Source organism: Kribbella sp. VKM Ac-2566 (genome assembly GCF_004366005.1).
Classification (GTDB): Bacteria; Actinomycetota; Actinomycetes; order Propionibacteriales; family Kribbellaceae; genus Kribbella; species Kribbella pratensis.
Map to the genome: position 1 here is coordinate 178,816 of NZ_SODT01000014.1, position 105,774 is coordinate 284,589.

Genomic DNA, 105,774 nt, shown 5'->3' on the forward strand with positions numbered 1-105,774 from the left:
CACGCGCGCGCTCCACGCGCGCCACTCCACGCGCGCCACTCCACGCGCGCGCTCCACGCGCGCGCTCCACGCGCGCCACTCCACGCGCGCGCTCCACGGGCGCACTCCTCGGGCGCCACTCCTCGCGCGTAGCTCCTTGTGCCCAACTCCTCTGTGCGATTCTCCCGTGTGCAAACGATTGCACGAGTCGCGTGGTGTCAGTTAGCGTTGGCGCATGCTGCCGCCACATGTCGTGCTGGGGACGGCCTACTACCCGGAGTACCTGCCGCGCTCACTCGGTGATCGGGTCCCGACCGACCTGGACCTGATGGTTGCGGCCGGCATCACCGCCATCCGTGTCGGTGAGTCGGTCTGGTCGACCTGGGAACCACGGGACGGCGTCTTCGACCTCGAATGGATCCGCCCGGTACTCGACGGTGCCCGTGACCGCGAGATCGGCGTGATCCTCGGGACGCCGACGTACGCCGTGCCGCCGTGGCTGCAACGCGCGCACCCGGAGATCGCTGCCGAGCGGCAGACCGGCGTACCAGTGCCGTGGGGGATCCGGCAGGAGATCGACTACGGGCAGCCCGCGTTCCTGTTCCACGCGGAGCGGGTCGTACGGCGGATCGTGGAGCGCCATCGCGATCATCCGGCGGTCATCGGGTACCAGGTCGACAACGAGCCCGGTGTGCTGCTGGCTCACAACTCGTCCGCGTTCGAGGACTTCGTGGCTCGACTGCGTCGGAAGTACGGCGATGTCGAGGCGCTGAACGAAGCGTGGGGATTGACGTACTGGTCGCATCGGTTGAGCGACTGGTCCGAGCTGTGGCGGCCGGACGGGAACAGCACGCCGTCGTACGACCTGGCCTGGCGGCGGTTCCAGGCGGCGCGGACTTCTGAGTTCATCGGGTGGCAGGCCTCGTTGCTGCGGGGGTTGCGGCGGCCCGGGCAGTTCGTGACGACATGCCTCGCGTACGACCGGCCGGCGGTCGCCGACGTACCGCTGACGTCACAGCTGGACGTTGCGGCAGGCAACATTTATGTCGACGTCCAGGGCGGGCTGACTCGGCCGGCGGATCCATCGCGGCTGGAGCCGGGGTGGATCGGGCGGAGTGTCGCCGAGTTGTTCCTGGCCGCGGATCGGGTCTACGGGTCGCGCGGTGAGCCGTTCCTGGTGACCGAGACGAACGCGACGTCGATCGGCGGCGCGCACCAGAACCGGCCGCCGTACGACGGGCAACTCCGGCAGCTCGCGTGGGCGATGGTGTCGCGTGGTGCGCGGATGGTCGAGTACTGGCACTGGCACTCGATCCATCACGGGGCAGAAACGTTCTGGGGCGGGATTCTCGGGCACGATTTGGAGCCGGGACGGGTATACCGCGAGATCGCTGCGATCGGGGCCGAGTTGGCGGCGGCCGGGTCGTCGGTGGTGGATCTGACGCCTGATGTGGACGTCGCGGTGCTGTGGTCGAACGAGAGCGACTGGGCGATGCAGTGCCAGCCGCCGTTGGCGACGCACGGTGGTATACCGGACCAGGCGTCGTACCGGACGATCGTAGAGGCCTTCTACTCGGGGACTCTGGACGCCGGGTTGCGGCCCGGTGTGGTACCGGTCGAGCGGCTCGAGGTTGCGTTGTCGGCTCCGGTGGTCGTCGCGGCCGGGCTTTACGTCGCGTCGGACGCGGTGCTGGATCGGTTGGTCTCCTATGCGCGGGACGGCGGGCATCTGATCGTCGGACCGCGGACCGGGTATGCGGATCTGGAGGCCTGGCCGCGTCCTGAGACCGCGCCGCCGCGGTTGCGGGAGGCGGCCGGAATGGCATACCAGGAGTTCGAGAACCTGGAGTCGGCGATGCCGGTGAGCGGGTTGGACGGGCATGTCACGCGGTGGGCGGAGACGTTGCTCGTGGACGATGCCGACGTACTGGCGACGTACGAGCATCCGACTGGACGCCGACCGATCGTCACCAGCAAGCAGTTCGGTGCGGGCCGGGTGACGTACGTCGGGACAGTGCCGGATCGTGCTCTGGCTGCGGCGCTGTATGGGGAGTCGCGGCTGTGGGCGCCGTCGGTGACCGCCCTGTCGGCGGTCAACGCGGCGGGGGAGCGCCTGTGGTTCGTCCACAACTGGTCGGGAACGGCAGTGGTCGTCGAGCCGCCGATGGCTGTCGTGCCGCTGGTGCCGGTGGAGTCGGGGCAGGGTGCGTTGGCGCGGGTTGAGTTGGGGCCGTGGGATGTTCGGGTGCTCAAGGAGGCGCAGTGAGGTACTTCGAGGATCTGACGCCGAGCACCGGGGCGCGGGAACCGCGGGCGTGGCTGCGCTCGTCCCGGCCGCGGATCAGCCTGAACGGGCGGTGGAACTTCAAGCTCTGGGACAGCGCGCCGGATGGTATGCCAAAGGTCGAGCCGGACTGGGGCGAGTTGACCGTTCCCGGGCACTGGGTACTCCAGGGACACGACCGACCGCGGTATACCAACACCGCGTTTCCCTTCCCGATCGATCCGCCGTACGCGCCGGACGCGAACCCGACGGGCGACCACGTCCGGACGTTCGAGCTGCCGGACGACTGGCCGATCGACGGTGCGGTACTGCGGTTCGAGGGCGTCGACTCGTGCTTCAAGGTGTGGGTGAACGGCGTCGAGGCCGGGACCGCGAAGGGGAGCCGGCTGCCGAGCGAGTTCACGGTCGGGCAGCTGCTGCGGCCGGGGCGGAACACGCTGGCTGTGCGGGTCCACCAGTGGTCGTCAGGTTCGTACCTCGAGGACCAGGACATGTGGTGGTTGCCGGGCATCTTCCGGGACGTGACCCTGCTCGCACGCCCGTTGATCGACGACGTCTTCGTGCACGCGTCGTACGACCACCTGACCGGCGCCGGGACACTCCGAGTCGACGTGGTGTCGTTGGGCTCATCCTCGGTGTCGGACTCGGTGCCGGGTGCGGTTGTGCGGGTGCCCGAGCTCGGGGTGGTCGTCGAGCCTGGTGTGCCGGTGACGATCAGTGGGGTCGAGCCGTGGTCGGCTGAGCTGCCGCGGCTGTACGACGCGACGGTCGAGGTGCCGGGGGAGACGGTCGAGCTGCGGATCGGGTTCCGGACCGTGGCGATGGTCGACGGGCTGTTCACCGCGAACGGGAAGCCGTTGTTCTTCCGCGGCGTGAACCGGCACGAACACGACGAGCGGCGCGGCCGGGCGATGACGGTCGAGGCGATGCGGCAGGACCTGGTGCTGATGAAGCAGCACAACATCAACGCCGTACGGACCGCGCACTATCCACCACATCCCGCGTTCCTCGACCTGTGCGACGAACTCGGCCTCTGGGTCATCGACGAGTGCGACATCGAGACGCACGGCTTCATCTACACCGACTGGCGCGGCAACCCGGCCGACGACCCGGACTGGGCGCCGATGATGCTCGACAGGATGCGCCGGATGGTCGAGCGCGACAAGAACCATCCGAGCGTGGTGATCTGGTCGCTGGCCAACGAGAGCCACCGCGGCCGGAACTTCGGCGAGCTCGCCGCGTGGACGCGGCAGCGGGATCCGGAGCGCGCGGTGTTCTACGAGCGGGACAGGACGTACGAGTTCTCGGACTTCTACAGCCTGATGTACCCGCCGCTGGAGGACCTCGAGGCGATCGGGACGCGAACGGAGGACGTGCCGGAGGAGACCGCGGAACATCCTTCGCTGGAGGCCAGGCGGCGTGCGCTGCCGTTCATCCTCGCCGAGTACGCCCATGCGATGGGTAACGGTCCTGGCGGGTTGGCCGACTACCAGCGGATCCTGGAGCACTACCCGCGCCTGCAGGGCGGCTTCGTCTGGGAGTGGATCGACCACGGCTTGTTGTTGCCCGGCGCAACAGACCACGTGTACGGCGGCGACTTCGGCGAGCGCCTCCACGGCGCCAACTTCTGCATCGACGGTCTGCTGTTTCCTGACCGAACCCCGTCTCCGGGCCTCATCGAATACAAGAAGGTCCTGGAACCAGTACGCATCACCGGCCCCGACCCTCTAACCATCCACAACCACCGAACCTACACAGACACCACCGACCTCCAATTCCACTGGACCCTCACCCAAGACGGCCAACAACTAGCCACCGGCCACCTGCCCCTCCCACCCATCCCCCCAGGCCAATCCACCACCATCCCCCTCCCGCCCGCGGCCGCCACCCCCGCGGCCGCCACCTCCGCGGCCGCCACCCCCAGCGCCACCAGCGCCATCGCCACCAGCGCCACCCGCGCCACCAGCGCCACCAGCGCCACCGCCACCAGCGCCACCGCCACCAGCGCCACCACTCCCGCCCGCCCCGCCGCGCCCGCGTCGACCGTCCCAGCCTGCGCTCTACCTGAGGCTGGTCTCGCCTCTTCATCTTCTGATGGAGAGCGGGTGCTGACCGTGTATGCGGTGCTGGCGAAGGACGAAGCGTGGGCTACTGCCGGGCACGAGGTCGCCTGGGCGCAGTTCGTGCTGGATCAACCCACCGAGACACCTGCCACCGCGGCAGCTCCCGTGGCGGACAACGGAGAAGCGCTAACACTCGGTGGAGGAGAGTTCGACCGTCGTACCGGCAAGCTGACCCGCCTGTTCGGACAGGTGGTCGACGGCCCGGAGCTGGACCTCTGGCGTGCCCCCACAGACAACGACAACGGCCAAGGCGGCCGGAACGGCGTCACCCAGGAATGGCGAGCCGCCGGCCTCGACCGACTGCTACACCGAGTCGACGCCGTAGAAGTGCAGGCCAACGAGCTAATCGTGCGCACGAGAGTAGCCCCCGAAGGCCTCGGCGTCAGCGCGCGTACGACGTACCGCTGGACCGCCAACGAGCACGGCCTCCAACTGACCGTCGACGTACAGCCGGAGGGCGAGTGGGCCGGCACAGCAGTCACACCACGCTGCGGCAGTTGGCCGCGCGTCGGCGTACGGCTGACGCTCCCCAAGGAGCTGGAGAATGTGCAGTGGTACGGCGGTGGCCTGGGTGAGGCGTACGCCGACAGCCGCGAGGCAGCCCGAGTGGGACGGTACGCATGCACCGTAGACGAGCTGCAGACGCCGTACGTCGTACCGCAGGAGAACGGCTCCCGCATCGACGTACGCTGGGCTTCGCTGACCGATGCCAACAGCAACGGTTTTCGAGTCGCCGGTACGCCGCACTTCCAGCTCACCGCCCGCCGCTGGACCACCGAAGACCTGGAACGCGCCCGTCACCGCTCGGACCTCACGCCCCACGACCACATCTACTTGAACCTCGACCTGGCCCAAAACGGCCTAGGCTCAGCATCCTGTGGCCCACCCGCCACCCAGCAGCACACCCTCGAAGTAGCGCCCTACACCTTTACTCTCAGATTCCACCCATACAGTTGAGAGCTGCACCGAATCTCCTTGAAAATAAGGGGATCTGGCTTTGGAAACTGTCGGTGGCGGTGTCTAGGCTCTGCTACATGGACAAGCCGGCCGAGTTGATGAGCGACGCCGAACTGGCGCGCGCTCTCGATATGGACAAGCCGGTTGAGTTGATGAGCGACGCGGAGCTGGCTCGCGCTCTCGACCAGGCCGATGCCGAGCTGGCGCGGCTTGAGACGCGCCGGTTGCGGCTGGTCGCGGCGATGGACTCCTCCGGGTATGCCGAACGGGTCGGTGCCCGTGACATGGTGCAGTACCTGGAGTTCCGCTACCGCCTCGACCACTCCCGCGCCTACCGCGACGTCCGCCTGGCCCGCGCGCTCCCCAAGTACCCAGCCGTCACCGCCGCCCTCCCCGACGTGGCGCAGGACCGGGACGAACCGCCCGAGGTGCTGTTATGGCCGGCGCAAGCCGAAGCAATCGTCACCGCCCTGGAGAAGGTGCCGACGACGGTGCCGGTGGCCGATCTGGAGTTCGCCGAACAGGAACTGGTCCGTCTCGCCCGGCACCTGTGTCCGACCGACCTGCGCAAGGCCGCCGAACAATCCCGCGACATCCTCGACACCGACGGCCCCGAACCCGAAGAACACAAGGCGGCCGCCCGCGAAACCCTCACCCTGACCACCGCCGACCGCGGCGTGAAGTTCAAGGGCTATCTTGCCAACGAGAACGCCGAACTGTTCCGCACCCTGATCGTCACCGGCGCCCGCCCCCACAAAACCCTCGACGGCCAGCCCGACCCCCGCTCCCGCGAAAAACGCCAAGCCGACGCCCTCACCACCACCCTCACCCTCGCCGCCGGCACCCTCGACGCCGGCACCCCCTCACCCACCATGCCCCGCCCCACCGACAAACCAGCCAGCTCCCCGCAGGCTGACTCCCCGACGGCTGACTCCCCGGACGCTGATGCCGCCGAGGCAGGTTCTGCGGGGGCGGGTTCCACGGGGGCCGCCGGTTCTCCGCGGACTGGTTCTCCGCAAGCTGGTTCCACCGAGACTGAGTCCGCGGCGGCTGGTTCTCCGGAGGGTGGTCCCACGAACGCCGGTTCTACTCGTTCAGCGGGCACCGATTCCACGGCGGAGACGACAGCCGACGCGGCGAGCGGCTTAGCTGTTGGCTCGGCTGTTGGCTCGGCTGTTGGGGCGGCAACCGACCAGGGCTGTGGTGCGGACGGTTCCGCGATAGCCGACGAACGTGCTGGTGTGATGGCTGGTCGGGGCGGTGGTGCGAGTAGTGATGTGGTGCCTGGGTTCGGGGCGAAGGCGAACCTGACCGTCACAATCGACCTGGAAGACCTGAAGGCAGCGACCGCTGATGCGATCGGGCACACCGTCTACAGCAACGGCCTGTCCGCCGCCACCATCCGACGCCTCGCCTGCGACGCCAACGTCATCCCGATCGTGCTCGGCTCCAACTCCGAACCCCTCGACGTCGGCCGCCGAGAACGCCTCGTCACCAAAGCCCTCCGCCGCGCCCTCAACACCCGCGACCGGGGCTGCGTCATCTGCAATGCGCCACCGGTCATGTGCGACGCACATCATCTGATCTCCTGGATCGACGGCGGCCACACCAAGCTCGACAACCTCGCCCTGGTCTGCCGCCGCCACCACACCGACCTCCACCACGGCCACTGGACCATCACCATCACCAACGGCCAAGTCCACGTCACCCGACCCACCTGGGCCGACCCACCCCGCCACCCACACCAACCACCGGCCGACACACCCCAAGCACCCAAGCCACCCGGCGACCACCCCACGCCCTCGCGCCCACCGGACGACCCATCCCGCGCACACGAGCCGCCGGGTGATCACCCCACGCCCTCGCGCCCACCCGATGACCCATCCCGGGCGTCCGAACCACCGGGCGAACACCCCACGCCGTCGGGCCCATCGGACGACATCTCTCGGGCACACGAACCACCGGATGACGCACCCCGGTTACCCGGGCCGCGGCGCGAGCACCGCACGCCCTCGGGCCCATCGGAGGCCGCCTTCCGAGCGCACGAGCCGCCGGGTGATCGCCCCACGCCCGCGGGCCCACTCGATGACCCATCCCGGGCGCACAAACCAACGGGTGACGCACCCCGGCCACCCCAGCCACCGCGCGAGCACCCCACGCCCTCGGAGCCATCGGACGGCGAGCCGACGCCCGCCGGCAACTCAAAGCCTCGAATCTCAAGCCCACAAGACGATCCCTGGGGTGACACCGCCGCGCCCGCGGCCACCGGGTCGGGTGTGAGACCGAGCCGCTGGCACGCCGACGAGTCGACCCGCGCGGAAGCGGCCCGGTTCGCGGTGTGGGGTGCGCGCGCCACCGACGACGCCGACACCGGCCCGCCCTCCTTCGCCACGATCTGAACGGGACCAGGACGAGGCCGGCCTGCAAGGAGTTGCCATCGGGTCTGCACGATCCGCGGGCAGACTGGCAACCCCGCCGGGCATGCCTCTGTCCGCACAGCAGCCGGACGGCGAACCCGCGCCCACCGGCAACCCAAAGCTCCAAGTCTCAACCCCACCAGACGATCCGTGGGGGCGGGGAACCGCCGCGCCCGCAGCCGCCGGATGGCGTGTGAGGCCAAGCGGGTGGCGCGCAGTCGGCCGACGCGATGGCGCGTACGGCGATCCAGCTGACAGGTCGATGAGGTGACGCGGGCGGAAGCGGCCCGGTTCGCGGTCCGGGGTGAGCGCGCCACCGCCGAGTCCGGCTCCGGCCCGACCTCCTTCGACATGATCTGATCCCAGCGGATCTCCGCGATTCTTCGCCTGCCGGGCTGGCGGCGCACACATGCGTCATCAACTCGTGCGCAGTATGCGGCCGGGTGCAGCTGGTCTCCGGTCTTGGACCGGAGGAATGGTTTACGATCGGCGATCCACACGCTGATTCAGCTGCGGACGTCAGCTCGAGTTGGGTGATGCTTCGTTAGGCGCAGCGGCGGGCCAGCGTTGACCGGGTTGAGTCGGGCGGCCAGCCTGGCTCGTGCATTCACACCGTGTCGGCGTACGTCTGGTGCTCGTGGCGGGCTCGGGCGGCTTCGATGTCGGGGACGTGTTGTTCGGCCCAGACTCGTACGGCGCGGAGTGGGACGAGGAGGGATCGTCCTAGAGGTGTCAGGGCGTATTCGACACGTGGCGGGTTCTCGGCGTGCTCGTGCCGGCTGATCAGGCCGTCGGCTTCGAGGGAGCGCAGCGTCTCGGTCAGGACCTTCGGGGTGATGCCCTGGATGTGTGCCTTCAGGTCGGTGAAGCGGCGCGGGCCGTCAGCGAGGGCGTTGACGACGAACACGGTCCAGCGGGCGCCGATGCGGTGGAGCACGGTTCGGCTCGGACAGGTTGCCGCCATCACGTTGTACGCCTTGCCCATGGGTGCTCCCAGTTCCGTTGAAGATACCGGTATCAAATCCATACCGTGGGTCCGATCCTACGAGAGGGAGTGACGAAAAGTGGAGCGGATCCTGGTCATCGGCGGTGCACGGGCGCTGGGAGCGGCCGTCGCGCGGCGTGCGGTGAAGGACGGGTACGAGGTGGTGATCGGTGCGCGTGATCTGGCTGCTGCCGAGGCGCAGGCGGCGGAGATCGGCGCGACCGCGGTGCGCATCGATCTGCAGGACGAGGCCACGGTTGCGGCAGCGGCCGGGCGGTTTGCGGAGGGGATCGACCACATCGTGTCGACCGGTTCGGCGCCGCACGATGTTCGGGCTGTTGAGTTGGATCACGACAAGCTGGTCGCTGCGTTCACGGCGAAGGTGATCGGGCCGATGCTGGTCGCGAAGCACTTCGCGCCGGTACTGCGGCCGAGCGGGTCGATCGTGTTGTTCTCCGGGGTCGTCGGGTGGCGGCCGGGACGGGGCTCGCTGGTCAAGGGAGTGACCAATGGTGCGGTCGAGTACGTTGCTCGCCACCTCGCGACGGACCTCGCCCCGGTACGGGTCAACGCCATCTCGCCCGGGGTCGTCGACTCGGGTGCCTGGGATCGGTTGGGCGACAGCAAGGTCGGCTTGCTGAGCAAGAGTGCCGCTGGAACGCTGGTCGGACGGTACGGCGAGTCCGACGACGTCGTCGACACGGTGATGTGGCTGCTCCGCGCGGGTTTCATCTCCGGCGAGACGATCCACCTCGAGGGCGGTGCCCGCCACAAGACCTCCTGACGACACGTGAGCCCGTCAGTTGCCGAGGAACGCGCGGAGGCGGTGGATGTAGGGGGCTCGTTGGGCGGGGGTGGCGGGGGTTTCCAGGTGGCGGGTGTTGTAGAGGTTGTCGTCGGGGTAACGGGGGAAGACGTGGACGTGGTAGTGCCAGGCGTCCTGGTAGCCGGCGGGTTCGTTGTGTTGGCGGATGGAGATTCCTTCACAGTCGTAGGTGCTACGGATAGCGATTAGGTCGTGATGGCGTGGTGCTCACGGCGCAGCACTATGTCGTGCTGCGCCGTGAGGTGGTCTTTGCGGCCGGCGGCTAGTCGGCAGAAGGGGCAGTCGTAGCCGTCGGGTGCGTGGTTGAACATGCTCAGCGTGGTACCACAAACGTGACGTAGGTGGAGTTCCCCTTGCCGGACACGCCGGAGTTCGGGCCTAGGGACAGCTGCCCGGCGGGTACGTCGCGTTTGAAGAGGACCAGGCGCTGGTCGGTCGTGCCGACCGTCTCACCAGTGCGAGTGAACGAGGACAGCCACGACGGCCACCACACGTTCTCGCCGCGGGGATCGAAGGCGACGTACACGGTCGCCGGCCGAGTCAAATTCAGCGTCAGGTAGTCAGGTGGTGTCGTCGCCTTGGAGTCGTCGTTGGAGCCCTGTACCAAGGCCTGACCGTTCAACGCCCCAGGCAGCTCAGTGACCGTGTAGCTGCGATCCACATAGATCGGTGCACCGACCTGAGCCTTGACGAGGTTGGTCAGCTTCTCCGGCGACTGCACCGACACCAGGTCGCTCAGCAGCGGCGGCTCGCTCCGCGTGATGCCCAGGACCCGGTTGCCGACCGTCTTGACCGCAGACGCAGGCTGACCGGCCAGCGGGGCGAACGTCAAGGACGACAGCGGTACGGCGACGCGCTCGAGCGTGTATGACGTACTAGGAGCCGTCTGCAGGGTCACGAGGTCGGCAGAAGTCCCACCGACGACAACACGTCCATGAGAGTCGACCACGCGGACCTGCTGACCCGGCCACGGGTTGCGCAGCTTCAACGTCTCGCGGCTGCCGGCCTGGATGCCGACCACGGTCGGTACGCCGTGATGCACCTCGGTGCTGATCCGGTGCCCGCCCTCGATCTGCACTGACCCAGCAACGTCCCAATCACGTGGCCATGCGGGCGCGACGTGCACAACCCCGTCGTACGACTGGACCAGGGCTTCCTGGAGGCCGGTGGTGAGTACGCCGCCCCACTCGTTGTAGAAGCTGCGGTTCCGGACCGCTTCCTGGCCGGTGCGGTGCACGGTGAAGCCGTTCGGGTAGATCTGGAAGTCCGCGATCCCCTTCAGCAGCAGGCGTTTTACCTCGTCCGAGAGCCCGAGCCGGGCCGCCCAGGTGGAGTCCATGCCCCAGTCCTTGTCCTGCGGATACACCCGTTGCCGGTACGTCGCCTGCATCAGCTCGGACGTCTCGTCGAACACGCCCCACGGCCAGAGCGCCTCCATCTCCGGGTTCTGCGTGTTGTGCGACGCCTCGTCGGTGCCGGACCACGCCAGCACCTCCTCGCCGCCACGCTGCACGGTCCGGAACGGCGGCAGCTTGCCCACAGCGTCCCGCAACTGCTTGGCCAATGCTGTGTCGCCACGCGACGTCGCCAGGTCGGCGACGAGCGGGAAGATCACCCGCATCGCGGACAGGTCCGGGACCGGGTCGCTGGTGTCCCACTGCACCTCAAGAGCATTCACGTGCTCCAGGTGCAGGTAGCCGTCCGCACCAGTGGTCATGGCGGACAGGTAGAACCGCGCCACGTCCCGCATCAGCGGATAGCTCCGATTCAGCAGGGCCGTGTCACCGGTGTACCGGTACTGCTGCCAGATGTTGTTCACCAGCTCCGGCCCACTGGTCAGGATCCGCCGCGTCCAGCTGGGCTCCTGCATGTTGTCGCAGCCGTCGCCTGTGCCGTCGTACCGCATGAACTCCGGCAGGCAGAGGCCCTCGCCGCCTTTCCAGTGTGTGCGCGTCCACTCGCGCATCAGCTCGGCACGGTCCAGGTAGAACTTGAAGTACGGCGAGTTGAGCTCGCCGATGCCCGCGCCGAGGTTCGCGGACACCAGCATCCGTAGGTTGAAGTGCCAGTACGAGTCCTGGGCCCAGTCCGCCTGGTCTCCCGAGGACGAGAACATCCGCACCACCGCACCATGCGTGCTCGGCACGTCGCCGCGCATCGACGCGGCCATCGTGTACAGCTGCAACGTCCGCAGGTTCTCGACGTACTCACCGGACCCGTCCGTCGACGTGATCCGCATCGGCGCCGCCTTGTCCCAGAACGCGTGCCACCAGTCGAGGTGATGACTGGGCGACTCGACAACGGCACGTCGCGCGGCTGTCCGTAGTTCTCCGCCGCGGTACGACGGTACGCCGACCACGAGCCGGAAACTGCCGTCCGCACGCGGCCGGAACGTCAGCCGCACCGTCAGCGGGTCCACCACCGACGCGGTGACGCCCTCGGCCTGTGCGGTCAGTGCGGCAACCGCACCGGTGATGCTGCCGGAGGCCTCGTCGTGGAACGTCTCCGCGAGCGCAGCAATCCCACCAGCTGCACTGACGGCCGGGGTACGGCCGGCCCATAGCTTCAGGTCAGCGGTCTGCTCTTGCGATGGGTCCGCACCAGTCACCTCCAGAACGAACTGGTCCGCGTCAGCACGCACGTAGGAGCGTGCAGTGAGACCGCCACCGCTCTGTACGACCTGACCGTCGTACAGCGCCAGCCGTCCGCTGTAGTCGTCAGCACGCATCAGAGAGTCCAGACCGGGTACGACGAGACGCCCGGCGGACTTGAGGTCCGGGAACGTGTCTACGCGGTTGAGCTGTGCGCTGTAGCCCTTCTCGGCCCAGACCGAAGCGCCGAGCACACCGTTTCCCAGCGGCATCGCCTGGTACGAGCGCCACGCAGGGCCCTCCTGAACGAGGTCGGACCGCGACACCAGCCCTGCCGTGTCGCTGTGCAGCGCACCGTCACGCCAGGCGGTCGTCCCCTGCTCAGAAGGCGTACTACTCGCAGCCGGCACAGCGGTGGCGCCCACAGTGAGCAGCGCGGCCAGCAACGGCAGCGTCAATCGAAGAGCCGTCACGGGCGCACCTCGATGAAGTAGTCGACACCCGGGCGAGTGCGGAACTCCACGACGCCGTCCTCCGGGCGGGCGAACGCCACCGGGCCGATGGACGACTTGACATCCACCGAAGCGCCGGTCCGCAGCCGTAGTCGGTTGCCGAGCAGCGACCGAACAGTTGCCTTGGTCAACTTCCCGCCGAACCACGAGAACTCGAGGTCGAAGCCGCCGCGGGCGCGCATACCCCGGACGGTCCCGGTCGGGAACGCCGTCGGCAGGCAGGGGAGTAGCGCGACTTCGCCGGAGTGGCTCTGCATGATCATCTCGGTGATCCCGGAGACACCGCCGAAGTTTCCGTCGATCTGGAACGGCGGGTGCAGGTCGAACATGTTCGGCGCGGTACGTCCGGGGCCCAGCAGCTGCGTCAGGTGCTTGTACGCGTTGTCCGGCTCGAGCAGCCGGGCCCGGAGGTTGAGCTTCCACGCCAGCGACCACCCTGCGGTCACAGCCGGGCCGCGCAGCTCCAGCGACTTGCGGGCAGCGTCGGCGAGTTCCGGCGTACTGCGTGGGGTCACCTGGTCGCTGGGGAAGACTGCCCACAGGTGTGAGACATGTCGACTCGTCTCCAGAGCGGCCTCCTCCCAGTCGATCAGCCACTCCTGGATCTGGCCGAGGTACCCGATCTGGATCGGTGCCAGCTTCGACCGCGCGTCCGCGGCGGCAGCGGCCATCGCGCTGTCGACACCAAGCACCGCGGTCGCCTGCCCGAACACCTTGAACAGGTCGTGCAGGATCTCGGTGTCCATCGTCGGCCCCGCGCACATGCTCACGCCGACGTTGTCGTAGTCGTGGTGCTTGACCTCGGGGGAGTGCGACGGGCTGGTCACCAGCCACCCCGTCTTTGCGTCCGTCTGCAGCTGGTCGAGGAAGAACTCCACAGAGCCGCGCAGGACCGGGTAGTACTTCCGGAGCATGTCCAGGTCGCCGGTGTACTCGTACCGCTCCCAGAACAGGAGCGACAGCCACGCACCGCCGGTCGGCCAGACCCCGTAGTACGCGAAGTCGACCGGTGCGGTCCCGCGCCACCCGTCGGTGTTGTGGTGCGCCACCCAGCCAGGTGCGTCGTACATGGTGGCCGCAGTACGGGCGCCGGACTCGGACAGCTCGCTGATCATCTGGAACATCGGGTCCCAGCACTCCGCCAGGTTGGCCGGTCCGGCCGGCCAGTAGTTCATCTCGGCGTTGATGTTCAGCGTGAACTTGGACTGCCACTCGGGCAGCATCTTGTAGCTCCAGATGCCCTGCAGGTTCGCGGGCTGGCCCGGGGTGCGGGAGCTGGAGATCAGCAGGTACCGGCCGAACTGGTAGTACAGCGCGGCCAGTTGCGGATCGCCGCCGTTGCGGAACGCCATGATCCGCTGGTCGGTCGGCAGCGCGATCGAGTCCGACGTACCGAGGTCGATATCGAGGCGCCCGAAGAGCCGCTGGTAGTCCTCGACGTGCTGGTGCCGCAGTGCGCCGTACGCCGGGCGTCCGACCGCGGCCAGGGGTGCTACGGCGCGAGCGACCTGGTCCGCGCTGACGTCGAGGTAGTTGCGGTAGCTGGTGCCGACCGAGAACAGCAGCGTGACCTCGTCAGCGCCGGCGACCGAGAGTTTGCCGTCAGCAACCGTCGTACTGCCGCCCTCGGTGAAAGCGCGCAGCAGAGCGCAGAACTTGACCGAACCGGTCAGGCCCTCGGCATCGCCGCTGATCCCGTTGAGCGCGAGCGTCTGCTTGTCGTACGCCGAAGCGGTCGCGGCCTGCTCCGTGCTGTACGTCGCGTCGAACGTGAGCGCCCCGCGCTGGCTGGCAGTCAGCCGCATCACCAGCACCTGTGCGGGATGGCTGACGAACACCTCCCGCGTGTAGCGCACGCCCGCGTGCTCGTAGCTGACCGACGTGATCGCCGTGGTCAGGTCGAGCTCTCGCCGGTACGCCGTGACCGCGGTGGCGTCGATGCCCGGAAAGGCCAGCGAAAGGTAGCCGACCGGCTGGTACTGCATCTGCTCGTGCGGGAGACCCATGAAGTGCGCGTCGGCGAGGTTCTGCGCGTCGAGGTACTTCTCCTCGGCGATCAGCCGGCGGATCTCCGGGAGGACGTCCTTGCCGATCGGGTCGTCGTACTGGTGTGGACCACCGGCCCAGATCGAGTCCTCGTTCAGTTGCAGCTGCTCGGTCGCGGTGCCGCCGTACACCATGGCGCCGAGGCGCCCGTTGCCGATGGCAAGTGCCTGGAGCCACTCGGTGGCGGGCTGGGTGTACCAGAGTTTGAGCGGGTTGGTGTCACTGCCGGGCGGTGAGCCGACGGCTCCGGCAGTCAGGGGGTTGGTGAGCGAGCCGGCGACAACTGCGGTGCCGGCCGCGGCGCCGGCGGTCCGCAGGACCTGACGGCGGGTGTACTGGGTCATGGGGCGGTCTCCCTGGAGCGGTAGATGCGCTGGGCGGTGCCACGGAACACGTCGTTGTGCGTGGCAGGTGGCAGCAGTGCGGTGGTACGGCGGATCACCTCGGCGCGGGTGGCGGCCAGCGTGCACACGGGCCAGTCCGAGCCGAACAGCAACCGTTCACTGCCGAAGAGTTCGAGGGCGACGTCGACCAGCGTGCGGAGGTCGTCGGTCGCGAGGTGGGCGTTGCCGGAGAGCTTGACGGTCACGTTCGGGCACTCGGCGAGTGCCTGCATTCCGGACCGCCACTCGGCGGTGGCAGCTGTCGGGTTGCCGAGGTGGTCGAGCACGAGACGGGCGTCCGGTACGGCGGAAGCCAGCCGGGCGGCGCCGATCAGGGCGGAGGGGCGGAGCAGGAGGTCGATGGCGAGGCCGGCGTCGGCGGCGGCCCGCACGCCGCGCACGTGCGCGGGAGCTGTCAGCAGGTCAGGGTCGGTCTGGTCGACCGGTGGACTGCGCACGCCGACAAGAAGCGGGTCGTCCGGCAGCCGGTCCGGGAAGTCGAGCAGGTCGAACCAGCCGACCACACCAACCACAGCCGCGTTCTCCTGAGCCAGAGCCAGCAGGTCATCCACCTCAGCTGGGTCGGCATCCGCCTGAACCAGCACGACTTCGCTGTCGGTTACGCCAGAGAGGGTGAAGTTGCGGCGGAGGGGGTGGTCGGGAGCCAGCCAGGGGAGGCGGCGGCGGGTCAGGTCCCAGACGTGGACGTGGGCGTCAATCATGGTGGCCGGCTGGTCTGGTGATCGAGCTCTCGCCGCGGGCGTGGGCGGCGAAGAGACGGGCGGAGTCCTCGGGGTCGGTGCCGGCGAGTACCTCGATCAGGTCCAGGTGGCGGCGCGCCATCAGGCCCCAGTCGCCGGCGTACATCGCGTTCGACACCACCTGCAGGCTCCACAGCGCCGGCTCCAGGGTCCGCCACACGCGCAGCAGCATCGAGTTGCCGCTGGTCGCCAGCACCTGCCGGTGGAACCGCAGGTCAGCCTCGCGGAACGCGCCGATGTCGTGATGCCCGGCCGCCTCGATCATCCGCTGCACCTCGATCCGGAGCAGGTCGAGTTCCTCCGGTGGCGCGTGGCCGGTCGCCCGGCGCGCTGCCGCGGACTCGAGCAGTACGCGGACCTCCCGCGCCTCGCGGGCCTCGACCTGCGAGATCTCGGTGACGAAGTTCCCCAGCCGCGGGCGGTACGTGACGAGTCCCTCGTGCGCCAACCGGCGTACCGCTTCCCGGGCCGGGGTCTGGCTGGTGCCGAGCACCCGGGCGATCTCGGACTCGACCACGCGCATCCCGGGCGCCAGCTCGCCGGACAGTATCCAGCCGCGGATCGCCTCGTACACCCGGTCGGACAGCAACTCTGTGTCACTTGGCGGCGGTGGGGCGGGATGGCTGGTCGCCACAACAGTTCCAGCACCGGAGCGGTAGTGCTGGATCTCCTCCCGGCGCCGCCGCGAGACCGTCGACTGCGAGACGCCGTACGCCGCGGCCAGCTCGCGGGTCGAGGGGCGATGTCCGGAATCGGCCATCGATGTTGGCGCACCTGTTATCGACGCCGCGCCCAATTGCACCCGGTCGACCATCCGCGGCCGTCCGCTGCGCATCCCGTCGTCGAGGCCGGCCATGCCCATCCGGAGGAACCTCCGGCGCCACTTGCCGACCGTGCCCGGGGTGACCTCGAGCAGGTCCGCGACCGCCTTGTTCGAGCGTCCCTCGGCGCTGGCCAGCACGATCCGGGCCCGCAGCCGCATCGCGGCACTGGTCCGCGGGGCGGCCGCGAGCTGGCTGAGCGCGGTCCGCTCGGGCACCGACAGGGTCAGCGGCGACTTCGGTCTTCCGGCATCGGGCATGGCTGCATGGTGACCCGGTTCACAGCGTTCTGCCAACCCTATATGGCACGGACTTCTGACTCAGAACGTCCACTTTGCCGTTTAAACGTTGACACTTCAGCGCTGCGCTCTGCATCGTCACTCGATAACGACGCCCGGCCGCCCCCGACGCCGGGACGATCCGAGGAGGACCCGGAAATGGCTCGTTCGGCACGCAAACCAGGGCGCACGCTCGGCCTGCTGACATCCGTTGTGATCCTGGTGGGCGCGGCGGGCTGCGGTGGCGGCTTCAGTGACGACAAGGGTGCTGCTGGTGACAGCACCGGCCAAGTGCGGATGCTGGTCAACATCACCCCCAACCTGACCAAGAGTTACTGGGAGGGCCTGGTCAAGCCCTTCGAGGACGCCAACCCTGGCGTCGACGTGAAGATCGAGGCGCCGACCGGTTCGGGCGTCAAGGACACGCTGCCGCAACTGCTGGCGGCCGGCAACGCGCCGGATGTCGTCGAGACGCTGATGGCCGACAAGGTGCTGGCGCCGCAGATGCTCGACCTGACCGACCAGGCGTGGACCAAGGACACCCCGCTGGTGGAGCAGGCCTCGCTGGACGGAAAGGTGTACACGGTCGGTGTCGGTCAGCAGGCGCAGTCGCTGGTGTTCTACAACAAGGACGCCTTCGCGAAGGCCGGCATCAGCGCCCCGCCGAAGGACCTGGACGAGCTGACCGCGGCCATGGGCAAGCTCAAGGCGGCCGGATACCTGCCGCTGCAGACCGCCGGCGACTACGTGACCGGTCTGCAGCTGCTGCAGCTCAGCGACCCGTCGATCGCCACCAAGTACCCGGACTGGTACCAGCAGATCAGCTCCAAGCAGGCCAAGGTCGGCGACACGATGCTGCCGCTGCTGGAGCGCTACGAGTCCTGGATCAAGAACGGCTACGTCGACAAGAACGCGCTCGGCCTGAAGGACGTCGGCGCGCAGACCAACTTCCTGTCCGGCAAGGCCGGCATGTACATCATGGGCAGCTGGTTCGTCCGCACGGCCGACGACGCCAAGCCGAAGTTCGACCTCGGTGTGTTCGCCGCCCCGACCGACAAGGGGCAGCCGTCGCCGGGTCCGCAGGGTGTCACGATGGCCGCGCCGTACATGATCCTGAAGTCGACCAAGCAGCGTGACCTCTCGGTGAAGCTGGTGCAGTGGCTGGTCACGGACAAGACCGCCGTCCAGAGCCAGCTCGCGCAGGACGGCAACTTCCGCAAGGGCTACACCGACAAGCTGTCGCCGCTCGGCAAGCAGGTGCAGGACATCCTCGACCAGGCGCCGAAGCACGTCGCCCAGGGCGAGGGGTACGGCGCCAACACGCTGCCGCAGGGCTTCAACGGCGAATGGAACAAGGCGGTCCAGAGCCTCTACACGGGGAAGAGCGCGAAGGACGTCGCTGCCCGCATCGACAGCTGGATGGGCTCGAAGTCGTGAGAGCCCGCCTGACGACAAATCTGACGACCCTCAGTATGGTCGGCCCGGCCCTGGTGCTGTTCGTCGTCATGCTGGTCGTCCCGGTCGGCCTGTCGCTCTACCTCAGCCTGACCGACTGGGACGGCTACAGCGCGAACCCGGCGTTCGTGGGCCTGAAGAACTACGTCAGCCTGACCCACAGCGCCGAGGCGATCCGGGCAGGCTGGGTGACGCTCCTGATCGCGGCTGTCGGCACGGTCCTGCTCAGCGTGCTCGGACTCGGATTCGCCTTGCTGGTGAACGGTGCGTCCCGGCTGAACGCGTTCTTCCGCATCGTGCTGTTCTACCCGCACGTGCTGAGCGCACTGGTCGTCGGCTTCCTGTGGAGCGCAGTGCTCGGTACGTCGGGTGTCGTCAACGGCTGGCTCACGTCGAAGGGCGCCGAGGTACTGCCGTTCCTCTCCGACCCGAAATGGGCTCTCGCGAGTCTGATCGCCGTACTGGTCTGGGCCGGGTTCGGTGTGAACGTAGTGCTCTACCTGGCCGGGCTGCAGACGGTGTCGAAGGACCTGCTGGAGGCGGCGCACATCGACGGTGCGTCGAAGCGGCAGACGTTCTTCAACGTCACACTGCCCGCGTTGGCGCCCGTGGTGACGGTGAACCTCGTGTTGTCGCTGGTGACGTTGCTGAAGACGTACGACCTCGTCGTGTCGCTGACAGGAGGTGGCCCCGCTGGGTCCACGCAGACCGCGGCGTACCTGATCCTGTGGGACTCGTTCCACAACAACGCGCTCGGGTTCGGCTCGGCGCAGAGCGTCGTACTGATGGTCATCACCGCAGGTCTCGCTCTGACCGTCGCACGGCTGCGAGCACGTGCTGACCGAGGAGTGCAGGCATGAGCGCGCTCCGGATGCCACGGGTGGCCAGCGTGCAGTTCAAACCCTTCAAAGCAAAGGGCTGGGGACGGGTCGCGTTCCTGGTCGTGACCAGCGTGCTGATGCTGGTGCCGATGTACCTGCTGATTGTCAGCGCGTTCAAGTCGCAGCAGGACATCCTGCAGCACCCGTTCTCGCTGGCGCCCGACCAGCTCACCACGGAGTACCTGCGGAAGGCCGCGACGAACCCCGACTTCAACATCGGAAAGGGGTACGCCGTCACGATCCTGTTCGTGGTGTCGGTGAACGTGCTGTCCGTCGCACTGGCCGGTCCGGTGTCGTACGTGATCGCGCGGCGCAGCGAACGCCGGTACCGGATGCTCCTGCTGCTGTTCGTCGCCGGGACCTTCATCCCCAGCCAGGTGCTGGTGATCCCGGTCGTCTACACGCTGAAGTTCCTTGGGCTGATGGGGACGATCCCCGGGTTCGTCCTGTTCGAGACCACGCTGACGCTGCCGTTCTCGATCTTCCTGTACGCCGGATACATCATGACGATCCCGGCCAGCCTGGACGAGGCGGCCGCGGTCGACGGGGCCGGCAAGCACCGGGTGTTCTGGTCGATCGTGTTCCCGCTGATGAAGCCGGCCGTGGTGACGATGGTCATCCTGAACACCTTCTCGGTGTGGAACGACTTCGTGAACCCACAGATCATCCTCGGCCCGGGCAGCGGTCTCTACACCGTGACGACCGGCGTGTACGCCGCGGTGAGCCAGTACTCCACCGACTACACGGTGGTGTTCCCGACGCTGCTGCTCGCAGTGGCTCCGTTGCTGGTGGTCTTCGTGCTGCTCCAGCGGCACGTGATCAGCGGCCTGACCGCGGGAGCGACCAAGGGATGAACGAACCTGTTGTCGCGGAGATACCGATCGGCTCGCCCCCGGCCTGGGCGATCATGCAGCGGCGCCTGTTCGACGTGATGGACGAGGGCTGGTGGCTGTTCCGCGAACGCTACTGCCTCCCCGACGGCAGCCTGCGGTACGCCGGCCCGGTGCAGAGCCGCGACGGTGCGGACGACTTCTACGAGGCCTTCGTCAACTGGCCGGTGCTCTACCAGCTCGGTGGCGCTGACGACCTGATCGACGTGTCGAAGTGGCACTGGGAAGGCGTCACCCGGCAGCTCACCGACCTGGGGTTCCTGGTCGACGAGTTCGAGCGCGGGTACGACTGGTTCCACCTCGGCGAGTCGATGATCTTCTTCTACTCGCTGTGCGCGGCCGACCCGACGGACGAGGTGTTCCGCGAGCGCGCGTACCGGTTCGCCGAGCTGTACCTCCCGGGATCGCCGGCGGCCAACTACGACCCGGTGACCCGGACGATCCGCGCGCCGCACAACGGCGCCGGCGGTCCGCGGTGGGGCATCAACGACGAGTGGCGGACGTTCGGCGCCAACCAGGAGCGGATGCGGATCTTCGGGCTGCCGCTGTCCGGCGTACCCGGGATCAGCAGTTGGGACGATCTGAAGGACCCGGCGAACGCGGACCTCATGGGTGCGGAGATGATCCGCCGACTCGGTGCTGGTGACACCGCAGTCAACCTGGCCGCGACGACGCTGACCGCGAACGCCTGGCTGTACGACCACAGCGACCGGTTCGCCGCGTGGACGCTGGAGTACCTGGACGCGTGGGAGGAGCGCGCCAAGGCGAACGGCGGCCTGCTGCCCGACAACGTCGGCCCGAACGGCATCGTCGGCGAGCTTCACGACGGCCGCTGGTACGGCGGCAAGTACGGCTGGAACTGGCCGCACGGTGTCTACAGCGTCGGCTCGGCGGCCTGCGTCGCGGCGTTGAACGGCGTCGTGCTCACGGGTGACGCGAAGCGGCTGGACTTCGCACGGCAGCTACTGGACCACCTGTACGAACGGGGCATCAGCGGTGCGGTCGACGAGACCGACATGAGCATCCGGGACCGGTGGGAGGCCGAGCTGGGGGACGACTGCGCCAACCCGACCTTGCTGATCCCGAACCGGCACAGCGACGACGGGTGGTTCGACTACCAGCCGCCGCAGCTGGGACTGCCGATGTGGTTGTGGCAGGCATCTTTCGAGTCGAGTGACCGCGACCGGTTGAGCATGCTGCGCGAGCGCAGCGGTTATGACTGGCGTACGGTCCGCGACTTCCGCAACAAGGAGGACGCCGGTCACGAGGCGCCCTGGCTCGCCTACTTGGCCGGAGACAACCCCGGCTACCCGGAGGCGATGCTGGGCGTCGCACTGTCCCAGGTGCAGCGCCGGATGGACCTGATGGCCGTCGACACCGTCGACCCGGCCGACATGAACATCCACCACTGGCAACGGCACAACCCGGTCGCCACCGAGGCGCTGCTGCAGCTGACCACAGGTACGCCGCAGCTGCTCTACAACGGCGGTCTGCTGCCACTGCGCGTCCTTTACCTGGACGCGGACCGCGGCCGTCCCGGTCTGCCACCTGATGTCGCCGCACTGGTCGACACAGTGGAGCCGGACCGGACAGGTCTGCAACTGGTCAACCTGTCCGCGACCCAGACCCGCAGGGTGATCGTTCAGGCCGGGAGCTTCGGCACCGACCGGATCGACGAGGCCACGGTGTCCACGGCCACAGGCGAGTACCCGGGGCCGTCCCCGGCGTACACCTCGACCCCACCGACGCCCGGCAGCCGGACGGTCGTTGTCGACGGCAACAGACTCGAAGTGACGATGCCGCCGGGCCGGACCATCCGGCTGGATCTGCGGCTGACCAGAAACACCTATCGCGCCGCCCACCTGGCGCTTGCCTAATTCAGTACTGAGGAGACATATGAGCAGCACGGAACAAGCTCCGGTGACGCCTGTCTGGGACCTGCCGGTACGCGGCGACACCCCGCCGGCGCCGGATCCGGACCTGGTGTCGCGGCTGTCCGAGATCGGGTCGGCCACCGCCTGCGCCCGGTTGCACAACCAGGGCATCCGCCGGACCTTCGTCGACGGTCCGACCAGCATGTTCCCCGGCAAGAAGGTGGTCGGCCGTGCGCTGACCCTGCAGTTCATGCCACAGCGTGAGGACATCGCCGACGGCCAGACCCAGGAGTACATCGAGCGCAGTACGGCGCTGTGGGCCGTGCTCGACGAGATCCAGCCGGGTGACGTCCTGGTGGTCCAGGCGTACGGCAGCCACACCACCGGCTGCTTCGGCGACATGCTGGTCCGCTACTTCAAGCTCCGCGGCGGGGCCGGCATCGTCGTCGACGGCCGGATCCGCGACGTACCGCGGGTGTCGGAGCTCGACGTCCCGATCTGGTCCACCGGAGCCACCCCGCACTACGCGTCCCAGTCCGAGCTGTTCCCGTGGGCGTACAACGTCCCGGTGGCGGTCGGCGGCGTCCTCACGCTGCCGGGGGACCTGGTGCTCGCCGACGACGACGGTGCCGTCGTCGTACCCCGCCGGCGTGCCGAGTCCGTCGTCCAGGCGGCCGCCGAGCACGACGAGTGGGAGAAGTTCAGCCGGCGCCGGATCGACGAAGGCGCCCCGTTGCGTGACTACTACCCCCTGACCGAGAAGACCCGTCTCGAGTACGAGCGCTGGCGCAGCCGGAACGGCAACGCCGGCGACTGACCCTCCCCTGAGAGAGGACCCCGCCCAACATGTCCAGAAGAACCAGGCGTACGACGCTCAGCGTCGGCGCCGGGGTGGTCGCGGCTGCCCTGGTGACCGTCGCGGCCCTCCAATTCAACGCCCAGCCCGCCGGTGCGGTCGACTGCAACAACTTCTGGGTCGCACCCGATGGCAACGACTCCGCGAAGGGCACCGAGAAGGAGCCCTGGAAGACCGTCACCCGGGCCCGCGACGAGATCCGGAACAAGGATCTCAACGACCGGATGAACTGCGACATCACCGTCAACCTGAAGGCCGGCAACTACCCGGTCGCGTCCACGATCGACCTGAACGAGCAGGACTCCGGCAAGAACGGTCACCGGGTCGTGTACCGCAGTGTCGACGGCCCCGGTAAGGCGCAGCTCCAGGGCGCCGAGGAGCTCACCGGCTGGACCCCGACCCAGAACGGCATCTACAAGACCAAGTTCGACGCGTCCAAGCCCTTCTACACGCTCTTCGAGGACGGCAAGCGCGCCACGAACGCCCGCTACCCGAACCGCGCCGCCGAGGACACGTGGGCGCCGTACATGACGTCGATCCTCTACGAAGAGGACAAGATGGACGTCCACAACTGGCTGTGGGGCAAGGCCGGTGACTGGGATCCGACGTGGGACCTGAGCCAGGCGTCGGTGACGATCTGGTCAGGTGGCTCCTGGTCGTGGTTCACGGACACGATCCCGCTGCTGGACACCAACTTCAAGAAGACGCAGACCACCCTGAAGTACTTCACCCGGTTCGCCATGGTGAACAGCCGCGGCGGCTCGCGGTACTACTTCCAGAACTCGCTGAGCTTCCTTGACCAGCCAGGGGAGTACTACGTCGACTTCAAGGCCGGTGAGGTCTACTACAAGCCGCGCGCCGGCACGATGGACGGCGTCAAGGTCCTGCGGCCCACGGTGAAGACCGTGCTCAACCTGGCCGGTAAGTCACCGCAGGACCGGCTGCACGACGTGACGTTCGACGGTCTGGGCGTGCAGTACTCCGACTTCGTCAGCTGGTACCGGGTCGGCTGGAACGCCCCTGGTGACTCCGGCTTCGAGCACAAGTACCCCGAGTACGACCGGCAGATCGAGCTACCGCGGGACCAGTTCGGTGCGATCACCCTGACCAACACCAGCAACATCGACCTGAGCCGGATGCACATCTCCGACACGGGCTACACCGGCATCTTCATGCTGTACGCCAACGATCACACCAGGGTCACCGACAGCCTGCTGGAGAACATCGGCAACGACGGGATCAAGGTCGAGGGCGGCTGGCCCGGCGAAGGTGACCTGACCAACCACCACACGTTCTCGAACCTGTTCATCGACCACGTCGGTGAGCTGGTCCCGGGTGACGCGGCAGGCATCGAACTGATGACCACCGGGAACAACACGGTGACGAATGTCGAGGTGAAGCACAGCGCCCGCTACGGCATCAGCCTGGAGTCGCGGCCGGAGGTGAAGGACCCGGACCAGTACTCGTCCGGTAACACCTTCAAGTACATCAAGCTGGAGGAGATGGGCCTGGACAGCGGCGACATGGGCGCCTTCTACACGTACGGCGTGGACAACCAGGAGCCGCACCCGATCCAGAACACGGTCGACCAGATGGTGATCGGCGACGTGATTCCGGACCCGTCGATGCCCGACGCGGGCGGCACCCGCGGTGTGCACATGGACGCCGGCGGCTGCGGGTTCGCGATCAGCAACGTGCAGGTCGGGAAGGTGACCGACCAGAAGTACCAGGCGTACCAGTGCAACCAGGTGACCAACGCCGACTGGGAGGCGGGCTTCGACGCGTCGAAGATGGAGTACGACAAGATCGGCGTACTGCCCACCTTCCCGTACGACGTCGCGGGCCGGTGACTCCGATGCCACGTTTCGCAGCGGGAGTGCTGGCCGGTCTGGCCCTTCCTGCTCTTGTCCTCGGAGGCGGGGTGGCGGCGCGAGCCGCCGCCCCGGCCGGGCAGGACACGTGCAGCTCGTTCTGGGTCGCACCGGACGGCGACGACAAGGCGCCGGGGACCGAGTCGAAGCCCTGGAAGACGATCGAACACGCACGAGACACCTTGCGGATCAGGGCGCATGCGGGTTGCACGCCCGTGGTGAACCTGCGGGCGGGCACCTACCAGGTCGACAAGACGATCACCTTCGACGACCGCGACTCCGGCGTGACCTATCGGAGCGCGGACGGGCCGGGCAAGGCGGTCTTCGAAGCGGGGCGGGAGGTGAGCGGCTGGACGCCGTACAAGGACGGCATCTTCAAGGCGCCGGTCGATATCAGCCAGCCGTTCTACAGCCTGTACGCCGACGGGAAGCGTGCCACCACGGCCCGCTACCCGAACCGCGAGTCCGACGACAAGTGGGCGCCGTACCTGCGGTCGGTCCTGTTCGACCCGACCAAGGAAGCGGTGCGCGACCAGCTCGGGTTCAACGCCGGTGACATCGACTCGTCCTGGGATCTTCGGCTCGGTACGTCGTGGCCCGCGCAGGTGACGGTGTGGTCGGGCGGCTCGTGGTCGTGGTTCACCGACACGATCCCGATGCTCGACATCAACTTCACGAAGAAGCGGACCACGCTGGTGTACCCGGCGCGGTACGGCTTCATCAACTCGGGCGGCGGCTCGCGGTACTTCGTGCAGAACTCGCTGAGCCTGCTCGACCAGGCCGGCGAGTACTACCTGGACTACCCGGCAAAAACGCTGTACTACAAGCCGGCCGGCGGCACCATGGACGGTGTCAAGGTGTACCGGCCGACGCAGACGCAGGTGTTCTCGATCGAGGGCGCGTCCCCGAACCGGCGGGTGGAGAACCTGACACTCGACGGCCTGACCATCCAGCACACCGACTTCATGGACTGGTACCGGTACGGCTGGAACGGGACGGGTGACTCGGGCAACAAGCACAAGTACCCGAAGTACGACACCCAGATCGAGCTGCCGCGGAACCGCTGGGGTGCGATCACGCTCACGAACACGCTCGGGGTGAAGCTGACCGGGCTGCACATCCGGCAGACCGGGTTCACCGCGATCGAGTTGCTGTTCGCGAACGAGAAGACCACCGTGTCCGACAGTCTGCTCGAGCACCTCGGCAACGACGGCATCAAGGTCGAGGGCGGCTGGCCGGGTGAGGGCGACGTTGCCCATGGCAACACCTTCACCAACAACTACATCCACCACATCGGCGAGCTGGTGCCCGGCGACTCGGCCGGCGTCGAGATCATGAACAGCGGCGGCAACGAGGTCAGCCACACCGTCGTCGAGTACGGCGCCCGGTACGGCATCAGCATCGAGTCGCGGCCGGAGATCCCGAACGCTGACAACTACACCGGTGGCAACACCGTCAAGTTCGTCCGGCTGTCACATCTGGCGCAGGACAGCGGCGACACCGGTCCGTTCTACGCGTACGGCGTCCGCAACCAGCCGCCGTACACACCGGACGCCACCGTGTCGCAGCTGATCATCGACGACGCGAACGCCGATCCGTCGATGCCGGACGCGAAGCCGTACGGCGTGCACATGGACTTCGGCGGGTGCGGGTTCGCGTTCTCGGACATCAAGGTGACGAACACCGAGAGCGACCCGTACCACGGGCCGTCGGCCGGGCCGTGCGACACGTTCGCGAACGTGAGCTGGGAGGCCGGGTTCGACGACTCCAAGATGCAGTACGACCAGATCGGCGTACTGCCGTCCTTCCCCTACGAGAAGCCCTGAGGGTTCTGAGAGTTCAATGGATATCGAGAGGTTCAAGGGCAAGGTCGCGCTGATCACCGGAGGTGCCTCCGGGATCGGCGCGGCCACCGCCCGCCGGATCGCCGACGAGGGCGGCACGGTCGTCATCTGTGACCGCTACGGCTCAGCAGCTGCTGAGCTTGCCGATGAGCTGGGTGGTACGGCGTTTCAGCTCGACGTGACTGATCTCGAGCGGACGGTGGAGGTTGTCTCGGGGCTGGAGCGGGTTGATGTGTTGGTGAGTGCTGCTGGTGTGGACGTCTGCGACACCGTGCCGAACACGACGCCGGACGAATGGCGGACGATCCTCGACGTCGACCTGACCGGTGTCTACAACTCGTGCCGGGCCGTCCTGCCGCGCTTCGTCGTGCAGGGCGGCGGTGCGATCGTCACGATCTCGTCCGCGATCGGGACGGTCGGGGAGCGGAACAGGTCGGCGTACTGCGCGGCGAAGGCCGGTGTGGAGAACCTGACCCGCGCGATGGCACTCGACCACGGCCCGGACGGCGTCCGCGCGAACTGCGTGGCGCCCGGGCTGATCGACACACCGCTGATCCGCAACGGCAAGGTCAGCGGTGCGGACGATCCGGGTGCGATGCAGGCGATGGTCGACCGGCATCACGCGCTCGGCCGGATCGGTCAGCCGTCGGAAGTGGCGGCGGCGATCGCGTTCCTGGCCAGCGACGACGCCTCGTTCATCACCGGTGCGATCCTGCCGGTCGACGCGGGCTGGACGGCGCAATGAACATCCTGGGCGGTTACCGAGTACTCGACGTGTCGGTGGCGATGGCCGGCCCGCTGGCGGCGATGCGGCTCGGCGACCTCGGCGCGGACGTCGTCAAGGTCGAGCCGGTCACCGGTGAATGGCAACGGCACACGGCCGCCGGTGGCGCGACCGGCAACCAGGTCAACGCGTCCTTCCTGTCGCTGAACCGCAACAAGCGCAGTCTGGCCGTAGACCTCAAGTCCAACGCCGGCCGCGAGCTCTTGTACGAGCTGGTGCGCACAGCGGACGTGTTCCTGCAGAACTACCGGCCTGGTGTGGCTGCTCGTCTCGGCGTCGACTACGACACCCTCCGCGCACTGAAGCCCTCGCTGGTCTACGTGTCGATTTCTGGGTACGGCGAGAGCGGTCCGTACGCCGAGTGGCCCGGACAGGACCTGCTGGTGCAGGCGATGAGCGGTGCTCTGTTCAGCGCCGGGCGACCGGACGAGCCGCCCGTGGCTGCGCCGTACTTCCTGGCCGACGCGGTCACGGCGTACAGCGCGTTCGAAGGTGTACTGGCCGCTCTGCTGCATCGGGAGCGGACCGGTGAGGGACAGCTGGTTCAGGTGAACATGCTGGACGCGGTGATCGCGCTACAGATGCAGGAGCTGTCGGTGCACACCGTTGGCGGCGTACCGCAGACACGGTCGGAGGAGGTGCATGCGCACAGCTACATCCGTGCGCCGTACGGCATCTTCACCACTGCGGACGGGTACATCTCACTGGCGTTTGCGAACCTGCCTGTACTGGCAGAGGTGCTGGACGCGCCACAGCTCGCCGGACTGGACGCGGAGCGAGACGGGTTTGCGCGGCGGGACGAGATCGCCGCCGCGGTGTCCACTGCGCTACGACGAGAGACGACAGAGCACTGGATGCTCAAGCTGCGTGAGCGCGGCGTGTGGTGCGGTCCAGTGCTCTCGTACGACGACGTACGCACGGACCCACAGGTGCTGCACAACGAGTCGTTCGTGACGTACGAGCACCCGACCGAGGGCACTGTGACGACACCTGGCTTCCCGTACCGCTTCAGTCGCACGCCTCCCGACGTACATCGTCCTGCTCCGCTGGTCGGCGAGCACACCGATGAGCTGCTGGCCGAGCTCGGTGTGTCACCGGCGAGACGACAGGCGTTGCTCGAGCAGGGTGCGGTGGTAGCGCTGTGATGGCGGACGGGCGGATCCGTTTCGAGCAGGACGGGTACGTCGGCATACTCACGCTGGACCGTCCCGCGAAGCTGAACGCGGCCACCCGGTCGATGAGCGCCGAGCTACTCGAGCTCATCCCGCGTATCGACGACGACCCGTCGATCCGCGCGGTCGTGGTGACCGGAGCGGGCGAGCGCGCCTTCTCGGTCGGCAGCGACATCGGCGAGCTCGACCGGTACGACGGCCCGTGGCACTTCCGGAACCGGCGGGACTACTGCGACGCGCTGCGCTCGTTGCGGACGCCGGTGATCGCGGCGGTCAACGGGTACGCGTACGGCGGCGGACTGGAGCTGGCGCTGTCGTGCGACATCCGGCTGGCCTCGGGAACGGCGAGCTTCGCGGCGGCGGAGATCAAGCTCGGATGGATCGGCGGCGGGGGAGTGACGGCACTCCTCGCGGCGTCGGTGCCGGCGAGCGATGCGGCGATGATGCTGCTCACCGGTGATCCCATCGACGCTGTCGAGGCGCTCCGCATCGGGCTGGTCAGCGAGATCGTGGACCCCGAAGACCTGTTGCCGACCGCAACCGAGTTGGCGCACCGGATCGCCGCACGCCCACCGGTCGCGGCTGCCGCGGCCAAGGCGAACCTGCGCGCGGCCTGGTCCATGGGTCTGGAGGCCGCCATTCAGTACGAGCGCGAGCTGCAGGCCGTTGCCCTCGGCACGCAGGACGCCGCCGAAGGACGGGCGGCCTTCGCGGAACGTCGTACCGGAACCTTCGAAGGACGGTGAGGTTGTGGCTGAAGAGATCGCGCCGGGTATCCATCGGCTGGCGACCGACTATCCGCACGTGTGTGGACTGCCGCTCTGGTTGCACGTGATCGACGCCGGCTCCGAGCTGGTGCTGCTCGACGCGGGGATCGCGTCCACGCCGGAGTCGTCGACAGCACCCGAGCTCGCCGGCCTGGGGCTCGGGCTGTCCGATCTCACCCTGGTCGTCAACAGCCACGCCCATCCCGATCACATGGGCGGCAACGCCGTACTGCGCAAGCACAGCGGGGCACGGTTCGCGGCGCCCGCGCTGGAGGCCGGGTGGCTGGAGGACAACGAGCGGCTGCTGACCGAGCTGTGGGGCTCGGAACCGGACGCGCTGGACCTGTCGGACACCGAGCAGACCGAGCTGCTGGAGATGCTGGACGAGCGGGTCCGGATCGACGTCCTGTTGCGCGACGGGGACCGGCTTCCCGGTGAGCGCACCTTGCAGGTGATCACGACCAGCGGCCACAGTCCCGGGCATATCGCCGTACTCGACGAGGCCTCGCGGACGCTGTTCACCTTCGACGACGTGCAGGGCCGCGGACGCCCGTACCTCGACAGCGCGCTCTGGCTGGCACCGCTCTACACCGACGTCACGCGGTACACGAACGGGCTGAGCCGGCTCCTCGAGCTGGACTTCGACGCGCTCGTCCCGTCGCACGGCGACGCGATGGACGCGACCGCCGGCCGGAAGCTGCTCGAGGAGAGCCTCGAATGGGTCGCCGCCGTCGACGAGCTCACCAGCAGCCTGCTACGTAGCAAGGGTTCGCTGACTGTCCGTGACCTGGCCTACGCCATCGGCACCGAGCTGGGAGCGTACGGCGGGATCAACCTGCAGACCGTCCGGATGGCCCGGGCGCACCTCGAACACCTGGCCCGTCGCGGCGGCGCCGAGACCCGCTGGCACCACTCCGGCTGACCGGATTCCGCAAGACACTCCGAACAAAGCTGCGTGACTCCCCAAGACACGACACAGTCGGACAAGGAGATCGGAAAGCGCTCTCCAATCGTGGGGGGCTACGACCTGGGAGTGTCGCGTGGCTCAAACAGAACGAATCCCCAGCCGACAGACCACGGCCGGAAAACCGACGGGGTCCGGACCGCCGGGCGCCGTTACGGACAGTAGATCCTCGGAGCGCTCGGCGGGGAAGCCGCCGTCCTGGTGGGCGCGCGCCCGGCGGGACAAGATCCTGCTGCTGATGGCCCTGCCCGGGCTGGCGCTGCTCCTGGTGTTCCACTACCTGCCGCTGCTCGGGAACCTGATCGCGTTCCAGGAGTACCTGCCGTTCGTGCCGCTCGGCCGCAGCGCGTGGGTCGGGTGGGACAACTTCGCGGTGATCTTCAACGGCGACGCGGAGTTCCTGAACGCACTCAAGAACACATTGCTGATCACGCTGGTCCAGGTGATCTTCGTGTTCCCGGCCCCGATCGCGTTGGCGCTGCTGCTGAACAGCCTGCTGTCCGAGCGGATCAAGCGGGTCGTGCAGTCCGTGCTGTACCTGCCGCACTTCCTGTCCTGGGTGATCGTGATCGCGATCTTCCAGCAGATCCTCGGCGGCAGCGGACTGATCAACAACTTCCTCCGCGAACACGGGATGGGCACGATCGACTTCCTCGGCAACCCGGACGGCTTCATCGCGCTGCTCACCAGCCAGGTGATCTGGAAGGACACCGGCTGGGGGACGATCCTGTTCCTCGCCGCGCTGACGCAGATCGATCCCGGGCTGTACGAAGCCGCGCGCGTCGACGGCGCCTCGCGCTGGCGGCAGCTGTGGCACGTCACGGTGCCCGGGATCCGCGGGCTGATCATCCTGCTGCTGATCCTGCGGCTGGGTGACTCGCTGACCGTCGGGTTCGAGCAGATCATCCTGCAGCAGAACCTGGTCGGGAGACCGGCGAGCGAGGTGCTCGACACCTACGTCTACAACAACGGCGTACTGGCCGGCCAATGGGGTGTGTCGGCCGCGGTCGGCTTGGTGAAGGGTCTTGTTGCCGTCGTCCTGGTGCTCGGCGCCAACAAGATCGCCCACATCTTCGGCGAGGCAGGGGTGTACAAACGATGAGCGCTGTTCAGACAGGGATCGACGACGGTCCCGGGATGCCGTCGCGGGCGGTGAAGGGCGTCGTACTGCTGATCTGCTGCGCGGTCGTCATCATCCCGTTCATCGGCGTGATCGCGACCAGCATCGCCAGTCAGGAACACGTCACGAACTCCGGTGGGTTCGTGCTCTGGCCGGACGGGCTGAACCTGGACGCGTACAAGGCGATCTTCAACGGCGGCGTGGTGCAGCGGGCGCTGTTGATCAGCGTCGTGATCGCCACCTTCGGCACGCTGATCAGCCTGGCCGGATCCACGATGCTCGCGTACTCGCTCAGCCGGCCGGGGTCGTTCGGGCAGCGCCCGATCCTGATGATCGTGCTGTTCAGCCTGTTGTTCAGCCCGGGCCTGATCCCGAACTACCTGGTGGTGAAGGAGTTCGGGCTGCTCGACTCGTTGCTGGCGCTGATCCTGCCGACGGCGATCAGCGGGTTCAACGTGATCGTGCTGCGCTCGTTCTTCATGGGCATCCCGGACTCGGTACTCGACTCGGCCCGGATCGACGGCGCCGGCGACTTCCGGATCTTCTGGTCGATCGTGCTGCCGCTGTCGAAGGCGGTGCTGGCGGTCGTCGGGTTGTTCTACGCGGTTGGCTACTGGAACGCGTTCTTCAACGCGATGCTCTACATCAACGACACCGCGAAATGGCCGTTGCAGCTGGTACTGCGGACCTACGTGATCAACAACACCGAGCTGAGCAGCGGTGATCTCGGCGGCGCGTCGGCCGACCAACTGCCGCCGCAGGAGTCGATCCAGATGGCGATCCTGGTGGTGTCGCTGGTGCCGATCCTGATCGTGTACCCGTTCCTGCAACGGCACTTCGCCAAGGGCATGCTGACCGGGGCGGTGAAGGGATGACGGAAATCAGCAGGATCAGCAGGCGAACGCTCCTCGGTGGATCGCTGGCGGCCGCGGCCGTCGGCCTGAGCGGCTGCTCCACCGTCACCAGGTCGACGGACATCGCGGCGTTGAACAAGCCGGTCGCGCTCCCGACGTACAAACGCTTCGACGGCCCGAAGCCGGACCTGCCACGCAGCCACCCCTTGATGCCGGACTGCTTCTACCGCTTCCCGGAACATCCGGCGAAGGTCACCGACGGCGTACCGGCCGATGGCAGCGACCTGTCCGGGTCGGTGCCGACGTCGAACCCGATTCCGCCGACCGCGGACCGCAACCTGTACTGGCAGGAGCTGAACCGGAGAATCGGTTCGCCGCTGTCGCTGACGATCACCTCGGCCACCGGCTCCGATTTCACCAACAAGTTCGCGACCTCGGTGGCCGGAGACACGCTGGGAGATCTGTTCAACGTCGACGGCAAATTCTCCTATCTGCCACAGTTCCTCGAGGCCCGGGCCCAGGACCTGACCGAGTACCTGTCCGGCGACGCGATCCTGGAGTACCCGTTCCTGGCCAACCTGTCACCCGACTCCTGGCGCGGCTGCGTGTTCGCCGGCGGCATCCGGGCGGTCCCGATCCAGCGCGGCGTCATGTCGTCCACCCTGCTGCTGGCCCGGCAGGACCTCCTCGACCAGTTCGGCGTCGAGCTCGGCTCACCCGGCGTGGACGAGCTGAACGCGGTGGCGAAGGCGGTCACGGACCAGAAGAAGAACCGCTGGGCGTTCGCGGTCCCACCCGCGTCGGCGCTGAGCGCGATGCTGCGGCTGCCCAACGGCTGGGAGGTTCGCGACGGCCGGCTGGTGCACGGCCGCGAGCTCCCGGAGTACAAGGAGATGCTCGCGATCACGGCGAAGATGCAGGCCGACGGGCTGATCCATCCCGACGGGGTGGCGAAGAACAACCAGAAGGTCTGGTTCAGCCAGGGGTCCGCGGTGATGACGCAGGACACCTACTCGTCGATCCAGAGCTTCTACCGGCGCGCCGTGACGCCGAACTTCGCCATCGCGCTGCCGGTCGTCCGGGACAGCGCCGGGAAGATCGGCCGGTTCCTGCTGGGTTCGCCGAACAACTCGATCTCGGCGATCAGACCCAGCTCGCCGGAGCGGACCAAGATGCTGCTGCGGGTGCTGAACTGGATGGCAGCGCCGTTCGGCACCGAGGAGTACCTGTTCCGCAAGTTCGGCCTGCCCGGGCGGCACTACACCCTGAAGGGCACCGACCCGGTGCTGACCAAGGACGGCAGTAGTGAGGTCTGCCTGGGCGAGTTCCCGATCCAGTACCTCGCCGACGGTGGCTATCCGGTCTACTTCCCGGGTCATCCCGAGGCGGTCGATGTCGCGTACAACCACCTCAAGACGATCCTGCCGACCGCGATCCTGCAGCCGACGTACGGGCTCTACTCGTCGACAGACTCGACGAAGGGCAAAGTCGCCGACAAGGACTTCGATTCGCTCACCAAGGAGATCCAGCTCGGCCGCTCCAGTCTGTCGGACTGGGACAAGGCGGTGGCCAACTGGCGTAAGTCGAGCGGCGACGCGATCCGCCACGAGTACGAAGAAGCAATGGCCGCGCAGGGCCGGAAGTAGCCGGAGGCAACGACCGCCGTACGCACCGCCCGCAAGGCGATGCGTACGGCGGTTGGCTGTCAGTCGCAGCGCAGGCTGTCGAGGTTCGGTGCGTCGCCCATCGCCTGGTTGCCGGCGTCGTTGGGGTGCAGGCCGTCGCCGCCGTCGTACGCCGCTGCGAGCCGGGACGGATCCGCCGGGTCGCGCGTTGCCGCGTCGAAGTCCGCCACGCCGTCGAACTCGCCGCTCGTGCGGATGAACGTGTTCACCGCCTGCCGGATCGCTTCTTTCTCCGGCGTGTACACGAACGAGCTCCCCATCGGCGTCAACGTCCCGCCGACGATGCAGCGTCCGGAGGCGCGCACCCGGGCGATCAGCTGCCGGTATCCGGCGAGCAACTGCTCCGTCGTCGCGCCGGCGTAGATGTCGTTGATCCCTTCCAGCACCAGCACCGTCCGTACGCCGGGCTTGGTGAGCACATCCTTGTCCAGCCGAGCCAGTGCACTCGCCCCCGCACTACCCGCCTTCGCGACCCCGCCGAGCACCCGGTTCCCCGAGATGCCCTCGTTGGAGATCGCCAGCCGCGCCGGCTCCGGCAGTCGCGCGTAGCGGGCAGCGAGGATGTCCGGCCAGCGCCGGTTCGTGTCGATCGTCGTACCGACCGACGAGGTGATCGAGTCGCCCAGCGTCGCGACCGTCGCCACGTCCCGCGTCGCCTGGACGATCGCTGCGTTCAGGAAGTACCACGCCGAGGACTCGGTCTGGTACGCCGTACTCGACTCGTCGGCCGCGTGATCGCCGGATGTCGACTTGTAGCTGTGCTGCATCGCGCGGTTGTGCGCGGTGATCACGCCCGTCGTCCCGACCACGTGCAGGCTGACCGTCAGACTCGTCAGGGCCGGCACCACACCGGGCAGCGGGTCGCTGATCGCCATCGCACCCGGCGGGATCGTCACCGTAGTGCTGCCGCTGAACGTCAACCGCCGGCTCGACCCTGCTACCACGGTCGCGCCGCCGGCCTGCCGCCCGACGTACACCGAGTCAGACACCAACGGCTGATCCCCGTTCGCGTTGGAGATCCGGATGCGCAGATCCTTGCCGCCCACCGACGTCCGCAGCACGTTCCGCACCGTCACATCACTCAACGACCCGCCGGCGATGTCATCCGCCGCACCCCAGGTCGTCACGAGCCCACCTCCACGTCCTCCTTCACCGGTCGTCGCCACCTTGTCCGGTGCGGCCGCCACCAGACCCGCCGCACCCACCGCCGTCACCAGCAAACTCGCGCCCACCCGGCGCCACGCAGTAAAAGTCATGCCCATCAAGTCACCCCCGAATAGACATGCTTGCAATCGTTTGCACAGGTTCCGTCGCCGAACGGTCGGCCTGGCGAGCCGAACGGTAGATATCCCGGCAGCCGGTGGATTGGCCGGTCGGGGACAATGGGTAGTGATGACGCTGACCGAGATGTTGCCGGAGACGACCGAGCCTGACGACCTGTACGACGCGTTCGCGCGGTGGGTGGGGGAGCAGGGGATCTCGTTGTACCCGGCTCAGGAAGAGGCGTTGATCGAGGTGATGACGGGGTCGAACGTGATCCTGTCGACGCCGACCGGCTCCGGGAAGAGTCTGGTGGCGACCGGCGCGCACTTCGCGGCGCTGGCGAACGGGCAGCGGACGTTCTACACGGCGCCGATCAAGGCGCTGGTGTCGGAGAAGTTCTTCGCGTTGTGCGACGTGTTCGGCGCGGAGAAGGTCGGCATGCTGACCGGCGACGCCTCCGTCAACGCGGGGGCGCCGATCATCTGCTGTACGGCGGAGGTCCTGGCGAACATCGCCCTGCGCGAAGGGGCGGACGCGGACGTCGGCCAGGTGGTGATGGACGAGTTCCACTTCTACTCCGAGCCGGATCGCGGCTGGGCGTGGCAGGTGCCGCTGCTCGAGCTGCCGAAGGCTCAGTTCGTGCTGATGTCCGCGACCCTCGGTGACGTCGAGCGGTTCAAGATCGACCTGTCCCGACGTACCGGCCGTCCGACCGCGATCGTCGCGTCCGGCGAGCGCCCGGTCCCGCTCATCTACAAGTACGTCACCACGCCGCTGCACGAGACGCTCGCCGAGCTCCTGGTGACGCATCAGGCTCCCGTGTACGTCGTGCACTTCACGCAGGCCGCTGCCCTGGAACGCGCCCAGGCGCTGACCAGCATCAACGTCTGCACGAAGGAAGAGAAGGACAAGATCAAGGAGCTGATCGGGCACTTCCGCTTCAGCGCGGGCTTCGGCAGGACCCTGCAGCGCCTGATCATGCACGGGATCGGGGTGCACCACGCCGGCATGCTGCCGAAGTACCGGCGGCTGGTCGAGCAGTTGGCGCAGGCGGGATTGCTGAAGGTCATCTGCGGCACCGACACCCTCGGCGTCGGCATCAACGTGCCGATCCGCACCGTCCTGCTGACCGCGCTGAGCAAGTACGACGGACGCCGGCAGCGGATCCTGAAAGCACGCGAGTTCCACCAGATCGCCGGCCGCGCAGGGCGGGCCGGATACGACACGTCCGGCACGGTCGTCGTCCAGGCCCCGGACCATGTCGTGGAGAACGTCCGGTTGCTCGCGAAGGCAGGCGACGACCCGAAGAAGCAGCGCCGGGTGCAGCGCAAGAAGCCGCCAGAGGGCTTCGTCACCTGGGGTGAGGACACCTTCGACCGGCTGGTCGCGGCCGACCCCGAGCCGCTGCAGTCGCGGATGCGGGTCAGCCACGCGATGCTGCTGAACGTGATCGCCCGCGACGGTGACGCGTTCGCGAGCATGCGGCACCTGCTGCAGGACAACCACGAGGACTCCCGGGCGCAGATCCGGCTGATCCGCCGCGCGATCCAGATCTACCGGACGCTGCTCACCGCCGGTGTGGTCGAACGCCTCGACGAGCCGGACGAGAACGGCCGATCGTTGCGGCTGACCGTGGACCTGCAGAAGGACTTCAGCCTGAACCAGCCGCTGTCCACCTTCGCACTGGCCGCGCTGGACCTGCTCGACCCCGAGGACCCGCTGTACGCGCTCGACGTGGTGTCGGTGGTCGAGGCGACGCTGGAGGATCCGCGCGCGATCCTGCTGGCGCAGCTGCACCACGCCAAGGGCGAGGCCGTGCAGGGGATGAAGGCCGACGGCATCGAGTACGAGGAGCGGATGGAGCTGCTCGACGAGATCAGCTGGCCGAAACCGCTCGAAGAGTTGCTCGAGGCAACCTTGGAGATGTACCGGCAGACGCATCCGTGGATCGCGGAGGCCGGGCTGTCGCCGAAGTCCGTCGTACGGGACATGTTCGAGCGGGCGATGACCTTCGGCGAGTTCATCCAGTACTACGGTCTCGCGCGCTCGGAGGGCATCGTCCTTCGCTACCTGAGCGACGCGTACAAGGCGCTGCGGCAGACCGTGCCGCCGGACAAGGTGAACGAGGATCTCACCGACCTGATCGAGTGGCTCGGAGAAGTGGTCCGCCAGACCGACTCCAGCCTGCTCGACGAGTGGGAGGAGCTCACCAACCCGACCGAGGAGGAGGTTGTCGCGCCGGCTCCGACTGGTCCGCGCCGGATCACCTTGAACACCAGAGCCTTCCGCGTCCTCGTCCGCAACGCCATGTTCCGCAGAGTCGAGCTACTCGCCCTGCACCGCTGGGCCGAGCTCGGGCAGCTCGACAACGCAGCCGGCTGGGACGCGGGCCGCTGGGCCGAGGCCGGTACGGCGTACTACGCCGAACACGACGTCGTAGGCACCGGCCCCGCCGCCCGCGGCCCCGCGCTCTTCATGGTCGAGGAACACCCCGGCTACTGGGAAGTCCAACAGATCATCGACGACCCCGAAGGCAACCACGACTGGCGCATCACCGCGAGCGTCGACCTGAACGCCTCCGACGAAGCCGGCGAACTCGCCCTGGAAATGGTGTCTTTCAAGCCCCTGTGACGGTCGCTTCCGGAAGGCTCTCGTCCGGAATGCGGTGTAGACCAGAGACATGACTCTTCCTGATGAGGTTGTGGAGTTTGTACGTGTCGAGGTCGGCCCTCGGCACCATCTGGCGATGCGACGGCGCGGTGACGGCGGCGTTCCGCTGCTTCTTCTGCACGGATTCCCGTGCACGAGTCGCATCTGGTCGCACAACCTCGTGCCGCTGGCGGAGGCAGGCTTCGATGTCGTTGCGCCGGATTTGCGCGGGTACGGCGACTCCGACTTCGCGCCGGACGACTACTACGACTTCAACGCGTTCAACACCGACCTGACGGGTCTGTTCGACAAGCTCGGTTGGGAGCGTGCAGTCGTCACCGGACATGATCTGGGCGCGTCGATCGCCATCGATCTGGCCAACCGCCACCCGGACCGAGTGGGCCGCCTGGTGATCCTGGACGACTCCACGCCTGCTCTGGACGACGCGTTCGCGGCGGCCGGCATTCCAGCGGCCAACGCCAGCTCCGCGGTCTACGACTACGTTCGCCGTCAGGGCCGTGATGCCGATGCCTTGGTCGCGGAGCTGGACACGCCCGAGCGGCGGCGGCGATACGTCGCCGAGTTCTACGGGCACCGCCTGTGGTGTCCTCCCGACGCCTTCGACGAGCAGGACCTGGCTTTTCTGACCGAGCCGTACGGCGAGGCCGGCCGCCTCCGCGCGTCCTTCGCCGACTACGAGGTCGTCATGGGCACCCGGCCGCTGTCGGCCCCGGAGATGCTCGACCGTCCGGTCCAGCAGCCCGTCCTCATCCTCGTCGGCGCGGACCAGGTGACAAAGGACGACCACGTCGAGCAGCGGTGCGCGATTGCCTATCCCGAGGCGGTCGGCCCGTTCTGGGTCAAGGGAGCCGGCCACTTCCTGCCCTGGGAGCGACCCGAGCTGGTCAACCGCGCCATCCGCTCGTTCTGCGGCGATCTCCTGGTCAGCTGAACTCCCTAGCTCGGCCAGTTCACGTCGACCTCGGTTTCGGCGTCGTAGTTCACGCCCGGTACGTCGAAGCCGTACAGGCGGCGTACTTCGGTGAGGAACCAGGCGGCGTCGGCGACCTCGGCGATGTTGGCCTGGGTCACTGACTCCCACTGGGCGCGGACGGCGGACTGTACGTCGTCGTTGAGTTCCCAGCGGTCGAGGCGGATGCGGCCCTCGTCGTCCAGGTCGAACGGGGACGCGCCGGTGAGCTGGTCCCACAGGGCGATCGACTGCTCCACCGGTGTCTGCAGGCCGGTCACCTTGTGGAGGAGGCTGACGTACAGGCCGATGCCCGGGATCGCGGACGATGCCTGCGTGACCGCGGCGCCGTTGACCGACGTCATCGCGGTCAACCCGTCCGCGGCCAGCTTCAGCGCGGTCTGCTCCAGGTCCGCCTTGGCCGCACCGATCGAGCCCTGGCGGTAGAGCGGACCGGTCAGCTCGGAGCCGATGTAGGTCAGGGCGACGGTGTTGAAGCCGGGCTTGAGCAGATCGCGGTCCTGGAGCGCGGTGATCCACCGGGTCCAGTCCTCGCCGCCCATCACCTTCACGGTCTGCGCGATCTCGTCGTCGGTCGCGACCTCGATCCCGACCTCCTGCAGCACCGGCGCACCGTCGTCGAACGCGAGGCTCTTCGTGGTGTGCTCGGCGCCGATCGCCTTCAGCACCGACTGGTACGTCTCGCCGGTGCGCGGGTCGGTCCGCCGCGGCGCGGCGACACTGTAGACGAGGTGGTCGATCCCGCCGAGCTGCTCGGCGACCAGGTCGAGTACTTCGTCCTTCGTGGTGTCCGCGAACGCGTCCGCGTTCACGAAGGTCCACGAGCGACCGAGCTCGGCGGCGAGCGCGGCGGTCTCCGCGGTGCGGTACCAGCCGGCGGTCGCCGTACGTCGTGCCGTCGGAGCCTTCTCGAAGCAGATGCCGATGCCGTCGATGCCGTACCGCGCGAGCCCGGCGATCGTGGTCGCGAGCCCGTAGCCCGAACTCGACCCGATCACGAGCGCCGTACGGCGTTCCGGCGTACGACGCTCGACCTCCGCCGCCATCTCCCGCACCACCCGCGCACACCCCGCCGGATGCGAATCGAGAAACAGAAATCCCCGCCCAACCGGCTTCACCACACGCTCAGTCATGAGGGAGACCCTATTAGCTCCAGTACATCTCCGCATCGTCCGGCTCGACGACGACGTCGGCGCCGAGGCGGCGGAGGTTGCCGGCGAAGTCGGTGTAGCCGCGGTGCACGTGGTGGGCGGCCGACACGAGCGTCTCGCCCTCGGCGGCGAGACCGGCCAGCACCAGCGCCGCGCCGGCGCGGATGTCGGAGGCCACCACCGGAGCACCGGACAGCCGCGGTACGCCGCGAACCACCGCGTGATGCCCGTCGGTCTGGATCTGCGCACCGAGCCGGGTCAGCTCCTGCGCGAACGTGAACCGGCCCTCGAACAGGTTCTCGGTGACCATCGCCGCGCCGTCGCTGATCGCGTTCAGCGCGATCACGAACGCCTGCAGGTCGGTGGCGAACCCGGGGTAGGGGAGCGTGACCACGTCCACGGGCTTCGGCCGGTCGTGCATCCGGACCCGGAAACCGGGGTTCAGCACCGTGATCTCCGCGCCGGCCTTGTGGAGCTTGTCGAGCGGCAGCTCGAGGTGCTCCGCGTGCCCGTTGGTGACTGTCACGTCACCCTTGGTGATGGCCGCCGCGAACGCCCAGCTGCCGGACACGATCCGGTCCGGGACCACGACGTGGTCGACGGGCTTGAGCAGCCCGCTCACCCCGGTGATCTCGATCCGCGGCGAGCCGGCGCCGTCGATCTGCGCGCCCATCTCGACCAGCATCGCCGCGATGTCCTGGATCTCCGGCTCGCGGGCGGCGTTCTCGATGATCGTCGTACCGCGCGCGAGCACGGCCGCCATCATGATCGTCTCGGTGGCGCCGACGCTCGGGAAGTCCAGCCAGACCTCGGCGCCGTGCAGCCCCTGCGGAGCCTCGGCGATCACGAAACCGTGCTCGATGTGCACCTTGGCGCCCATCGACTCCAGGCCCGCGACGTGCATGTTCAGGCCGCGGGAACCGATGTTGTCGCCGCCCGGCAGCGCGACCTCCGCCTGGCCGCAGCGGGCCAGCAGCGGACCGAGCACCGAGATCGACGCGCGCAGCTTGCGGACCAGGTCGTAGTCACACTGGTGCCCGATCGTGCCCGGGACGGCGATCGTCGCGAGCCGCTGCTCCGCGTCAACCTTCACCTCGCAACCGAGAGTGTCCAGCAGTTGCGCCATGAACGTGACGTCGAGAATGCCCGGCACCTGCCGCAGCGTCGTCGTACCCTCTGCCAGCAGCGCTGCCGCCATCAGCTTGAGCACACTGTTCTTCGCTCCGGCCACCTCGACAGTGCCGTCGAGCCGTGCCTCACCCGCGATCCGAAACCGTTCCACCGGTCGACTGTAGCGTTTGACCCGCCGAGGCTTTGCGTAGAGTCCTGGCATGGCTGTGAACTTGACGCGGATCTACACCCGCACCGGAGACGCCGGCGAGACCCGCCTCGGCGACAACTCCGTCACCTCGAAGACGGATCCGCGGCTGGCGGCGTACGGCGAGGTCGACGAGGCGAACTCCGCGATCGGCGTGGCCATCGCGGCCGGGCACCTGAACACTGCGCTCGTGGTCCTGCTGACCCACGTCCAGAACGACCTGTTCGACGTCGGCGCGGACCTGTGCAACCCGATCACGCCCGACCCGGAATACCCGCCGCTGCGCATCACCCAGGACTACATCGACCGCCTCGAGGGCTGGTGCGACGACTACAACAGTCGTTTGACCAAGCTCCGGTCGTTCATCCTGCCCGGCGGCACCGAGGGCGCGGCGTACCTGAACGTCGCCCGCACGGTTGTCCGCCGCGCCGAGAGGGCCGGCTGGGCCGCCGTCGAGGCGCACGGGCCGTCCGTCAACCTGCTTGCGCTCACCTATCTGAACCGGCTGTCCGACCTGCTCTTCATCCTCGGCCGCGTCGCGAACCTGTCCTCCGGAGGCGACGTCCTCTGGGTCCCGGGCGGAGAACGGGGTTAGCTGATCTCCCAGCTGAAGGGCATCCGCAGTACGCCGGCCGGCGGCAACCCCAGCGCGCTGTAGAGACCGGTGGTCAGGCCGTCGAGCGTCAACGGCGCCGCACCGACAGCCAGATCATCGGTCGTCGTGGGCGCCTTCAGCTGACTGAGCAGGTTGCGGTGCGGTACGGAGGTCACGGCGATCTCGTCGCGGTCCAGACCGGCCCGGTTGCACGCAAGCGTCAGTGCGTGCTGGAAGCCGCCGAGCTCGTCGATCAGCTTGTGGCTGTGCGCGTCGGCGCCGGTCCAGACCCGTCCGCGGGCCAGCGACTCCAGTTGGTCCTCGGGCAGGCCGCGATCCTGTGCGGCCTTGGCGACGAAGTCCTTGTAGATGCGGTCGAGTGTCTCCTCCAACCGCGCCCACTGCTCGTCGGTGAACTCCTCCTGCGCCGAGTACATCTGTGCGTTCGCGCCCTCCGACACGGCCTCGCGTGAGATGCCGATCCGCCCGAGCGCATCGCGTATGACGCCCTTGCCGGTGAGGACCCCGATCGACCCGGTGATCGTGCCGGGCTGCGCCACGATCACGTCGGCCGGCATCGCCACGAAGTACCCACCAGATGCGGCCACACCACCCATCGACGCGATCACGGGCCGTCCGGTCGAGCGCAGCCGCAGTACTTCGTTGCGGATCGCGTCCGAGGCGACGTACGAACCACCTGGGCTGTCGACGCGCAGCACTACCGCCTTCACGCGTTCGTTGTCCGCTACAGCACGCAGTGCGGCTCCGACGGTGTCGGAGCCAGAGCCAGGACCCCCCATTGGGCTGTTGGAGTTGCGGCCGACCGAGATGCCACCTGTCACACGGACAACCGCCAGCAGCGGCTTCTGCGGCCACGGGAGGTTCTTGCGTACCTCGTGGAGCGTCCGCGGACCACGCCGGATGTACCGCTCGGCCAGCAGCCTGTCGTCGTACCGCAGCTCCTTCTCGAGCTCGTCGTACACGTCCGACCGGTAGCCGAGTCGATCGACCAGTCCGGCGTCCAGACCGACCTGTGCGGGCAGCGGCGCACCGTCGACGAGCTCTCGGACCCGTGCACTGTCCAGACGCCGTCGTACGGCGATGCCCTCGACGATCTGTTCGTACGCCGACTCCGCCAGCCGCGACGCCATCTCGCGAGCGGGCGCGGTCATCTCCCGTTCGGTGAACGTGTCGGCAGCGGTCTTGTACTCACGCCGCTTGCCGAACTGGGGGATCACACCGGCCTTGTCGAGCGCCCCGCGGACGAAGACCGCCTGCACGGACACACCGGTGATCGCCAGGTCGCCGGACGGCTGGAGCCAGATCTCGTCGAACGCCGTCGCCAGGTAGTACGGCACCGTGCCCTGTCCGGTCTCGCCGAACGACTCGGTCCACGCTACGGCCGCCTTGCCCGACGTACGGAAGTCCGCCACCGCCTCACGCAGCTCCTGCACCTGCGCGAGTGAGAGCCGGCTGCCGCCGATGTGGGCCACTACGCCGACCACACCGTCGTCCCGCGCCCCCTTCCGCAGCGCGCCTACCAACTCGCGCAGAGTCGGCAGGTGGCGCGCACGGAACGCCGCCACCGGTGAAGCGGGCGGCGTCTCGAGTACGCCGCGGGTCAGGTCCAGCTCGAGCAGAGTCCCCATACTCCGACCCTAGACCCACACAAAAGGCCGATCAGCTCGACCAGTTCGCTCAAGGAGTTTCGAGCAGGCCGCGGGCGGCGGCTTCGTCCTTCGGCCAGACGTAGACCGTCCAGCCGTCGGTGGTGCGGGCCGCGGTGGCCTTGATGCCGAAGTCCCGCAGGCGGCTGACCAGGACGCGGGCCTCGTTGTAGTTCGGCACGGTGCGGATGTCGATGAGCAGGCCGAAGGCGTCCCGGTCGGCCGGGCGGTGGTCCACCCGGCGTACGAGCGACCCGCCCTTCGCCTTCGAGAAGGCCCAGCGGCACAGCAGCACCATCACGCCGGCCAGGGCGATGGCCACCACCGGGAACAGGAAGTAATCCTCGGCGAACACGGACACCATTGTCTCGCGAAACAAAAGATCCTGACCCCTTGGCAACCTTCCGTGTCTCCAGGGAGTCTTTACCAACACAGACGCTGCCATACAAATTTTCTGGGCCGGCCGATCAACTCGGGGGCCGCCGGAAGAGCGGGAGGGCACGGACATGCTCGCACCGACCCACAGCAAGCCCAACAGGGCCTCTGACAACGTCGTACACCTGACCGGCATCCTGGACGTGCGCTCCGTCGGCGACGTCCGTCAAACTCTCAACGACCTGATCGACGCCTCCGACGGCGACGTGATCGTGGACCTGGAAGAGGTCGATGCGGTCGACGCGACCGGTCTCGGCCTGCTGGTCGCGACCCACCGCCGCACCCAGTTGCTCGGCCGCCAACTCGTGCTCTGGCACCCGATGCCGTCGGTCGTCCGCATCCTCGCGGTCACCCGTCTGCACCGCGTGCTGAACGTGGAGCGGACCCCGCTCCCGATCAGCGCCTGACTGTGATCTAAGCCCCTGGTGACGCCAGTCACGAGAGGCAGACTCACAAGGGCACAGAGTCCTACTCTCGGGTACATGGCGACCGACAAGGATCGACCCTGGGTGATGCGGACGTACGCGGGCCACTCGTCCGCGGCGGAGTCCAACGCGCTGTTCCGCCGGAACCTCGCGAAGGGCCAGACCGGGCTGTCCGTTGCGTTCGACCTGCCGACCCAGACCGGGTACGACGCGGACCACCCGCTCGCGAAGGGTGAGGTCGGAAAGGTCGGCGTACCGGTCGCGCACCTGGGCGACGTACGGGCGTTGTTCGACCAGATCCCGCTCGCGCAGATGAACACGTCGATGACGATCAACGCGACCGCGATGTGGCTGCTCGCGCTCTACCAGGTCGCCGCGCAGGAGCAGGGCGCGCTGCCGGACGAGCTGACCGGGACCACGCAGAACGACATCGTCAAGGAGTACCTGTCGCGCGGGACGTACGCGTTCCCGCCGGACGCGTCGCTGCGGCTGACGACCGACCTGATCGCGTACACGGTCGCCACGATGCCGAAGTGGAATCCGATCAACATCTGCAGCTACCACCTGCAGGAGGCCGGCGCGACGCCCGTCCAGGAGTTGGCGTTCGCGCTGTCGACGGCGATCGCCGTACTCGACCGGGTACGGGACGGCGGGCAGGTGCCGCCGGAGCGGTTCGGGGACGTCGTGCAGCGGATCTCGTTCTTCGTGAACGCCGGCGTGCGGTTCATCGAGGAGACGTGCAAGATGCGTGCCTTCGTCCGGCTCTGGGACGAGCTGACGCTGCAGCGGTACGGCGTGACGGACGCGAAGGCCAGGCGGTTGCGGTACGGCGTACAGGTGAACTCGCTCGGCTTGACGGAGGCGCAGCCGGAGAACAACGTGCAGCGGATCGTCCTCGAGATGCTCGGGGTGACGCTGTCGAAGAACGCGCGCGCGCGGGCGGTCCAGCTGCCGGCCTGGAACGAGGCGCTCGGGTTGCCGCGACCGTGGGACCAGCAGTGGTCGTTACGGATGCAGCAGGTGCTGGCGTACGAGTCCGACCTGCTCGAGTACGACGACATCTTCGACGGGTCGCACGTGATCGAGGCGAAGGTCGACGAGCTGGTCGCCGGGGCGCAGGAGGAGATCGACCGCGTGCAGGCGATGGGCGGCGCGGTCGCCGCCGTCGAGAGCGGGTACCTGAAGCAGGCGCTCGTCGGATCGCATGCCGAGCGGCGGCAGCGGATCGAGTCCGGCGAACAGATCGTCGTCGGCGTGAACAAGTTCGAGAACACCGAGCCGTCGCCGCTGACCGCCGACCTCGACACCGCGATCCAGACTGTCGACCCGGCGGCCGAATCGGCTGCGCTGGAGTCACTGCGGAAGTGGCGCGGCCTTCGCGACGCGTCGGCGGTGGAGGCGGCGCTCGGGAGGCTGCGCGCCGCCGCGAAGACCACCGACAACCTGATGCCCGTGACGCTCGAGTGCGCTCGCGCCGGCGTGACGACCGGCGAATGGGCCGGCGTACTGCGGGAGATGTACGGCGAGTACCGCGCACCGACCGGTGTCGCCGGATCCGTCGGGGTTTCCGGTAGTGGCGCCGAGATCGCCGCGGTCCGTGAGAAGGTCGCCGCCACGTCGTCCGAGCTCGGCGGCCGCCTCCGCCTCCTGGTCGGCAAGCCCGGTCTGGACGGCCACTCGAACGGCGCCGAGCAGGTCGCGGTCCGCGCCCGCGACGTCGGCTTCGAGGTCATCTACCAAGGCATCCGCCTGACTCCCGAGCAGATCGTCGCCGCGGCCGTCGCCGAGGACGTCCACTGCGTCGGTCTCTCGATCCTGTCCGGCTCGCACATGGAACTGGTCCCGCAGGTGGTCGAAGGCCTCCGCGAGGCAGGTCTCGAGGACGTCCCCGTCGTCGTCGGCGGCATCGTCCCCGAAGCCGACGCCAACTCCCTGCGGTCCGCCGGCGTGGCCGCCGTCTACACCCCCAAGGACTACGACCTCACCGGCATGATGTCCGACGTCGTCGACGTCATCCGCCACGCGAACAAGTTGTAGGCCGTGGTAGAAGGAAGGCATGACCGCTAATACTCGGCAGCTGTCCAACGGAACTGAGATCCCGGTGCTCGGGCTGGGGGTCTGGCAGGTGGATGACGGGGCGGAGTGCGAGCGCGCCGTCACCTGGGCGCTCGAGGCCGGTTACCGGCTGATCGACACCGCGCAGGCCTACCGGAACGAGGCCAGCGTCGGGAAGGCGATCAGGGAGAGCGGGATCCCGCGTGAAGAGATCTTCCTGACGACCAAGTTCTACCCGGGCGGCAAGGACGCGCGGGTCGAGGCGGAGAAGAGCCTCGAGCGGCTCGGGACCGACTACCTCGACCTCTACCTGATCCACTGGCCGCAGGGCGGGCCGACCTGGGCGTGGCCGGCGATGGAAGCGGCCGTCGACGCGGGCCTCACCAAAGGCATCGGCATCTCCAACTTCAGCTCCACCGAGCTGCAGGAACTGAACAAGATCGCCCGCATCCAGCCGGCCGCGAACCAGATCCAGTTCAGCCCGTTCGAGTACCGCAAGGGCCTCGTCGAGGCCTGCGAGGAGGCGAACGTCGTCGCGCAGGCGTACAGCCCGCTCGGCACCGGCCGCCACCTCGGCGACCCGGTCATCGCCCGGATCGCCGAGGCCACCGGCCACACGCCGGCGCAGGTCCTGATCCGCTGGGCGATCCAGAAGGGCCTCTCGGTGATCCCGAAGTCCATCCACCAGGACCGCATCGTCGAGAACTTCAACGTCTTCGACTTCGAGCTGGACGACGCGGCGATCGCCGACCTCGACGCCCTCGACACCACGAACCTGACCGCGGACGCCCTGTCCCAGAGTGGCAAGTGGTGGTCCTGACCCCGCGACTCAGACCAGCAAGCTCGTACTCTTCGCCATCTTCTCCCTGAAGGCCCGCCACTTCGTCTCCGGCAGTTCGGGCGGGCCGGGGAGAAGTTTGCGGACGACCGTGGCGCCGGGAGCCCAGGCGGCGTCGGGCAGGGTCCCCATCACGTCGGCGTACACCGACCGGAGGACCTCGGCCTGCGCGGCCCAGGAGAACCGGTGCTGCAGTTCGGGGTCGTCGGCGATGCGCTGGGCGATGCGGTCGCGGTCGGCGAGCACCGTCCGGACTGCCAGCACGAGGCCTTCCACGTCGCCCGCGGGGTAGACCGCGCCGAGGTCGAGCTCCTTCACCAGGTCGGCCTGCGCCGGGGTGTCGCTGGTGATGATGGACAGCCCCGCACCGATGTACTCGCAGAACTTGTTCGTCACCGCGATGTCGTGGTTCGGCGCGTGCAGCAGCGGACTGAGGCCGATGGTGGCCGAGCGCAGGTACAGCGGCACGACCTCGGCAGCGACGAACGGCGCCAGGTGCACGCGGTCCGCCACGCCCAGTTCGGCGGCACGGGCCTCCAACTCCGCGGTGACGGAGTTGGCCCGCGCGACGATCGCGAGGTGTACGCCGGGCAGCTTCGTCAGCGCCTCGACCGCCGTCCCGACGCCGCGGGCACGGTTGACGCCGCCGCCGTACACCAGCAGCGGCACGTCCTCGGGCAACCGCAGCTGCTCGCGCAGACCCTTGAAGTCGGCGTCCTCGGCGTCCTCGGGCGGCTCGACCGGCGCGTTGAGGACGACGTCGGGTAGCTCGGCCAGCTTGTGGTCGCGCTTGAGCCAATGGGCCAGCGGCTCGGACACCGTGATCACGCGGTCCGCGTCGCGGATGAACTCGCGCTCGAGATCGCTGTACGCCGCGACTCGCCGCGGAGCCACCACCGGCACACCCGGGATGTACTCGTGGGCGTCGTAGATGATCTTGATCGTCCGCCCGTCCAGTGCCGCCCGGTGCGCCGCGCGCGCCGCGATGCCGAGCATGAACACGTCGTGCACGTGGATGACCTCGATCAGGAGGCGGTCCAGCAGCGGGCCCAGCGTCAGCTCCTGGTCGACCAGCTCGGGCATCACCCGCCGCCAGCGCCCCGCCGGCAAGTAGCGGTAGAGCCTCAGCAGCCGCTCGCGCCGCTTGCCGATGCCCAGGTCGGTGATGTCGGCCTGCGGCTTGGTACGCCGGAACGAGTAGGCGCGGGCCTGGAGGATCGCGCGGTGCAGTCGCAACGTCCGCCAGCGCACCGCCCGCTGCAGCCGGTCGCGGACGGACCGCTGGGCGCGCACCGCCGAGCCGGGCTCGCCGCCGGCGCGCTCGTGGTCACGGCGGTCGCGGCCGCGGTCGCCGCGTAGCTCGCGACTCGCGTACTGCCAGCGGCCGTAGGCCAGCATGTACTCGGCCTCGGTCCTGAACCACGGCCTCAGGTTGGTCTTGAGGTTGGCCAGCCGCTTGCGCCACCCGGTCAACAGCACCTTCGACGGGATGACCGGGCACAGCACCTGCACCTTGCCGAAGTAGCGGACGCCCCTGAACCGGCGTCCGGGAAGGCCGATGCAGGTGACGTCGAGGTCCCAGTTGGCCACCGTCTGCGCGTACTTGAGCACGCGGGCGTCGACGACGATGTCGTTGCCGGCCATCATCACGACCTTGGGCCGGATCCAGGACGGTTTCCAGTCGACCGACACCGGACTTGATCGGCTCGACTGCTCGACGAACGTGGCCAGCGCGTTGGCCGACCAGCTGCCGTCGTGCACCGTCGCGACGAAGTCCGGTCCGCGGGCGGCGACCTCGCGGCCCCGCTCCGGGTGCGCGATCAGGTCGAGCACGACCTGCTCGACGGTCTCGGGGGTCGCGTCGACGATGGGCAGGTCGAGCCCGGTGTCCGCGGCCACGCGATCCCGGACGTGCTGAGCGATGTGCCCCACCACGATCCGGCCGGCCGCCATGGCCTCGCACGCGGCGACGCCGTAGCTGCCGATGCGGAACTGGTCGAGGACGATGTCGGCGTCGCGGTAGACGGCCGGCATGTCCGCCGGGTCGACACCCTCGACGCGGCGATAGGTGATCAGGCCCCGCTGCGCCAGGTTCTCCATGATCGGGTCGACGAGCTCGGAACCCTTCATGGCCGACTTGCTCGGCGCGTGCGCCACCACCGGCACCTTGCGCCCGAGCACCGGGGCGTCACTGCGCCAGGCATCGACATCGACGACCACCGGGCACCAGACCGCGTTGGGCACGTAGTCGAGGAGATCGGGGGTGGAGACGTACACGCGGCCCGGGTACGACGTGAACAGCTCGACGGCACGGGTCGAATTGCGTTCGAGCAGCTCGACGGTCTCGTCGTCGAGGTCGGGGAACGGCGACCAGGGCTCGGTCTCCGCGTGCCGGCTGGGGATCCGGACGTCAGAGCCGTGGGCGATGAGCCCCACCTGCAGACCCTTGGTGAGCAGATGCGGGATCTCGAAGGACCCGTCCGGTCCGTGCAAGGGACCGAAGATCGGCCGGGCCGCCTCGAGCAGTACATGCGTGTAGTTGCCCACGACATGGTTGTAGAAGTTCAGCCGCCACCGAGGATTGCGCCGATACGTGCGGGCGGGCACGCCGTAGTCGACCTGGTAGTCGAGCACGCCCTTGAAGAAGGCGAACGAGGTCGCCTTCGTGCCGGGCACCCGCTCCTCGATCGCGCGCGCCCACCGAGTGCCCTGCCCCGCGAAGTTGGCCGGACCAACGAGCAGCCGGACGGAGGCGTCGAGCCGTGCCGGCATACCGTCGCGCGGGTCCGAGTTCCGATCCACAGTTGTTCTTCCCCCACGGTTTGACATTTAAGGACTAGACCGGTATCAGGTCAGACTTGCCCCTTGGTTTTGTGTCTTGAGTCCCCCCGGACTCAACCTATAGATGCAGCGAGACTCTCGATTGGTTGCCAAGAATCGTCATTTGTTATCGAAGAAGGCCGCTGTAGCGGAGCAACTTGGGCGTCCAGAGACCGAGGGCAGCGACGGCGGCGACCAGAAGTACGGCGCTCACGAACGTGGTGATGCCGACGCCGTAGTGCTCGGCGAAGGCACCCAGAGCCAGGGATGCCAGGGGCATGATGCCGATCGCCAGCTCCTGGACGCCCAGGGCGCGGCCGTGCAGGGACTCGTCGGTGGTCATCAGGAGCAGCGTCGTCTGCAGTACGCCGAACGCCGCGCTCATCACCCCGATCGCGGTCATCAGCACGAACGACACCATCGTGTCGTGGGACAGCGCGAACAGCGACCACAGCGTGCCCCAGATCGCCGTACCCACCACGAACATGCCGCCCTTGAACCGGAAGTCGCCCAGCCAGGCGATCACCAGCGAACCGGTCAGCCCGCCGACGCCGGCGCAGGTCAGGAGCCAGCCCAGTCCGGCTGCGTCGAGCCCGAGCGACTCCTGCGCGAACACCGGCATGAAGGACTGCGCGATCGGCCACAGCAAGGTGTTCGCTGCCAGCGTGATCAGGAGGACGGTCGAGGCCAGCCGGTTCCGGGCGAGGTCGCGGAGGCCGCTGGTGACCATCCGGAGCGCCGATCCGGTGTGCCCGCCGACCACCCGGCCGTACTCGCGCAGCGGCAGCAACGCGGCCAAGGAAATGGCATACCAAAAGGTCGAGACCCACAATGCGGCCGGCGCGCCCAGGCCGGTGATCATCAATCCGCCGATCGCAGGCCCGATCACCTGCGTCATGTTCAGCGCCATCGAGTTCAGCGCGTTGGCGTTGCTGAGGTTCTCCCGGCCGACCAGGTCCATCACGAGCGATGCGCGGGCCGGCTGTGACGGCGACTGCGCGAGTCCGATCGCCAGGCCGCCGACCACGAGCACCCAGTACGGCGCCTTACCGAGCGAGGCCAGCGTGGCAACGGCACTGACCGCCACCAGCGCCCACGAGGCCGCGACGATCAGCAGCCGCACCCGGTTGTGCCGGTCCGCGAACGCCCCGGCGAACGGCCCGAGCAGCAACGGCGCCAACCGCACCGCCGTGTAGACGGCGACCAGGAAGTCCGAATGCGTGGTCTCCCAGGCGAGCCACCCGAGCACGAGCGTCTGCGTCCAGACGCCGCCGAAGAAGAACAGGTTCGAGAACCAGAACAGCCGGAACGCGCGGTTGTCCCTCAGGGAGCCCAGTGTGCGTCCGACGGCAGTGCCGGTGCTCACACCTGGAGTTCGCCGTCGCGCACGACGACCTGCCCGCCGGCAATCACGTACTCGCGACGCGGTGCGCGGACCAGCACGTCCGGCGCGTTCTCGGCGTCGAGCAGCACGATGTCCGCGCGAGCGCCCACGGTGAGGCCGTGGTTCTCGCGGTGTACGAAGGAGGCGCCGTACGTCGTCGCGAGCTCGACCGCGTACGTCAGGTCCTCGTCGGTACGGAGCCCGTGCAGCCGCGCGAACCCGCGGGCGATCTGCAGCAGATCACCATCGCCGTACGGCGACCAGAGGTCACGGATGCCGTCGGTGCCGAGGCCGATCGGGACGCCCGCCGCGCGCATCTCGCGGAACGGTAGCGGTGCCGAGGTGGCCGGGGCGACCGTGGTCCAGGAGATCCCGGCCGCGCCGAGCTGGTCTACCATTTCGCTCCGCCGCGCCGGGGCCAGCTCACCGAGGGCGAACCCGTGCGACACGTTCACCTTGCCCTGCAGACCGGCCTGCACGGTGCGCTCGGCGATCAGCTCGTACTGGAACGCGCCGAGGTCACCGTGGTCGTGCAGGTGTATGTCGATCCCGACCCCGCGCCGGACCGCGATCTCGAACAGCGCGTCCAGTTGGCCGACCGGGTCGCGGTCGATCGTCGCCGGGTCGAGCCCGCCGATGCTCGTCGCTCCTTCGGCCGCGGCCTTGTCGAGCAGATCGAGTACGCCGGGCCGCCGGAGTACGCCGTCCTGCGGGAACGCGACGATCTCCACCTCGACGGCGCCGTCCAGCGCGGCCGCGGCCTCGCGGACGTTGGCGATGCCACGCAGTTCGACGCCGAGGTCGACGTCGACGTGCGTGCGCGTCGCCGTCGTACCGTGCCGGAGGAACTCACGCAGCACGGCCTTCGCGCCGCCGACGCTCGGAATGCCGTACTTGTCCCGCTCGGCGCGCTCGTGCGCGATCCGGCCTTGAGTGGTCGGCTCACCGCCGTACGACACCCACGGCCGGCCCCACCAGCTCTTGTCGACGTGCGCGTGCGCATTGACGAAGCCCGGCAGCGCCAGCAGCCCGCGTCCGTCGATCCGCTGGTCTGTCTCCGCACTGCCCTCGGTGCTGCTCCCGGTGCTGGTCTCGGTGCTGCTCCCGGCGGGGGAGAGGTCCGCGATCACGCCGTCGACGATTGTCACGTCGACCGCGTCGCCGCCCCACGGGTGCACGTCAGCAAGCAGCAAAGAGGTCATGCCGAGAATGGTATACCAAACTGCGCGGTGCCTTCACTCCATGCCGCGGCTGCTCCGGAACAAGACGTGCGACTGGGCCAAGTGCTCGGCGGCAAGGCGTTCGGCGGCCGCGACGTCCCGGTTGGCGATCGCGGTGAACAGCTCCAGATGCTGGCCGGCGACCGCGATCAGGTCGTCGTGCTGGGTCAGCAGCCAACGCATCCGGCTGCGCAACGGGCGCTCGATCTCGACCAGCAGTTCGTTGGACGCCAGCTCGGTCACGAGCTCGTGGAAGTCGGCCGCCTTCCGCCGCGCGACGACGGCGTCCTTCGCCCGTGCCGCGGCCAGTTGCTCGTCCAGAACCGCCCGTAGCCGGTCGAGTCCTTCCCTGGTACGCCGTTCCGCCGCGAGCCGGAACGTCAGCGGCTCGAACGCCTCCCGGACCTCGGTCAGATCGGCGATGTCGGAGTCGGTGAACGTCCGCACGACCGCCCACGAGCGCGGCCGCAACGTCACCAGGCCCTCGCTGACCAGCGCCTTCAGCGCCTCCCGCACCGGCACCCGGCTGACATCCAGTGCGGCGGCCAGTTCCCGCTCGACGAGTCGCTGTCCAGGCCGCCGTACGCCGTCGAGGATCTCGCCCCGTAGCTGTCGCGTGACCCGCTCGGTCTCGGACTCCCGACTGTCGCTCATCGACCCTCTCCAGCTTTTGGTATGCCATTCACGGCCATTCACAGCATGGCGTACCGGCGGCTGCCGGGCGAATCAGCTCGCGGACTTCTCCTTGATCAGGTCCTCGACGGCCTTCGGGATCGTGGTCTCGAAGTCGAGCAGCTTGGCCCACGTGAGCGTGATCGTGATGAGCACCATCTCGTCGTACAGGGCCTTCACGCCTTCGACCCAGCCCGGGTACTGCTCGTCGGTCATGACCTTGTGGCCGGCGACGAGGTAGCCCTCGGGGACGCCCGGGACGGTGGTGAGCTCGGCGGTGCCGCGGAGCAGCAGCACCTTGGGCGGGAACGCGCCGGTGTCGATCGTGAGCGCGACCTTGGGGTTCTTGCGGAGCGCGGCGACCTTCGCGGACTTCGGCACGGTGGCGATCACGATCTGCTCGCCCTCGACCCAGAACCCGATCGGGATACACCGCGGGTCGCCGTCCAGGCCGTCGTAGGCGAAGCGGGCCGGCTCGGAGCCGTTCAGGAGCTGCTGCGCGTACGGCTTGGCGAGGATCTCGGCGATCTGCTGCTGGTTCATCTCGGTTTCCAATCTGAGGAGGCTGGTTCTCATCAGGGGGACGGAGCTGCCGCGGGGTTCTCGACATCGATAGGTTGGCGAATCGTGGAAAGTTTTGACTTCGGTCGCGGAACGGTCCGGCTCGCCGACGACGGGGCGGTCGCGCAGGTGCTGCACCCGGACGGGCGGTGCGTGCTGCTCGACTCGGGCGCCGATGATGCAGTGCACGACAGCCTGCATGCCTGGGGCAAGGGCTTCGTGATCACCGACCGCGGTGCGTACCGGTTCGATGCCCCGGGGTTCACCCGGTGGCGGAGCAGCGGCATCGACCTGATGTACCGGGTCGGCGACCTCGAGCTCCGCGTCGGGCGCCGCTTCGGGGAGCAGTGGACCGAGACGTACGAGCTGCGCAACACGAGCGAAGCCACCATCGAGATCGGGTCCCTCGCGATCAGTACGCCGTACCGCGATGTCTACACGTCGAGCCGGGAGAGTCTCACCGGCGCGGTGCATGCGCACGTCTGGACCGGTGGCGCGGACGCATGGGTCTGGGCGGTCCCGATGGACGGCAGTGGACCCGGACTCGGGCTGCAGCTCAAGGAGGGCGAGCTCTGGGCGTACTCGGTCGAGTCCCGCGAGCCCGGCACGAGCAGCAACATCCGCGGCCACATCTACCTCCACGTCACCGACCACGCACGGGTACCCGGCGCGATGGGCGGCCAGCCGGCGATCACGCTCGCACCGGGAGCGTCGTACCGCTGGACCTGGCAGCTGGCCTGGTACGACGACCTGCCCGCCTTCCACGCGGACCGCGCACCGCTCATCGACGCAGACCGCCTCGCCGCCGAGGTCAACGAGACGATCGAGCTCGACGACGGGCGCGAGATCACCAGCGCCGAGCCCGGCCTCAGGTACGTCGAAGCGCCCGACGGCAGGTCCCGGATCGCGGTCCTTTTCCACGAGCCGCTGCGAACGATCGCCGAGCGCCGCGTCCGCTTCGTCCTCGACCGTCAGCGACGACCGGAGCTTCCCGACAGCCGCAAGTACGCGTTTGTGCCGTACGACAACGAGAGCGGGCTCACCGTCCTGTCCAGCGCCTGGCGCGACTGGTCCGACGCCCGCGAACGCGTCGGCATGGCCCTTCTCCTGCAGGAGGTCCGCGACCGCGGCTGGGGCGACCGCGCCGAGCTGGACGAGGCACTGGCCGGCTACGAGCAGTTCGTCCGCGAGCATCTGCTCGACGAGCAAGGCACGATCCAGGACGACAGCGTCCACCAGAACGCCGTACGTCTCTACAACTTCCCGTGGTTCGCCCGCTTCCTGCTCGGCCAGGGCGATCGCGCCGCCGCGACCCGCATCCTCAACCGGTACTACGAACTCGGCGGCGACCACTTCCTCGCCTTCGACCTCGGGCCGCTGCTCAGCGAACTCGGCCTGCACGAGCACCTCGTCCGGCACGCGAAGACCTTCATCGGGTACGGCGACGAGCTGCCGCCGCACGAGGTCAACTACGAGCAGTCGATGGTCGCCCCGCTCCTCGAGCTGCTCGTTTCGGCATACCGAATCGCACCGGACCAGATCGACGGCGCCGAGCTGACCCGCCGCCTCCCGTGGCTGACCGCGTTCGCCGCCGACCAGCCCGACGTACGGCTGCGGCACGTGGCGGTCCGGCACTGGGACGGCTACTGGTTCGGCCGGCTGCGCCTGTGGGGCGATGTCTTCCCGCATTACTGGTCCGCGTTGAGCGCGGTCGTGTACGCCGCTTGGCCGCGGGAACTCGTGACACCCGAGCAGGCCGCGTGGCTGGATCGCGCGGAGGACGCGATCCTCCGCGCGAACCTGGTCAGCTTCGCCCCGGACGGATCGGCGACCTGCGCGTTCGTGTACCCGAGCTGCGTCAACGGGCAGCCCGCCCACGTCGCCGACCCGCTCGCCAACGACCAGGACTGGGCCCTCGTCTACGCGCTACGACAGGTCAGCTGAGCAGCGCGGCGTTCTGACGTTCGAGCACCTTGACCGAACCGCCTTCCCAGCTCGGAGCCAGTGCCGCGGACTGGGGATCCGGGAAGATCTCCTCCTCGCCGGCTGCGACGCCGTCGAAGATCGCCCGCGCGACCGACGCCGGTGCTGCCTTCGGCACGTCGAGGTCGCGCGACATCTCGGTGTCGGTCGGGCCGGTGAGGACGGCGTGGACCCGCACGCCCCGCGGGGCGAGCAGCGCACGCTGCGACTGGGTGAGCGAGAACGCGGCCGCCTTGGAGATCGAGTACGCCGGGATGATCGGGACGGATGCGATCGCCGCCACGGACAGCACGTTGACGATCGCTCCCCGCGCCGCGACGAGGTGAGGCAGGAACGCTGTGGTGACGGCATGTGGCCCGAAGAGGTTGACGGCCAGATGCTGTTCGAGCAGTGCACGGTCTCCGAGGTCGTCGTACGCCGCGATGCCCGCGTTGTTGATCAGGACGTCGAGGGAGTTGACGGTCTTCGCCGCTGCCTCGATCTGGGCCTCGTCGGTCACGTCCAGGCTCAGGTACGTCACTCGTGGGTCGGCGTGGGTGAGGGGGACCCGCGTACCGGCGTACACGTGCTCGACGCCTCGGCGCAGGGCTTCCTCGACCAGAGCACGCCCGATGCCGCGGTTGGTTCCGGTGATCAGGACGCTGCGGTCCGCGATGGGGTTCGGCATGGTGATCTTCTCCGTTCAGTTCTCACGGTGCTTGCACAGGAGATAGACGGCGGTGAAGACGCGAACTGGTCGTTGGGGAATCGATCAGTTCGGGGGAGCCGCGGTGTCAGAACCAGTGCGAGGAGAATGACGACGGAGGTGACGAATGCCTGACGAGCTGCTCCACCGGGCGCGCGAAGGTGACCGCGAAGCGTTCGCGGCGCTGGTCGAGCCGCATCGCGGTGAGTTGCAGGTGCACTGCTACCGAATGCTCGGGTCGCTGCAGGACGCGGAGGACGCGCTGCAGGAAACGTTGCTCTCGGCATGGATCGGGCTGAGCGGCTTCGAGGAGCGGTCCTCGGTCCGCACCTGGCTCTACCGCATCGCGACCAGCCGGTGCCTGAACGCACTGCGGTCGACGTCGCGCCGACCGGTGCCGGCGGTCCCGCTTCCGGTTCCGGCGCCCGAACCGTCACGGTCAGGGGAGGTGCTGTGGCTGCAGCCGTATCCGGATGTCCTGCTGGAGGGCCTTCCGGATCAGTTACCGGGACCTGAGGCGCGGTACGAGTCCCGTGAGGCGATCTCGCTTGCTTTCATCACCGCGGTACAGCTGCTCCCTCCGAATCAGCGCGCCGTACTGCTGCTGCGCGACGTACTGGGCTATCGGGCGAGTGAGACGGCGGAACTGCTCGGTCTCACCGAGGCCGCGGTGAACAGCGCGCTTGCTCGCGCCCGGGCGACGATGGACGCGAAGGCGACCGACCGATCGCCTGTGCACGGCGTGCACGGCGGCACGGACGAGCGGGCGTTGACCGACCGGTTCGTCGAGGCGTTCACGGCGCAGGACGTCGATGCGCTGGTCGCGCTGATGACCAGTGACGCGTGGGTGCGGATGCCGCCGCTGCCGTTCGAGTACCAGGGCACCGAGGCCGCGCACCGGTTCTTCACCGCGCTGGCCGGCCACCGGCGGCAGATCGCCGCCATGGTCCCGGTCGGCGCGAACCGCCAACCGGCCTGGGGCGAGTATCTGCGTGACCCGGTCACCGGCGGCCTGCACCTGATCGGGGTGCTGGTGATCGGCATCGCCGGGGACCGGATCGACGAGATCACCCACTTCGAGACCTCGGTCGCGCCGTACTTCGGTCTACCGCGGACTCTCGCCGAGAGTTAGGAGCAGCTCCCGGAGCTGGGTCATCACGTACTCGTGCACGCTCGTCCCGTACGAGATCCGGGTCGCACCGGCCGCCGCGAGCTCGGCCGGCGTCGGTCCACCGGTTTTCGCATGCCCGTTGATCGGCCCGCCCACAGCCTCGGCCACCTGGGCCAGCTGGTCGAGCGGCGCGAGGATCGGATACACACAGTCCGCCCCGGCGCGGCGGTACTCGCGTCCCCGCCGTACCGCCTCGTCGACCGGGTCGTCCACCGGGCGAATGAAGGTGTCGACGCGCGCGTTGATCACCAGCTCGGCCCCCGCGGCGGCCCGTACCTCGGCCAGATAGTCCGCCTGCCGGGCGATGTCGACCAACGCGCCGTCGACCGAGTCCTCGAGGTTGCAGCCGACCGCGCCGGTCTCCAGCAACCGCTCCGCGAACTCCTTCGGCGGCAGACCGTACCCGGCCTCCATGTCGGCCGTCACCGGTACGTCGACGGCGCGGGCGATCCGCGCCACCGCGGCGAACATCTTCTCCGGCGGGGTCAGCTGCCCGTCGTCGTACCCGAGCACGCGCGCGACCGCGCCGCTGCTGGTGGCCACCGCGGAGAAGCCGGCCTCGGCAACCAGACGTGCGCTCACCGGGTCCCACGCGTTCGGGAGAACCAGGGGAGTGCCGCCGTGGTGAAGTGCTCTGAACAGTTCGGCTGTCATCGCTGCGACCTCACGGCTTGTAGTGGCCGGGCTCCATCCGACCGGTGACCCCGACGCGGGTCCACATGTTGATGGTGATGATCAGCGCGATCAGCTGCGCCAGGTCCTTCTCGTCGAACGCCTGCGCGGCGACCTCGTAGACGTCGTCCGGGACGTGGTCGACGCTGATCAGCGTGATTGCCTCGGTCAGCTGCAGCGCGGCCTTCTCCTGCTCGGTATAGAACTTCGACGCCTCGCGCCACACCGGGAGCAGGGTGATCCGCTGCTGCTGGTCCTCGCCGAACTGCAGCAGGTCGAGCGAGTGCATGTCGGTGCAGTACGCGCACCCGTTGATCTGCGAGGCCCGGATCCGCACCAGATGCGCCAGCTTCGGGTCGAGGCCGTGGTCCGACACCCGGTCCAGCTCGATCATCGCCTGGTAGAAGTCCGGCACCAGATTGGCGAGCTTGACCCGCCGCGTCGTAGTTGTGCTCATGCCTTCAACCTAGGCGTGAACCGGCCCAGCGGCATGGTCCAATCCTCGCAGAGATCGGGGGGCCAATCGTCAGGCCTTGGGGCGACGCACCAGACGACGCCAGGAGCGGCTCATCGGGTTCCCCGGCGCTCGCTTCTGGATCGGTTTGAGGAGCTCGTCCACGGCCGACCCCATCGGTGCCAGGTCGTCGGTCGGCGTCGGCGCGGGCTTTGTCGCCACGGGCTCGGGTGTGGTCGGGGTACGACGGAATACAGACATGACATCCCCTGGGGGAGAGGGCCGGTGCGGCCGGCACCTCAAGCGGATGTCAACGATTCCGGAACTACCTCGACACTACTCCTGTCTGGTCCGGAAAGCGCTAGCCAAGACCCAGCATTCACGCGGTGGTGTTTACGTGCCACCGTCGGCGGTGATCTCTTCTGCGCGTAGCCATCTGGTGGTCTCGGGCTGGTTCTCGTCGTCGTCCTGGTACTGGACGAGGCCGTGCCAGCCGGACAGCTGGCGGTCGCAGCCGATGAGCCATCCCGATCGCCAGTCGCCGCGGATCCGGACGTGGACGTGAGCGGGCAGCTGCAGGCGGTCCAGCCGGTAGGCGTCGTGGTCGACGGGTTCGGTCATGAGGTTTGCACCGCCGAGGTCGGCAGAGCTGCCGCCTGGCGAAGCTGCTCGCCGACGGAGTGCATGTGGCGCAGGCCTTGCGCGTACGAGTCGATGACGCCGGTGGACAGGTACGGAACCCCGACGCGTTGACAGTAGGCACGGACGGCGCCCTGTGCGTGCCGCAGGTTGGCCCGCGGCATGTTCGGGAACAGATGATGCTCGATCTGGTAGTTCAGGCCGCCCATCAGCCAGTCGGTGACCGGGTTGCCGTTGACGTTCCGCGACGTACGCACCTGCTTCTCCAGATGCCCCCAGTTGGTCCCGCTGTCCGGCATCTCCATGCCCTTGTGGTTCGGGGCGAACACGCTGCCGAGATGCAGTCCGAAGAGGGCGTGGTGGAGCACGGCGAAGACGATCGCCTTCTGCGGCGACACGACCAGCAGCAACCCGCCGAAGTACACGGTCAGGTGGGCGGCGATCAGGCCGAGCTCGATCGCGGCGGTGCGACGCGGCCGGCGGCCGAGCAGGTAGGTGATGCTGGAGACCTTCAGTGCGATGCCTTCAAGGGTCAGCAGCGGGAAGAAGATCCGGGCCTGGTTACGGCTCAGCCAGCCGTACAGGCCGGTGCGGCCTTCGGCTTGGTCGAGCGTCCAGACGAGTACGCCGGCGCCGACGTCGGGATCCTTGTCCGTGTGGTTCGGGTTCGCGTGGTGGCGGTTGTGCTTGTCGTTCCACCAGCCGTAGCTCATCCCGAGCAGCAGGTTGGCGTGCAGCCGGCCGACGGCGTCATGGAGACGGCGCGAGCGCCCGATCTGCTGATGTCCCGCGTCATGGCCGAAGAACGCCGCGCGTGTGGTGAAGAGCGCGGCGGGTACGGCGAGCAGCAGCACCAGCCACGAGTTGCCGAGCAGGATCAGCCCTGCGACGACAGCGGCCAGGCAGAGCAGGTTCACAGCGATCGAGACCAGATACCGGCCGGTACGCCGTTCCAGCAGGCCGGACGTCTTGATCTCGCGGAGCAGCGGCGCGAAGTCGCTGCCTTTGGATCGTTCGGGGCGGTTCAGGAGGGTAGCGGCCGAAGCCATAGGAATCCTCGCATCGTGCGGGCCGGGTCGGGCCGATGGTGTTCCACGGCGGCATTCCTGCGCGGGTCCGGGCGCCGGTCACGAAGACGAGAAACTCTGGTCTGAAAGGTTCAACGATCCACGGCGGACAGAAATTCCGGTGCCGTCACCAGCGGACGAGTTTCCAGAGTTCTGGGTGGGGGTCTTGGTCCGTGTCGTGTGAGGCGCCTACCTCGGCGAAGATCGTCACGGCTGACTTCAGGTGGCGCATCGACTCGTCGGGGTGGCCCAGGGCGTGGTGCAGGTCGGCGAGGTTGTTGTGCAGCGCGGCCTCCCGGTGCCGGTCGCCTTGCTCGGTACACAGGGCGAGCCCGGTGGTGGCGAGTTCGAGTGCGGGTTCGAGGTCGCCGCGGGCGCGGTGAGCGAGGGCGAGGTTGTTCAGGGCCGCGACGCGACCGGGCAGATCCCCGATCTGCTCGGCGAGGTCACGGCCGGCCTCCAGATGCCGGAAAGCCTCGTCGAACCGGCCGGAAGTGGTCGCGAGCATGCCGAGCATGTTGTGGGCCTGGCCGAGAGCTCGCTGGTCACCCGACTCCCTGGCATACGCGAGGGCCTGCTCGGCGAGGTCTGTCGCTCCTGCCGCATCGCCTGCTTCCTGGCGGGTCAGGCTGAGATCGGCCGTGACACCGGCGAACGCGGCAGGCTGGTCGGGTGGCAGGACGTCCAAGGCCGCACGGAAGTGTGCCTCGGCGAGGGCCCACTCGCCGCGCCGGTGACACAGACGTCCGAGCCGATGTTCGATCCCCGGCAGGTCACTCGGAGCTGCCTCTGCGGCCGCCAGTTCGTAGCTACGCATCGCGGCCGTGTAATCCCCGGCGAGTGTCTCGAGGTCGCCGATCGAAGCGTGCAGCGCCGACGGCTGCTCGTGTCCGAGCGCCAGCGCGGCGTGGAAGTGTTCGAGAGCTTCGGCGTTGGCATAGACCTGCCTGGCCTGCTCGGCGGCGCCGGCGTAGACGCGGGCGGCCTCCTGGTCCTGGCCGGCGAGCTCGAGGTGCCGGGCGATGGCCGCGTCAGGACCGCGTACGGCGCGCGCCGCTCGGGCATGGAGCAGCCGGCGCCGCGCGAGACCGGTGTCGGCGGAGACCAGTCTGCGGAGCTGGTCGTGGACGAAGTCGTACTCGAGCGGGCCCTCGTGGATCAGCCCACGACGTACCAGCTCCTCCAGCGCGGCGACGGTCTCCTCGTCGGAGCGCCCGCTGACGGTACGGACGGTGTCGACGTCGAACGATCGTCCTAGCACCGCGGCGGCGGTCAGAACCTGCCGGCCGGTTTCGCCGACAGTGTCGATCCTCGCGCGCAGCAGGTCGTTGACGCCGGACGGGACCGGCCAGTTCTCGTCCGAACCGGTCTTCAGAGCGTCGAGATACTCGACCACCAACAACGGCACGCCTTCGGTTTCGGCGTACAAACGGCGTGACAACTCACGGTCCAGCTCAGGATGTGCGGCAGCAAGCAGTTCTTCGATCGCGTCGACCCCCAGGCGATCGAGCCGTCGTACGGAGGCAACGCCCCGTGCGGCCGCCGCGATGAGGCTGCCGGGCGGACGGTCCGCGGGGGTTCGCCAGGTGAGCACGATGAGCAGCCGGCGGCCGGCGAGACGCCGTACGCCGTACCTCAGCAGCACCAGGGACGCCTCGTCGAGCCATTGCGCGTTGTCGATGTGGATCACGCCCGGGACCGTCCCCGCGACAGCGCCCGCGAGGGTGTCCCACGCACCGGCCAGGAACCTGGTTTCGGCGCCCGGACTCTGTGCGTCGACCCTCGATCGGGTCTCGGTGAGCTGGGGCAACAACCGCGACGCCTCGGCGAGTGCCTGAGCCGGTACGTCGGCGATCCATCGGCTGTCCTCGTGCAGGCGGGCGCGCAGTGCGTCGAGCAGCGGCGCGTAGGCCAGCGTCGCCTCGTCCTCGTACGCGCGCCCGGCCAGGACGGCCGCACCGTTCTTGCGCAGGTCGAGGAGCACTTCCTCGACCAAGCGGGTCTTGCCGACGCCGGCCTCGCCCTCGACGACGACCAGCCGACCGTCGTGATCGATCGCGTCGTAGAGCGCACGCAGCGCGCGCAGATCCTGATCACGTCCGACGAACGGCGTCCGTGCTGTCTCAGGCTCCTCCGGCGCCGAGGCAGAGGTCGCGGTGGACGGCGGGCCGACGAAGGCGCCGGCGTTGATTGCCTCGTAGAGCTCGGTGGTCTCTGGGAGCGGCGAGACACCGAGCTCGCGCGAGAGGGTGCGAAGGCACTGGCGGTACTGGAGGATTGCGGCGGCGCGATCCCCGGTGCGGGCGTACAGCCGGATGACCTCGCGGTGTGCCGGCTCGTGCAACGGGTCGAGCGACACCCAGCGGCGAGCGTGATCGAGGGCGGCCGGCAGGTGGCCGCCCTGTTCCTCGTCGGCGGCCAGCCGGGCGAGCGCGGCCGTCAGCTCGCGGCGCAGCTCGTCGGCCTGGTTCCGGGACCAGTCCTCGAAGTCGGGTGCGTCCCGCAGACCGAAGCCCTCGAGGAAATCGCCCCGGAACACGTTGACGGCCGCAGCGAGATCGTCATCGGCCAGCAGGGCCCGGAACCGGTCGACATCGACGGTCAACCCAGCCGATTTCACCAGGCGTACGTGGTCGCGGGTGGTCTCCAAGAGCTCAGGACCGATCGCGGCCCGCAGCGTGGACAGGGTCCGCCGCAGCGCACCGCGGGCCCGTTCGACGTCGCTGTCCGGCCACAGCAGGTCGACCAGTGCGTCACGGGGCCGCGGCCGGTCCGCCATCGCCAGATGGGCGAGCAGAGCCATCGCCTTGCGGGTGTCGAACCCGACGAGCGTGCCCGCCCGCTCGACCCGCGGCGGCCCCAACAGACTGACCTCGATCACCGCATCCCACCCCCGGCGCCGGCTGCGCAGGCACCGCGCACCGAAACCGTAACGATTCTTGCACGGTCGAGCGCGAACCTGTCGTCACCTGACGGATCAGGAGTTCCATGCCTGCAGGGGGAGGGGGACACGTGACGGACCGAGTGCGTGCAGCTGCCCGGTTGGCCTGGCCGGCATGGGCGGCATGGGCGTTGTGGGGTCTGTGCGTCATGCTCACCGCAGTCGCGCTTGTACTCTTCGTCATCAACGGCGATACCAGACCGGCGGACTCCTACGGCTCTCTGGATGCCGTCATCGATATCGGCGTCCTGGGGTTCCCAACGGTCGGCGCGGCGATTGTCGCCAGGCAAGGGGACAACGCGATCGGTTGGCTGCTCCTGGCAACCGGTCTGGGGAACGCGGTCTCGCAGGCCCTGCTCGAGTACGGCGCGTACTCCCTGCTTCGCGCACCGGGCACAGGGCCCGGCGGAGCCTGGGCAGGCCTCGTGGCCGATGCCGTCATCTGGCCCTCCGTCGCGGGCACTTCGATCCTGATGTTCGCGCTCTTCCCGACCGGACACGTGCCGTCGCGGAGATGGCGGTGGCTCGTGTGGGCGGTGGCGGTCGACGTAGCTGCCTACGTTGCCGGGACCCTCCTCGATCCGAGGGAACTGCACTACTTCCCAACGGTCCCGAATCCGTTTCCTGCAACGAGCCCTGTGATGGCGGCGGTCGGGCGAGTCGCCGCACCTGCCCTCGGTTTCGGGCTCCTTCTCGGGATGGCTGCACTGGCGCTTCGCTTCCGGCGAGCACGAGGGGTGGAGCGGCTGCAGATCTCCTGGATGTTCTACATCGCGGCCATGCTGTTCGTCTCCATTCCGATCACGACCGCGTTGTCGTCCGTCAACTTCCAGATCGGTGACATCCCGGTGGACGAGCTCTTCTACGCGGGCTTGCTGATGACCGTCCCGCTGGCCATTGGCATGGCGATCCTGCGGTACCACCTGTACGACATCGACGTGGTGATCAACCGGACGCTGGTGTACGGCGCTCTGTCCGTGACCCTGGCCGCGGCGTACGTCGGTAGCGTCTTGTTGCTGCAGTCGGTCTTGAGCCCTGTGACGCGGGGGTCGGGCGTCGCGGTCGCGGTCTCGACACTCCTGGTGGCCGGGCTGTTCCGCCCGGTGCGGTCGCGGATCCAGGCCGTGGTGGACAGGCGGTTCTTCCGGCGCCGGTACGACGCCGCTCGCACCCTGGAGGCGTTCGGCACGCGGCTGCGCGACCAACTGGATGTCGACGCGCTCGGCAACGACCTGCAAGCTGTGATCGCCGACGCCATGCAACCGACCCACGTGTCGTTGTGGGTGCGGGGGTCCGGCCGATGAGCGCCCGCGCCGCCCGCCTGCTCGCGTGGAGCCTGTTCGGGCTCTTCGTGGTGTTGGCCGCGGCGACTCCGGTGCTTGTTGCGATTCGCAACGGCCATGCATCGGATTCGCTGGTCGCGCTGGGGATCGGTTTCGCGTTCGTCGGTGCGTTGGTCGCGTCGCGGCAACCCGCGAACGCGGTCGGCTGGCTGCTCCTCGCCGCTGCTGTTGCCCTCGGCCTCGATACGTTCACGACCGTCTACGCGAGCCGGTCTTCATCGCCCGGGGCGCAATGGGCGGGGTGGCTCAACAGCTGGTTGCTGTTCGTGTGGCTCTATGTCCCGGCCCTGTTCCTCGTCCTGGTGTTCCCGGCCGGACGGCTGCTGTCGCGCCGGTGGCGGACTGTCGTCTGGCTCGGCATGGGTGCTGTCACGGCCGACATCGTCGGAACCGCCTTCGCGCCGGGCGTCCTCGAGATCCCCGCGGACCAGCCGATCCGAAATCCGCTCGGCATCGCAGGGCCCGTTGGCGAGGCGCTCTCCTGGCTGTCCGGCGCCGGCGAGCTGCTGGCGGCCGGCACGCTGGTACTCGGTGGGTTGTCCGTCTTCCTGCGCCTGCGCCGAGCGCACGGCCGAGAGCGTCAGCAGGTCACCTGGTTCGCCTACATCTGCATCATGGCGCTCGTCCCGTTCGTCGTACTCGCGCTCGTCAGCCTGGTCGCGGGCGATGACGTCGCACCCTGGCTGAACATGGTGCAGGTGATCGCCTGGTGGTCGCTGGTCGCCCTCCTGCTCATCGGCCTGCCGGCCGCGATCGGCATCGCGATCCTGCGGCACAGGTTGTACGACATCGACATCGTCATCAACCGGACGCTCGTGTACGCCACGCTCACGCTGACCCTCGGTACGGCGTACCTCGGCAGCGTCCTGCTCCTGCAACTGGCGCTGGACCCGCTGACCCAAGGGTCGGATCTCGCCGTGGCGATGTCGACACTCGCGGTGGCGGCGTTGTTCCGCCCGGCCCGGCGCCGGATCCAGCTGCTCGTGGACCGGCGCTTCTTCCGGCGCAAGTACGACGCCGCGCGCACCCTGCAGGCGTTCGGTTCCAGGCTGCGCGACCAACTGGATGTCGATGCGCTGGGCAACGACCTTTCGGACGTGGTGCGGGAGACCGTACAGCCCACCCACGTGACGCTGTGGTTGCGAGGCTCGCGATGAAACGGTGGATTCCGATCGGTCTGATCTGGTTGCTCGCGGTCGGTGTCCCGGTGGTCGGCGTCGTGAACGAGATCACCACCAGCGGTGGATTTCCGACGTCCGCCGGTTGGTTGGTGTTCGTCCTGGCGTTCGTGTCGGTCGGTGCGCTGATCGTCTCGCAGCGTCCCCGCCATCCGATCGGCTGGTTCCTGCTCCTGGCCGGGGTCAGCTCGGTGCTGGTGGGAGCCGCCGGCTTCGTGGCCGGGCAACTCGACAGGTTAGGACTGGACCGGTTGGTCCCCGTGGTCGGTTGGTTCTCGACCTGGGGCTGGATGCCGGTCTGGCTGCCACCCACCTTCGGGCTGCTGCTCTTTCCGACCGGCCGACTGCCGTCCAGGCGCTGGCGTCCGGTCGCCTGGCTCGCCATCGGCGGCTTCGTGGTACTGCTGGTCAGAGCCGCGTTTGCGCCGGGGCCGATGGAGGACACCGGACGGGACAACCCGCTCGGGATCGACGTCGGCATCGATGTGTGGGCTCCGTTGACCGCGGTGGGAACGATCGCGCTGCTGACAGCGGTCGCACTGTCGGTCCTTTCGCTCGTGGTCCGTTATCGGGGCGCACGCACGGTCGAGCGGCAGCAGATCAAGTGGCTCCTGTACGCCGCCCTGCTGCTCGTCACCGGTCTCTGCGCACTGGTCGGGTTGGACATCGTGGTCGGTGACGACGGTGCCTACTCGGCCCTGATCCCGTCGGTCGCGCTCGCCACCGTCCCAGTCGCAACCGGGATCGCGATCTTGCGGCACCGGCTGTTCGACATCGACGTCGTGGTCAACCGGACCCTGGTCTACGGCGGGCTGACAGTCTCATTGGGTACGGCGTACGTCGGCATCGTCTTGCTGTTGCAGCTGGTACTGCGCCCGCTGACCGAGGAATCCGGCCTGGCGGTGGCTGTGTCGACCCTTGCGGTCGCGGCGTTGTTCCGGCCGGTCCGGTCGCGGATCCAGGCCGTCGTGGATCGGCGCTTCTTCCGGCGCAGGTACGACGCGGCCCGGACGCTGGCGGCGTTCGGCGTCCGGCTGCGCGACGAACTGGACGTCGATGCCTTGGGCCACGACTTGCAAGCCGTGGTGCGCGACACCATGCAGCCGGCCCACCTGTCGCTGTGGCTGCGGAGTCCCCGATGAGTGCCCGTGCCGTACCTGTCATGGCCTGGTTGCTGGCCGGTGCGGCAGTGGCTCTGACTGCGACCTCCGCCGGCCTGGCTGCGGCCGCCGGAACGCTCGACGTCGGCTGGGGAAGCCTGGGCATCGTGATGGTGCTGGTCTTCTGCACGGTCGGAGTGATGATCGCGACCCGTCACCGGCGCAACCCGATCGGCTGGATCTTCTGCGCCTCCGCTGTGGCGAACGGCCTGGGTGGACTGGCCAGCGGGTACGCCGACTACCGGCAGGTCGGATCGAGTTCCGCCGGATCCCTCGCCGAGGCAGCGGCCTCGTACGCGACCGTGTCATGGATCCCGGTGGTCCTCGTGCCCGTGGCGTATCTGCCGCTGCTCTTCCCTGACGGCCGGCTCCCGTCCCGTCGCTGGCGACCCGTGGCCTGGTCCGCCGCGCTCGGAATCACGGCCGCGTTCCTGACGTCGGCTACACAGCCGGGCGCGCTCGAGGACTATCCCGGCTTGGCGAACCCGTACGCGATCGACAACGTCGTACGGACGACAGGCGAGGGCCTGTCCGCGCTGGTGGTGCTGTGCGCCCTCGTCGCCTCGCCGCTGGCGCTGATCCTGCGATTTCGCAGAGCGGGTTACGAGCAACGCCAGCAGATCAAGTGGTTGGTCTGGGCTGGGGCACTCGCGGCCGCCGCGATCGCGATCGGCACCGCCGGCTACGACCTGCTGACACCCGCGGTCGCGAACGTCGCGATCATGCTCAGCGTTCTCGGCCTGCCTGTTGCCACGGGCATCGGTATCCTGCGCCATCGCCTGTACGACATCGACGTGGTGATCAACCGCACCATCGTGTACGGCGTCCTCACCGTCACGTTGGCCGCGGGCTATCTGGGCAGTGTGCTCGTGTTGCAGCTCGTGCTGCGTCCGGTGACGCACGGCTCGGGACCCGCTGTCGCGGTGTCGACCCTGGCGGTGGCGGGGTTGTTCCGGCCGGTGCGGTCGCGGATCCAGGCCGTGGTCGACCGGCGGTTCTTCCGGCGCCGGTACGACGCCGTACGCACGCTCGAGGAATTCGGCGTACGGCTCCGGGAGCAACTGGACCTGGATGCGCTGGGCGTCGACCTGCGCAACGTGGTGAACGACACCATGCAACCCGCTCACGTGACGTTGTGGCTGCGTGACCGTAACGATTCCCGGACGCCGGGTCCGTAGAAAGGGCTTGTGATGGTCGTATTGAGCAGCACTCTCCGCCGCTTCCGCAGGCGAACCGCCGCGGACGCCGGTCAGGCCGCGCCCGAGCAGCGCCCGCAACCTGCTGCAGGGGACGAGGCGACGCCGGTCGACATCGCACCCAATGATCCGCTGCTGGCCTACCTGCAGAGCGCGAGCGGCGCAGTCGACGTAGAGACCCTCGAACTCGACTCACCGGCCTTGGCGGAGCTCAAGGCGGCGGGCGTGAAGCTCGCCGTACCGCTGGTGAGTCAGGGCGAGCTGATCGGCGTACTGAACCTCGGGCCGCGCCGCTCCGAGCAGGAGTACTCCAGTGACGACCGTCGGCTGCTCGACAATCTCGCCGCGCAGGCCGCGCCTGCCCTGCGGGTCGGCCAACTGGTCCGCCAGCAACAGGCCGAGGCCCGGACCCGCCAGCGCTTCGAGCAGGAACTCGAGGTCGCTCGGCTGATCCAGCAGAACTTCCTGCCCAAGCAGTTGCCCGAGCTGCCCGGCTGGCAGGTCGCGGCCTGCTACCAGCCGGCCCGGGAAGTGGGCGGTGACTTCTACGACGTGATCCCGCTGGCCGATGAGCAGGTCGGCTTCGTGATCGGTGACGTCACCGACAAGGGCGTACCGGCCGCGCTGGTGATGGCTGCCACCCGGAGCGTGCTGCGCGCCTCCGCGCAGCGACTGATCGAGCCCGGCCAGGTGCTCGAGCGGGTCAACGAGCACCTCTGCCCGGACATGCCGGCGAAGATGTTCGTCACCTGCCTGTACGGCGTTCTCGATCCGGTGACCGGCCGTTTCCGGTTCGCGAACGCCGGTCACGATCTGCCGTACGTCAAGACCGCCGAAGGCTCGGTCGAGTTGCGCGCCCGCGGCATGCCGCTGGGGCTGATGACCGGGATGTCCTACGAGGAGCACGAAACGCTGCTCGCCCCCGGCGACTCGCTGCTGCTGCACTCCGACGGCATCGTGGAAGCGCACGATCCGCAGGGACAGATGTTCGGATTCCCGCGCCTCAAGGAGTTGGTGGCGCGCTACCCGGGTGGGGGCGAGCTGATCGACCTCGTACTGGCCGATCTGCACGCGCACACCGGACCCGGTGCCGAGCAGGAGGACGACATCACGATGGTCGTCCTGCAACGGGAGCCGGCTCAGCGCTCCAACGGCCGGGTCACTCCGCAGATGCTCGCCGAGTTCGATGTGCCGAGCGTCGAGGGCAACGAGCGGCTGGCACTCGAACGGGTTTCCGGCCTCGTCGCTCCGCTCGGCCTCCCCGCCGCCCGGCTGCGCCGCCTCGAGACCGCGGTCGCCGAGGCCACGATGAACGCGATGGAGCACGGCAACTCCTACCGCGCCGACTGCCCGGTGACCGTTCGCGTGTACGGCGAGCCGAGTCAGGTCCGCGTCGAGGTCGCCGACCGCGGTGGCGCCCGGCCCGCCCCCGGTGAGACCGAGGTACCGGACCTGGAGGCCAAGCTCGCGGGGCTGCAGCGGCCGCGTGGGTGGGGGCTGTTCCTGATCAAGAACATGGTCGACGAAGCGCGGGAGACCACCGTCGGAGAACGCCACATCGTCGAGCTCGTCATGCACCTGGAACCGGTGCGGGAGGAAGGAGACGACGATGGCGACTCGTGAAGCGCTCGCCCACGTCCGGCTGCGGGACGGCGTGGCGGTCATCGAACTGGTCGGTGACCTGAACGCCGCGGCCGAGCCGGCCCTGGACGAAGCCTGGACCGCCGCGACGAGCGAGCGACCCGATGCCGTGGTGCTCAGCTTCGAGAACAGCGGCTACATCAACTCGACAGGTATCGCGCTCGTGGTCGGCCTGCTCGCGAGCGCACGGGCCCACCGGATCCCGATCCGGGCGTACGGGCTCAGCGACCACTACCGGGAGATCTTCGAGATCACCCGGCTGGCCGACTTCATGGCGATCGAGGACGACGAGGACCAAGCGATACACGGGGCGATACACGGGGCGATACACGGGGACGCACAGGGCGCGGGAGGGGACGGAAATGGCTGAGGCAACAGCGACATTCGACGTAAGGCGGCACGGGTCCGCCGGGGTTCTCGACATCCGGGGAGATGTCACAGCGGGTTCGGAGGACGTCCTGATGAAGGCGTACGAGAGCGCCGGGGAGGTGACGGCGGTGGTCCTCAACTTCGCCGGGCTCTCGTACATGAACAGCGGCGGCATCGGTCTGCTGGTCACCTTGCTGGTGCGCGCCAAGCGGCGTTCGCAACGGCTCCTGGCGTACGGGCTGTCCGAGCACTACCGCCAGATCTTCGAGCTGACCCGCCTCGACGAGGCGATCGGCATTCACGACACCGAGCAGGACGCGTTGGCCGCGGCCGGCGTGGCCCGGAGGGGTGAACACCATGAGTAGCAACGACGAGCAGCCCACCGCGGCGAACCGCGACGCGGCCAACTGGGCCAAGATGGTCTCGCGGCTGAAGGTCGCACAGGTACCGGACGGTGCCGTGAACCTCAACGTCGACGGCCGGCAGCTCGCGAGCCCGATCCAGGGGTTCGGGAAGATGTGGCAGAAGACGTACCTGGTGCGGCTGCCGGGGGAGCGGATCGCACCGGCCGAGGTGATCGCCACCTGGCGTCGGCAGTTCGGTGATTTCTGGCCGTCGGGGAATCACTTCTACGGACCGCTCACCGGCATCGAGCCTGGTGACGTCGCGCTCCTCAACCTGCGGATGCCCGGCGGCAGCAAGCTGTCGACCGGTGTGATGGTGCTGTACGCCGACGAGGAGTCGTTCACGCTGATGACGCCGCAGGGGCACATGTTCGCGGGCTGGATCACGTTCAGCGCGGCGCAGCAGGGCGACGAGACCGTCGTACAGACACAAGTTCTGATGCGTGCTTCGGATCCCGTCTTCGAGCTGGCGCTGACGATGGGAGGCCACGGTCAGGAAGACCGGTTCTGGGGCGAGACGCTCGGGAACGTCGCGGCGCACTTCGGCTGTCCGGAGGCGGTCGTCGACACAAAGGTCGTCTGCGTGGACAAGCGGCGCCAATGGTCGAGATGGCGCAACGTGTGGCACTCGTCGGCGATCCGCTCCGCGATCTACATGGCCGAAGCCCCCATCCGCGGCGCCCAGAACCTCACCCACCGCAGACACCCCGCTTCCTGACCGCTTCGGAACTTTCTGGCGGCGGCTACTCTCCGAAGAGCCAGTCGTCGTAGCGGGGGATCCAGCGGAAGTTCACCGGATCGTCGAAGGTGATCGGGACCTTGCCGCGGCCTTGGATGACAGTGGCCGGCCCGTTGGCGTGACCAACGGCGTACAGGTAGCCGGCCTTGGTGTCCTTGTCGATGCCGAGCAGGAGCGTGCCGTTCTGACCACACGGCTGGACGAGCATCGTTTCGAATCCTTGCCAGGTCGATCCGCGGACGAGCTTCACGACCGGCTTCATCGGCGAGGTCGTCGGGATGTGGATGGTGTAGAGCGCTCCGCTGCGGGTGTTGGCGAGGAACGTGTCGTAGGTCCGGGTCTTGCTGATCAGGGCCATCGACTTCACCGCGGCGAATCCCGGGTACGACGTCTTGGTGCGCCAGGCACCGGTGCGGTCGAAGGTCCAGCGGAAGAGCGTGCCGTCGTTGCGGAGTCCGTAAGCGTTCATCCGCCAGAAGTCACCGGTCGGCGACCGGTACTCGGCCCGTTCGAACCCGGTGAAGCTGCTCCAGCCGCCACCGACCCGCGAGAGGCCGGCGTTGACGATCTCGCCGTTCGCGGCCTTGTAGCCGCTGCCGTACAGCGCATCGCCCATGACGACGAAGCCGCTGACGTCGAGGCCGTCGTAGCCGTCGTCGGTGCCGATCATCGAGCTGCTCAGCCGGACCAGTCCGTCGGGGTACACATCGTGTGCCACGAGCTCGCCGGCGCCCGCTGTGGGCGGCACGGTCGCGCTGACGTGACGTGCCCGGTGGTCACCGCCGGCCGTCAGTGAACCCAGTGAGACCAGGCAGGACGCGGACGCCGTGGTAGAAGTCGCTCGCGCTTGCGAGCCGGCCGTGGAGGCGGTCGCCGGGACAGCGACCGCTCCCGCCGGTACTGCGGCGACCGCGAGGACTGCGAGTGCTGTGCGAAGACGGAACGTGCGAAGTGTTCTCATGGCGTCGCCCCTCACCAGCTGTGGGCGACGTCGACGACGACCCGGCTCGCCGTACCTGGACCGGTGAGTGTGAAGACGCGGAACGGGAGTCGGGCGCGGACGCCGAGTCCGATCGTTGTCTCACCCTCGAAGCTGCCTGCGCTGACGACCTGCCGGAACGTCCGGTAGCCGGCCACGTCGGTGAGCTCGTCGTAGTTCGCCGGGTTGTAGGTGTAGTGGTTGGTTTCGTCGTAGGACTGTGCCAGCAGGACGATCGCGAGCTTGGCGCCACCGCGGACCGGAACGAGCTTGCCCTCGCCGACGGTAAAGATGTCCTTCACGTACTCCACCCGGAACCAGAACGGCTTGCCGTCGATGTCGAACACGATCCGGTCGAAACACGCGTGCTGTCCGGTCCGGACGTCGGTCAGGTGACCCAAGCCCTGGAACGTACTTGCATCAGGCAACGAGCCCCAGCCGGTCGCGCAGCCGGCAGCGGTGGTGACGGCTGAGGCCTTGGACGGGCCGGCGAACGCCGGTACAGCGACCGCTCCCGCCGGTACTGCGGCGATTGCGAGCACCGCGAGTGCGGTGCGGATCGGTCTGCGGATGTCGATGGTCGGAATACATTTCACGATGCCCCCCTAAGGACACTCTGTTAGATGCACCCGGCAGACCGGAAGTTGCACATCGGCCCACCGGCCCTCGTATACAAGCGTTGGATTCATGTCGCGGGCCAGGATCGGGTCCTCCGCCCGCCGGCCGGGATAAGGTCCAGTTCTATGGAGGACGGAGGCGCGGACCTGCATCTCGAGTTGACGGCGGCCCGGGGGCGGGGAGACCTGGTGCGGGCGTTGCACGAGTCGATCCGGAGCGGACGGCTGGCGGCGGGGACCCGGTTGCCGTCGTCGCGGTCCCTGGCTCGCGATCTCGGCATCGCGCGGAACACGGTGGCCGATGCCTACGGGCAGCTCGTGGCCGAGGGGTGGCTGACGGCGCGGCAAGGGTCCGGGACAGTGGTTGCGAGCAGGGCCGCCGTACCGCCGTCGCCGGTCGTTTCGTTGCCCGAGGCCCGGAGTTTTCGGTACGACCTGACGCCGGGATCGCCGGATGTGGCGACGTTCCCGCGGACCGAGTGGCTGGCCGCCGCGCGGAAGGCGCTGACCGCGGCGCCGAACGAGGCGTTCGGCCTGGGGGATCCGCGCGGCCGGATCGAGTTGCGGCGAGTGCTGGCGGACTACCTGGCCAGGGCGCGCGGGGTGCGGGCCGATCCGGAGCGGATCCTGATCTGCTCGGGGTACGTGCAGGCGCTGAGTCTGCTGAGCGAGGCGATCAAGGCGCTCGGCGGTACGACGATCGCGGTCGAGGAGTTCGGGTACGGGCTGCATCGGGACGTGATCCGGGCGCGCGGGCTGGACGTGGCCGCCGTACCGGTCGACGAGTTGGGTGCGCAGACGGCCGGGCTGACCGGGCAGGGCGTGCTGCTCACGCCCGCGCACCAGATGCCGACGGGTGTGCCGCTCGCACCGGAGCGCCGTACCGCTGCCGTCGAGTGGGCGCGGGAGTCGGGGGCGGTGCTGCTCGAGGACGACTACGACGGCGAGTTCCGGTACGACCGGCAGGCGGTCGGGGCGTTGCAGGCGCTTGATCCGGAGCGGGTCGTCTACACGGGTACGGCGAGCAAGAGTCTCGCGCCGGGGCTGCGGCTCGCATGGATGGTGCTGCCGCAGCGGTTGATCGAGCCGGTGGTCGCGGCGAAGCGGACGGCGGACTTCCAGACCGCGACCCTCGAACAGCTCGTCCTCGCGGAATTCATTGCCTCCGGCCACTACGACCGTCATGTACGGAGGTCTCGCCTGCACTACCGTCGTCGCCGCGACCGCCTGGTGGAGCTGCTCGCGGTCCGCGCACCCACGGTCGAGGTCGCCGGCATCTCAGCCGGCCTGCACGTCCTCCTCGACGTTCCTGGCGACGCCGAAGACATGGTCACCCGAGCCGCCCGCCAGGGCCTCGGCCTCGCGACCCTCACGACGTACCACTTCAACCCCACCCCAGCCACCCGCCAGGCAGTGATCGTCGGCTACGGCACCCCACCCGACCACGCCTACCCCGGAGCCCTGGACCTCCTCTGCCAGGTCCTAGGCGTCTAGGTCCTCGCTGGATCACCAGACAGGACCTAACCGGCCGACGAGCGCCCGGATGTCGTCCGGGCCTACTCGACAGCAGCCTCCGACGTACGTCGCTCCCGCCTCGACCCAGCCGGATGCGAAGGTTGCCGGTCCCTCGCCGTTGCCGACCCACTTGCGGGCGATCGCGTCCCAGGACTCGCCGTGGTTGGGGTAGGCGATCGCGGGCTTGCCAGATACCGCGACTGCTGTCTGCACCGCGGCCCGGACGTCGGTGGGCCGGCAGCAGTTGATGCCCACCGCAACAACTTGAGGGATGGCGGGGATCGCGAAGGCTTCCGTGAGTGGTTGGCCGGCGCGGGTGTGGTCGCCCTCGATCGAGTACGAGAACCACGCGGGGAAGTCGAGTTCGTGCAGTAGCTCGACCAGGACCTCGGCCTCGTCCGTGTCGGGGATCGTTTCGACGGCGAGCAGGTCAGGCCCCGCGTTAGCGAGGAGTTCGAGGCGCGGACCGTGGAAGTCGCGGAGAACTTGTGAGCTCACGCCGTACCGGCCGCGGTACTCCGAGCCGTCGGCGAGCATCGCGCCGTACGGACCGACGGACGCGGCCACCAGCCGTCCGGGGAACTCGTCGCGGACCTCGAGCGCGACGCGGACGCTGCTTGTGATCAGGTGCTCGGCCTCGGCGCGTTCGACACCGGCGCGTTCGAAGCCGACCACGCTGGCCTGGTAGCTCGCCGTGGTGGCGACCATCGCGCCGGCCTCGTAGTACGCGCGGTGTACGGCGGCGATCTCCGACGGAGCGTCGCGCAGCAAGCGGGCGGACCAGAGTGCGTCGGACAGGTCGTGGCCGCGGTCCTCCAGGGCGTTCGACAGGCCGCCGTCCAGGATGACCGGATGGTCAGACACTTCGGACCAGTTCGAAGACCTCGTCCGCGCAGCCCCAGGAGAGCGTGACACCGGAGCCGCCGTGGCCGTAGCAGTGGATGATCGGCTCGCCGGAGCGGGTACGCACGAGCTCGCACCGGATCGCGGGTCGCGCAGGCCGCAGCCCGACGCGCTGACGGATGATTTTCGCCTTGCGTAGTTGGGGAACCAGCTCAGCCGCCCGCTCCATGATCTCCGCGGTGGTTTTGGGGTCGACAGCCAGGTTCCAGTCGCCGGGCTGGCTGGTGCCGCCGACGATCACGTCGTTCTGCCGCGGGATCACGTAGGTCAGCTCGTCCGGCGAACGGTCCGCGACCAACCAATCGGTCAGTCCGCACGGTTCAACCGTCAGCACCTGTCCACGAACCGGCGTGACGGTCGGATCGCTCGCGGTCAGCCGCGCGCCCAGCCCGGTGCAGTTCACCACGAGATCGGCCCCGGTCGGCAGCGCGGACAGCGCCGCGCGCGTCAGCGTCCCGCCCGCGGCCTCGAGCCGTTTCACCAACGCAGGCAGGTACGCCGGCATGTCGATCACCGGCGACGTGAAGGCCCACCCGTCCACGAACCCGGCCGGCGGCGACGCGACCCGCGTGAGATCCGGGAGTACGTCGGCCCACCGCGGATCCGGTTTCCGCTCCACGAGGAACTCGCGCCCGTGCCGCAGCTGCACCGACGGCTCGATCTCCGCCAGCTTCGCGAACTCTTCGTACGTCGCCCGCGACCAGCCTGCCACCCGGTCCTCCGGCGCCGACAGATACGGGTACCAGATCGCGGCCGCCACGGACGAGGTCGTCTCCAACGGCAGATCGCGGGCGAACACCGCCACGTCGTACCCGCCCTCGGCGAGCCGGATGGCACAGCTCAGCCCGATCACGCCCGCACCCACCACGATCACGCGCATTCCCACAGTCTTACCTACACACGGTGATCACGCCAGGCGCGCTAGTGCAGGTCGACGGCCAGCGAGTAGAAGCGGGTGATCTGGGTGGCGCCGTTGTTGTCGTCCGACATCAGGTACAGCTGCCGCCGTCCGCCCGGCAGGTATCCGCCGAGCGCGAGCGCCTCGACGTTGTCCAGCAATGGGTTCGGCTGCGGCTGCTTCGCGACCGCGCCCGACGGCGGGCAGTCCACGAGGTCGAACAGCAGCTTCTTCTGCAGAAACACCGACTCGGGCGCATCCGCCAGCGAGGCCTGAGCGGTCACGTCGACAGCGTGCCGCAGCGACACCGTGAACACGCGGATCGTGTTCCCGACGCCCGGCGTGTACGTCCGCTCCATCGACACCAGTTCGGTCGGGCTCGCCGACGCGAGCTCGACGAGCGCAAGTCCCGGATCCGGCTTGTAGGCGTACTGCGCGACCGGCCGGTACTCGTGTCCAGGCAGGCCGAGGTACCGGATGATGCGGTTCCGCGTGCGGTTGTCGGCGTCGGTCCCGTCCGAGGCGAGCGGGCCCTCCATCCCGGCGTACAGTGACAGACCGTCACGGCTGACCGCCAGCGACTCGAACGTCGCGTTGCTGGTCGCCTCACCGGCCGGCGCGACCTGGAAGCGGGCCGGCACCGGCAGCTGACCGATCTGCTTGCCGTCCGACAGCCGGAAGCGCCGGATCGACGGCTCCCGCTCCGACGTCGCCAGAATGGTCTGGTTGCCCCGCTCGACAACGAGCCCTTCGCCGTCGAAGTCGCCGCCGTTGTACGGCGTACCGTCCGGACGCCGGAGGATCGTCATCCCGTCGACCTGCACCGAGGTCGGCTCGCTGTTCACCTTCAGGTCGAACACGCGGGCCGGCGTGGTCGCGACGTTGTCGACGAGCGCGACCGCGCTGTGCGGCCCGGTCACGTTGAGTGCCGACAGCCCGGCCACCGGCTGTCCGCCGTACGTCGTCTTGTCGAGCGCATCGCTGAAGCCGAGGAGCGTTGCGTCCGGCGAACACGCACCGCCCCGCTGGACAGAAGTCGCGGACGCGGTGAGCGCCGTGGTGAGGGCGGTCAGGACGACTGCTGCGGCCAGCGGCTGGTGCCAACGCATTCCGAACTCCTTAGGGGTGTCGACAGCTGCGATCAAAACCTATCCTGCGCAACGGCAGTTGAACGCATGGTTACTCGCTGACGCCGCGACTCAGCAGGACGGTCGCGATGAAGGTTCGGTACAACTGCAGCGGGTCATCATTGCGCAAGGCAACGACCTTCTCCTCGCGCCGCTCGACGCCGCGCAGTTCGCAGGCCAGCTCGGCGAACGCGCCGTTGTGGAAGCGAACGGTCAGCTCGGCGGGCAGCGGGATGCTCGGCAACCGGATGTCGCTCAGCCGGGCGAGCGCGCGGCGGGCACCGTCGTGGATCAGCTCCCTGGCCCGTTCCGGATGCACCGACAGGGCAGCGTTGTGCGACACCGAGTCTTTCACGACGACCGATTCGATCTCCGGACAGAACGCCTGTGCCTCGTCGATCGTCACCCGGTCACCCGAGATCAGTACGACGGGAACGCCGTACGCCAGCGCAGCGAGCGCGTTGATCCCGGCCTCACCGGTGATCGCGCCGTTCAGCCGGACCTCGGCGATCGCCCGCGGGTTGTACGTGTGATGCAGCACGGACGACGTCGACCCCGCCGACCCGTGGTACGAGACGAAGAACGCGGCGTCGAACGAGTCGTCGAGGCCCTGCATCATGTACAGCGGCTTGTGCTTCCCGGACAGGTAGCTCGCGCGGCCGTGCAGTTCGTCCGGGCGCAGGTTCTGCATCGTCGAGTGCGAGTCGTTCACCAGGAACTCGGTCCCGCCCGCGGCCAGCGCGCCGTCGATCGCGGCGTTCACCTCGGCCTGCAGTTGGCCCCGGTAGTACTCGTACTCCGGTCCCGGTCCGCGACACTGGCTCCAGTCGACGACCCCCGCCGTACCCTCCATGTCTGTCGACAAGAAGATCTTCATCTACCGCACCATACAAGGCCGTTTCGGGTCGAACTCCCAGTCCTCGATCAGGTACTGCATCGCGATCGCGTCGTTGCGCGCCCCGAGGCCGTGCTTCAGGTACAGCTCGTGCGCGGCCGCCAGCGCGTCGCGGTCGAGTTCGACCCCGAGCCCCGGTCGCGTCGGTACGGCGATCTCGCCGCCGGCGATCTGCAGCGGCTCCTTGGTCAGGGCCTGCCCGTCCTGCCAGATCCAGTGCGTGTCGAGCGCGGTGATGTCACCCGGCGCGGCCGCGCCCACGTGCGTGAACATCGCCAGCGAGATGTCGAAGTGGTTGTTGGAGTGCGAACCCCAGGTCAGCCCGAAGTCGTGACACAGCTGCGCGACCCGCACCGACCCGGCCATCGTCCAGAAGTGCGGATCCGCCAACGGGATGTCGACCGCGTCCGTCCGGATCGCGTGCGCGAGCTCGCGCCAGTCGGTCGCGATCATGTTGGTCGCCGTCCGCAGACCGGTCTGCCGCTTGAACTCGGCCATCGTCTCGCGCCCGGAGAACCCGGACTCGGCGCCGCACGGATCCTCGACATACGCCAGTACGTCGTCCAGACCCGAGCAGACCGCGACCGCCTCGCGGACCAGCCACGCGCCGTTCGGGTCGACCGTGATGCGCGCCGCGGGGAACCGCTCGTGCAGCGCCCGGACCGCGTCCACCTCGACATGCGGATCGAACACGCCACCTTTGAGCTTGAAGTCCGCAAACCCGTACCGCTCCTGCGCCGCCACAGCCAGCTCCACCACCGCCTCAGCCGTCAGAGCCGGCCTCCGCCTGAGCCCGAGCCACCCATCCGCACCACCCTCCTCTATCCGGTAGGGCAGGTCTGTTAGCGCAACATCTCCTACATAAAACAGGTATCCCAGCACCGGGACCGCGGCACGCTGCTGCCCGTCACCAAGCAATTCAGCGACAGGTACGCCGAGATGCTGCCCAAGGAGATCGAGCAGCGCCGACTCGAGCCCCGTCACGGCATGCACCGTCGTCCGGAGGTCGTAGGTCTGCAGCCCGCGCCCACCACTGTCACGACCTGCGAAGGTGGTGGAGATGGTCTGAAGCAGGTGACGGTATCGACCGAGCGACTGGTTGACGAGGAGCGGCGCAGCGTCCCGGATCGTGCTGGCGATCCGCTCGCCGCCGGGGACCTCGCCGAGGCCGGTGTTGCCCGAGCTGTCGGTGACGATCACGACGTTCCGGGTGAAGAATGGCCCGTGCGCCCCGCTCAGATTCAGCAGCATGCTGTCGTACCCGGCAACCGGCACGACCTCCACCGAGGTGACGGTAGGCGTCATTTCACCTTCCCGATCAACTCCGCGAGCTGTGTGAGTTCCTCGTCGCTGAGGTCCTGCAACGGCGGCCGGACCGGCCCAGCGCTGCGCCCGATCACGTTGACGCCGGCCTTCACGATCGAAACGGCGTACCCCTTGGTCCGATCGCGGATGTCCAGGTAGGGAATCACGAACTCCCGGAGCTTCTGGTAGACCGAATCGCGGTCCTGGGCGATCACGTCGGCGTAGAAGCCGAGGGCGAACTCCGGCACGAAGTTGAAGATCGCCGACGAGTACGTGCTGTACCCGAGCTGCAGCAACGGCAGCGCGAACGTCTCCGCCGTCGGCAGCCCGCCGACGTACGTGAGCCGCTCGCCGACCCGTGCGTACGTCCGCGTCATCTGCTCGACGTTCCCGACGCCGTCCTTGAGGCACACGAAATTCGGGTTCTTGTCCGCGAGCTCCGCGACCGTCACGTCATCGAGGATCGCGTTCGCCCGGCTGTAGACCGTCACCCCGAGGCCCGTACTGCGGCACACCGCCGACACATGCTCGATCAAACCACGCTGACCCGCCTCGGTCAGGTACGGCGGGAACAGCAGCACCCCGTCCGCACCGGCCGCCTCCGCCGCCTGGGCGCCCGCCACCGCGGACGCGGTTCCACCGGTCGCCGGCGCGATCACCGGGACCCGCCCGTTCACCTCGGAAACAGCGGTCCGTACGACGGTGTCGATCTCCACCGGCGTCAGCGAGAAGCCCTCGCCGGTCCCGCCCGCGGCGAACAGGCCTGCGACGTCGAACTGGCTCAGCCAGGACAAGTGCTCGCGGTACCCGGCCTCGTTGAAGCTGAGGTCCGCGTGGAAGTGCGTCACGGGAAACGAGAGCAGGCCGGTTTTGAGCTGCGCGGCGAGTTCAGTGGGGGAGTAGTGGGTCACGCCGTCAGCGTAGGAACGTCGGTGGATACCTGTCCAAGATCGATTTTGGATCTAATGATGCTCTGGGAGCATCGTGAGCACGCGCTGCAGGACCGGGCTGGTCGCGTCCTGCCGCCAGATCGCGTGCAACTCGACCGCCTCGACAGGTCCGCCCGGTCCGTCCAGGTCGCAGTACGTCACGCCCTCGACGCCGAGGTGCCGGGCCGACGCCGGTACGAGCGCGACCCCGCGACCGGCGGCGACCAGCAGGATCACCGTGAGGATCTGTTGCACCCGCTGCTCGATCCGCGGATGCGACTCGGCGAGGAACCGGACGGTCAACTCGTGGAAGTACCGCGCCTGGGTCGGCGAGTAGCTGATCACCTGCTCCCCGCTGAAGTCCGCCGACGTCAACGGCCGGCCGAGCGCGGCGAGCCGATGGTTGCCGGGGACAACAGCGCACAACGGCTCGCGGACCACGATCCGGGAGTCCAGTACGCCGGAGTCGAACGGCGGCCGCCCGAGCCCGAGATCCAGCTCGCCGCGCAGCAGCCCGTCGATCTGCGCGGGCGTGACCCGCTCGTGCAGGATCACGTCGACGTCCGGCAGTTCCTCGGACAGCCGGCGCAGCAGCGGCCCGAGCGTCCGGATCGCCGACGTGGCCGTGAACCCGAGCCGCAGCGTTCCCGCGGCGCCCTGGTCCACCCGGCGCGCGAGATCGCCCGCGGTCTCGACCAGCGCGAGCAGCCGGCGTGCCTCGGTGAGGAACGCCTGCCCGGCCTCGGTCAGCTCGACCTTGCGGTTGTCGCGCTCGAGCAGCCGCGCGCCGACGGCCCGCTCGAGCTTCTGCACCTGGCGGCTCAACGGCGGCTGAGTCATGTTCAGCCGCTCGGCGGCGCGACCGAAGTGCAGCTCCTCGGCGACGGCGACGAACGCGCTCAGCTGGTCGAGCGAAAACATGATGCAGGAAAGGTATCACTCGATGCCACATCGGCCTTGGACACGCATGATCCACCCTTCTTACGCTCACGCAATCGAGCCGGAGGACCACTCTCCGCAGAGGAGGATTCCGATGCTGTTCAGCAAGCTCAACCGCCGCGTCCTGGTGACGGCGGTGAGTGCTGTGTCAATGGCTTCAGTCGTGTTGGCAGGCTGCGGTGGGGTCAAGACGACCTCCACCGGCGGCAAGGGTGACTATCCGACCGGCAACATCCAGATGAGCGTCGGTGCTTCTCCGGGCGGCAGCACCGACCTGATCACGCGAGCAATCGCGGAGGGGCTCGGCAAGGAGCTCGGTGTCTCGGTGCCGGTGGTCAACAAGCCTGGTGCGAACGGCGCGCTGAACGCCAAGGAACTGCAGGCCGCCAAGCCGGACGGCTACAAGATCGCGGTCCAGAACGCGTCCCTGTTCACCATCACCCCGCTCGCGGTGTCGGCCAAGGAGGTGGTGAAGCTCGACGACTTCGACCTGCTCGGCGGAATCTCGCAGGACGACTACGTGCTGATCGCGCCGGTCGGCTCCGGCTACAAGACGATCGCCGACCTGAAGAAGGCCGGCAAGAACGTCAAGTACGGCACCACCGGTGTCGGCACCGGCGCGCAACTCGCGTCCGCCTTGACGTTCAAACAGGCCGGCATCCCCGCAACCGACGTACCGTTCGACGGTGGTGCTCCGGCGCTGACCGCTTTGCTCGGCAGCCAGGTCGACGTGGCAACGATCCAGGTCGGCGACAGCATCGAGCAGATCAAGGCGAAGAAGGTCGTCCCGCTCGCGGTCTTCTCGGCCGAGCGGATCAAGTTCCTGCCCGACGTGCCGACCGCCAAGGAGCAGGGGTACGACGTCGTGGTGTCGCAGTACCGCTTCCTCACGGCGCCGAAGGGTACGCCGGACGACGTCAGGACGAAGCTGGCCGACGCGGCGAAGAAGACCTACGCGACCGACGCGTACAAGAAGTTCAACGACGCGCACTGCCTGACGCCGATCGAGGTGCCGCCGGACGAGGTGCGGAAGATCCTCGACGGGTACGCGACGAAGTACAAGGCACAGCTCGACCAGTTCGGGATCTCGCTGGCGGCCAAGAAGTGAGTGAGGCCGCGCTGCGGGAGGAGCTCGCCGAGGATCGCCCGCCGCACGCGGGGCCGTGGTCCCAGCTCGGGGCCGCGGTCGTCGCCGCTGTCGTCGGTATCGCTGGAGTGATCGGGTCGCTCGCGCTCGGGTTGGGTCGGCTGACCCAGCCCGGGCCGGGCCTGTGGCCGTTCGTGGTCTGCGTTGTCGTGACCGTGTTGTCGATCATCCTTGCACTGGTCGGCCGGCACGGGACGGACACCGAGCAGTTCTCGCGGTCGAGTGTCCAGACCGCGGTCGCCGTACTGACGCTGGCGGTCTTTGCGTCCGTGCTGCCGTTGATCGGGTTCGAGATTCCGTCGTTGCTGCTGACGTTCGTGTGGCTGCGGTTCCTCGGCAAGGAGTCCTGGGTCTCGTCGGTCGCGATCAGCGTGGGGACGGTCGCCGCGTTCTACGTCCTCTTCGTGCTGCTGCTGCAGATTCCGCTGCCCAGGTTGATCTGATGGGCGGCTTGATCGACGGCTTCGGCGTCGTCCTGGAGCCCGCGAATCTCCTCTACTGCCTGATCGGCGTCGTGATCGGCATGCTGATCGGCGTCCTCCCCGGCCTCGGCCCGGCCGCGACGATCGCGATCCTGCTGCCGATCACGTACGGCGTGGAGCCGGTGTCCGCGATCATCATGCTGGCCGGCATCTTCTACGGTGCGCAGTACGGCGGCACGATCACGTCCGTCCTGTTGCGGCTACCGGGCGAGGCGTCCTCCGTGGTCACCGTGTTCGACGGATACGCGCTGGCCAAACAAGGACGAGCCGGAACGGCACTCGGCATCGCGGCGATCGGGTCGTTCATCGGCGGCACGGTGTCGATCATCGGGCTGACACTGCTAGCTCCGGTGGTCGCGGGCGTGGCGCTCGACTTCGGTCCGCCGGAGTACGCCGCCTTGTCGTTGTTCGGCGTACTGCTGGTGGCGACCGTCGGGAACGGCAGCCGGCTGAAGGCGGTGATCGCCGCGGGGCTCGGGTTGCTGCTGGCAACGGTCGGGCGGGACACGTTCACCGGGGCGAGCCGGTTCACGTTCGACAGCCTGAACCTTGCCGACGGCATCGACTTCGTGCCGATCGCGATGGGCCTGTTCGGGCTCGGCGAGATCCTCTACAACCTCGAGGAACGCCATCACAAGGTGCAGGCGCCGGTCGCGGTGGCGAACGCCTGGCCGTCCCGGGCCGACCTGCGGCAGTCGCGCGGGGCGATCGCCCGCGGATCGGTGATCGGCTTCGTGCTCGGCGTACTGCCCGGTGGTGGCGCGACGCTGTCGTCGCTGGTCGCGTACGCGGTGGAGAAACGGCGGACGAAGGAACCCGAGCGGTTCGGTCGCGGCGCGGTCGAGGGGGTCGCGGCACCGGAGACGGCGAACAACGCGGCCGCCACCTCGTCGTTCATCCCGCTGCTGACGTTGGGAATCCCCGCGAACGCGACGATGGCGTTGATGTTCGGCGCGCTGCTGATCCAGGGGATCGCGCCCGGTCCGCAACTGGTGTCCGAGCACCCGGACCTGTTCTGGGGCGTGATCAACTCGATGTACCTCGGCAACATCCTGCTGCTGATCATGAGCATCCCGCTGGTCGGGGTGTTCGTGAAGATCCTCAAGGTACGACCCGCCGTCCTCGCGCCGATCACGGTGCTGATCACGCTGCTCGGGGTCTACACGGTGGCGAACCAGGTGTTCGACATGTTCCTGGTGATCGTGTTCGGCGTCCTCGGGTACCTGATGAAGAAGTTCGGGTTCGAGCCGGGGCCGCTGGTGCTCGCGTTCGTCCTCGGGAGCGTGATGGAGACCGCGGTCCGGCAGTCGCTGTTGATCTTCGGCGGCAACCCGATGGGCTTCTTCACCCGGCCGATCTCCGGCACGGTCCTCGTGGCGCTGATCGTCGTCCTCGCACTGCCCGGTGTCCGGCTGCTGGTACGTCGACGCAAGGAGAAGGAACGCGTATGAGCAAGATCGCCCGCGTCGAACTCACCCCGGTCGCGTTCGCGGACCCACCGCTGCTCAACGTGGTCGGCGTCCACGAACCGTTCGCGCTGCGGACGATCGTCCAGGTGTGGACGGACGACGGGCTGGTCGGGTTGGGGGAGACGTACGCCGCCGACGACCATCTGGCAGGGTTGCGCGCCGTCGCCGACGTACTGCCCGGGCTGGACATCTTCGACGTGAACGGCCTGCGTCAGCGGGTGAACGACGTACTGACCAGTGGTGGCGGGGCTCAGGTCGGCGGGATGCTCAACCTGCAGGACCCGGTCGACGTGGTGTTGTCGCCGTACGAGGTTGCGCTGCTCGACCTGCAGGGCAAGCAGTTGGGGCTGCCGGTGGTGGACCTGCTCGGCGGGGTGGTCCGGGACGAGGTGCCGTTCAGTGCGTATCTGTTCTACAAGTGGGCCGCGCATCCAGGTGGTGAAGCGGACGCGTGGGGCGAGGCGCTCGATCCGGACGGGATCGTGCGGCAGGCCGCGAAGATGATCGGCGAGTACGGGTTCACGGCGATCAAGTTGAAGGGCGGTGTGTTCCCGCCGGCGCAGGAGGCCGAGGCGGTGCGGGCGCTCGCCGAGGCGTTCCCGGAGCACAAGCTGCGGATCGATCCGAACTGTGCGTGGACCGTGGACACGTCGGTGCAGGTCGCTCGGGAGCTCAGCGGCGTACTGGAGTATCTGGAGGATCCGACACCCGGGATCGACGGTATGGCGGCCGTTGCGCGACAAACCGAGATTCCTCTGGCGACCAACATGTGCGTGATCGCCTTCGCACACCTGAGGCCGGCGGTGCTCGCGGACGCAGTACAGGTGGTGCTGTCGGATCATCACTACTGGGGTGGGCTGCGGCGGTCGCAGTTGCTGGCGGGGATCTGCGACACGTTCGGGATGGGGTTGTCGATGCACTCCAACTCACACCTCGGGATCAGTCTCGCCGCGATGACGCATCTTGCCGCGGCGACGCCGAATCTGACGTATGCGTGCGACACGCACTACCCATGGAAGACCGAGGACGTGATCAAGCCGGGTGTGTTGGCGTTCGAGTCCGGGAGTGTGCGGGTGCCTCGTGGGCAGGGGCTCGGTGTCGAGCTGGATGTCGAGGTGCTGGGGGCCTTGCACGAGCAGTACCTGGCGTGCGGGATTCGGAAGCGCGATGACACGACGTACATGCGGACGGTCGATCCGGGGTTCAGCCCTCACACAGCACGCTGGTAGTCAGGGGTTGTGCGTCAGCAACCGGTGTCGCGTGCTCGACAGATGCACCCGCATCGCCGCCCGCGCCGCCTCCGGCTCGGACCGCGCGATCGCCGCGCTGATGTTCTCGTGTTCGTGCACCACGCGGGTCAGGTGCTCCGGGTCCGACATCTCGTACGCCGGGTCGAGCCGGGTCCGCGGCAGCATGATCATCATCGGCCCGAGCTCCCCGATCAGGTCCCCGTAGAACCGGTTGCCCGAGGCAACAGCGACCTTGAGGTGGAACGCGAAGTCCGCCTCCACCGACCGCCCCGGATCGTCGCCGACCCGCCGGAAATCGTCCAGCGCCCGTTCGATCCCCTTCAGCTGATGGTCGGTACGCCGTAGCGCCGCCAGCCCGGCCGCCTCGCTCTCGACGCCGATCCGGAAATCCATCAAGTCGAGGACGTCGCGGTGCGACCGCACCTCGCGCAATCCCGGCGTACGCTCCGGGACCTCCAGCACGAACGAGCCACGCCCCTGGAACGTCTCTACCAGCCCGGCGGCCTGCAACCGCGAGACCGCCTCGCGTACGACGGTCCGGCTGACCCCGAACTCCTCGACCAGACTGTTCTCACCCGGCAGCTTCTCGCCCGGCGCGATCCCGCCGCTGAGAATCCGCCGCTTCAGATCCTCGACAATCTGATCCGCCAGTCCGCTCACCGGAACTCACAACTGTCCACGGTCCAGCGCGCGCACTGCTCGGTGGTCGTGAAGCCGAGGCCCGGCCGGTCGGGGACGAGCATGCGTCCGTCGACCGTCTCCAGACGCTCGTTGAACAAGGGATTCAGCCACTCGAAGTGCTCGACCCAGGGTTCGCGCGGGTACGCCGCCGCGAGGTGCAGATGGATCTCCATCGCGAAGTGCGGCGCGAGCTGCAGACCGTTGTGGTCGGCCAGCGTCGCGAGCTTGAGGAACGGTGTGATGCCGCCGATCCGGGGCGCGTCGGGCTGGATGATGTCCGCCGCGCGGGCCTCGATCAGCCGCACGTGCTCGCCGACGCTGGACAGCATCTCGCCGGTCGCGATCGGGGTGTCGAGCGCCGCCGCGAGCTCGGCGTGGCCTTCCGCGTCGTACGCGTCCAGCGGCTCCTCGATCCAGACCAGACCGAACTGCTCGAGCACCCGGCCGATCCGCAGCGCGGTCGGGCGGTCCCACTGCTGGTTCGCGTCCACCATCAGCGGTACGTCGTCGCCGAGGTGTTCCCGGACGGCGCGGACGCGGTCGAGATCGATCCGGCTGTCGGGCTGGCCGACCTTGATCTTGATCCCGCCGATCCCGTCGGCGAGCGACTTCGACGCGCGCTCCATCACCTCCTCGATCGGGGCGTGCAGGAACCCGCCGGAGGTGTTGTACGCGCGCACCGAGTCGCGGTGTGCGCCGAGCAGCTTGGCGAGCGGCAGGCCGGCGCGCTTCGCCTTCAGGTCCCACAGGGCGATGTCGATCGCGGCGATCGCCTGCGTCGCGACGCCGGACCGGCCGACCGAGGCACCGGCCCACAGCAGCTTGTCGTACACCTTCGCGATGTCGGACGGGTCCTCGCCGATCAGGTTGGCCGCGATCTCCTTCGCATGCGCGAACTGCGCCGGTCCGCCGGCCCGCTTCGAGTAGCTGAACCCGATGCCGTGCTGGTCCTGCTCGGTCGCGATCTCCGCGAACAGGAACACCACCTCGGTCATCGGCCGCTGCCGCCCGGTCAGCACCTTGGCGTCACTGATCGGCTGCTCGAGCGGGAGGACGACGGACGAGAGCTTCACCTGGCGGATGCGGTCCATAGGCAGTGATCATACAAGCAGCCAACTTGTCCTACAACAGATTCGTTTGACGTCGCCGTAACACCAGGCGACTGCTCTGGAAACACAAGTTGGACAAGCTGCTGCGCGCCGACAGTGCCGACAGTGTGGTCGTGCGCGCCCGCCTGCCGCCAGCTGGGGAAGGAAGCAGCCAATGGACGTTGCGGAGAAGCTGCTCCGGTCGTACGTGGAGATCGACGAGGACGGCGACGGCCGGATCTGGTCCTGGGAATTGCTCAACACGCTCGGCCGGGCCGGCATCATGCCGGACGATCCGCGGGTACGGGTGGCGCTGGACGGCGTCCGTGACGCCGCCGGCCGGCCGGCGATCACGCCGTACGCCCAACCGGTGCAGCTCGACTTCGACACGTTCGCCGAGGTCGCGCAGCACGGGGTGATCCAGCGAACGCTGACCGGTGACCTCGCGGTCCCCGCAGACGAGTTCGCGGAGTTCGCGCACGCGGTGGAGCGGATCCATACCGACCTGCTGGACGAGCGGTCCGGCGAGGTCGCGGACTACATCCCGACCTTGCGGGACGCGGATCCGGAGAAGTTCGGGATCGCGATCTGCACCGCCGACGGTCAGGTGTTCTCGATCGGCGACACCGCGGAAGAGTTCAGCGTGCAGTCGACCTCGAAGCCGTTCAGCTACGCGATCGCGCTGGAGCAGCTCGGCCCGGAGGAGGTGCACCGCTGGATCGGCCAGGAGCAGAGCGGTGGTCCCTTCAACGATCCCTTGCTGTCGCTCAGCCGGGACGGCAGGCCGCACAATCCGATGATCAACGCCGGAGCGATCGGGACGCTCGCGCTGGTCGAGTCCGGCAAGGATCAGTCCGGCCGGCTGGCCACCGTCCAGGACACGTGGAGGGCGATGACGGGCGAGCGGCCGCAGGTGCACGGTGCGACGTTCCTGGCCGAGCGCGACACCGGGTTCGGCAACGTCGCGTTCGCCAACGCGCTGGCGAAGGTGGGGAAGCTGTACGGCGCCGGTCCGACCGACCGGCGTGCCCCGGAGGACGCCACCGAGTTCTACACGATGGTCTGTTCGCTCACCATGAACGCCGAGCGCTTGGCCAAGGCCGGCGCGACGCTCGCGAACAATGGAGTCGCACCGTTGAGCGGCAAGCAGGTGTTCTCCGCGGACACCGCTGCGCGGGTGCTGTCCGTGATGGGCCACAGCGGGATGTACAACGACTCCGGACAGTTCTCGAACCAGGTCGGGCTGCCGGCCAAGAGCGGGGTGTCCGGCAACGTCATGATGGTGGTGCCGTCGAAGCGCATGGCCGTCGTGGTGTTCTCACCGCGGCTGGACGCGGTCGGCAACTCGGTGCGCGGGGTCGAGGTGTGCAAGCGGCTGGTCAACGAGTTCGGCCTGCACCCGTACCGCGGCATGACCGCCGGCCGCGTCGCCGCACACCAGATCGGCGGCCAGATGAACGAGGCCGACAAGCGCGCCGAAGCAGCGAGCGCCGCCGACCGCGCACTCGGCGGCGTAGCCAGGGCCGGGTCGGGCGGTGTGACGGTGAACGCCGCCGACGCGGCGAAGGCCGGGGCGGCCGGGCGCCGCATGGGACAGCCCGGCCAGCACCTGTGACCTCTACTCGACGGTGACCGACTTCGCCAGGTTGCGCGGCTTGTCCACGTCGTGGCCGAGTGCGACCGCGGCGTAGTACGCGATGATCTGCAGCGGGATCGTCAGCAGGATCGGGTCCAGCTCGGGCTCGTTCTTCGGTACGACGATCTTCGCCGCGACCCCGTCCGGAATCTCGACGCCCGGGTGCGTGACGACGTACAGCGGGCCGGACCGGGCGCCGATCTCGTGCAGTGCGCCGATGTTGCGGTCGAGCAGCTCGTCGTCGGGGACGATCGCGACGCTCGGCACGTCCGGCGAGATCAGCGCCAGCGGGCCGTGCTTCAGCTCGGAGGTCTGGTACGCCTCGGCGTGCCGGTACGAGATCTCCTTCAGCTTCTGCGCACCCTCACGCGCGACCGGGTACCCGCGGGTCCGGCCGACGAAGAACAGGCTCTCGTGCTTGGCGAGGCGGCCGGCGATCTTGGCCAGCTCCTCCTCCTGGGCGACGATCGCGGCGATGTCCGCCGGCAGCTTCTTCAGGCCCTCGATCAGCCGGCGGCCGTCGGCGGGGGACACGTCCCGGATCCGGCCGAGGTGGATGCCGAGCATCGCGAACCCGACCGCCATGTTGGTCAGTGCCTTCGTCGACGCCACCGAGACCTCCGGGCCGGCGTGCAGGTACACGCCGCCGTCGACCTCACGGGCGATGCTCGAACCGACCGCGTTGACCAGGCCGATCACCCGGCCGCCCTTGCGCTTCAGTTCCTGCACCGCGACCAGGGTGTCGAGGGTTTCACCGGACTGCGACACCGCGACGTACAGGGTGTCCCGCTCGACCACCGGGTTGCGGTACCGGAACTCGGACGCCGGCTCCGCGTCGGCGGGGATCCGCGCGACCTCTTCGATGAACTGCGCGCCCATCTGACCTGCGTAGTACGCCGAACCGCAGCCGAGGATCTTGACCCGCTTGATCTCCCGCGCCTCGCGGGCGTCCATGTTCAGGCCGCCGAGGTGCACGGTGTGGAAGCGCTCGTCCAGACGGCCCCGGATGACCCGGCCGACCGCGTCCGGCTGCTCGTGGATCTCCTTCATCATGAAGTGCTCGTGCAGACCGCGCTCGAACTCCTCGGCCTCCCACTCGACCGTTTTGGCGGTCTTGGTGGTCGGGGACGCGTCCTGGGTGAACGTGCGGTAGCCGTCGGCGCGGACGGTGGCCAGCTCGCCGTCGTCCAAGTAGACGACCTGGCGGGTGTAGCGGATCAGCGCGGCCGCGTCGGAGGCGATGTGCATCTCGCCGTCGCCGATGCCGAGGATCAGCGGGCTGCCGTTGCGGGCGACCACGATCCGGTCCGGGAAGTCGAGGTCGATCACCGCGATGCCGTAGGTGCCCTCGATCCGGCGCAGGGCGGCCATCACCTTCTCCTCGAGGGTGGCGCCGTCGGACTGCTCGATCAGGTGCGCGAGCACCTCGGTGTCGGTCTCGGAGCGCAGCTTGACGCCGGCGTCCTCGAGCTGCGCGCGAATCGCACCGGCGTTGTCGAAGATGCCGTTGTGCACGACCGCGATCCGCTCGTTGCCGCTGGTGTGGGGGTGCGCGTTGTCCTTGCTCGGGCCGCCGTGGGTGGCCCACCGGGTGTGGCCGATGCCGAGCTTGCCGCCGAAGCGCTTCGGCAGCGACGCCTCCAGCTCACGGACCCGGCCGGCGTCCTTGTGCACCTTCAGCTCGCTGGACCCGAGGACGGCGACGCCCGCCGAGTCGTAGCCCCGGTACTCGAGCCGGGCCAGTCCGTCCACCAGGATGGGCGCGGCCGGCTTGGTGCCGACGTACCCGACGATTCCGCACATGTAGTGGTGCCCCTTCGTAGGTCTTCTCGGTCGTGCCAGAGTGGCCCGTCAGCCGTAGACGATCCGTCGTAGCTGGCGGGCGGAGAGTTCGGGTGAGCGGACCGGCCAGTGCCGGAGCTCGGTGCCGAGACGGGCGAAGATCTCGTCGTTGCGGGCGCCGTAGGTCTGCAGCTCACGGTGCCGGCGCCGGACGTACTCCTCGGTCGTCTCGGTGAAATAGGCCAGTACGTCGGCGACCACGCGCCGCGCGACATCCGCCGACAGTCCGGTCGTGCGGCTGACCTGATCGGCCAGCTCGTCGACCGGCTCCACGGCCGCCGCCTCACTGATCACTGGTCCACCATGCAGTCTTTCCGGGGCCAACGCCAAGCATCTGCCCGAAATCGGGCAAATTACCTGCTTTGTCAGGAGCTAGAACAGCCGGAGGACGTCGGACTCCATGCCGCGGAGGGCGTCGTAGTCGACGGTGAGGCAGTCGAGGCCGCGGTCGGTGGCGAGGAACTGTGCCTGCGGCTTGATCAGCTGGGCGGCGAAGATCCCACGGACCGGGGCCAGCAGGGGGTCGCGGTTGAGGAGTTCGACGTACCGGGTCAGCTGTTCGACGCCGTCGATCTCGCCGCGGCGCTTGATCTCGACCGCGACGTGCTTGCCGTCGGCGTCACGGAGCAGCAGGTCGACCGGGCCGATCGCGGTCGGGTACTCCCGGCGTACCAGCGTCCAGCCCTCACCGAACGTGTGGACGTGCTCGGCGAGCAGCTCCTGGAGATGCGCCTCGACACCGTCCTTGATCAGGCCGGGATCCGTCCCGAGCTCGTACGCCGTGTCGCTGTGCACCTCCTCGATGGTGATCCGCAGCTCCTCACCAGCCTTGTTGGTGACGCTCCAGACCCCCTCGTCCTCCGTCAGCTTGCACGGCGGCGACATCCAGTTCAGCGGTTTGTACGACCCGCCGTCGGCGTGGATCAGCACGGACCCGTCCGCCTTCACCATCAGCAGCCGCGGCGCCATCGGCAGATGAGCCGTCAGCCGCCCCGAGTAGTCAACAGAACACGTAGCAATCACCAAGCGCACGAGAAAGCACGGTAGTGCACCGGGGCTACGGAGTGGGAAGGTGGTGAGCATGATGCCGAAGGTGAGCGACGAGGCGGTCGCGGCGTACGACGCGGTTGCGGCCGGGCTCGAAGGGGCCGGAGTGGTCCGCGGCAGCATGTTCGGGATGCCGTGCCTGAAGATCGGCAAGAAGGTGCTCGCCGGGATGTACGGCGACGCGATGACCTTCAAGCTCCCGCCCGAGCCGCGGGAGAAGGCACTGGCGGTCCCCGGTGCGGAGCAGTTCGATCCGGGAATGGGTCGGCCGATGAAGGAGTGGGTAAGGATCCCGCTCGACCAGTCCGGTGTCTGGCCGGACTACGCCGCCGAGGCCCTGGAGTACGTCGATCGATGAACCTCATGTGTCCCGCCCGGATCCTGCTGCTGCCCGGTGACGTCCAGGACGCGGTGGTGGGTGAGCGGGTCGTGCACGTGTACGCCGGGTCGTTCGAGGCGGCCGCCGGCGCTCGGTTGGCCGAGGCGCTCGCGGTGCGGCTGACCGTCGTACCCGATTTGACCCAGCAGCCGGACGAGGAGCTGCAGTCGATCGCGGACCTGCATCGCGGCGAGACCGTCGTCGTCCTCGGGCTGGATCTCGGCCTCAAACTGCCCGCCGTCGTCGAGCACACCGGCGACGGCTGGACCCGGGTCGCCTCGGACAACGAGCTCACGCTCGCGGCGTACGAGCAGGCCGCCGGCAAGTTCCGCGACTCGATCCCCAAGGACCCCAACCACCTGTTGATCGACCTGCTCGCCGAACACCTCGCACCGGGCGGACGGGTGCTCGAGCTCGGCAGCGGCACCGGCAAGGACGCGATCGAGCTGGAGAGCCGCGGGTACGTCGTACGCCGTACCGACGCGACGCAGGCGTTCGTCGGCATGATGCGATCCGACGGGTACGCCGCCGACCGGTTGAACGCGATCACCGACGACTTCGGCGGTCCGTACGACGCCGTGTACGCGAGCGCGGTGTTCCTGCACTTCGATCGCGCGCAACTGGTCGACGTACTACGGAAGGCGGCCCGTTCCGCGCCGATCCTCGCGTTCGCGACCCGGGAGGGCAAAGGCGAGGAGTGGTCGAACCGGCACCTGGACCTGCCGCGGCATTTCGTTCTCTGGCAGGAAGATCCGCTCCGTGAGTTGCTGACCGCGACCGGGTGGACGGTCGCGCGGCTGGAACGCGGTGACTCGAAGATCGGCACCTGGTTCCAGATCCTGGCGACGCGCTCGTGATCCGCGCCGGTGTCGTACTGCTCGGCGAGCACGGGATCGCCGCGATCGAGCGGGTTCGCGACGGGCGGACGTACCACGTGCTGCCCGGCGGTCAGGTCGAGGACGGCGAGAGCCCGGCGGAGGCCGCGCACCGGGAGGTTCACGAGGAACTCGGCCTGCTGGTGAAGATCCGCTCTGCCGTCGCGGTCGTGCATTTCGGCGACAGCACGCAGCACTACTTCGTCGCCGACGTGATCGGCGGCGAGTTCGGCACCGGCGACGGCCCGGAGCTGGACAGCCCGGCCGACTCGGAGCGGGGGAGCTATCGCGCCGTCTGGCTCCCGGTGGCAGACCTCGCCGCCTGCGACCTCCGGCCGCGACCGATCGCCGCCGCACTCCAGGGCGCACCTGACCCGTGGTGGCTGCTCGACGGCTGGATGGCGACTCCGGTCGTCATCGACGAGACAGTGTGAGCTGTGTGAGGTTGACCTCGCCGGTGACGCAGCTCATGGGCTTACCAGTGCCTGGACTGGCATAGTGCACAGCATGGCTCGGGAATTGACGACGGTGGGTGTGGTGGGTCTCGGCACGATGGGCGCCGGGATTGCCGAGGTGTTCGCGCGCAACGGCCTGACGGTCGTCGGTGTCGAGCGTGACGAGGAAGCCGTCGAGCGCGGCCGCGGGCACATCCAGCACTCGACCGACCGTGCCGTGAAGCGCGGCAAACTGTCGGTCGAGGACCAGCAGGCGCTGTTCGACCGGGTCACGTTCGCCACCTCGCTGGAGGCGCTCGCGGACTGCGACCTGGTGATCGAGGCCGTGGTCGAGCGGCTCGAGCTGAAGCGCGAGATCTTCGCCGCACTGGACAAGGTCGTCCGCGAGGACGCGATTCTGGCGACCAACACGTCGTCGTTGTCGGTCACCGAGATCTCCGTCGCCACCCAGCGCCCGCGGCGCGTGGTCGGGATGCACTTCTTCAACCCGGCGCCGGTGCAGGAGTTCGTCGAGGTGATCAAGACTGTGGTCACCGAGCCGGACGTGGTCGAGGACGTGCAGGCGCTGGCCCGCCGGCTCGACAAGGTCCCGGTCGTCGCGGCGGACCGGGCCGGGTTCATCGCCAACGCGCTGTTGTTCGGGTACCTGAACCACGCGGTCTCCATGGTCGAGTCGCGCTATGCGACCCGCGAGGACGTCGACGCGGCGATGCGGCTCGGTTGCGGGTACCCGATGGGTCCGCTGGCGTTGCTCGACCTGATCGGCCTGGACACGGCGTACGAGATTCTCGACACGATGTACAAGCAGGGCCGCAACCGGCTGCACGCGCCGGCCCCGATCCTCAAGCAGATGGTGACCGCGGGCCTCCTCGGCCGGAAGACCGGGCGCGGCTTCTACACCTACGAGTCGCCGGACTCGCCGGTCGTGGTCGACGACGAAAACACCCCGGTCGTGTCGGCGGACGGTGTGCCGATCCGCGCGGTCAGGCAGGTCGGTGTCGTCGGCTCCGGCACGATGGCGGTCGGCATCGTCGAGGTCCTCGCCAAGGCCGGGTACGACGTGCTGTACGTTGCTCGCGGTACCGAGAAGGTCGACCGGGTCCGCGGCGTGCTGGAGCGCTCGCTGGAGAAGGGCGTTCAGCGCGGCAAGCTGTCCACGGAGGAGCGGGACGCCGCGCTGCGCCGGGTGACCGGTACGGCGAAGCTCGACGACCTCGCGCATGCCGACCTGGTGATCGAGGCCGTCGTCGAGGAGCTCAGCGTCAAGCAGGCGCTGTTCGAGACGTTCGACGAGATCTGCAAGCCGGGCGCGATCCTGGCGACCACCACGTCGAGTCTGCCGGTGATCGACCTGGCGATGGCGACCAAGCGGCCGAGTGACGTGGTCGGGCTGCACTTCTTCAACCCGGCGCCGGTGATGCAGCTCGTCGAGGTCGTCAGTACCGTCAGCACCGCACCCGAGGTCGCCGACACGGTGGCCGCCGTGGCCGTTGCCGCAGGCAAGCACCCGGTGCGGTGCGGCGACCGGGCCGGCTTCATCGTGAACGCGCTGCTGTTCCCGTACCTCAACGACGCGGTCCGGATGCTCGAGGCGCACTACGCCGGTGTCGACGACATCGACGCCGCGATGAAGCTCGGCTGCCGCCTGCCGATGGGCCCGTTCGCCCTGCTCGACGTGGTCGGGCTGGACGTCTCGCTCGCCATTCAACGCACCTTGTACCTGGAGTTCCGCGAGCCCGGCTTCGCCCCTGCTCCGCTGCTGGAGCACCTGGTGACGGCCGGCTACCTCGGCCGCAAAACCGGCCGAGGCTTCCGCGACTACTCCAACTGACTTACGGCTCGGCCTGGGCGTAGTCGCCGCAGGGGCCGCCGCCGATGGCTTCGGGGAGGACCGTCTCGCGGCGGTCGGGGCGGACCAGAGGGTTGTAGAAGGCCGCGATCTCCACGCTGTCCTCGGGGATGTAGTGGAAGATCAGCGACCGCCGGAAGCGGTCGTCGGTGGAGTTCGGGCGGGAGCCGTGGACGACGCTGCCGTGGAAGAAGAGGACGTCGCCGGCCTTCATCTTCGTCTGCACCTTGCTGAGGCCCTCCGGCACCGGGACCTCGACGCTGGTGAAGGATTCGGTCAGGTCGGCCGGCTCGGGGCAGACCAGTTCGGTCTTGTGCGAGCCCGGGACGACTGCGAGTCCGCCATTGTCCGCGTCCACGTCGTCGACCGCGATCCAGGCCGCGAGACAGGTCTCCGGGTCGGCGCGCAGGAACGTGTTGTCCTGGTGCAGCGCCTGCCCGCGGGCGCCCGGCGGCTTGAAGTAGAACATCGACTGGGCGCCGAGCGCGGGACCGATCAGCGCCTGGACGACATCGAGGATCCGGTCGTCGAGCATCAGCTCCATGGCGAGCTTGCCGGCCTCGGTATCGCTTGCCCGGTGCGGGTGCACGAACCGCGGGTACTTCGCCAGCGGATCGTCGTCCGGTACGCCGTCGTCGATGGCGAGCGAGTGGTCGACGGCGACCTGCTCCATGAAGACTGTCTTGATCCGCTCGACCTCGGCGGGTTCGAGCAGCTGGGGGACCTGGACGATGCCGTCGCGCTGGTAGATGTCAACCACTGTCATGTCTCCAGGATGCGGCGGCCGAGCCGCGGGCTGCGATACGCTATCGAGCTGTGAACCTTCGATATCCTGCTGAGTCTCCGCATCCGGTGGTACGCCGGCTGGTGACCGGTGAGTTCGACGAAGGCCCTGAGTACGCGACGTATCGGCGGCGCGGAACGACCGACTGGCTGCTGGTCCAGACCCTCGACGGCCAGGGACGATTCGGTCAGGTCGCGGCCGCGCCGGGCAGCGTCACGCTGGTCCGCCCGCGCACCCTGCACGACTACGCCACGGTCGGTGACCGCTGGCATTTCCGCTACGCGCACATGCACCCGAAGCCGGACTGGCTGCCGCTGCTGGACTGGCCGGAAGTTGCTCCCGGCATCGTTCAGCTCCATCCCGCCGCACCGACCTTCGAGCGGATCGCCGACCACCTGCGCGACGCCGTACGGCATCAACACAGCGTCCTGCCGCAGGCCGAGCAGCTCAGCGCCAACTCGCTGGAGGCGGCGCTGCTGTGGTGCGACACCCAGAACCCGAAGGCGGTGCAGATCGACGACCGCCTGTTGCGTGCGATCGAGCTGATCGACCAGGACCTGACCGCGAGTCTCGACGTACCGCGGTTGGCTCGTGCCGTGAATCTCTCGGTGTCACGGTTTGCGCACCTGTTCCGCGAGCAGTTGGGCGTCAGCCCGCAACAGTTCGTCGAGCGCCGCCGGCTGGACGCCGCGGCGCGGCTCCTGGAGCTCACCAGCCGGTCGGTCGCGTCGGTCGCGGCCCAGGTCGGGTACGCCGACCCGCTCTACTTCGCGACCCGCTTCCGTCTGCACACCGGATCAAGCCCCACGGCGTACCGCAAGAGGTCTTAGAGTTCTCCGCATGAGAACGCGTGCTGTGGTGGGGCTGGCGGTGCTGGCGATCGTGGGGCTGGGGGCGTGTGCGCCGGAGGAGAGCTCGTCCGGGTCCTCGACGCCGTCGGGCGCGGATGCCTGTGCGAAGGACAAGCTGGCGGTAAAGACGGCCGGCACGCTGACGGTCGGCACTGACAAGCCGGCGTACGAACCGTGGTTCAGCGGCAACGACCCGAGCAACGGCAAGGGGTACGAGTCCGCGGTCACCTACGCGGTGGCGAAGAAGCTCGGGTTCGAGCAGGCCGAGGTGACGTGGCGGACCGTGCAGTTCAACACCGCGTTCGCGCCCGGCCCGAAGGCGTTCGACCTGGACGTCAACCAGGTGTCGATCTCGGAGGACCGCCGCAAGGCCGTCGACTTCTCCTCCGGGTACTACGACGTACGCCAGACCGTGATCACCACCGCGGGCAGCAAGATCGCGAACGCCAAGTCCGTCGCCGACCTCGCTGATGCGAAGCTCGGGGCCCAGGTCGGTACGACGAGTTACACCGCGCTGCGCGACCAGGTGAAGCCCAAGCAGAAGCCGGCCGTGTTCGACACCAACGACCTGGCCGTCCAAGCGCTCAAGAACAAGCAGATCGACGGCATCGTCGTGGACCTGCCGACCGCGTTCTACATGACCGCGGCGCAGCTCGACGACGGCAAGATCGTCGGGCAGTTGCCGGCCGGCGGGCAGGCGGAGCAGTTCGGGTTCGTGCTCGAGAAGAACTCGAAGCTGACCGGCTGCGTCACGCAGGCGGTCGACGCGCTCAAGTCCGACGGCACCCTGGCGAACCTGCAGAAGCAGTACTTGACCGAGTCCGGCGCGCCCGAACTCTCGTGACGACCTGGCAACCGTCGGAGCTGCAGCGCGAGCGGATCGCGTACCGGCGTCGGCAAGCGCGGCGATCGACCGTGATCGCGCTGGTCAGCTCGGTGATCCTGCTCGCGCTGGTTGTCGTGGGCATCGGTTCCACGCCGGGCTGGCCGCGGGTCCGGGCGACGTTCTTCGACGTCCATCGTGGCTGGGAGGCATTGCCGGTCGTTGCCGAGGGCCTCTGGCTGAACGTGCGCGTGATGCTGGTCTGTGCGGTGCTGATCGTGGTGTTCGGGCTGACGCTGGCGATCATGCGGACGTCGCGGGGACCGATCTTCTTCCCGCTGCGCGTGTTCGCGGCCGCCTACACGGACGTGTTCCGCGGCCTGCCCTTGCTGCTGGTGATCTTCCTGCTCGGCTTCGGCGTACCGGCCCTGCAGTTACGCGGGTTGCCGAACCAGGCGGTGATCTGGGGCGGAGCGGCCCTCGTCCTGACCTACTCGTCGTACGTCGCCGAGGTGTTCCGGGCCGGTATCGAGTCGGTGCATCCGTCGCAGCGGGCGGCGGCGCGATCACTCGGGCTCAGCTATCGACAGACATTGCGCTTCGTCGTCCTTCCGCAGGCGGTACGGCGGGTTCTGCCGCCGCTGCTGAACGACTTCGTGAGTCTGCAGAAGGACTCCGGGCTGATCGCGGTACTCGGCGTCATCGACGCGATCAGGGCCGCGCAACTAGAGACGGCCGAGGACTTCAACTTCACGCCGTACGTCGCCGCCGGGCTGCTGTTCGTCGCGCTGACGATCCCGTTGACCCGGCTGACCGATTACGTCGCCCGACGGCAGGGATGGTACGGCGGGGGAGGCGGACCGGTATGAGTTTGCCCAAGAATCTGCTCAGTCTCCGCGGTGTGCGGAAGGCGTACGGCGACAACGTCGTACTGGACGGGATGGATCTGGAGGTCGCGGCGGGAGAGTGCGTCGTACTGATCGGAGCCTCGGGGTCCGGGAAGTCGACGCTGCTGCGCTGCGTGAACCTCCTGGAGACGGTCGACGACGGCGTGATCGAGTTGGCCGGCGCCGACATCACGGATCCGCGGGTCGACGCGGACAAGGTGCGGTCCGGGATCGGGATCGTGTTCCAGGCGTACAACCTGTTCCCGCACCTGACCGTGCTCGACAACATCACGCTGGCGCCGATCCGGGTGCACCGGGTGCCGCGTGATGCGGCGCGGGCCCGGGCGATGGAGATGCTGGAGCGCGTCGGCCTGGCGGACAAGGCGGCGGCCAAGCCGGACGAGCTGTCCGGCGGTCAGCAGCAGCGCGCCGCGATCGCCCGCGCGATGGTGAACTCGCCGCAGCTGATGCTGCTCGACGAGGTCACGTCGGCGCTCGACCCCGAACTCGTCGGCGAGGTCCTCGACCTGCTCCGCGAGCTGAAGTCCGAGGGGATGACGATGCTCGTCTGCACCCACGAAATGGCCTTCGCCCGCGACGTCGCCGACCAGGTCTGCTTCCTGCACCACGGCCGGCCGCTCGAGATCGGCCCACCCGCCCAGGTCCTGGACGCTCCCCGCGAGGCCCGCACCCAGGAGTTCCTGCGCCGGGTCAGCGGGACGACAGGTAGGTGAGGACTGCCATCACGCGGCGGTTGTCGTCCTCGGACGGCGGCAGGTCGAGCTTCGAGAAGATGTTGTTCGTGTGCTTGCTGACGGCCTTCTCGGTGACGAACAGGGCGGCGGCGATCGCGGCGTTCGAGCGGCCTTCGGCCATCAGGCCGAGGACCTCGGACTCGCGCGGCGTGAGCCGGCCGATCGGTTCGTCGCGGGTGTTCCGGGCCAGCAGCTGACCGATCACGTCCGGATCCATCGCGGTCCCTCCGGCTGCGACCCGGCGTACCGCATCGAGGAAGTCGGCGACGTTAGACACCCGGTCCTTGAGCAGGTACCCGACACCGCCTCCGCCGCCGGTCAGCAGCTCCCGCGCGTACAGCTGCTCGACGTACTGCGAGAGCACCAGGATCGGCAGCCCAGGCACCTGGCTGCGGGCCTCGATCGCGGCCCGCAGGCCCTCGTCGGTGAAGGTCGGCGGCAGCCGTACGTCGACCACCGCTACGTCCGGCCGGTGCTCCACGAGCGCGGGCACCAGACGAGGCCCGTTGTCGACCGCCTCGACGACCTCGAAGTCGTGCGCCTCCAGCAGGCGGATCAGGCCGTCCCGGAGGAGGGCGTGGTCTTCAGCGATGAGGACTCGCAAGGCAGCTCCATGATCACGGTGGTCGGCCCGGCGCTCGGGCTCACCACGGTCAACGTACCGTCGAAGGCGGCCAGCCGCCGCTCGATACCGTACAGACCGCCGCCGGGCCTGATCACGGCACCTCCGACACCGTCGTCGCCGACGATCATGTGCAGCTTCTCGTCCTCGTGGGTGATCTGGATCCAGGCGGTGGTCGCCGCCGAGTACTTCACCGCGTTCGCGAGGCATTCGGCGATCGCGAAGTACGCCGCGGACTCGACCGGCGCCGGCGGACGGCCGGGTACGTCGAAGGTCACGTCGACCTTGAACGGGCAGGACATCGCGAGCGCCTTGACCGCGCCGTCCAGACCGCGGTCGGCGAGCACCGGCGGGTGGATCCCGCGGACCAGGTCGCGCAGCTCGGACAGCGCCGTACTCGCGGACTCGCGGGCCTCGGTCAGCAGGGCAGCCGCCTGGGCCGGGTCACGGGCCACCATCTCCTCGGCCATGCCGAGGTTCATGCTCAGCGCCGCCAGGCGGGCCTGGGCGCCGTCGTGCAGGTCGCGCTCGATCCGGCGCAGCTCGGCCGCCTGGGTGTCGACGGTTTCCGCCCGGGACTCGGCCAGCTCGCGGACCCGCATCGCCAGCTTGGCGCTCTCGGTCGGGCCGAGCAGTGAGCGGGCCACGAACGCGTTCGCCTTCAGCAGCCGCTCGCCGGCGGCGTTCCAGATCATGAACGCCAGCAGGGCGACCGGCATCAGCAGGAAGCTGGTCCAGAAGTTCACCGTGAACAACCCGCCGAACGGCTCGGTGAACACGCCCTCCGGCGTGACGCCGACGAGCAGCGGGTAGACCAGGTAGAACAGTGTGGCCAGGAAGAGAACGGCGCTCAGCAGGCACAGTGTGAATCCGATCACCGCGTTCACCAGCAGCCAGACGATGTCGCGCCAGGTCTGCGGATCAGTCAGGATCGTCCGCAGCCGCATCAGCATGCCGGGCATCGGAGGCTTCTTGTACGGGCGCGGGATCCGCTCACCGAGGAAGCCGGCCAGTAGCGTGCGGTGGCAGTTCGCGAACCACCGCGCGGCCGGTACGACGACGAGCAGCAGCGGGATCCCGACCCACACGGCGATCAGCGGAACGGACACCACGCTGAGCACGAACAGGGCGATGCCCAGCTCGGCCAGGATCGCGAGGAACAGCGCGATCCACGGCTGCGCAAGCTTGGGATAGCGCATCGGCGGCGCCTCAGTCGTGGCAACGGTGCTCATGCCTCCATCATGACCGAGCGTGAGATCTCCTGCAGTGGTGTTATCCCCACTGTCTCCTGGGGCCTGACTCCACAGCCGATTCGGGTAGTAACTCTCATGCTTTCGGAGGTTAGGGCGATGAGGCTTGATGCACTACGCTGGCCGCGGCTGTACGCCTAGGCCTTCCCCCGCTACCGAGACGAGGACCTGATGGCACAGCCTGTCGCGTCACCTGCTGCTACCCGCCGTTCCGATTTCTCCCCACTGTTACGGGAGATCAAGGCTGCCGGACTCCTGGAGCGCCGTACGGCGGCGTACGCGATGGCGATCGGGATCAACGCGGTTCTGCTCGGTCTGACGTGGGCGGCCGTCGCCGTGATCGGCAGCTCGTGGTGGGCACTGCTGCTGGCGCTCCCGATGGGAATCCTGACCACCCGCGCGGCGTTCTTCGGGCACGACGCAGGGCACCAGCAGATCGCCAGCTCGCGCAAGCTGCACGACTGGATCGGGATGCTGCACGGGAACCTCCTGCTCGGCATGAGCTACGGCTGGTGGAACGACAAGCACAACCGGCACCACGCCAACCCGAACCACACCGACAAGGACCCGGACGTCGGCGAGGGCGTACTGGTCTGGACCCTCGAGCAGGCCTCCGGCCGCAAGGGACTCGAAGGCTGGCTGAGCCGTAACCAGGCGCGGATCTTCTTCCCGCTGCTCACCCTGGAGGGCTTCAACCTCAAGGTGTCGAGCATCCGCTTCCTGCTCGCCCGCCGCCGTACGGAGAAGGTCGAGCTCGGCCTGATGGCCGCGCACCTGGTGCTGTACTTCACCGCGCTGTTCCTGATCCTGTCGCCGGGCCAGGCGGTCGTCTTCGCGCTCGTCCACCACATGATCTTCGGGCTGCACCTCGGCAGCGTGTTCGCGCCGAACCACAAGGGCATGGAGATGCCCGACGACGACAGCAACTGGGGCCACCTGGAGAAGCAGGTGCTCACCTCACGCAACGTGAACGGCGGTCTGGTCACCGACTGGATGATGGGCGGGCTCAACTACCAGATCGAGCACCATCTCTTCCCGAGCATGCCGCGCGCCAACCTTCGCTTCGCCCAGCCGATCGTGCGCAAGTACTGCGAGAGCATCGAAATGCCCTACGTCTCAACGAGCCTGATCGAGTCGTACCGCTTGGGGTTGCGTCACATGCACGACGTCGGCGAGGAACTCCGCGCCACCGCGTAGCAGTCCTCAGATGGTGATGACTGCCTTGCCGCGGACCTGCCCGGACGCGAGGTGGCGCATGGCTTCCGGCACGCGGTCGAGCGGGTACGTGCGGTCGATGCTCGGCGTCACCTGACCGGACTCGACGAACTCGTTGAGCCGCTCGAGGTCGCCGGCCCGCACCTGGGCGACGAACCAGGCCAGCCGCTGGCCGACGAACGGCGAGAGCATCAGCGCCCGGAGGGACCGGTTCATGCCGCCGGTCAGATCGCCGCCGTCCTCACCACCGACGAGCACCGCTGTCCCCTTGGGTGTGAGCGCGCGGAGCAGCCGGGACAGCTTGGGGTTCCCGGCGATGTCGAGGACCAGATCGTAGCGGTGGGTACCGTCGGCGTAGTCGTCGCGGGTGTAGTCGAGGACCTGGTCGGCGCCCAGGGAGCGCACGAGGTCCAGCTTCGCGGTGCTCGCCACGCCGGTGACCTCCGCGCCGAAGGCCTTGGCCAGTTGTACGGCGTAGCTGCCGACACCCCCGGACGCGCCGATGACCAGCACCCGCTGCCCTGCCTCGATCCGGCCGTGGTCGGTCAACGCCTGGAGTGCGGTCCCTGCTGAGATCGGCACCACAGCTGCCTGCTCGAACGACAGGCTCTTCGGCTTGTGGGCCAGCTTGTCCTCGACAGCCACGGCGTACTCCGCGAACGCGCCGCGGCCGACGCCGTACACCTCGTCGCCGACGGCGAACCTGGTCACCGCGGGACCGACGGCCTCGACCGTTCCGGCGAGGTCACGTCCCGGCACCCGGGCCTTCGGGCCGCGGAACCCGAGGCCCACGATCCGCATCAGGTACGGCTTGCCGACCATCAGGTGCCAGGTCCCGCGATCCAGCCCCGCGGCGTGCACCCGGACCAGGACCTCGTTGCCGGTGATCTGCGGACGGGCGATGCGTTCGTGGCGCAGTACGCCGGCGTCGCCGTACGAGTCCTGCACGATCGCGCGCATCGAAGCGGCAGCTGCCGGCCTCCCGCCGGGGGTGGTGGCGTCTGACGCCTGGCTTCCTGCCGCTGTGCTTGTCATGGCTGTCCTCGTGTCGGGTCGTCGTACTTAGTACGAGAAGCTACAGTACAAAGTACGAAAGCACTACGGCTCGGCTGGAGTGAGATGACTGAACAGACGGACGACAGCCCCGGCGAACGACCCCGGCTCAGCCGGGAACGCGTCCTGTGGGCTGCCGTCGCGGTGGCCGACGCCGGTGGAATCGACTCCCTGACGATCCGCTCGCTGTCGCAGAGCCTGGGTACGAAGCCGATGTCGGTCTATTACTACGTCGCCAACAAGGACGAGATCCTCGACGGCATCGTCGACCTCGTGTTCGGCGAGATCGAGCTGCCCGAGCCCGGCGGTGACTGGCGTACGGAGATCCGCCGGCGAGCGGACTCGGCGCGCCGGGTGCTGCGGGCCCATCCCTGGGCGATCGGCCTGATGGAGTCGCGCACCAGTCCTGGGCCGGCGACTCTGCGGCACCACGACGCGGTCATCGCAACCCTCCGGGCCGCCGGCTTCTCCCAGGAGTTGACGGCTCACGCCTACGCGATGCTCGACAGCTACACGTACGGCTTCGCGCTGCAGGAGGCTGGTCTGCCCTTCGAGGGCTCGGACACCGTCGCCGACGTCGCCGAGCCGATCATGGAACGATTCTCGACCGGCGAGTACCCCCACCTCGTCGAGATGGCCACCGACTACTACCTACGCCCCGGCTACGACTTCGGAAACGAGTTCACCTGGGGCCTCGACCTCATCCTCGACGCCCTAGCGACCCGAGCAACCACAACCACCTAACCGAGCCCGAGCTGTCGCCGCGGTGCACGGCGCGTGCGACTCGGGGCGTGCCGGTCAGGGCGTGTCGGTCAGGGGCGTGCTGGCGAAGGCGTGTCGGTGAGAGGCGTGCTGGTGTGGGGGGTGCCGGTGTGGGCGTTCCGGTCAGGGGTGTGCTGGTGAAGGCGTGTCGGTGAGGGGCGTGCCGGTGTGGGGCGTGCCGGTGTGGGGCGTGCCGGTCCGGGGCGTTTCGGTCAGGGCCTGCTGGTCAGGGGTGCGGCTCGTCAGGAGTCTGTTGGGCCGTTGGCAGCTGTGTGTGGTTGCGCGGGCTAGTTGTGGCGGTAAACGCGAAATCCGAGTTCGCCGATAGCGGTGCCAGCGACGGCGTTTGCCAGTGATGGCTCCGGTGATGGCGGGCCTTCAGAGTGATGGCGTGCGCCCGGCCCAGCCATGCGACCCAGCCACGACCCAGCCATGCCGCCGGGTCATACGGCCCGGTCATGCGCCCGGTCATGCGCCCGGTCATGCGGCCGGTCGTGCGGCCGGTCGTGCGGCCGGTCGTGCGGCCGGGCGGTCGGGTCGGGTCAACGGGCCGAGGCGGTTGGTGAGTTCTGGCCGGCGTGGTGGCTTCAGAACGGTGGCGGGTCGTGAGCTGCCTGCCGGGGGCCGCCAACGGTATTTGCCGGCGACGGCGTTGGCGCGTGAGAGGGAGTCGTCGGCCTCGTCCTCGTCTTGGAGCACGAGCAGCGTCGCGGCGCGGCGGACGTGGTTCTGGGTCTGCTGGCGCCGGTGATGGCGTGCCTTCAGAGTGATGGCGTGCGATGCGGCCCAGCGATGCGGC

The 105,774-nt window shown here is 68.4% G+C and carries 91 protein-coding genes; 50 read left to right on the plus strand and 41 right to left on the minus strand.

Annotated features, from left to right (window positions below; translation table 11 throughout):
- The first annotated feature begins 214 nt into the window (after positions 1-214).
- The 3 genes from EV647_RS34800 to EV647_RS34810 are packed head-to-tail and all read left to right on the plus strand — an operon-like array spanning position 215 to position 7,742.
- Entirely contained in the window at positions 215-2,245 is a 2,031-nt protein-coding gene (locus tag EV647_RS34800; protein WP_134010710.1) for a beta-galactosidase, read from the plus strand.
- Positions 2,242-5,343, plus strand: coding sequence for a glycoside hydrolase family 2 TIM barrel-domain containing protein (locus EV647_RS34805; protein WP_202876419.1), 3,102 nt, complete (start codon positions 2,242-2,244; stop codon positions 5,341-5,343). Before EV647_RS34800 ends, EV647_RS34805 begins: the two co-directional genes overlap by 4 nt.
- A complete protein-coding gene (locus EV647_RS34810; RefSeq protein ID WP_134010712.1) occupies positions 5,340-7,742 on the plus strand; it encodes an HNH endonuclease signature motif containing protein in 2,403 nt (800 codons plus the stop codon). The genes EV647_RS34805 and EV647_RS34810 overlap by 4 nt, the downstream gene beginning before the upstream one ends.
- A 625-nt stretch (positions 7,743-8,367) precedes the next feature.
- Here the strand turns inward: EV647_RS34810 and EV647_RS34815 are convergent.
- Positions 8,368-8,745: a helix-turn-helix domain-containing protein gene (locus EV647_RS34815; protein WP_134010714.1), complete on the minus strand. Its 378-nt coding sequence runs from the start codon at positions 8,743-8,745 to the stop codon at positions 8,368-8,370.
- A 79-nt stretch (positions 8,746-8,824) separates the two neighbouring features.
- Here EV647_RS34815 and EV647_RS34820 point away from each other — a divergent pair, with 79 nt between their 5' ends.
- The gene (locus EV647_RS34820; protein ID WP_134010716.1) at positions 8,825-9,529 is read left to right on the plus strand and encodes an SDR family oxidoreductase; all 705 of its coding nucleotides are present in this window, start codon (positions 8,825-8,827) and stop codon (positions 9,527-9,529) included.
- 355 nt (positions 9,530-9,884) lie between these two features.
- Here the strand turns inward: EV647_RS34820 and EV647_RS34830 are convergent, their stop codons facing one another.
- From EV647_RS34830 to EV647_RS34845, 4 genes are read right to left on the minus strand one after another with little or no spacing between them, the layout of a single operon-like run.
- Positions 9,885-12,635 (minus strand): glycoside hydrolase, encoded by a 2,751-nt coding sequence (locus EV647_RS34830; protein ID WP_134010718.1) that lies wholly within the window; start codon positions 12,633-12,635, stop codon positions 9,885-9,887.
- The gene (locus tag EV647_RS34835; protein ID WP_134010721.1) at positions 12,632-15,064 is read right to left on the minus strand and encodes a glycoside hydrolase N-terminal domain-containing protein; all 2,433 of its coding nucleotides are present in this window, start codon (positions 15,062-15,064) and stop codon (positions 12,632-12,634) included. Before EV647_RS34835 ends, EV647_RS34830 begins: the two co-directional genes overlap by 4 nt.
- Entirely contained in the window at positions 15,061-15,825 is a 765-nt protein-coding gene (locus tag EV647_RS34840; protein ID WP_134010723.1) for an amidohydrolase, read from the minus strand. Before EV647_RS34840 ends, EV647_RS34835 begins: the two co-directional genes overlap by 4 nt.
- A complete protein-coding gene (locus tag EV647_RS34845) occupies positions 15,818-16,945 on the minus strand; it encodes an FCD domain-containing protein (protein WP_134010725.1) in 1,128 nt (375 codons plus the stop codon). The genes EV647_RS34840 and EV647_RS34845 overlap by 8 nt, the downstream gene beginning before the upstream one ends.
- Positions 16,946-17,122: 177 nt before the next feature.
- Between EV647_RS34845 and EV647_RS34850 the strand changes: the two genes are divergently transcribed.
- The 14 genes from EV647_RS34850 (at position 17,123) to EV647_RS34915 (ending at position 33,941) form a co-directional block, all read left to right on the plus strand.
- Positions 17,123-18,400 (plus strand): ABC transporter substrate-binding protein, encoded by a 1,278-nt coding sequence (locus tag EV647_RS34850; RefSeq protein ID WP_166680496.1) that lies wholly within the window; start codon positions 17,123-17,125, stop codon positions 18,398-18,400.
- Between the two features lie 35 nt (positions 18,401-18,435).
- Positions 18,436-19,278, plus strand: coding sequence for a carbohydrate ABC transporter permease (locus EV647_RS34855; RefSeq protein ID WP_134010729.1), 843 nt, complete (start codon positions 18,436-18,438; stop codon positions 19,276-19,278).
- Positions 19,275-20,153, plus strand: a complete 879-nt coding sequence (locus EV647_RS34860) for a carbohydrate ABC transporter permease (protein ID WP_134010731.1) — start codon at positions 19,275-19,277, stop codon at positions 20,151-20,153. The genes EV647_RS34855 and EV647_RS34860 overlap by 4 nt, the downstream gene beginning before the upstream one ends.
- Positions 20,150-22,066 (plus strand): hypothetical protein, encoded by a 1,917-nt coding sequence (locus tag EV647_RS34865; RefSeq protein ID WP_134010733.1) that lies wholly within the window; start codon positions 20,150-20,152, stop codon positions 22,064-22,066. The genes EV647_RS34860 and EV647_RS34865 overlap by 4 nt, the downstream gene beginning before the upstream one ends.
- Before the next feature lie 19 nt (positions 22,067-22,085).
- Entirely contained in the window at positions 22,086-22,880 is a 795-nt protein-coding gene (locus EV647_RS34870; protein ID WP_134010735.1) for a ribonuclease activity regulator RraA, read from the plus strand.
- A 29-nt stretch (positions 22,881-22,909) separates the two neighbouring features.
- The gene (locus EV647_RS34875) at positions 22,910-24,769 is read left to right on the plus strand and encodes a right-handed parallel beta-helix repeat-containing protein (RefSeq protein ID WP_134010737.1); all 1,860 of its coding nucleotides are present in this window, start codon (positions 22,910-22,912) and stop codon (positions 24,767-24,769) included.
- A 5-nt stretch (positions 24,770-24,774) separates the two neighbouring features.
- Positions 24,775-26,616 (plus strand): right-handed parallel beta-helix repeat-containing protein, encoded by a 1,842-nt coding sequence (locus tag EV647_RS34880; protein WP_134010739.1) that lies wholly within the window; start codon positions 24,775-24,777, stop codon positions 26,614-26,616.
- A gap of 16 nt (positions 26,617-26,632) precedes the next feature.
- The gene (locus tag EV647_RS34885; RefSeq protein ID WP_134010741.1) at positions 26,633-27,379 is read left to right on the plus strand and encodes an SDR family NAD(P)-dependent oxidoreductase; all 747 of its coding nucleotides are present in this window, start codon (positions 26,633-26,635) and stop codon (positions 27,377-27,379) included.
- A complete protein-coding gene (locus EV647_RS34890; protein ID WP_134010743.1) occupies positions 27,376-28,563 on the plus strand; it encodes a CaiB/BaiF CoA-transferase family protein in 1,188 nt (395 codons plus the stop codon). The genes EV647_RS34885 and EV647_RS34890 overlap by 4 nt, the downstream gene beginning before the upstream one ends.
- A complete protein-coding gene (locus tag EV647_RS34895) occupies positions 28,563-29,336 on the plus strand; it encodes an enoyl-CoA hydratase/isomerase family protein (protein WP_134010745.1) in 774 nt (257 codons plus the stop codon). Before EV647_RS34890 ends, EV647_RS34895 begins: the two co-directional genes overlap by 1 nt.
- 4 nt (positions 29,337-29,340) lie before the next feature.
- Positions 29,341-30,279 (plus strand): MBL fold metallo-hydrolase, encoded by a 939-nt coding sequence (locus EV647_RS34900; RefSeq protein ID WP_166680497.1) that lies wholly within the window; start codon positions 29,341-29,343, stop codon positions 30,277-30,279.
- 280 nt (positions 30,280-30,559) lie between these two features.
- Complete coding sequence (locus EV647_RS34905; protein WP_134010749.1) at positions 30,560-31,423, plus strand: sugar ABC transporter permease; 864 nt, start codon at positions 30,560-30,562, stop codon at positions 31,421-31,423.
- Complete coding sequence (locus EV647_RS34910) at positions 31,420-32,316, plus strand: carbohydrate ABC transporter permease (protein ID WP_134010751.1); 897 nt, start codon at positions 31,420-31,422, stop codon at positions 32,314-32,316. The genes EV647_RS34905 and EV647_RS34910 overlap by 4 nt, the downstream gene beginning before the upstream one ends.
- Entirely contained in the window at positions 32,313-33,941 is a 1,629-nt protein-coding gene (locus EV647_RS34915) for an extracellular solute-binding protein (protein WP_134010753.1), read from the plus strand. The genes EV647_RS34910 and EV647_RS34915 overlap by 4 nt, the downstream gene beginning before the upstream one ends.
- Positions 33,942-34,000: 59 nt before the next feature.
- On the opposite strand, the gene EV647_RS34920 is transcribed toward EV647_RS34915, so the two are convergent.
- Positions 34,001-35,236: an SGNH/GDSL hydrolase family protein gene (locus EV647_RS34920; RefSeq protein ID WP_202876420.1), complete on the minus strand. Its 1,236-nt coding sequence runs from the start codon at positions 35,234-35,236 to the stop codon at positions 34,001-34,003.
- Positions 35,237-35,372: 136 nt separating this feature from the next.
- Here EV647_RS34920 and EV647_RS34925 point away from each other — a divergent pair, with 136 nt between their 5' ends.
- Together EV647_RS34925 and EV647_RS34930 are read left to right on the plus strand one after the other, a co-directional pair.
- Complete coding sequence (locus EV647_RS34925) at positions 35,373-37,874, plus strand: RNA helicase (protein ID WP_134010757.1); 2,502 nt, start codon at positions 35,373-35,375, stop codon at positions 37,872-37,874.
- Positions 37,875-37,989: 115 nt separating this feature from the next.
- A complete protein-coding gene (locus tag EV647_RS34930; protein ID WP_166680498.1) occupies positions 37,990-38,844 on the plus strand; it encodes an alpha/beta fold hydrolase in 855 nt (284 codons plus the stop codon).
- Between the two features lie 5 nt (positions 38,845-38,849).
- Here the strand turns inward: EV647_RS34930 and fabV are convergent, their stop codons facing one another.
- Entirely contained in the window at positions 38,850-40,016 is a 1,167-nt protein-coding gene (fabV, locus tag EV647_RS34935) for an enoyl-[acyl-carrier-protein] reductase FabV (RefSeq protein WP_134010761.1), read from the minus strand.
- Between the two features lie 13 nt (positions 40,017-40,029).
- Entirely contained in the window at positions 40,030-41,316 is a 1,287-nt protein-coding gene (gene murA / locus EV647_RS34940) for a UDP-N-acetylglucosamine 1-carboxyvinyltransferase (protein ID WP_134010763.1), read from the minus strand.
- A 49-nt stretch (positions 41,317-41,365) separates the two neighbouring features.
- On the opposite strand from murA, the gene EV647_RS34945 reads away from it, so the two are divergent.
- The gene (locus tag EV647_RS34945; protein ID WP_134010765.1) at positions 41,366-41,947 is read left to right on the plus strand and encodes a cob(I)yrinic acid a,c-diamide adenosyltransferase; all 582 of its coding nucleotides are present in this window, start codon (positions 41,366-41,368) and stop codon (positions 41,945-41,947) included.
- Here EV647_RS34945 and sppA read toward each other — a convergent pair.
- Positions 41,944-43,596 (minus strand): signal peptide peptidase SppA, encoded by a 1,653-nt coding sequence (gene sppA, locus EV647_RS34950; protein ID WP_134010767.1) that lies wholly within the window; start codon positions 43,594-43,596, stop codon positions 41,944-41,946. The two genes, EV647_RS34945 and sppA, sit on opposite strands and share 4 nt — an antisense overlap.
- Positions 43,597-43,645: 49 nt before the next feature.
- The gene (locus tag EV647_RS34955) at positions 43,646-43,978 is read right to left on the minus strand and encodes a hypothetical protein (RefSeq protein ID WP_134010769.1); all 333 of its coding nucleotides are present in this window, start codon (positions 43,976-43,978) and stop codon (positions 43,646-43,648) included.
- A gap of 142 nt (positions 43,979-44,120) precedes the next feature.
- Between EV647_RS34955 and EV647_RS34960 the strand changes: the two genes are divergently transcribed.
- The 3 genes from EV647_RS34960 to EV647_RS34970 all read left to right on the plus strand — a co-directional run bounded on the left by EV647_RS34960 (position 44,121) and on the right by EV647_RS34970 (position 47,349).
- The gene (locus tag EV647_RS34960) at positions 44,121-44,456 is read left to right on the plus strand and encodes an STAS domain-containing protein (protein WP_134010771.1); all 336 of its coding nucleotides are present in this window, start codon (positions 44,121-44,123) and stop codon (positions 44,454-44,456) included.
- A 75-nt stretch (positions 44,457-44,531) separates the two neighbouring features.
- Positions 44,532-46,511, plus strand: coding sequence for a protein meaA (locus tag EV647_RS34965; RefSeq protein WP_134010773.1), 1,980 nt, complete (start codon positions 44,532-44,534; stop codon positions 46,509-46,511).
- A 19-nt stretch (positions 46,512-46,530) separates the two neighbouring features.
- Positions 46,531-47,349 (plus strand): aldo/keto reductase, encoded by an 819-nt coding sequence (locus EV647_RS34970; protein WP_134010775.1) that lies wholly within the window; start codon positions 46,531-46,533, stop codon positions 47,347-47,349.
- Positions 47,350-47,358: 9 nt separating this feature from the next.
- Here EV647_RS34970 and EV647_RS34975 read toward each other — a convergent pair whose 3' ends face one another.
- The 5 genes from EV647_RS34975 to EV647_RS34995 all read right to left on the minus strand — a co-directional run bounded on the left by EV647_RS34975 (position 47,359) and on the right by EV647_RS34995 (position 54,006).
- Positions 47,359-50,169, minus strand: a complete 2,811-nt coding sequence (locus EV647_RS34975) for a glycosyltransferase (RefSeq protein ID WP_166680499.1) — start codon at positions 50,167-50,169, stop codon at positions 47,359-47,361.
- A 145-nt stretch (positions 50,170-50,314) separates the two neighbouring features.
- Entirely contained in the window at positions 50,315-51,553 is a 1,239-nt protein-coding gene (locus EV647_RS34980; RefSeq protein WP_134010779.1) for an MFS transporter, read from the minus strand.
- Entirely contained in the window at positions 51,550-52,773 is a 1,224-nt protein-coding gene (locus EV647_RS34985) for an amidohydrolase (RefSeq protein ID WP_134010781.1), read from the minus strand. The genes EV647_RS34980 and EV647_RS34985 overlap by 4 nt, the downstream gene beginning before the upstream one ends.
- Positions 52,774-52,806: 33 nt before the next feature.
- Entirely contained in the window at positions 52,807-53,445 is a 639-nt protein-coding gene (locus EV647_RS34990) for a GntR family transcriptional regulator (RefSeq protein WP_134010783.1), read from the minus strand.
- 72 nt (positions 53,446-53,517) lie between these two features.
- On the minus strand, positions 53,518-54,006 hold the full coding sequence (locus EV647_RS34995) for a pyridoxamine 5'-phosphate oxidase family protein (RefSeq protein ID WP_133788115.1): 489 nt from the start codon (positions 54,004-54,006) through the stop codon (positions 53,518-53,520).
- Positions 54,007-54,090: 84 nt separating this feature from the next.
- Here EV647_RS34995 and EV647_RS35000 point away from each other — a divergent pair, with 84 nt between their 5' ends.
- On the plus strand, positions 54,091-55,968 hold the full coding sequence (locus tag EV647_RS35000; protein ID WP_238177554.1) for a hypothetical protein: 1,878 nt from the start codon (positions 54,091-54,093) through the stop codon (positions 55,966-55,968).
- Here EV647_RS35000 and EV647_RS35005 read toward each other — a convergent pair.
- On the minus strand, positions 55,961-56,674 hold the full coding sequence (locus EV647_RS35005) for an SDR family NAD(P)-dependent oxidoreductase (protein ID WP_134010785.1): 714 nt from the start codon (positions 56,672-56,674) through the stop codon (positions 55,961-55,963). The genes EV647_RS35000 and EV647_RS35005 overlap by 8 nt on opposite strands.
- Positions 56,675-56,819: 145 nt before the next feature.
- On the opposite strand from EV647_RS35005, the gene EV647_RS35010 reads away from it, so the two are divergent.
- Positions 56,820-57,824 (plus strand): sigma-70 family RNA polymerase sigma factor, encoded by a 1,005-nt coding sequence (locus EV647_RS35010; RefSeq protein ID WP_134010787.1) that lies wholly within the window; start codon positions 56,820-56,822, stop codon positions 57,822-57,824.
- Here EV647_RS35010 and EV647_RS35015 read toward each other — a convergent pair.
- The 6 genes from EV647_RS35015 to EV647_RS35040 all read right to left on the minus strand — a co-directional run bounded on the left by EV647_RS35015 (position 57,798) and on the right by EV647_RS35040 (position 63,576).
- A complete protein-coding gene (locus EV647_RS35015) occupies positions 57,798-58,517 on the minus strand; it encodes an isocitrate lyase/phosphoenolpyruvate mutase family protein (protein WP_134010789.1) in 720 nt (239 codons plus the stop codon). The two genes, EV647_RS35010 and EV647_RS35015, sit on opposite strands and share 27 nt — an antisense overlap.
- Before the next feature lie 10 nt (positions 58,518-58,527).
- Positions 58,528-58,992, minus strand: a complete 465-nt coding sequence (locus EV647_RS35020) for a carboxymuconolactone decarboxylase family protein (protein WP_134010791.1) — start codon at positions 58,990-58,992, stop codon at positions 58,528-58,530.
- 69 nt (positions 58,993-59,061) lie between these two features.
- A complete protein-coding gene (locus EV647_RS35025) occupies positions 59,062-59,250 on the minus strand; it encodes a hypothetical protein (protein ID WP_134010793.1) in 189 nt (62 codons plus the stop codon).
- 132 nt (positions 59,251-59,382) lie between these two features.
- Complete coding sequence (locus EV647_RS35030; RefSeq protein ID WP_134010796.1) at positions 59,383-59,610, minus strand: hypothetical protein; 228 nt, start codon at positions 59,608-59,610, stop codon at positions 59,383-59,385.
- The gene (locus tag EV647_RS35035) at positions 59,607-60,677 is read right to left on the minus strand and encodes an acyl-CoA desaturase (RefSeq protein WP_134010798.1); all 1,071 of its coding nucleotides are present in this window, start codon (positions 60,675-60,677) and stop codon (positions 59,607-59,609) included. Before EV647_RS35035 ends, EV647_RS35030 begins: the two co-directional genes overlap by 4 nt.
- A 145-nt stretch (positions 60,678-60,822) precedes the next feature.
- Positions 60,823-63,576, minus strand: a complete 2,754-nt coding sequence (locus EV647_RS35040; RefSeq protein ID WP_134010800.1) for an AAA family ATPase — start codon at positions 63,574-63,576, stop codon at positions 60,823-60,825.
- Between the two features lie 131 nt (positions 63,577-63,707).
- On the opposite strand from EV647_RS35040, the gene EV647_RS35045 reads away from it, so the two are divergent.
- From EV647_RS35045 to EV647_RS35080, 8 genes are read left to right on the plus strand one after another with little or no spacing between them, the layout of a single operon-like run.
- The gene (locus tag EV647_RS35045) at positions 63,708-64,940 is read left to right on the plus strand and encodes a hypothetical protein (RefSeq protein ID WP_134010802.1); all 1,233 of its coding nucleotides are present in this window, start codon (positions 63,708-63,710) and stop codon (positions 64,938-64,940) included.
- Positions 64,937-66,136, plus strand: a complete 1,200-nt coding sequence (locus tag EV647_RS35050) for a hypothetical protein (RefSeq protein ID WP_134010804.1) — start codon at positions 64,937-64,939, stop codon at positions 66,134-66,136. The genes EV647_RS35045 and EV647_RS35050 overlap by 4 nt, the downstream gene beginning before the upstream one ends.
- A complete protein-coding gene (locus EV647_RS35055; protein ID WP_134010806.1) occupies positions 66,133-67,299 on the plus strand; it encodes a hypothetical protein in 1,167 nt (388 codons plus the stop codon). The genes EV647_RS35050 and EV647_RS35055 overlap by 4 nt, the downstream gene beginning before the upstream one ends.
- Positions 67,296-68,495 (plus strand): hypothetical protein, encoded by a 1,200-nt coding sequence (locus tag EV647_RS35060; RefSeq protein ID WP_134010808.1) that lies wholly within the window; start codon positions 67,296-67,298, stop codon positions 68,493-68,495. The genes EV647_RS35055 and EV647_RS35060 overlap by 4 nt, the downstream gene beginning before the upstream one ends.
- A gap of 12 nt (positions 68,496-68,507) precedes the next feature.
- Complete coding sequence (locus EV647_RS35065) at positions 68,508-70,136, plus strand: SpoIIE family protein phosphatase (protein ID WP_134010810.1); 1,629 nt, start codon at positions 68,508-68,510, stop codon at positions 70,134-70,136.
- A complete protein-coding gene (locus tag EV647_RS35070; protein WP_134010812.1) occupies positions 70,123-70,524 on the plus strand; it encodes an STAS domain-containing protein in 402 nt (133 codons plus the stop codon). Before EV647_RS35065 ends, EV647_RS35070 begins: the two co-directional genes overlap by 14 nt.
- A complete protein-coding gene (locus EV647_RS35075; RefSeq protein ID WP_134010814.1) occupies positions 70,517-70,888 on the plus strand; it encodes an STAS domain-containing protein in 372 nt (123 codons plus the stop codon). The genes EV647_RS35070 and EV647_RS35075 overlap by 8 nt, the downstream gene beginning before the upstream one ends.
- Complete coding sequence (locus EV647_RS35080) at positions 70,881-71,645, plus strand: hypothetical protein (RefSeq protein ID WP_134010816.1); 765 nt, start codon at positions 70,881-70,883, stop codon at positions 71,643-71,645. Before EV647_RS35075 ends, EV647_RS35080 begins: the two co-directional genes overlap by 8 nt.
- A 25-nt stretch (positions 71,646-71,670) precedes the next feature.
- On the opposite strand, the gene EV647_RS35085 is transcribed toward EV647_RS35080, so the two are convergent.
- Together EV647_RS35085 and EV647_RS35090 are read right to left on the minus strand one after the other, a co-directional pair.
- Positions 71,671-72,627: a hypothetical protein gene (locus tag EV647_RS35085; RefSeq protein WP_238177555.1), complete on the minus strand. Its 957-nt coding sequence runs from the start codon at positions 72,625-72,627 to the stop codon at positions 71,671-71,673.
- Positions 72,628-72,638: 11 nt separating this feature from the next.
- Positions 72,639-73,241, minus strand: coding sequence for a hypothetical protein (locus EV647_RS35090; RefSeq protein WP_238177556.1), 603 nt, complete (start codon positions 73,239-73,241; stop codon positions 72,639-72,641).
- A gap of 147 nt (positions 73,242-73,388) precedes the next feature.
- Between EV647_RS35090 and EV647_RS35095 the strand changes: the two genes are divergently transcribed.
- Positions 73,389-74,756 (plus strand): PLP-dependent aminotransferase family protein, encoded by a 1,368-nt coding sequence (locus tag EV647_RS35095; RefSeq protein ID WP_134010818.1) that lies wholly within the window; start codon positions 73,389-73,391, stop codon positions 74,754-74,756.
- Between the two features lie 12 nt (positions 74,757-74,768).
- On the opposite strand, the gene mmuM is transcribed toward EV647_RS35095, so the two are convergent.
- The 7 genes from mmuM to EV647_RS35130 form a co-directional block, all read right to left on the minus strand.
- The gene (gene mmuM, locus EV647_RS35100; RefSeq protein ID WP_134010820.1) at positions 74,769-75,641 is read right to left on the minus strand and encodes a homocysteine S-methyltransferase; all 873 of its coding nucleotides are present in this window, start codon (positions 75,639-75,641) and stop codon (positions 74,769-74,771) included.
- A complete protein-coding gene (locus EV647_RS35105) occupies positions 75,634-76,560 on the minus strand; it encodes an FAD-dependent oxidoreductase (protein WP_134010822.1) in 927 nt (308 codons plus the stop codon). Before EV647_RS35105 ends, mmuM begins: the two co-directional genes overlap by 8 nt.
- Positions 76,561-76,601: 41 nt before the next feature.
- Positions 76,602-77,687 carry an esterase-like activity of phytase family protein gene (locus EV647_RS35110; protein WP_134010824.1) on the minus strand — a complete coding sequence of 362 codons (1,086 nt, stop codon included), beginning with the start codon at positions 77,685-77,687 and terminating at the stop codon, positions 76,602-76,604.
- A 70-nt stretch (positions 77,688-77,757) separates the two neighbouring features.
- Complete coding sequence (locus EV647_RS35115; RefSeq protein ID WP_134010826.1) at positions 77,758-78,582, minus strand: M55 family metallopeptidase; 825 nt, start codon at positions 78,580-78,582, stop codon at positions 77,758-77,760.
- On the minus strand, positions 78,583-79,905 hold the full coding sequence (locus EV647_RS35120) for an enolase C-terminal domain-like protein (protein ID WP_134010828.1): 1,323 nt from the start codon (positions 79,903-79,905) through the stop codon (positions 78,583-78,585).
- Complete coding sequence (gene kdgD / locus EV647_RS35125) at positions 79,902-80,816, minus strand: 5-dehydro-4-deoxyglucarate dehydratase (protein WP_134010830.1); 915 nt, start codon at positions 80,814-80,816, stop codon at positions 79,902-79,904. The genes EV647_RS35120 and kdgD overlap by 4 nt, the downstream gene beginning before the upstream one ends.
- A 51-nt stretch (positions 80,817-80,867) precedes the next feature.
- Positions 80,868-81,755 (minus strand): LysR family transcriptional regulator, encoded by an 888-nt coding sequence (locus EV647_RS35130; protein WP_134010832.1) that lies wholly within the window; start codon positions 81,753-81,755, stop codon positions 80,868-80,870.
- Positions 81,756-81,867: 112 nt separating this feature from the next.
- On the opposite strand from EV647_RS35130, the gene EV647_RS35135 reads away from it, so the two are divergent.
- Genes EV647_RS35135 through EV647_RS35150 form a run of 4 tightly spaced genes read left to right on the plus strand, consistent with a single transcriptional unit; the run spans position 81,868 to position 86,100 of the window.
- Complete coding sequence (locus tag EV647_RS35135) at positions 81,868-82,881, plus strand: tripartite tricarboxylate transporter substrate binding protein (RefSeq protein ID WP_134010834.1); 1,014 nt, start codon at positions 81,868-81,870, stop codon at positions 82,879-82,881.
- Entirely contained in the window at positions 82,878-83,363 is a 486-nt protein-coding gene (locus tag EV647_RS35140; protein ID WP_134010836.1) for a tripartite tricarboxylate transporter TctB family protein, read from the plus strand. The genes EV647_RS35135 and EV647_RS35140 overlap by 4 nt, the downstream gene beginning before the upstream one ends.
- Complete coding sequence (locus EV647_RS35145) at positions 83,363-84,853, plus strand: tripartite tricarboxylate transporter permease (RefSeq protein ID WP_134010838.1); 1,491 nt, start codon at positions 83,363-83,365, stop codon at positions 84,851-84,853. Before EV647_RS35140 ends, EV647_RS35145 begins: the two co-directional genes overlap by 1 nt.
- Positions 84,850-86,100: a glucarate dehydratase family protein gene (locus tag EV647_RS35150; protein ID WP_134010840.1), complete on the plus strand. Its 1,251-nt coding sequence runs from the start codon at positions 84,850-84,852 to the stop codon at positions 86,098-86,100. Before EV647_RS35145 ends, EV647_RS35150 begins: the two co-directional genes overlap by 4 nt.
- Here EV647_RS35150 and EV647_RS35155 read toward each other — a convergent pair whose 3' ends face one another.
- Together EV647_RS35155 and EV647_RS35160 are read right to left on the minus strand one after the other, a co-directional pair.
- Positions 86,101-86,781 (minus strand): FadR/GntR family transcriptional regulator, encoded by a 681-nt coding sequence (locus EV647_RS35155; RefSeq protein ID WP_134010842.1) that lies wholly within the window; start codon positions 86,779-86,781, stop codon positions 86,101-86,103.
- Positions 86,778-87,893, minus strand: a complete 1,116-nt coding sequence (locus tag EV647_RS35160; protein WP_134010844.1) for a mandelate racemase/muconate lactonizing enzyme family protein — start codon at positions 87,891-87,893, stop codon at positions 86,778-86,780. Before EV647_RS35160 ends, EV647_RS35155 begins: the two co-directional genes overlap by 4 nt.
- 172 nt (positions 87,894-88,065) lie before the next feature.
- Here EV647_RS35160 and glsA point away from each other — a divergent pair, with 172 nt between their 5' ends.
- A complete protein-coding gene (gene glsA / locus EV647_RS35165) occupies positions 88,066-89,505 on the plus strand; it encodes a glutaminase A (RefSeq protein ID WP_134010846.1) in 1,440 nt (479 codons plus the stop codon).
- A gap of 3 nt (positions 89,506-89,508) precedes the next feature.
- Here glsA and glmS read toward each other — a convergent pair whose 3' ends face one another.
- The 3 genes from glmS to nucS all read right to left on the minus strand — a co-directional run bounded on the left by glmS (position 89,509) and on the right by nucS (position 92,400).
- Positions 89,509-91,329: a glutamine--fructose-6-phosphate transaminase (isomerizing) gene (glmS, locus tag EV647_RS35170; protein ID WP_134010848.1), complete on the minus strand. Its 1,821-nt coding sequence runs from the start codon at positions 91,327-91,329 to the stop codon at positions 89,509-89,511.
- 48 nt (positions 91,330-91,377) lie between these two features.
- On the minus strand, positions 91,378-91,659 hold the full coding sequence (locus tag EV647_RS35175; protein WP_131292007.1) for a hypothetical protein: 282 nt from the start codon (positions 91,657-91,659) through the stop codon (positions 91,378-91,380).
- Between the two features lie 81 nt (positions 91,660-91,740).
- Entirely contained in the window at positions 91,741-92,400 is a 660-nt protein-coding gene (gene nucS, locus EV647_RS35180) for an endonuclease NucS (RefSeq protein ID WP_130387417.1), read from the minus strand.
- 49 nt (positions 92,401-92,449) lie between these two features.
- Here nucS and EV647_RS35185 point away from each other — a divergent pair, with 49 nt between their 5' ends.
- From EV647_RS35185 to EV647_RS35200, 4 genes are all read left to right on the plus strand, one after another.
- Complete coding sequence (locus EV647_RS35185; RefSeq protein ID WP_202870535.1) at positions 92,450-92,773, plus strand: hypothetical protein; 324 nt, start codon at positions 92,450-92,452, stop codon at positions 92,771-92,773.
- Positions 92,770-93,651, plus strand: coding sequence for a bifunctional 2-polyprenyl-6-hydroxyphenol methylase/3-demethylubiquinol 3-O-methyltransferase UbiG (locus EV647_RS35190; protein WP_134010850.1), 882 nt, complete (start codon positions 92,770-92,772; stop codon positions 93,649-93,651). The genes EV647_RS35185 and EV647_RS35190 overlap by 4 nt, the downstream gene beginning before the upstream one ends.
- Positions 93,648-94,103, plus strand: a complete 456-nt coding sequence (locus tag EV647_RS35195) for an NUDIX domain-containing protein (protein WP_166680138.1) — start codon at positions 93,648-93,650, stop codon at positions 94,101-94,103. Before EV647_RS35190 ends, EV647_RS35195 begins: the two co-directional genes overlap by 4 nt.
- Positions 94,104-94,176: 73 nt before the next feature.
- On the plus strand, positions 94,177-95,955 hold the full coding sequence (locus EV647_RS35200) for a 3-hydroxyacyl-CoA dehydrogenase family protein (RefSeq protein WP_134010854.1): 1,779 nt from the start codon (positions 94,177-94,179) through the stop codon (positions 95,953-95,955).
- Position 95,956: 1 nt separating this feature from the next.
- On the opposite strand, the gene EV647_RS35205 is transcribed toward EV647_RS35200, so the two are convergent.
- On the minus strand, positions 95,957-96,739 hold the full coding sequence (locus EV647_RS35205) for a phytanoyl-CoA dioxygenase family protein (RefSeq protein WP_134010856.1): 783 nt from the start codon (positions 96,737-96,739) through the stop codon (positions 95,957-95,959).
- 50 nt (positions 96,740-96,789) lie between these two features.
- Between EV647_RS35205 and EV647_RS35210 the strand changes: the two genes are divergently transcribed.
- Genes EV647_RS35210 through EV647_RS35225 form a run of 4 tightly spaced genes read left to right on the plus strand, consistent with a single transcriptional unit; the run spans position 96,790 to position 100,052 of the window.
- On the plus strand, positions 96,790-97,587 hold the full coding sequence (locus tag EV647_RS35210; RefSeq protein ID WP_238175849.1) for a helix-turn-helix domain-containing protein: 798 nt from the start codon (positions 96,790-96,792) through the stop codon (positions 97,585-97,587).
- A gap of 10 nt (positions 97,588-97,597) precedes the next feature.
- Positions 97,598-98,452: an ABC transporter substrate-binding protein gene (locus tag EV647_RS35215; protein WP_134010858.1), complete on the plus strand. Its 855-nt coding sequence runs from the start codon at positions 97,598-97,600 to the stop codon at positions 98,450-98,452.
- The gene (locus tag EV647_RS35220; protein ID WP_166680500.1) at positions 98,449-99,300 is read left to right on the plus strand and encodes an amino acid ABC transporter permease; all 852 of its coding nucleotides are present in this window, start codon (positions 98,449-98,451) and stop codon (positions 99,298-99,300) included. Before EV647_RS35215 ends, EV647_RS35220 begins: the two co-directional genes overlap by 4 nt.
- The gene (locus EV647_RS35225) at positions 99,297-100,052 is read left to right on the plus strand and encodes an amino acid ABC transporter ATP-binding protein (RefSeq protein WP_134010860.1); all 756 of its coding nucleotides are present in this window, start codon (positions 99,297-99,299) and stop codon (positions 100,050-100,052) included. The genes EV647_RS35220 and EV647_RS35225 overlap by 4 nt, the downstream gene beginning before the upstream one ends.
- Here EV647_RS35225 and EV647_RS35230 read toward each other — a convergent pair.
- Positions 100,030-100,677: a response regulator transcription factor gene (locus EV647_RS35230; protein ID WP_134010862.1), complete on the minus strand. Its 648-nt coding sequence runs from the start codon at positions 100,675-100,677 to the stop codon at positions 100,030-100,032. The genes EV647_RS35225 and EV647_RS35230 overlap by 23 nt on opposite strands.
- A complete protein-coding gene (locus tag EV647_RS35235) occupies positions 100,629-101,927 on the minus strand; it encodes a sensor histidine kinase (protein ID WP_134010863.1) in 1,299 nt (432 codons plus the stop codon). The genes EV647_RS35230 and EV647_RS35235 overlap by 49 nt, the downstream gene beginning before the upstream one ends.
- Positions 101,928-102,116: 189 nt before the next feature.
- On the opposite strand from EV647_RS35235, the gene EV647_RS35240 reads away from it, so the two are divergent.
- Positions 102,117-103,142, plus strand: coding sequence for an acyl-CoA desaturase (locus EV647_RS35240; RefSeq protein WP_134010865.1), 1,026 nt, complete (start codon positions 102,117-102,119; stop codon positions 103,140-103,142).
- 6 nt (positions 103,143-103,148) lie between these two features.
- Here EV647_RS35240 and EV647_RS35245 read toward each other — a convergent pair whose 3' ends face one another.
- Entirely contained in the window at positions 103,149-104,120 is a 972-nt protein-coding gene (locus EV647_RS35245) for an NAD(P)-dependent alcohol dehydrogenase (RefSeq protein ID WP_134010867.1), read from the minus strand.
- Positions 104,121-104,279: 159 nt separating this feature from the next.
- On the opposite strand from EV647_RS35245, the gene EV647_RS35250 reads away from it, so the two are divergent.
- Positions 104,280-104,957: a TetR/AcrR family transcriptional regulator C-terminal domain-containing protein gene (locus EV647_RS35250; protein WP_134010869.1), complete on the plus strand. Its 678-nt coding sequence runs from the start codon at positions 104,280-104,282 to the stop codon at positions 104,955-104,957.
- Positions 104,958-105,455: 498 nt separating this feature from the next.
- Here the strand turns inward: EV647_RS35250 and EV647_RS43225 are convergent.
- Positions 105,456-105,774: hypothetical protein (locus EV647_RS43225; protein WP_238177557.1), on the minus strand; the 319-nt coding region annotated here is incomplete at its 5' end.

Bases quoted from the DNA above. Each gene is read 5' to 3' on its own strand.
- EV647_RS34910 (WP_134010751.1), top strand. From the start codon at position 31,420: ATGAGCGCTGTTCAGACAGGGATCGACGACGGTCCCGGGATGCCGTCG.
- EV647_RS35135 (WP_134010834.1), top strand. From the start codon at position 81,868: ATGCTGTTCAGCAAGCTCAACCGCCGCGTCCTGGTGACGGCGGTGAGT.
- EV647_RS34970 (WP_134010775.1), top strand. From the start codon at position 46,531: ATGACCGCTAATACTCGGCAGCTGTCCAACGGAACTGAGATCCCGGTG.
- EV647_RS34960 (WP_134010771.1), top strand. From the start codon at position 44,121: ATGCTCGCACCGACCCACAGCAAGCCCAACAGGGCCTCTGACAACGTC.
- EV647_RS35240 (WP_134010865.1), top strand. From the start codon at position 102,117: ATGGCACAGCCTGTCGCGTCACCTGCTGCTACCCGCCGTTCCGATTTC.
- EV647_RS34890 (WP_134010743.1), top strand. From the start codon at position 27,376: ATGAACATCCTGGGCGGTTACCGAGTACTCGACGTGTCGGTGGCGATG.
- EV647_RS35005 (WP_134010785.1), bottom strand. From the start codon at position 56,674: ATGCCGAACCCCATCGCGGACCGCAGCGTCCTGATCACCGGAACCAAC.
- EV647_RS34850 (WP_166680496.1), top strand. From the start codon at position 17,123: ATGGCTCGTTCGGCACGCAAACCAGGGCGCACGCTCGGCCTGCTGACA.
- EV647_RS34925 (WP_134010757.1), top strand. From the start codon at position 35,373: ATGACGCTGACCGAGATGTTGCCGGAGACGACCGAGCCTGACGACCTG.
- EV647_RS34840 (WP_134010723.1), bottom strand. From the start codon at position 15,825: ATGATTGACGCCCACGTCCACGTCTGGGACCTGACCCGCCGCCGCCTC.
- EV647_RS35070 (WP_134010812.1), top strand. From the start codon at position 70,123: ATGGCGACTCGTGAAGCGCTCGCCCACGTCCGGCTGCGGGACGGCGTG.
- EV647_RS34860 (WP_134010731.1), top strand. From the start codon at position 19,275: ATGAGCGCGCTCCGGATGCCACGGGTGGCCAGCGTGCAGTTCAAACCC.
- EV647_RS35235 (WP_134010863.1), bottom strand. From the start codon at position 101,927: ATGAGCACCGTTGCCACGACTGAGGCGCCGCCGATGCGCTATCCCAAG.
- EV647_RS34880 (WP_134010739.1), top strand. From the start codon at position 24,775: ATGCCACGTTTCGCAGCGGGAGTGCTGGCCGGTCTGGCCCTTCCTGCT.
- EV647_RS35215 (WP_134010858.1), top strand. From the start codon at position 97,598: ATGAGAACGCGTGCTGTGGTGGGGCTGGCGGTGCTGGCGATCGTGGGG.
- EV647_RS35145 (WP_134010838.1), top strand. From the start codon at position 83,363: ATGGGCGGCTTGATCGACGGCTTCGGCGTCGTCCTGGAGCCCGCGAAT.
- EV647_RS34885 (WP_134010741.1), top strand. From the start codon at position 26,633: ATGGATATCGAGAGGTTCAAGGGCAAGGTCGCGCTGATCACCGGAGGT.
- EV647_RS34955 (WP_134010769.1), bottom strand. From the start codon at position 43,978: ATGGTGTCCGTGTTCGCCGAGGATTACTTCCTGTTCCCGGTGGTGGCC.
- EV647_RS35015 (WP_134010789.1), bottom strand. From the start codon at position 58,517: ATGACAGCCGAACTGTTCAGAGCACTTCACCACGGCGGCACTCCCCTG.
- EV647_RS34815 (WP_134010714.1), bottom strand. From the start codon at position 8,745: ATGGGCAAGGCGTACAACGTGATGGCGGCAACCTGTCCGAGCCGAACC.
- EV647_RS35075 (WP_134010814.1), top strand. From the start codon at position 70,517: ATGGCTGAGGCAACAGCGACATTCGACGTAAGGCGGCACGGGTCCGCC.
- EV647_RS35050 (WP_134010804.1), top strand. From the start codon at position 64,937: ATGAGCGCCCGCGCCGCCCGCCTGCTCGCGTGGAGCCTGTTCGGGCTC.
- glsA (WP_134010846.1), top strand. From the start codon at position 88,066: ATGGACGTTGCGGAGAAGCTGCTCCGGTCGTACGTGGAGATCGACGAG.
- EV647_RS34865 (WP_134010733.1), top strand. From the start codon at position 20,150: ATGAACGAACCTGTTGTCGCGGAGATACCGATCGGCTCGCCCCCGGCC.
- EV647_RS35080 (WP_134010816.1), top strand. From the start codon at position 70,881: ATGAGTAGCAACGACGAGCAGCCCACCGCGGCGAACCGCGACGCGGCC.
- EV647_RS35035 (WP_134010798.1), bottom strand. From the start codon at position 60,677: ATGGCTTCGGCCGCTACCCTCCTGAACCGCCCCGAACGATCCAAAGGC.
- EV647_RS34835 (WP_134010721.1), bottom strand. From the start codon at position 15,064: ATGACCCAGTACACCCGCCGTCAGGTCCTGCGGACCGCCGGCGCCGCG.
- EV647_RS34930 (WP_166680498.1), top strand. From the start codon at position 37,990: ATGCGACGGCGCGGTGACGGCGGCGTTCCGCTGCTTCTTCTGCACGGA.
- EV647_RS35205 (WP_134010856.1), bottom strand. From the start codon at position 96,739: ATGACAGTGGTTGACATCTACCAGCGCGACGGCATCGTCCAGGTCCCC.
- EV647_RS34800 (WP_134010710.1), top strand. From the start codon at position 215: ATGCTGCCGCCACATGTCGTGCTGGGGACGGCCTACTACCCGGAGTAC.
- EV647_RS35025 (WP_134010793.1), bottom strand. From the start codon at position 59,250: ATGTCTGTATTCCGTCGTACCCCGACCACACCCGAGCCCGTGGCGACA.
- EV647_RS35060 (WP_134010808.1), top strand. From the start codon at position 67,296: ATGAGTGCCCGTGCCGTACCTGTCATGGCCTGGTTGCTGGCCGGTGCG.
- EV647_RS34870 (WP_134010735.1), top strand. From the start codon at position 22,086: ATGAGCAGCACGGAACAAGCTCCGGTGACGCCTGTCTGGGACCTGCCG.
- EV647_RS35105 (WP_134010822.1), bottom strand. From the start codon at position 76,560: ATGCGCGTGATCGTGGTGGGTGCGGGCGTGATCGGGCTGAGCTGTGCC.
- EV647_RS34895 (WP_134010745.1), top strand. From the start codon at position 28,563: ATGGCGGACGGGCGGATCCGTTTCGAGCAGGACGGGTACGTCGGCATA.
- EV647_RS35130 (WP_134010832.1), bottom strand. From the start codon at position 81,755: ATGTTTTCGCTCGACCAGCTGAGCGCGTTCGTCGCCGTCGCCGAGGAG.
- fabV (WP_134010761.1), bottom strand. From the start codon at position 40,016: ATGACTGAGCGTGTGGTGAAGCCGGTTGGGCGGGGATTTCTGTTTCTC.
- EV647_RS35185 (WP_202870535.1), top strand. From the start codon at position 92,450: ATGATGCCGAAGGTGAGCGACGAGGCGGTCGCGGCGTACGACGCGGTT.
- EV647_RS34855 (WP_134010729.1), top strand. From the start codon at position 18,436: ATGGTCGGCCCGGCCCTGGTGCTGTTCGTCGTCATGCTGGTCGTCCCG.
- EV647_RS35065 (WP_134010810.1), top strand. From the start codon at position 68,508: ATGGTCGTATTGAGCAGCACTCTCCGCCGCTTCCGCAGGCGAACCGCC.
- EV647_RS35245 (WP_134010867.1), bottom strand. From the start codon at position 104,120: ATGCGCGCGATCGTGCAGGACTCGTACGGCGACGCCGGCGTACTGCGC.
- EV647_RS34905 (WP_134010749.1), top strand. From the start codon at position 30,560: ATGGCCCTGCCCGGGCTGGCGCTGCTCCTGGTGTTCCACTACCTGCCG.
- EV647_RS35200 (WP_134010854.1), top strand. From the start codon at position 94,177: ATGGCTCGGGAATTGACGACGGTGGGTGTGGTGGGTCTCGGCACGATG.
- EV647_RS35055 (WP_134010806.1), top strand. From the start codon at position 66,133: ATGAAACGGTGGATTCCGATCGGTCTGATCTGGTTGCTCGCGGTCGGT.
- EV647_RS35250 (WP_134010869.1), top strand. From the start codon at position 104,280: ATGACTGAACAGACGGACGACAGCCCCGGCGAACGACCCCGGCTCAGC.
- EV647_RS35225 (WP_134010860.1), top strand. From the start codon at position 99,297: ATGAGTTTGCCCAAGAATCTGCTCAGTCTCCGCGGTGTGCGGAAGGCG.
- EV647_RS34965 (WP_134010773.1), top strand. From the start codon at position 44,532: ATGGCGACCGACAAGGATCGACCCTGGGTGATGCGGACGTACGCGGGC.
- EV647_RS35160 (WP_134010844.1), bottom strand. From the start codon at position 87,893: ATGGACCGCATCCGCCAGGTGAAGCTCTCGTCCGTCGTCCTCCCGCTC.
- EV647_RS35020 (WP_134010791.1), bottom strand. From the start codon at position 58,992: ATGAGCACAACTACGACGCGGCGGGTCAAGCTCGCCAATCTGGTGCCG.
- EV647_RS34995 (WP_133788115.1), bottom strand. From the start codon at position 54,006: ATGAACCAGCAGCAGATCGCCGAGATCCTCGCCAAGCCGTACGCGCAG.
- sppA (WP_134010767.1), bottom strand. From the start codon at position 43,596: ATGGGGACTCTGCTCGAGCTGGACCTGACCCGCGGCGTACTCGAGACG.
- EV647_RS35085 (WP_238177555.1), bottom strand. From the start codon at position 72,627: ATGAGAACACTTCGCACGTTCCGTCTTCGCACAGCACTCGCAGTCCTC.
- EV647_RS35115 (WP_134010826.1), bottom strand. From the start codon at position 78,582: ATGAAGATCTTCTTGTCGACAGACATGGAGGGTACGGCGGGGGTCGTC.
- EV647_RS34945 (WP_134010765.1), top strand. From the start codon at position 41,366: ATGGCTGTGAACTTGACGCGGATCTACACCCGCACCGGAGACGCCGGC.
- EV647_RS34985 (WP_134010781.1), bottom strand. From the start codon at position 52,773: ATGACCTCTTTGCTGCTTGCTGACGTGCACCCGTGGGGCGGCGACGCG.
- glmS (WP_134010848.1), bottom strand. From the start codon at position 91,329: ATGTGCGGAATCGTCGGGTACGTCGGCACCAAGCCGGCCGCGCCCATC.
- EV647_RS35110 (WP_134010824.1), bottom strand. From the start codon at position 77,687: ATGCGTTGGCACCAGCCGCTGGCCGCAGCAGTCGTCCTGACCGCCCTC.
- EV647_RS35030 (WP_134010796.1), bottom strand. From the start codon at position 59,610: ATGACCGAACCCGTCGACCACGACGCCTACCGGCTGGACCGCCTGCAG.
- EV647_RS34920 (WP_202876420.1), bottom strand. From the start codon at position 35,236: ATGACTTTTACTGCGTGGCGCCGGGTGGGCGCGAGTTTGCTGGTGACG.
- EV647_RS35010 (WP_134010787.1), top strand. From the start codon at position 56,820: ATGCCTGACGAGCTGCTCCACCGGGCGCGCGAAGGTGACCGCGAAGCG.
- EV647_RS35120 (WP_134010828.1), bottom strand. From the start codon at position 79,905: ATGACGCCTACCGTCACCTCGGTGGAGGTCGTGCCGGTTGCCGGGTAC.
- EV647_RS34915 (WP_134010753.1), top strand. From the start codon at position 32,313: ATGACGGAAATCAGCAGGATCAGCAGGCGAACGCTCCTCGGTGGATCG.
- EV647_RS35190 (WP_134010850.1), top strand. From the start codon at position 92,770: ATGAACCTCATGTGTCCCGCCCGGATCCTGCTGCTGCCCGGTGACGTC.
- EV647_RS34875 (WP_134010737.1), top strand. From the start codon at position 22,910: ATGTCCAGAAGAACCAGGCGTACGACGCTCAGCGTCGGCGCCGGGGTG.
- EV647_RS35095 (WP_134010818.1), top strand. From the start codon at position 73,389: ATGGAGGACGGAGGCGCGGACCTGCATCTCGAGTTGACGGCGGCCCGG.
- EV647_RS34845 (WP_134010725.1), bottom strand. From the start codon at position 16,945: ATGCCCGATGCCGGAAGACCGAAGTCGCCGCTGACCCTGTCGGTGCCC.
- EV647_RS34990 (WP_134010783.1), bottom strand. From the start codon at position 53,445: ATGAGCGACAGTCGGGAGTCCGAGACCGAGCGGGTCACGCGACAGCTA.
- EV647_RS35150 (WP_134010840.1), top strand. From the start codon at position 84,850: ATGAGCAAGATCGCCCGCGTCGAACTCACCCCGGTCGCGTTCGCGGAC.